At 65.2% G+C, this 98,111-nt stretch carries 77 protein-coding genes and 1 pseudogene (1 of these 78 running past the window's edge); 30 read left to right on the top strand and 48 right to left on the bottom strand.

The window, feature by feature from the left end; all coding sequences use genetic code 11:
• Positions 1-204 precede the first annotated feature (204 nt).
• Positions 205-600, top strand: coding sequence for a hypothetical protein (locus ASE95_RS16405; protein WP_235528377.1), 396 nt, complete (start codon positions 205-207; stop codon positions 598-600).
• A gap of 376 nt (positions 601-976) precedes the next feature.
• Here ASE95_RS16405 and ASE95_RS16400 read toward each other — a convergent pair whose 3' ends face one another.
• Positions 977-1,810 (bottom strand): LysR family transcriptional regulator, encoded by an 834-nt coding sequence (locus tag ASE95_RS16400; RefSeq protein WP_056638671.1) that lies wholly within the window; start codon positions 1,808-1,810, stop codon positions 977-979.
• A 69-nt stretch (positions 1,811-1,879) separates the two neighbouring features.
• Positions 1,880-2,128: a hypothetical protein gene (locus tag ASE95_RS18375; RefSeq protein WP_235528376.1), complete on the bottom strand. Its 249-nt coding sequence runs from the start codon at positions 2,126-2,128 to the stop codon at positions 1,880-1,882.
• Between the two features lie 197 nt (positions 2,129-2,325).
• On the opposite strand from ASE95_RS18375, the gene ASE95_RS16395 reads away from it, so the two are divergent.
• From ASE95_RS16395 to ASE95_RS17825, 4 genes are all read left to right on the top strand, one after another.
• Positions 2,326-3,138 carry an amidohydrolase family protein gene (locus tag ASE95_RS16395; protein ID WP_235528375.1) on the top strand — a complete coding sequence of 271 codons (813 nt, stop codon included), beginning with the start codon at positions 2,326-2,328 and terminating at the stop codon, positions 3,136-3,138.
• Complete coding sequence (gene uraH, locus ASE95_RS16390) at positions 3,135-3,527, top strand: hydroxyisourate hydrolase (protein WP_056638668.1); 393 nt, start codon at positions 3,135-3,137, stop codon at positions 3,525-3,527. Before ASE95_RS16395 ends, uraH begins: the two co-directional genes overlap by 4 nt.
• Positions 3,528-3,747: 220 nt before the next feature.
• Positions 3,748-4,185, top strand: a complete 438-nt coding sequence (locus tag ASE95_RS16385; protein ID WP_235528374.1) for a GlcG/HbpS family heme-binding protein — start codon at positions 3,748-3,750, stop codon at positions 4,183-4,185.
• Entirely contained in the window at positions 4,182-4,325 is a 144-nt protein-coding gene (locus ASE95_RS17825; protein WP_235528373.1) for a hypothetical protein, read from the top strand. The genes ASE95_RS16385 and ASE95_RS17825 overlap by 4 nt, the downstream gene beginning before the upstream one ends.
• A gap of 245 nt (positions 4,326-4,570) precedes the next feature.
• Here the strand turns inward: ASE95_RS17825 and ASE95_RS16380 are convergent, their stop codons facing one another.
• Positions 4,571-4,882 carry an ArsR/SmtB family transcription factor gene (locus tag ASE95_RS16380; protein WP_056638828.1) on the bottom strand — a complete coding sequence of 104 codons (312 nt, stop codon included), beginning with the start codon at positions 4,880-4,882 and terminating at the stop codon, positions 4,571-4,573.
• 130 nt (positions 4,883-5,012) lie between these two features.
• On the opposite strand from ASE95_RS16380, the gene ASE95_RS16375 reads away from it, so the two are divergent.
• Entirely contained in the window at positions 5,013-5,747 is a 735-nt protein-coding gene (locus ASE95_RS16375; protein WP_056638825.1) for a 3-oxoacyl-ACP reductase family protein, read from the top strand.
• 160 nt (positions 5,748-5,907) lie between these two features.
• On the opposite strand, the gene ASE95_RS16370 is transcribed toward ASE95_RS16375, so the two are convergent.
• Positions 5,908-6,795, bottom strand: coding sequence for a LysR family transcriptional regulator (locus tag ASE95_RS16370; protein ID WP_268795850.1), 888 nt, complete (start codon positions 6,793-6,795; stop codon positions 5,908-5,910).
• 107 nt (positions 6,796-6,902) lie between these two features.
• Between ASE95_RS16370 and ASE95_RS16365 the strand changes: the two genes are divergently transcribed.
• Entirely contained in the window at positions 6,903-7,766 is an 864-nt protein-coding gene (locus tag ASE95_RS16365; RefSeq protein WP_056638661.1) for an SDR family oxidoreductase, read from the top strand.
• Between the two features lie 45 nt (positions 7,767-7,811).
• Here the strand turns inward: ASE95_RS16365 and ASE95_RS16360 are convergent, their stop codons facing one another.
• Positions 7,812-8,537, bottom strand: a complete 726-nt coding sequence (locus tag ASE95_RS16360; RefSeq protein ID WP_056638824.1) for an SDR family oxidoreductase — start codon at positions 8,535-8,537, stop codon at positions 7,812-7,814.
• Positions 8,538-8,685: 148 nt separating this feature from the next.
• Here ASE95_RS16360 and ASE95_RS16355 point away from each other — a divergent pair, with 148 nt between their 5' ends.
• Positions 8,686-9,582, top strand: a complete 897-nt coding sequence (locus tag ASE95_RS16355; RefSeq protein WP_056638658.1) for an AraC family transcriptional regulator — start codon at positions 8,686-8,688, stop codon at positions 9,580-9,582.
• Between the two features lie 236 nt (positions 9,583-9,818).
• On the opposite strand, the gene ASE95_RS16350 is transcribed toward ASE95_RS16355, so the two are convergent.
• Positions 9,819-10,199 (bottom strand): winged helix-turn-helix transcriptional regulator, encoded by a 381-nt coding sequence (locus ASE95_RS16350; RefSeq protein WP_056638655.1) that lies wholly within the window; start codon positions 10,197-10,199, stop codon positions 9,819-9,821.
• A gap of 86 nt (positions 10,200-10,285) precedes the next feature.
• Between ASE95_RS16350 and ASE95_RS16345 the strand changes: the two genes are divergently transcribed.
• The 5 genes and pseudogenes from ASE95_RS16345 to ASE95_RS17420 all read left to right on the top strand — a co-directional run bounded on the left by ASE95_RS16345 (position 10,286) and on the right by ASE95_RS17420 (position 13,719).
• Positions 10,286-11,053 carry an NADPH-dependent F420 reductase gene (locus tag ASE95_RS16345; RefSeq protein WP_082450215.1) on the top strand — a complete coding sequence of 256 codons (768 nt, stop codon included), beginning with the start codon at positions 10,286-10,288 and terminating at the stop codon, positions 11,051-11,053.
• Positions 11,054-11,110: 57 nt separating this feature from the next.
• On the top strand, positions 11,111-12,100 hold the full coding sequence (locus ASE95_RS16340; RefSeq protein WP_056638652.1) for a zinc-dependent alcohol dehydrogenase family protein: 990 nt from the start codon (positions 11,111-11,113) through the stop codon (positions 12,098-12,100).
• Between the two features lie 242 nt (positions 12,101-12,342).
• Positions 12,343-12,588 carry a type II toxin-antitoxin system Phd/YefM family antitoxin gene (locus ASE95_RS16335; RefSeq protein ID WP_235528372.1) on the top strand — a complete coding sequence of 82 codons (246 nt, stop codon included), beginning with the start codon at positions 12,343-12,345 and terminating at the stop codon, positions 12,586-12,588.
• Positions 12,585-12,983 (top strand): type II toxin-antitoxin system VapC family toxin, encoded by a 399-nt coding sequence (locus ASE95_RS16330; protein WP_056638647.1) that lies wholly within the window; start codon positions 12,585-12,587, stop codon positions 12,981-12,983. The genes ASE95_RS16335 and ASE95_RS16330 overlap by 4 nt, the downstream gene beginning before the upstream one ends.
• Positions 12,984-13,148: 165 nt before the next feature.
• Positions 13,149-13,719: pseudogene (locus ASE95_RS17420) on the top strand (tyrosine-type recombinase/integrase).
• Positions 13,720-14,415: 696 nt separating this feature from the next.
• Here the strand turns inward: ASE95_RS17420 and ASE95_RS16310 are convergent.
• Positions 14,416-15,441: a LacI family DNA-binding transcriptional regulator gene (locus ASE95_RS16310; RefSeq protein WP_082450214.1), complete on the bottom strand. Its 1,026-nt coding sequence runs from the start codon at positions 15,439-15,441 to the stop codon at positions 14,416-14,418.
• A 120-nt stretch (positions 15,442-15,561) separates the two neighbouring features.
• Here ASE95_RS16310 and ASE95_RS16305 point away from each other — a divergent pair, with 120 nt between their 5' ends.
• The 6 genes from ASE95_RS16305 (at position 15,562) to ASE95_RS16280 (ending at position 25,627) form a co-directional block, all read left to right on the top strand.
• The gene (locus ASE95_RS16305) at positions 15,562-17,610 is read left to right on the top strand and encodes a glycoside hydrolase family 31 protein (RefSeq protein ID WP_056638815.1); all 2,049 of its coding nucleotides are present in this window, start codon (positions 15,562-15,564) and stop codon (positions 17,608-17,610) included.
• Positions 17,607-18,995 (top strand): MFS transporter, encoded by a 1,389-nt coding sequence (locus ASE95_RS16300; RefSeq protein ID WP_056638638.1) that lies wholly within the window; start codon positions 17,607-17,609, stop codon positions 18,993-18,995. The genes ASE95_RS16305 and ASE95_RS16300 overlap by 4 nt, the downstream gene beginning before the upstream one ends.
• Before the next feature lie 32 nt (positions 18,996-19,027).
• Positions 19,028-21,580, top strand: coding sequence for a hypothetical protein (locus tag ASE95_RS16295; protein WP_056638635.1), 2,553 nt, complete (start codon positions 19,028-19,030; stop codon positions 21,578-21,580).
• A 51-nt stretch (positions 21,581-21,631) separates the two neighbouring features.
• Positions 21,632-24,370 (top strand): TonB-dependent receptor, encoded by a 2,739-nt coding sequence (locus ASE95_RS16290; protein WP_082450212.1) that lies wholly within the window; start codon positions 21,632-21,634, stop codon positions 24,368-24,370.
• A 358-nt stretch (positions 24,371-24,728) separates the two neighbouring features.
• Entirely contained in the window at positions 24,729-24,944 is a 216-nt protein-coding gene (locus tag ASE95_RS17820) for a hypothetical protein (protein WP_156348092.1), read from the top strand.
• Positions 24,929-25,627 (top strand): hypothetical protein, encoded by a 699-nt coding sequence (locus ASE95_RS16280; RefSeq protein WP_162234719.1) that lies wholly within the window; start codon positions 24,929-24,931, stop codon positions 25,625-25,627. The genes ASE95_RS17820 and ASE95_RS16280 overlap by 16 nt, the downstream gene beginning before the upstream one ends.
• 8 nt (positions 25,628-25,635) lie before the next feature.
• Here the strand turns inward: ASE95_RS16280 and ASE95_RS16275 are convergent, their stop codons facing one another.
• From ASE95_RS16275 to ASE95_RS16255, 5 genes are read right to left on the bottom strand one after another with little or no spacing between them, the layout of a single operon-like run.
• On the bottom strand, positions 25,636-26,793 hold the full coding sequence (locus ASE95_RS16275) for a Gfo/Idh/MocA family protein (RefSeq protein WP_056638807.1): 1,158 nt from the start codon (positions 26,791-26,793) through the stop codon (positions 25,636-25,638).
• Between the two features lie 12 nt (positions 26,794-26,805).
• Entirely contained in the window at positions 26,806-28,068 is a 1,263-nt protein-coding gene (locus tag ASE95_RS16270) for a Gfo/Idh/MocA family protein (protein ID WP_056638625.1), read from the bottom strand.
• Complete coding sequence (locus ASE95_RS16265) at positions 28,065-28,946, bottom strand: FAD:protein FMN transferase (RefSeq protein ID WP_056638622.1); 882 nt, start codon at positions 28,944-28,946, stop codon at positions 28,065-28,067. Before ASE95_RS16265 ends, ASE95_RS16270 begins: the two co-directional genes overlap by 4 nt.
• Positions 28,928-30,241, bottom strand: a complete 1,314-nt coding sequence (locus ASE95_RS16260; protein WP_056638619.1) for a Gfo/Idh/MocA family protein — start codon at positions 30,239-30,241, stop codon at positions 28,928-28,930. The genes ASE95_RS16265 and ASE95_RS16260 overlap by 19 nt, the downstream gene beginning before the upstream one ends.
• Positions 30,238-31,644 carry a 3-keto-disaccharide hydrolase gene (locus ASE95_RS16255; protein WP_235528370.1) on the bottom strand — a complete coding sequence of 469 codons (1,407 nt, stop codon included), beginning with the start codon at positions 31,642-31,644 and terminating at the stop codon, positions 30,238-30,240. Before ASE95_RS16255 ends, ASE95_RS16260 begins: the two co-directional genes overlap by 4 nt.
• 207 nt (positions 31,645-31,851) lie before the next feature.
• Here ASE95_RS16255 and ASE95_RS16250 point away from each other — a divergent pair, with 207 nt between their 5' ends.
• Positions 31,852-32,712, top strand: a complete 861-nt coding sequence (locus ASE95_RS16250; RefSeq protein WP_056638616.1) for a hypothetical protein — start codon at positions 31,852-31,854, stop codon at positions 32,710-32,712.
• Positions 32,713-32,910: 198 nt separating this feature from the next.
• Here the strand turns inward: ASE95_RS16250 and ASE95_RS16245 are convergent, their stop codons facing one another.
• The gene (locus tag ASE95_RS16245; protein WP_056638613.1) at positions 32,911-33,396 is read right to left on the bottom strand and encodes an Lrp/AsnC family transcriptional regulator; all 486 of its coding nucleotides are present in this window, start codon (positions 33,394-33,396) and stop codon (positions 32,911-32,913) included.
• Between the two features lie 101 nt (positions 33,397-33,497).
• Between ASE95_RS16245 and putA the strand changes: the two genes are divergently transcribed.
• The 3 genes from putA (at position 33,498) to nhaA (ending at position 40,540) form a co-directional block, all read left to right on the top strand.
• Positions 33,498-37,115, top strand: a complete 3,618-nt coding sequence (putA, locus tag ASE95_RS16240) for a trifunctional transcriptional regulator/proline dehydrogenase/L-glutamate gamma-semialdehyde dehydrogenase (protein WP_235528369.1) — start codon at positions 33,498-33,500, stop codon at positions 37,113-37,115.
• A gap of 138 nt (positions 37,116-37,253) precedes the next feature.
• A complete protein-coding gene (locus ASE95_RS16235) occupies positions 37,254-39,047 on the top strand; it encodes a M14 family metallopeptidase (RefSeq protein WP_056638606.1) in 1,794 nt (597 codons plus the stop codon).
• 101 nt (positions 39,048-39,148) lie between these two features.
• Complete coding sequence (nhaA, locus tag ASE95_RS16230) at positions 39,149-40,540, top strand: Na+/H+ antiporter NhaA (RefSeq protein WP_056638603.1); 1,392 nt, start codon at positions 39,149-39,151, stop codon at positions 40,538-40,540.
• 19 nt (positions 40,541-40,559) lie between these two features.
• On the opposite strand, the gene ASE95_RS16225 is transcribed toward nhaA, so the two are convergent.
• The 8 genes from ASE95_RS16225 to ASE95_RS17815 form a co-directional block, all read right to left on the bottom strand.
• A complete protein-coding gene (locus ASE95_RS16225; RefSeq protein WP_056638800.1) occupies positions 40,560-43,970 on the bottom strand; it encodes a glycoside hydrolase family 2 in 3,411 nt (1,136 codons plus the stop codon).
• 26 nt (positions 43,971-43,996) lie between these two features.
• Complete coding sequence (locus ASE95_RS16220; protein ID WP_056638600.1) at positions 43,997-45,196, bottom strand: ROK family transcriptional regulator; 1,200 nt, start codon at positions 45,194-45,196, stop codon at positions 43,997-43,999.
• Positions 45,193-46,701 (bottom strand): tryptophan halogenase family protein, encoded by a 1,509-nt coding sequence (locus ASE95_RS16215; RefSeq protein ID WP_056638597.1) that lies wholly within the window; start codon positions 46,699-46,701, stop codon positions 45,193-45,195. The genes ASE95_RS16220 and ASE95_RS16215 overlap by 4 nt, the downstream gene beginning before the upstream one ends.
• A 73-nt stretch (positions 46,702-46,774) precedes the next feature.
• Positions 46,775-49,948, bottom strand: coding sequence for a TonB-dependent receptor (locus tag ASE95_RS16210; protein WP_235528368.1), 3,174 nt, complete (start codon positions 49,946-49,948; stop codon positions 46,775-46,777).
• Between the two features lie 153 nt (positions 49,949-50,101).
• A complete protein-coding gene (locus ASE95_RS16205) occupies positions 50,102-51,211 on the bottom strand; it encodes a lactonase family protein (protein ID WP_056638591.1) in 1,110 nt (369 codons plus the stop codon).
• Positions 51,212-51,291: 80 nt separating this feature from the next.
• Positions 51,292-52,587, bottom strand: coding sequence for an MFS transporter (locus ASE95_RS16200; protein WP_156348091.1), 1,296 nt, complete (start codon positions 52,585-52,587; stop codon positions 51,292-51,294).
• Positions 52,580-52,708, bottom strand: a complete 129-nt coding sequence (locus tag ASE95_RS18465; protein WP_268795847.1) for a hypothetical protein — start codon at positions 52,706-52,708, stop codon at positions 52,580-52,582. Before ASE95_RS18465 ends, ASE95_RS16200 begins: the two co-directional genes overlap by 8 nt.
• A 186-nt stretch (positions 52,709-52,894) precedes the next feature.
• The gene (locus ASE95_RS17815; protein ID WP_156348090.1) at positions 52,895-53,065 is read right to left on the bottom strand and encodes a hypothetical protein; all 171 of its coding nucleotides are present in this window, start codon (positions 53,063-53,065) and stop codon (positions 52,895-52,897) included.
• A gap of 132 nt (positions 53,066-53,197) precedes the next feature.
• On the opposite strand from ASE95_RS17815, the gene ASE95_RS16185 reads away from it, so the two are divergent.
• The 3 genes from ASE95_RS16185 to ASE95_RS16175 are packed head-to-tail and all read left to right on the top strand — an operon-like array spanning position 53,198 to position 56,630.
• Positions 53,198-53,935, top strand: coding sequence for an ABC transporter ATP-binding protein (locus tag ASE95_RS16185; protein WP_056638581.1), 738 nt, complete (start codon positions 53,198-53,200; stop codon positions 53,933-53,935).
• Entirely contained in the window at positions 53,932-55,371 is a 1,440-nt protein-coding gene (locus ASE95_RS16180; protein ID WP_056638579.1) for an ABC transporter permease, read from the top strand. The genes ASE95_RS16185 and ASE95_RS16180 overlap by 4 nt, the downstream gene beginning before the upstream one ends.
• Positions 55,368-56,630 carry a DUF3526 domain-containing protein gene (locus tag ASE95_RS16175; protein WP_056638576.1) on the top strand — a complete coding sequence of 421 codons (1,263 nt, stop codon included), beginning with the start codon at positions 55,368-55,370 and terminating at the stop codon, positions 56,628-56,630. The genes ASE95_RS16180 and ASE95_RS16175 overlap by 4 nt, the downstream gene beginning before the upstream one ends.
• Positions 56,631-56,790: 160 nt before the next feature.
• On the opposite strand, the gene ASE95_RS16170 is transcribed toward ASE95_RS16175, so the two are convergent.
• The 9 genes from ASE95_RS16170 to ASE95_RS16130 form a co-directional block, all read right to left on the bottom strand.
• The gene (locus ASE95_RS16170) at positions 56,791-58,635 is read right to left on the bottom strand and encodes a methyl-accepting chemotaxis protein (RefSeq protein ID WP_056638574.1); all 1,845 of its coding nucleotides are present in this window, start codon (positions 58,633-58,635) and stop codon (positions 56,791-56,793) included.
• Positions 58,636-58,815: 180 nt separating this feature from the next.
• Positions 58,816-61,308, bottom strand: a complete 2,493-nt coding sequence (locus ASE95_RS16165; protein WP_162234718.1) for a M10 family metallopeptidase C-terminal domain-containing protein — start codon at positions 61,306-61,308, stop codon at positions 58,816-58,818.
• A 181-nt stretch (positions 61,309-61,489) separates the two neighbouring features.
• Positions 61,490-61,756, bottom strand: a complete 267-nt coding sequence (locus ASE95_RS17810; RefSeq protein ID WP_056638569.1) for a hypothetical protein — start codon at positions 61,754-61,756, stop codon at positions 61,490-61,492.
• Between the two features lie 561 nt (positions 61,757-62,317).
• A complete protein-coding gene (kduD, locus tag ASE95_RS16155) occupies positions 62,318-63,085 on the bottom strand; it encodes a 2-dehydro-3-deoxy-D-gluconate 5-dehydrogenase KduD (RefSeq protein ID WP_056638566.1) in 768 nt (255 codons plus the stop codon).
• A complete protein-coding gene (gene kduI / locus ASE95_RS16150) occupies positions 63,070-63,906 on the bottom strand; it encodes a 5-dehydro-4-deoxy-D-glucuronate isomerase (RefSeq protein ID WP_056638561.1) in 837 nt (278 codons plus the stop codon). Before kduI ends, kduD begins: the two co-directional genes overlap by 16 nt.
• A gap of 14 nt (positions 63,907-63,920) precedes the next feature.
• On the bottom strand, positions 63,921-65,036 hold the full coding sequence (locus tag ASE95_RS16145; RefSeq protein WP_056638558.1) for a glycoside hydrolase family 88/105 protein: 1,116 nt from the start codon (positions 65,034-65,036) through the stop codon (positions 63,921-63,923).
• Positions 65,033-66,319 (bottom strand): MFS transporter, encoded by a 1,287-nt coding sequence (locus ASE95_RS16140; RefSeq protein WP_056638555.1) that lies wholly within the window; start codon positions 66,317-66,319, stop codon positions 65,033-65,035. Before ASE95_RS16140 ends, ASE95_RS16145 begins: the two co-directional genes overlap by 4 nt.
• Before the next feature lie 61 nt (positions 66,320-66,380).
• The gene (locus ASE95_RS16135) at positions 66,381-69,314 is read right to left on the bottom strand and encodes a TonB-dependent receptor (protein WP_235528367.1); all 2,934 of its coding nucleotides are present in this window, start codon (positions 69,312-69,314) and stop codon (positions 66,381-66,383) included.
• Between the two features lie 81 nt (positions 69,315-69,395).
• Positions 69,396-70,118, bottom strand: coding sequence for a FadR/GntR family transcriptional regulator (locus ASE95_RS16130; RefSeq protein WP_056638798.1), 723 nt, complete (start codon positions 70,116-70,118; stop codon positions 69,396-69,398).
• Positions 70,119-70,242: 124 nt separating this feature from the next.
• Here ASE95_RS16130 and ASE95_RS16125 point away from each other — a divergent pair, with 124 nt between their 5' ends.
• Both ASE95_RS16125 and ASE95_RS16120 read left to right on the top strand, forming a co-directional pair.
• On the top strand, positions 70,243-71,169 hold the full coding sequence (locus ASE95_RS16125; protein ID WP_056638795.1) for a DUF4861 family protein: 927 nt from the start codon (positions 70,243-70,245) through the stop codon (positions 71,167-71,169).
• Positions 71,166-72,431 (top strand): DUF2264 domain-containing protein, encoded by a 1,266-nt coding sequence (locus tag ASE95_RS16120; protein ID WP_056638553.1) that lies wholly within the window; start codon positions 71,166-71,168, stop codon positions 72,429-72,431. The genes ASE95_RS16125 and ASE95_RS16120 overlap by 4 nt, the downstream gene beginning before the upstream one ends.
• Positions 72,432-72,513: 82 nt before the next feature.
• Here the strand turns inward: ASE95_RS16120 and ASE95_RS16115 are convergent, their stop codons facing one another.
• The 10 genes from ASE95_RS16115 to ASE95_RS16070 form a co-directional block, all read right to left on the bottom strand.
• Positions 72,514-73,200: a response regulator transcription factor gene (locus tag ASE95_RS16115; protein ID WP_056638551.1), complete on the bottom strand. Its 687-nt coding sequence runs from the start codon at positions 73,198-73,200 to the stop codon at positions 72,514-72,516.
• A gap of 1 nt (position 73,201) precedes the next feature.
• A complete protein-coding gene (locus ASE95_RS16110) occupies positions 73,202-75,877 on the bottom strand; it encodes a sensor histidine kinase (protein WP_056638547.1) in 2,676 nt (891 codons plus the stop codon).
• Complete coding sequence (gene kdpC, locus ASE95_RS16105) at positions 75,877-76,476, bottom strand: potassium-transporting ATPase subunit KdpC (protein WP_056638544.1); 600 nt, start codon at positions 76,474-76,476, stop codon at positions 75,877-75,879. Before kdpC ends, ASE95_RS16110 begins: the two co-directional genes overlap by 1 nt.
• A 12-nt stretch (positions 76,477-76,488) precedes the next feature.
• Positions 76,489-78,522, bottom strand: coding sequence for a potassium-transporting ATPase subunit KdpB (gene kdpB, locus ASE95_RS16100; RefSeq protein WP_056638541.1), 2,034 nt, complete (start codon positions 78,520-78,522; stop codon positions 76,489-76,491).
• Positions 78,523-78,534: 12 nt separating this feature from the next.
• Positions 78,535-80,238 (bottom strand): potassium-transporting ATPase subunit KdpA, encoded by a 1,704-nt coding sequence (gene kdpA, locus ASE95_RS16095; RefSeq protein ID WP_056638538.1) that lies wholly within the window; start codon positions 80,236-80,238, stop codon positions 78,535-78,537.
• A gap of 11 nt (positions 80,239-80,249) precedes the next feature.
• Positions 80,250-80,339, bottom strand: coding sequence for a K(+)-transporting ATPase subunit F (kdpF, locus tag ASE95_RS16090; protein WP_082450223.1), 90 nt, complete (start codon positions 80,337-80,339; stop codon positions 80,250-80,252).
• Between the two features lie 111 nt (positions 80,340-80,450).
• Positions 80,451-81,332, bottom strand: coding sequence for a TorF family putative porin (locus ASE95_RS16085; RefSeq protein WP_056638529.1), 882 nt, complete (start codon positions 81,330-81,332; stop codon positions 80,451-80,453).
• A 169-nt stretch (positions 81,333-81,501) separates the two neighbouring features.
• Positions 81,502-82,290, bottom strand: coding sequence for a 2-oxo-tetronate isomerase (gene otnI, locus ASE95_RS16080; protein WP_056638526.1), 789 nt, complete (start codon positions 82,288-82,290; stop codon positions 81,502-81,504).
• The gene (locus ASE95_RS16075; protein WP_235528366.1) at positions 82,287-83,579 is read right to left on the bottom strand and encodes a glycerate kinase type-2 family protein; all 1,293 of its coding nucleotides are present in this window, start codon (positions 83,577-83,579) and stop codon (positions 82,287-82,289) included. The genes otnI and ASE95_RS16075 overlap by 4 nt, the downstream gene beginning before the upstream one ends.
• On the bottom strand, positions 83,576-85,810 hold the full coding sequence (locus tag ASE95_RS16070) for a ThuA domain-containing protein (RefSeq protein WP_056638523.1): 2,235 nt from the start codon (positions 85,808-85,810) through the stop codon (positions 83,576-83,578). The genes ASE95_RS16075 and ASE95_RS16070 overlap by 4 nt, the downstream gene beginning before the upstream one ends.
• A gap of 249 nt (positions 85,811-86,059) precedes the next feature.
• Here ASE95_RS16070 and ASE95_RS16065 point away from each other — a divergent pair, with 249 nt between their 5' ends.
• Both ASE95_RS16065 and ASE95_RS16060 read left to right on the top strand, forming a co-directional pair.
• Positions 86,060-87,661 carry an L-lactate permease gene (locus ASE95_RS16065; RefSeq protein ID WP_056638520.1) on the top strand — a complete coding sequence of 534 codons (1,602 nt, stop codon included), beginning with the start codon at positions 86,060-86,062 and terminating at the stop codon, positions 87,659-87,661.
• Positions 87,658-88,446, top strand: coding sequence for a 2-keto-4-pentenoate hydratase (locus tag ASE95_RS16060; RefSeq protein WP_156348088.1), 789 nt, complete (start codon positions 87,658-87,660; stop codon positions 88,444-88,446). Before ASE95_RS16065 ends, ASE95_RS16060 begins: the two co-directional genes overlap by 4 nt.
• Positions 88,447-88,480: 34 nt before the next feature.
• On the opposite strand, the gene ASE95_RS16055 is transcribed toward ASE95_RS16060, so the two are convergent.
• The 8 genes from ASE95_RS16055 to ASE95_RS16020 form a co-directional block, all read right to left on the bottom strand.
• Positions 88,481-89,275, bottom strand: coding sequence for an FCD domain-containing protein (locus ASE95_RS16055; protein ID WP_056638516.1), 795 nt, complete (start codon positions 89,273-89,275; stop codon positions 88,481-88,483).
• Positions 89,276-89,350: 75 nt separating this feature from the next.
• Positions 89,351-91,492, bottom strand: a complete 2,142-nt coding sequence (locus ASE95_RS16050; RefSeq protein ID WP_056638512.1) for an alpha-amylase family protein — start codon at positions 91,490-91,492, stop codon at positions 89,351-89,353.
• A complete protein-coding gene (locus tag ASE95_RS16045; protein ID WP_268795849.1) occupies positions 91,489-92,475 on the bottom strand; it encodes a 2-hydroxy-3-oxopropionate reductase in 987 nt (328 codons plus the stop codon). The genes ASE95_RS16050 and ASE95_RS16045 overlap by 4 nt, the downstream gene beginning before the upstream one ends.
• The gene (locus ASE95_RS16040) at positions 92,421-95,222 is read right to left on the bottom strand and encodes a TonB-dependent receptor plug domain-containing protein (RefSeq protein ID WP_162234717.1); all 2,802 of its coding nucleotides are present in this window, start codon (positions 95,220-95,222) and stop codon (positions 92,421-92,423) included. The genes ASE95_RS16045 and ASE95_RS16040 overlap by 55 nt, the downstream gene beginning before the upstream one ends.
• A 234-nt stretch (positions 95,223-95,456) precedes the next feature.
• Entirely contained in the window at positions 95,457-96,860 is a 1,404-nt protein-coding gene (locus ASE95_RS16035) for a glycoside hydrolase family 27 protein (protein ID WP_056638502.1), read from the bottom strand.
• 220 nt (positions 96,861-97,080) lie between these two features.
• Positions 97,081-97,575 (bottom strand): DUF427 domain-containing protein, encoded by a 495-nt coding sequence (locus ASE95_RS16030; RefSeq protein WP_056638501.1) that lies wholly within the window; start codon positions 97,573-97,575, stop codon positions 97,081-97,083.
• Positions 97,572-97,931 (bottom strand): thiol-disulfide oxidoreductase DCC family protein, encoded by a 360-nt coding sequence (locus ASE95_RS16025; protein ID WP_056638499.1) that lies wholly within the window; start codon positions 97,929-97,931, stop codon positions 97,572-97,574. The genes ASE95_RS16030 and ASE95_RS16025 overlap by 4 nt, the downstream gene beginning before the upstream one ends.
• Positions 97,928-98,111 carry the 3' portion of a tryptophan-rich sensory protein gene (locus ASE95_RS16020; protein ID WP_082450207.1) on the bottom strand. It continues 1,559 nt past the right edge of the window, so 184 of the gene's 1,743 nt are visible here — the last part of the coding sequence; its start codon lies beyond the right edge, outside the window — the gene reads right to left on this strand; it ends in the stop codon at positions 97,928-97,930. The genes ASE95_RS16025 and ASE95_RS16020 overlap by 4 nt, the downstream gene beginning before the upstream one ends.

Below are 98,111 nucleotides of genomic sequence, written 5' to 3'. Positions count from 1 at the left end.
ACTGGTCCATCAATGCCGCTGGGCGACCCAGGCGGAAGCCCGACAGGCGCTGTTCGGATAGATCGAAGGCTATTACAACCGGCACCGCATGCACTCGGACCTCGGTTATCTTACGTCCGAACAAGCCGAGCAGCGCATGACCGGCTAACCCAGCGTGTCCGGACTAGGGGAAGATCAGTCGGAAGCATGAGAGTTCTATTGTCCGTGGCGCTTGCCTTCGGCATCGCGCTGACAGGCACCGAGATCGCAAAGGCACTCAATCCGACGATCTTCGGCTCCTGTTTCGAAGGGTCGTGCGGCTATGCTGCGATGCTCGTCGCGGTTTTAGGCACGCTGCTCCTCACCCCGGTCCTGTGGGTCGGTTTGTGTCGCGTGGGGCCGCTCAGTCGGTTGCTGCTCGGCTTCGTGCTGTTCGCGCTGATCGGTTATTTTCTTCTGTCGGTCGAGCTGTGGATCGTCGGTCTGCTGGGGTTCGTTTATGCGATCGTGCGGCTCATCCGACGCGCGCGGGCAGACGGCCGCCCGACCCGCGACATGTTCCTTACCTCTCGGGCCCGGGAGTTAGAATGCGGCCCAATGAGGCGGCGCGGACGTTCTTGAAACCGATACTGGCCGGGAATGCTTGCGGGCTCCGCGTTCATCCCTGGTTGAGCGTCTCGATGAGCCCACCGTCACCAGGCAGCTGGCCACAATTCGACTGCGGCAAGCTACCCACAGCCAGCATCCCCTCACGACGCGCGACCCATCTAATTGCAACATTGATCGAATCGAGGCCGGCGCGCTTTGCGTATGCCTCTGTAGGACCACGGCTGAGCGGACCCAAAACCGGACGCTCATTCATGGAGGCGTCGATGGTGGTACTACCGACGTAACGATTTGCCGGAGCAGCAAGCTGTGCAGGCTTTCCGCCTTCCCCGACAGTTCCCCAGCAACAGCCTTCTTCGGCCCGTTCATTGGCTTTTGCTAGACAACCGGGTCATCGCTGCGTCGTAACATCAACCATAGCATCGAGCAGTTGCCCAATCGTGCCGCTGCCTTCCCACGCGTAAATCGATAGAGAGAGTGCTGCCTCTGCGGAGAAGATACTGCTGGCGCGAACGGCATAATCCCCGGTTGTACTTACCGGCAGCACTGATACCCCAAGCCCTGCCTCAACTGCCGACAGAACGCTGCCCAGGCTGTTGCCTGTGAAGGCGATGTACCATCGCCGTCGTTCGCGCTCGATGCGGTCGATCATCACGTCGCGGTAGAGGCCGCCCCGCGGGAACGTCACCAATGGGATCGGATCATCCCAACGCTGGCTCGCCTTCGCTTCAAACCAGCGGAGCGGTTCGGGGAAAGTCGCCCGGGCGTCTCCATCAGCCACGGCTTCCTTGACGATAGCAATATCGAACTCGCCCGCTCGGAACCGCTTCTTCAGGTCGCGGCTGAGACCCGTTGTCACGTCAAGGCGGATCTCTCGATGGCCCGAAGCAAACTGCGCAAACCGCCGGCTCATGTCCGACGTCACGATGTCGTCGGGCACGCCGATCCGGATCGTGGTCGTTCCCGACGGATCTGAAAGCAGCACCTGTGCCTCGTCCTGCAACGTGAGCAACCTACGCGCATAGCCGAGCAAACGCTCGCCTGACGGAGTCGGCGCGATCGGCCGCGAGGATCGGTCGATCAGTGAGTGACCAACCGTGGCCTCCAAACGACCAAGATGCTGGCTGACCGTGGACTGGGTCGAGTTCAGCCGCTCGGCCGCAAGCGTGAAGCTCCTCGTCTCGGCCACCGCCAAGAACGTTCGAAGAAGCCGAAGATCAAGCATCCTATCATTCTAATCGTGAATGATCTTCATTTAAACACATCATTCGCAAATAGGCGGTTGGAGGGCCATCTATGGTTTAAGCAAATTCGAGGATGACCATTGCCGACCTCCACCACTCGCCCCCGGCTGTTCCGCAATGCGCTGTGCCTTGATGGTTGTATCCGCGATCTCGGCGTCCTCGGAGGTAGCTTCGTCGATCCCGAGCGGCTCGTGGACACCGACGTCGTTGATCTGGACGGCCTGCTCGTTCTTCCCGGCTTCGTCGAAGGACATATCCACCTCGACAAAAGCTTCGTCGGTGATCGCTGGCGTCCGCATTGCCCCGCTGCCGGGCTTAGCGAGCGATTGACGATCGAGAAGGAGCTACTGGCGGAAGCACTGCCGGTCACCGAGCGTGCCGATGCACTGCTGGCGCAGGCCCATCGCCTCGGCACGATCGCGATGCGCAGTCATGTCGATATCGACGCGTCGCTCGGACTTAGCCACCTGCACGCGGTGATTGCGGCGACAGCGCCATGGCAAGGTCGCGTCGACGTGGAGATCGTCGCGTTTCCGCAGGCCGGCATCCTCGCCTCGCCCGGAACCGCCGATCTTCTCGATGCGCAGTCAGGGAAGGCGCTGGCGTTGTCGGCGGTCTGGATCCGTCAGCTTTCGACGGTGATGCCGACGGCCACCTCGATGTGGTGTTTGGCGTTGCCGAACGGCACGGCGTCAAGATCGACATCCATCTTCACGAGCCTGGACGCCAAGGGATCGAGCAACTTCGCAGGATCGCTGCACGCACAGCGTCCGCCGGGATGCAGGGCAAGGTCGTGGTCAGCCATGCCTACGCGTTAGGTGACGTCGATCGGGACGAGGCGGCCCGGATCGCCGACCTGCTGGCAGTCGCCGGCGTCGCCATCATGACCAATGCTCCGGCCAATCGCGCCTTTCCACCAATCACGCTGCTACGCGCCGCGGGGGTGCGGGTCTTTGCCGGCAACGACAACATCCGCGACGCTTGGTGGCCCTATGGCGATGCCGACATGCTCGGTCGCGCGATGATGATCGGCTATCGATCGAGCTTCTTCACCGACGCCGACCTCGCAATTGCCCTCGACATGGCGACGACGGAAGCAGCCGCCGCTCTCGAACTGGAGAAATACGGCATGGCACCCGGCAACGACGCAACCTTCGTCATCGTTGATGCCGAAAACGCCGCAGCCGCGGTTGCCGCCCCACCCGCACACCGCCGTCTCGTGCAACGCGGCGTGATCGCGGCGCCCTCCTCGTCGCGGCTCGATTCCATTCTTTTGTCCGTCGACCATGACCAAGGATCCCGCTCATGAAGGCCATCGCCCTCGCATTGCTAATCGGCACCATTGCGACGCCTGCTGCAGCGGCCGACATATCGACCCACGTCCTCGATCTCGCCCGTGGCGTCGGTGGCAAGGCGGTGCCTGTCGTGCTTTCCAGGCGGACTGCGGATGGCAAATGGCAGAAGGTCGGGACTGCCACGACGGACGCCGACGGCCGCGTCCGCAGCTTTGGCGACGCCAAGGCCTTCGATGTCGGCATCTACAGTCTTCAGTTCGATATGTCGCGTTATCCCGATGCCGCAGCGTCACCTTTCTTTCCAGAAATTACGCTGACGTTCCGGGTCGGCGATAAGGCCGGCCATTACCATGTCCCCGTCGTCGTCAGCCCCTATGGCTATTCGACCTATCGAGGGAACTGATCATCACCGGCCTGCCGCGTGCATCACCCTGCTGCCGCGGCAGCATCCGGCGTGATCGGCCGCAGGCTACCTCTACGGGTCGCTCGAATAAGCCAGCGAGAGGTAGTGCCATCGCATGTAGCTTCGTCTGATCCCGTGATCAGCGTCCCTATTCGAAAGGCCCGCCAGTTTGCTTAGCATCCTCCTCGCCTTACCAGCAGCCATGGCAGCTTCCGCGACTGTGACCCCGCTGGAGCGCAAAACTGTGTCGTTAGCGCTGGCCAACCGCTTTGCCGATGCGGCAATCGCTTCATGCCATGCGATCGGCAGGGAAGCCGTGGTCGCAATCGTCGATCGCGGTGGTAATCTGATCACGTTGCCGCGTGGTGATGACATCGGCCCACACAATAGCGTCGCCGCGCAGCGCAAGGCGTTTACCGCTTTGTCGACGAAATCGAGCACCGCCGCCTTGGCTGAACGCGCGGCGACCGACCCGACCTCGCGCAATCTCCTCACCATCCCCGAATTACTGCTGCTTGGGGGCGGAATCCCGCTGCGGGTCGGCAACGAGGTTATCGGGGGCATCGGCGTCGCCGGATCCGGCGGGGCGGCCAACGACGAACGCTGTGCCACCGATGCCATCGCGCAGGTCCTCGTTCCGGCGGGTGAGCGTCGATGACCAGTCTGCCGCATCATGGCCGGTACGACTATCTACCGATCGTCGGCCGTTCCGACTATTCGTTGCCGGAAGGACGCCGCCTCGCGATCTATCTGGGCGTCAATCACGAGATATTCGCGTTCGGCGAGACGTCTGGCTGATGACGGGGAGCGGCTGACCCGACCCACAATCGGCCATTCGCACGCTCCTTCTCGCTGCCCGAAACCTGCCGCCCATTCATGTGAGCGAATTAACAGCCTAGTCACGCAGCATCGCTTCCAGTGCGTCGCTGTCCAGCGCCGGCGGCAGCCAATCCTTGGATAGGGATATATTTCCACCACCCGCGACAGCCACTTTCCCGAGCGTATCCGCCGCTCCAACCGAGCTTGACGCGATCGGCCGATAATCAGGAGGGCCGATTGGCTAGCACCGCGTCAAGCAGGCCAGGAAATCGCTGATCGAAGTCGTCGCGCCGCAGCGTGTTGATCATCTCGCGTCCGGCCTGCGTCGTCTCGATCAGTCCCGCGGCGCGCAGCAGCTTGAGGTGGTTCGACAGCGTGCTTTTGGGAATCGTCTCGCATGGCGCGGCGTCCGTGCAGCTCAGCCGCTCGGTCTCCGCAAGCCGTGCCACCATGCCGAGCCGATTGGGATCGGCCAGCGCATGCAGCGCCAGATCGAGCGGAACGTCCTCCAGCCGGGGGTGAGTGAAGCGGGGCATGCGGAAGATATAGGGCACTGCCGTGAATTTAATAGTTCGGGAATATTGAACTGTTGGAATGGCACGCCATCTTCCTGCCTGCTGGCAGCGCAAGACGTCGCAGTCGGCGGCTATATTTTGGAGAATGCACATGTCACTTCAGGACAAGAAGGCGCTCGTCACAGGCGGATCGCGCGGCATCGGTGCGGCGATCGCCAAGCGGCTGGCAGCGGATGGCGCGAGCGTCGCGATCACCTATGCCGGCAACAAGGCCGCCGCAGACGCCACCGTGGCGGAGATCGAAAGCGTCGGCGGCACGGCGTTCGCCTTTCAGGCCAATGCCGCCGATCCGTTATCGCAGCGAGCGGGCGTCGAGCAGGCCGCCGCTGCCCTCGGTGGGATCGACATCCTGGTCCACAATGCCGGCGTGGCCGAATTTTCCGTCGTTACCGAGGATACCGACGAGACCTACGACCGCCAGTTCGACGTTAATGTGAAGGGTTTGCATGTCGGTACACGCGCGGCACTGCCGCATCTCAGCGATGGCGGCCGGATCATCCTGATCGGCAGCATCTCCGGCGAAATGGCCTTCCCCGCGACCACGGTCTACAGCGCGACCAAGGCGGCGGTGGCGGCGCTGGCACGGGGCTGGGCGAAGGATCTCGCTCCGCGCAACATCCTGGTCAATACCGTGCAGCCGGGACCGATCGACACCGACATGAACCCCGCCGACAGCGAGTTCGCCGGGCAGGTGCTGCAAGCTATCCCGCTCGGCCGCTACGGCAAGGTCGAGGAGATCGCGGGCGCGGTCGTATTCCTCGCCGGACCGGATGCAAGCTATATCACCGGTACCACGATCAACATCGATGGCGGCGCAACCGCGTGAATGATGCCCATCGCTCTCCGCTGCGAAGCTCAGGGAGAGCGATGGCGTTCGGCAGCATGACACGCAGAGACCTACAGCCCGCCATTCGCAGCGTTCTGGGCGCTCCTCGCAAGCTGCCATTCGTTCAGGTAGCGCGGAGTGATCGACAAGCTGGTTTCTCTCAGCTCTGATCCTCCAGATAGGCCGCCAATTCCTCGGGCGTCCCGTCGGGAAAGGAATGCCGAAGAAATTCCAGGAATGCCGATACCCTCGCGTTCAGCAGGCGGCGCGTGGGGTAGAGCGCCCACAACGCGATGTTCGACGCCGCAACGTCGCCCCATGCGATCAGCCGCCCCCTCTCGATGTCCCGACTGACCAGAGACAGCGGCAACCGCGCCGCCCCGGCGCCAAGCCGCACCGCATCCCGAATCATCACTAGCGATGACAGCCGCAGCACAGGATCGATCGTGATCGTATGTTCTCCAGCGGAGGTGTCGATCGTCCAGTTGCTCGTCGGATCCCCACCCCGCACCACGGCGGGGACGGTGCCGTCGGTCGGCACCGCCATTTCCGCGGCAGCAACCACTACCAGCCTGTCATGGAGGAAGGGTCGGCCGACCAGCCCTTCGTCCGTCTTTGGATCGACGCGGATGACCAGATCATACCCCTCCTCGATCATGTCGACCGCGCGATCGTCCGTCGTGACCTCCAGCCGGACGTCGCGATGACGACGCGCGAAGCCGGCGGCCAACCGCCCCATCGCAGTCTGTGAGAAGAGCAGCGGCGCGCTGATCCGCAGGCGTCCGCGCACTGCCGCGCTGCCCGATGCGATGGCGGCGGTGGTTTCCTCCAGCTCGGTCAGCAACGCCCCGGCGCGTTCGAACAGCGCGCGACCTTCCTCTGTCAGCTTTAGATCGCGCTGGCCCCGTTCGAACAGCCTGAGGTCGAGCGCCGCCTCCAGTTTGGACACGCGGCGCGACAGCGTCGCCTTGGGCCGACGTGCGGCGCGCGCCGCTTTGCCAAAGCCGCCATGGCGGGCGACCAGCGTGAAATCGGCGAGCGCGAGCAGGTCAATGTCGTTCCACCCATGAGACGGCGCGTCCAGATTGCGCGTCTATTTGCGCCGGCATGGATCACGCATCTTGCTTGGGTCAGCAAGACCCAAGGAGAAGCCTCATGACCATTCTCGTAATCGGTGCCACCGGCCGCGTCGGTCGCCATGTCGTCGAGCAGCTCGTCGCGCGTTACGCCGACGTCCGCGTCCTTACCCGCGACCCCGCCAAGGCAGCGTTCCCGGCCGGCGTGGAGGTCGCTCAAGGTCACCTGCTCGACATCGATGCGCTGCGCGCCGCCTTCACCGGCGTCAGCACGTTGTTCCTTCTCAACGCGGTGACGGGCGACGAATTCACGCAGGCGATCATCACCCTCAACATAGCGCACGAAGTGGGGGTCGAGCGCGTCGTCTACCTTTCGGTTTTCGACGCCGACGGTGCCACCAACGTGCCGCACTTTGCCGTAAAACATGGCGCCGAGCGGATGCTGGAGGCGATGGGATTCGGGGCCACCATCCTGCGACCGACCTATTTCATCGACAATGAGTTGATGGTGAGGGACGTCATCCTGCAGCACGGCGTTTACCCCATGCCGATCGGGAGCAAAGGCGTAGCGATGGTCGATGCCCGCGACATCGCAGAAGTTGCCGCCATCGAGCTGGTCCGCCGCGAGCAGGCACCTGGCAAGCTCCCCCTCGAGACGATCAATATCGTCGGTCCCGACACGCTGACCGGCGACAGCGCGGCGGCGATCTGGTCCGATATCCTCGGCCGCCCGATCGCCTATGGCGGCGACGACCCAAGCGGGTTCGAGCAGAGTATGGCAAGGATTATGCCGCGCTGGACCGCCTACGAGATGCGGCTGATGGCGGAACGCTATGTCAGCGACGGCATGATCCCCGACGACGGCGATCGCGAGCGGCTCACCGCAATGCTCGGCCGCCCGCTGCATAGCTATCGCGAAACCGCGGTCGTGCTGGCGGCGTGACCAGTATATGCGCGTGCCGGCTATATCGCCGGCACGCCCCTGCCCTCACATATCCGCCGCGGTCGGGCGGACGATGATCTCGTTGATGTCGACGCCCTCGGGCTGCTCCAGCGCATAGCGGATGGCTCGCGCGATCGCGTCCGGCGTCAGTGACTTCTTCCGCCATCCCGTCAACGCCGCCGCCACGTCGGGATCGGTGATGTCGCGCCCCAATTCGGTGGCGACCACGCCCGGCGAGATCAGCGTCGAGCGGATTTCGTCATGCTCCTGCCGCAGCCCCTCGGTGATGGCGCGCACGGCATGCTTGGTGCCGCAGTAGACGGCAGCGGTGGGCATGACCATGTGCGCGGCGACCGAGGCGATGTTGACGACATGCCCGCTCTTCTGTGCCACGAACCGCGGCAGGACCGCCGCGATACCGTTGAGGACACCGTGGATGTTGACGTCGACCATCCGCTTCCACTCGTCGCGCTTGAGCGCAGCGAGCGGCGACAGCGGCATCACGCCCGCATTGTTGACCAGCACGTCGACGCGCCCGAACCGCGCTACGGCGGCCTCGACGAAGGCGTCGAAGTCAGCGCCTTCAGTGACGTCGAGTTCTCGCCAGGCGACGGCTTCGCCCAATTCCTCCGCCAGCGCCTTCAAACGCTCTCCGCGCCGGGCCCCGATGAACAACCGGGCACCGGCCTTGGCCAGTTCGCGTGCGGTTCCATCACCGATCCCGCTCGATGCGCCGGTGATGAGGACAACCTTGTCGATGCTTCCAGCCATGATGCAGTCCTTTCGTTGCAGTGACGGCAGACAGATGCTCCGACGATCCCGCCGAACGGTAGAGCGATCGTCCGAAAGCCTTGCACGATCCTCCAGAACCGAAGCCGCGCGCTTGCCCGCACCGCTCGATTGCGGAAGGATGTGCGGCATGGACCAAATCGCTGAACTCGCCACCGTCGTCGATCGGCATGTCGTGGGCACAGGCATATGCACCACGGCGATGCCGCACGTGTCGCTGATCCGCGCTAACGCGCCGAGCACCCCCACGCCTGCCGTCTACGAGGCTTCGCTTTGCCTGATCGCCCAGGGATCGAAGCGCGTTTCGATCGGTGAGCACAGCGTCGTCTATGATGCCGCCCATTATCTTTTGGTCTCGGTCGACCTGCCGCTCGTCGGCCATGTCATCGATGCCAGCCCCGAGCGGCCCTATCTCTGTTGCAAGATCGACCTCGATCCCGCGATGCTGGCCGATCTAATGGTGAGCGAGGGCGGCGCGGTGACTCGCACCGACCTGCCGGTGCTCGGCGTCTACCCAAGCGATCCCAACCTGATCGACGCAGCGTGCCGGCTGGTCGGGCTGCTCGACCGACCCGAGACGATCCGCGCGCTCGCGCCGCTGATCGAGCGCGAGATCCTTTACCGTCTGCTCACCGGTCCGCACGGGCCCATGCTGCGCCATGTCGCGACCGCTGATAGCCATCTCAATCAGGTCAGCCGCGCGATCGCCGCGATCCGCCGCCGTTTTGATACGCCGATCTGCATCAACGACGTCGCGGCCGAGGCCGGCATGAGCCCCTCCTCGCTCCACGCGCACTTCAAGGCGATCACGCGCATGACGCCACTCGGATATCAGAAGCAGTTACGGTTGCAGGAAGCCAGGCGCCTGATGCTGGTCGGGGGCGTCACGGCGAGCACGGCAGGCTTCGCGGTCGGCTACGAGAGTCCGTCACAATTCAGCCGCGAATACCGGCGGCTATTCGGCGCGCCGCCGCGCACCGACATCGAGCGGCTTCACGCTGCGCCCGGGGCGGCTATGGCGCTTTGACGATGGCCCGAAACGCGAGCGATCCTTCGAGATTTGGGATCGCCTGGACGCTAGCGCAAGGACCCATAGTCGGACTTTCGCGCCCCCTTCCCCACTCCCCACTTCGGACGCTGGTTCATCTTTGCGAATGACTAATTCTGCGGCTTGACTGTCCGCTCGCGAATACTCAACCGGGACGGAAAGCGGCAATTCGGCTTTTCGTGCTTCGCTCAAACTTGCCGACGTCTAACTGGCAGTTACCCTTGCTCTCCCGGTCTAGCCAGCGTCTCGGCTTCACGCCGCATGAACGTCCAGTCGATAAGGGATTCAATCGATGGGCCGAGCGCCAAGCCAATCTCACTCAGCGCGTATTCGACACGGGGCGGAATCTGCGGATAGATCGTCCGGGTTACGATCCCGTCCTTTTCCAGTTCTTTCAGCTGCTGGATCAACATCTTCTGATTCACGCCTTTGACACGTCGTTCCAGTTCCGAAAACCGTAGAGGTGCCCTTGCGGCGAAAAGCTGGAAGATGATCACCATCTTCCACTTTCCTTCAAGCACTCGGAGGGCCTCGCTGGTCGCGGCAGCCCAGACCAGCTGCTGCTGTGGGTCCTCGCATTGCCAGTCACGCTTCATCAAGCACTTACCTTTTGGTGGGTTACCCACCTATCGGTAGGTTCTTGTCGATTGCGGTACCTGACCATAGTTCCCGGTGCGACGCAATGATCGCAGAGGAACGACGCATGAAGATCGGCATTCTTGGAACGGGTCACATCGGCAAGACACTCGTCACCAGGTTGAGCGAGGCGGGCCATGAGGTGAAGGTGGCCAACTCGCGCGGGCCCGAGACGATTGATCCCGAGCTTCTGTCGGCCGGCGCTCGCGCTGTGACGACTGAAGACGCGCTGACCGACGTGGAGGTGGTCATCCTCTCGATACCGCTCAACCGGATCGCTGATATCGCGCCGCAGGTGGCTCGCTTGCCTGACGAGACGGTCGTGATCGACACCTCCAACTATTACCCGTTTCGAGACTCCAAGATCCAAGCGATCGAAGACGGACAGGTCGAAAGCCTGTGGGTGGCTGAGCAACTTGGGCGTCCGATCGCGAAGGCGTGGAATGCGATCGGCTCCGCGTCGCTCGCAAAGAAGGGCAAGCTGACAGGTACACCCGACCGGATCGCCATTCCCATCGCGGCCGATCGTGAGCGGGATCGTCAGGTCACGATGAAGCTGGTCGACGATACCGGTCTGGATGCATTTGATGCCGGGTCGTTGGCCAACTCTTGGCGTCAGCAAGCCGGTGCACCGGTCTATTGCACTGACCTGACGCTCGCCGAGATTCCGGCGGCCCTCGGCGCTGCGGAGAAGGACAGGCTTCCCAAGCGCCGGGATCTGGCGGTCGCTGTGATGCAGGAGCGCCTGGGTGACGGCACTACGAACCCTGACGAGGACTGGGGCGTCCGCCTTGTCCGCGCGATCAACATGTGACCGTCAGCTCGAACCAGCTCCCAAGCCATACCCATTTATCTATCAGAGGATCAGATCATGACCCGTGTTGTACGCTTTCACGGATACGGCTCCGCAGACGTGCTGCGCATCGATGACATCGAGGTCCCTGCGCCTGCCGCCGACGAGGTGCAGATCGCGGTCCGAGCGATCGGCCTTAACCGCGCAGAGGTGATGTTCCGCAACGGTGCTTACCTGCAAGAGGCGGAGTTCCCCTCGCGGCTCGGCTACGAGGCCGCAGGCACGGTCAAGACGACCGGCAGCGACGTATCCGGGTTCGCCGAAGGGGATGCCGTCAGCGTCATCCCGACGCTCGATATGTCGCGTTGGTCCACCTATGGCGAGGTCATCAACATTCCGGCGCGCTACGTCGTGAAGCATCCCGCCGCCCTAACGTTCGAGAAGGCCGCCGCCTCGTGGATGCAGTATGTCACCGCCTGGGGCGCCCTCATCGATCAGGCGAAGGTCACCGCGGATGACTTCGTCATCGTGTCAGCCGCATCAAGCAGCGTCGGCATCGCGGCGATCCAGGTGGCTCGCAGCGTCGGGGCGACTGTGATCGCGACGACCCGGACGAACGCCAAAGCACAGGCGCTGACCGATGCCGGTGCGCATCATGTGATCGCCACCGCCGATGGCGATCTGGCTGCGCGTGTGAAGGAAATCACCAGCGGCAGGGGCGCGCGCGTGGTGTTCGATCCGATCGGCGGTCCTGCCATCGCCCAATTTGCGGAAGTGATGGCCGTGGGCGGCATACTGCTGGAATATGGTGCCCTCAGCCCGGACGAGGGGCCGTTCCCGCAGTTTGCGATGCTAGGCAAGAGCCTGACGATCAAGGGCTATCTCTACACGGAGATCGTCAGCGATGATGACGCGCTTGCTCGGGCGAAAGCCTTCATCACCGAGGGTCTGGAAAGCGGCAAGCTCGATCCGCTGGTGTCGCGGACCTTCCAATTCGATCAGATTCAGGAAGCGACCCGCTTCCTCGAGTCCAACGAGCAGATCGGCAAGATTGTCGTGACTGTCTGATCCGGTATCGGGAGAGCCACAATTTGGCTCTCCCACATTGAGGCCTGCGAAGCAGGCCAGCGCCTATGTCAGCGCTGACCCACACTCAGACATTCAACCATACTGGAGCGCTTCCAACTCCGGCCATCCGATCAGGATACCCCGTTGGCCGGCTCCGGCGAGTCTCACACCCGACCCATTGATGTGGACCATCGAATGGTCTACTTCGCTCCGTGTCAGGAGTGTTACCCATGCAGGTTTCGGTGAGTGATGCAAAAGGACAGTTGACCGATCTGGTTCGCCGCGCCGAGGCTGGCGATGAGGTTGTGCTGACCCGGCACGGCCGTGCCGCCGTGCGCCTGGTGCCGGTAGAACAGGGGCGTGACGCGACCGCACGCCGTGCCTTGATCGAGGCGGTACGACGCAGCGCGGTCAGCCACGTGACGGCTGGACCGAGTGCCGCACGCAGTCAGGACGATCTGTACGGTGAGGACGGGCTGCCGCGGTGATCGTCGTGGACACATCGGCCCTGATGGCGATCCTGCTGGACGAGCCCGAGGCAACAGCCTGCACGGATGCTCTCTCGACGGCGGAGGCGCTGTCGATCTCGGCTGGCACTATGGCCGAAGCCTTGATCGTTGCGGATCGGCGCGGCTGTGGTCAAGAAATGCGCAGGCTGATCGACGGCTTAGGCTTTGATGTTTTGCCCGTCACGCCAGCCGCAGCGCGCGCAGTCGCGGATGCTTACGCTCGTTGGGGCAAGGGCATCAATCCGGCAGGCCTGAACTTCGGTGACTGTTTTGCCTACGCTTTGGCGAACGAGACGGCGTCCCCACTCCTGTATGTCGGCAGCGACTTCTCGGCGACGGACCTGCATCCTGCAACGCAGCCATCAGGACGATAGACAAACTGATAGCACGAGCCTCGCCACTTGACGCGATCCGAAAACAAGCAGTGAATCACCGTCACTAGCGACCACTTATCATGTGCGTCGCCGCGGAGGTGAGCCATGGGACACTCCTCGATCGACCCTGCTTTTTAAGAGCTTCGCCCCTGGAACGAAGGACGTGTGCTGGGTGCAAAACGCGCCCTGAAGCCGCAGCAGGTATGGGCCATCCGATTTTGGCTGGACCAGCACCGACGTTTGCGCGACCGAGCGCTGTTCGATTTCGCCATCGACAGCAAGCTTCGCGCGTGCGACGTCGTCAAGGTTCGCATCGCGATATCGTGGCGGGCGGACGCATACGTAACCGAGCCATGGTAGTGCAGCAGAAGACCAAACGGCCGGTGCAATTCGAGCTGGTGGAACCTGCGCGCAAGACGCTGATCGCGTGGCTTGAGCGGCGCGGCGGCACGTCGGGTGATTACGTCTTCCCGAGCCGCAACGACTACATGGGGCATATGAGCACGCGCCAGTACGCCCGGCTCGTCCGCGAGTGGGTCACGGGCATTGGCTTGCAGGCAGAAGACTATGCACGCGCTCGCTCCGCCAAACGAAGGCGTCGATCATCTACAAGGCGCCTGGCAATCTGCGCGCGGTGCAGATCCTGCTTGGCCACGCCAAGATCGAGAGCACCGTCCGCTACCTCGGTGTTGATGTGGAGGACGCGCTGGAGTTGGCGGAACGTACGGAGGTTTGATCAGGGGTCAGCAGCATTCACGACCCAATGGCCGAGATCAACAGCGTGGATAACGGCAACGCAGAGCAATTACGGCCGGGAGTTGACGAGTGCTTTTTAGCCGTAGACGCGGTCAAGTGCGCTCAAGCCATCTTCAGGAGGTATGCCCATCTCCCGGGTGCGTCGGTTGACGACTTTTTGAGAAACCGCCGATTGGAGAACGGAGATTAGACGATGGTTTACGTCGCAATCTGACGACCCAATAGCAGCCGTTCAGACCTCTAATCGCGCTTCCCGGTAGCGGACTTTCGTTCATCAACTCGGGAGGCTTGCTGAAGGCCAGTCTTCGGCCGTCACGAACCGGCGTACCTACGTGCGTTGGTAGCGTATTACCGCCAGTTCCGGTTCACCGCGTTCGCGGGACATCCGCTTGGGGCGCCGTCCCGGTACGCGCCTCCGCGCACCACGCGCTCGGTGTTGGCGCCGGTCGGACGACCATCGCGCAACGCAAATCGCCCGTTCACAAGCACGTCGCTCACCCCGGTGGCGAGCTGCGGGGGTCAACGCGGCTTGCTTTTGAAACCGACATCTGTGTCGACGAGGGTTGGCCACCGACAGTATTAACGGCCCGAACAGACGGGGCAGAGGTCGAGACTTACAATTAACGCCGGCGGCGTAAACATGCATTCCAAAAAGTAAGAGGCATCTAAAGATCTATTACACACCTCCTCTATGGCTTTTCCGCAAAAGTATTTTTAAGGGCCACCGTTTTTGAGTTGTTCGGGAATGACTGTCTTTTTCAATCGTTATGATAGACACTAGCTCGCCTGCAAGGGCCAGACCCAGCGCATTCAGATCGAGGGTAAAGCACGTCAAATCAGGTGACAAGGCTTGGCACATGGGATTATCGCGCAGGCCGATCACCGCGATATCTCGCCCCGGTTCGCGGCCGATGCTTCGAAGTGCGCGATAAGCCCCGACCGGAGCTGTTTCGCCCATTAGCAACAATGAGGTCGGCGGCTGTTCCAGCGACATCAATTCGCGCGTCGCCGCCTCACCGTCATGTTCGTCGGTGTCCCCGCGGTGGATCAATGCCTCATCCGCCGCGAGCCCGGCCTTGGCGAGCGCGGTGCGATATTCGGCGACAACGATGTGGCTGTTGTTGATCGCCGCGGGCGGCGTCACCAGGCCGATGCGGCGATGCCCGTCGGCGAGCAGCAACGTCATCGCCTCCGCGACGACGCCTTCGAAGTCCAGATCAATCCACGAATAATCGCCGACCCACCCGGTACGCCCGAGCGCGACGAAGGGAATATGACGCTCCGACAGCAACTTGATCCGGGCATCCTCGTATAGCGTGCCCGACAGCAACCAGCCATCCGCCGTGCCGCGCGCAATGTGGCGGCGGAGGAACGTCTCGCCGTCTTCGCCCTTGCGCGCCAGTAGGATCACGAGGTCGAGTCCGTGGTCGACCAGCCCGGCCTGCACGCCTTCGAGCAGCGCCATGAAGAACGGATCGCCGTGCACCGCGCTATCGTGTTCCAGCGTCAGCATAAAACCGATCGTGGCCGTCCGCCCGATCCGCAGCGTCCGGCCGAACTGGTTGGGCGTATACCCGAGCGCAGACGCCGCCTCGAGCACGCGTTGCCGGGTTAAGGGGCTGACATCCTTTCGATCGTTCAGTGCGCGGGAAACCGTGCCGATCGACAAGCCCAGATGGCTGGCAAGCGCACGAATGTCCATCCGCGCCTGATCGCTGCCGCACGTCCGCGGCGCAAGGGGGTTGACAGCCCGGATCCCGGAACGCAAAAGACCGGAAACGTTTACGGTCGGGAACTGCCGACCCAGGAGAGGAAGAAAAGCGTGGATACGCTGACGCTTGAAGAGCGCGCGATCGCCTGGGGCTATGATGGCGCCTGGGTGCGGATCGAGGCGCACGGGCCGAGCGGATTGCGGCTGCGCGCCTCGACCTACGCCCCCCGCCCCGCCGCGCCGGGCGCGTTGCTCGACATCGCTCCGGTGTGCGCGACGATCGAACGGGACGGTTCCGTCGCACGGATCCGCAACGGCGGGATCGCGGCCGAGCTGGATTTGCAAGGCCGCGTGCGCTTTCTTGACCATACTGGACGCGTTCTGCTCCAGGAAAAGTGGCGGCAGCGCGATACGGTCACGCGATATTGGACGATCGGAAGCGAGACCGTCGACACGATCAGCGCGCTGGGTCTGGCCGGGCGCGAGTTCCGCCCGCTGCCGGGCGGCGCGGCGCAGATCACGGTGCGCTTCGAGGCAACGCCAGGCGAGCGGCTGTACGGCATGGGCCAGTACCAGCAGCCCAACCTCGATCTCGCCGGCTGCGTGCTGGAACTGGCGCAGCGCAATTCGCAGGCGAGCGTGCCGTTCGTCGTCTCCAGCCACGGCTACGGGATGTTGTGGAACAGCCCGGCGGTCGGCGAGGCGTGTTTCGCGGCCAATGGCGCGATCTGGACCGCGCGCGCCGCGCACGAGATCGATTACTGGATCACCGCCGCCGACACGCCCGCGCAGATCGTGCGCAACTATGCGCAGGTCACCGGCACCGCGCCGATGATGCCCGATTATGCGCTGGGGCTGTGGCAGAGCAAGCTGCGCTACCGCACGCAGGACGAGCTGCTGGCGGTGGCGCGCGCCTATCGCGACCACGGCATCCCGCTGGCGGTGATCGTCGCCGACTTCTTCCATTGGCCGGTACAGGGCGACTGGCGATTCGATGCGCGCGAATGGCCCGACCCCGCCGCGATGTGCGCCGAGCTGGCGGCGATGGGCACCGCGCTGATGGTGTCGGTGTGGCCGACCGTCGATCCGCGCTCGGAGAATTACCCGACGCTCGCCGAACGCGGCTATCTGGTGCGCGCCAATCGCGGCGTCGACGTGCAGCAGGAGTTCCTGGGCAACACGCGCTTCCTCGACGTCACGCACCCCGGCGCGCGCGACTTCCTGTGGCAGACGCTGAAGCGCAATTATCGTGACCAAGGCGTGACCTTGTTCTGGCTCGACGAGGCCGAGCCCGAATATGGCGCCTATGACTTCGACAATTATCGCTATCATGCCGGCGAGGTGCTGGCGGTCGGCAATGCCTATCCGCTCCATTACGCGCAGGCGCTCCACGAGGGGATGGCCGGCGAGGGCACGACCGAAAGCGTCAGCCTCGTGCGCTGCGCCTGGGCGGGGAGCCAGCGTTATGGCGCGCTGATCTGGTCGGGCGACATCCACAGTTCGTTCACCGCGATGCGCAACCAGCTGAGCGCCGGGCTGAACATGGCGATGGCCGGCATCCCGTGGTGGACGACCGATATCGGCGGCTTCCACGGCGGTGACGTCGACGATCCCGCATTCCACGAGCTGATGATCCGCTGGTTCCAATGGGCGGTGTTCACCCCGGTGCTGCGGATGCACGGGCATCGCAACCCGATCACCCCACCCGCCGAGCCGTTCCGCGACGGGGTCGCGCAATGCGACACCGGCGCGGGCAACGAATTGTGGAGCTTCGGCGACGACGTGTTCGCGATCCTGCGCCGCTTCGCTGCGGTTCGCGAGCGGTTGCGGCCGTATCTCGCCGGGCTGATGCGCACCGCGCACGAAGCGGGCGACCCGCCGATGCGGCCGATGTTCTACGACTATCCCGAGCAGCCGCGCAGCTGGGAAGTTGACGACCAATATATGTTCGGCCCCGACCTGCTGGTCGCGCCGGTCACCGCGGCGGGCATCGATGCGCGCGACGTGTGGCTGCCGGCGGGTGCGTGGGTCGAAGCGTGGTCCGGGGCGGAAGTGGCGGGCGACGCGACGATCCGCTGCGCCGCGCCGCGCGACCGGTTGCCGGTGTTCGTTCGCGCCAGCGCGCGCGTCGCGGAAGCGTTCGTGGACCCCGAGGCATGACGACGATCGCACAACAGGGCGACGCCGCGCCGGTCCACGCCGCGGCGGCGCCCTTCGCGCGCGTGCCGTTCGGCGAGAAGGTCGCCTATGGCTTCGGCGACGCGGGCGGGACGATCATCACCGGGCTGATCGCGAATTTCTTGACCTTCTACTACACCGACGTGTTCGGGATCGCGCCGGGCGTGGTCGGCGTCCTGTTCCTCTCGCTGCGCATCTTCGACGCGATCTCCGACCCGCTGATCGGGATCATGGCCGACCGCACCAAGACACGCTGGGGACAATTCCGCCCGTATCTGTTGTGGACCGCGGTTCCGGTCGGGCTGAGTTGCTTCCTGACCTTCCAGTCGCCCGATCTCGGGCGGGACGGCAAGGTCGCCTATGCCGCGATCACCTATTTCCTGCTCGCTTTCTCCTATTCGCTCAACAACGTCCCTTATTGCGCGCTGGTCACGCGGATGACCGACAGCGCCGAAGAGGGCGTCGCGTGCCAGTCGGTGCGGTTCGCGATGGTGGCGATCGCCTCGTTCACCGTCTCGGTCGGGCTGCCGATCATGGTGCGCGCGCTGGGCGCGGGCGACGTCGCGCGCGGCTATCGCGACGGCGTGGCGATCCTGAGCCTCGCCGCGGTGGCGATGTTCCTGATCTGCTTCCTGTTCGTGCGCGAGCGCGTCACCTTCGCGGCCGCCGAGGAACCGCCGCTGCGCGTCGCGATCGCCAATACGCTGAAGAACGACCAGCTACGCATCACCTTCGCGATGACGCTGCTGCTGATCGCGATCTTCAACACCAAGGGCGGCGCGGCGCTGTATTTCATCACTTACGTGCTGAACGGCGGGACGACCTATCAGGCGTTCTTCTTCGGCATCGCGACGATCGGCGGGTTCATCGGCTCGATCGTCGTCACCTTCCTCACGCGCCGCTACGACGTGCGGACGATCTATATCTGGGTCAATCTGATTCTCGTCGCCGGGCATATCGCCGCCTTCTTCGTGCCGGGCGATTATCCGACCTTGTGGCTGGTGCTGGTCGGGCTGTGCTGCATCGTGCTGGGCTGCACGTTGCCGCTGCACTTCACGCTGATCCAGCTGGCCGACCAATATGGCGAATGGAAGCTGGGGATGCGCTCGTCGGGCATGAGCTTCGCGTTCAACCAGTTCTTCGTGAAGCTGGCCTGGGCGGTCGCGGGGGCGCTGATCAGCGCGGTGCTGGTGCTCGTCTCCTATGAGGCCGGCGCAGGCAACCAGACGCCCATGTCGCTGACGGGGATCCGCGCGCTGTCGACGCTGGTGCCGGCGGCGATGCACCTGCTGCTCGCCGTCACGATCAGCCGGCTGATCCTCAACCGCGCGACGATCGCGCGCATGAACGCGGCGCGCGCGGCATGACCGCCGCCCCGCCCCTCCCGGAGTTTCGACCGATGCGTGCCCTTGCCCTTGCCGCCCTGCTCGCCACCACCGCCCCGCCCGCGCTGGCGCAGGACGCGCCCGAACGGCTGACCGTCGACATGGGCAGCGACACCGGCGCGTTCCACGGCGGGGCGTCGGGGACGCTGTACGGCCTGTACGATGCGCGGCTGCCGCATCCCAATCTGCTCGAAGGCATCAATCTGCGCACGGTATCGACCAAGGCACAGGACGGGCCGCAGCATCCCGGCGCCGACGCGCTGGAGGTGTCGACGCTGCTGACCGATGCGTCGGGCGGCGACACCTATATCTACATGACCGACATCTTCCGCGAGTTTCCGTACAAGTGGAAGAGCGGCGACTGCGCGCAATCGGTGACCAATTACATCGAGGTGCTCAGGCGGCAGGCCGCGCAGGTCCGCGCGCTGCCGCCGCGCTATCGCGACCGGATCGTGTTCGTGCCGTTCAACGAGCCGGATGGCAACATGTTCAGCGCCGATGCCAAGAGCTGCACCGGCGTGAGCTGGCTCAAGGAGCCGGCGGTGTTCCTTGACGCCTGGGATCGTGCGGTGCGCGCGCTACGGCAGGCGTCGCCGGGAACGCGGATCGCCGGGCCGAACACCAGCATCCTGTTCGATGAGGTCGAGGGGTTCCTGCGCCATGCGATCACCGCCGACACGATGCCCGACGTGGTGACGTGGCACGAGCTGAGCGACCCAGCGACGGTGCGGACCAGCGTGCGAAAGTATCGCGCGTGGGAGGACCGGCTGTTCGCGGGGACGAAGTGGCAGGGGCGGCACCTGCCGGTCAACATCAACGAATATGCCTATAATTACCACACCTCGGTGCCCGGGCAGATGATCCAGTGGGTCGCGGCGATCGAGGATGCCAAGGTCGATGCCGACATCGCCTATTGGAACATCGACGGCAATCTGAGCGACAGCGCGGTGCAGGCGAACCGCGGCAACGGGCAATGGTGGCTGCTCAACGCCTATGCGACGATGAGCGGGCACACGCTGGCGGTGACGCCGCCGCATCGCGACCAGAGCTATACGTTGCAGGGTGTCGCGACGCTCGACCCGGCACGGCGGCAGGCGCGCGTGCTGCTGGGCGGCAAGAGCGGCGCGGCGACGGTGGCGCTGACCAGACTGCCCGCGCTGTTCGGGGCAGCGGCGCAGGTGCGCGTGCGCGAGATCGCGTGGACCGGGCAATTGGGTGATGCCGCCCCGCCGGTCATTGTCGCTGACCGCCGCGTGCCGGTGACGGACGGTACGATCGCGCTGACGTTTGGCAGCGGCGATCTGCCGGCGTTGCGCGAGGAATCGGCCTATGAGCTGGTGGTCACGCCGGCGGGCACCGCCCTGCCCGCCCCGCCCGCACCGTGGCGACAGGATTACGAGGCGGAAGCGGCGACGCGGCGCGGCACCGGGCTGAAGGTGCGCGGGCCGGAGGGCTCGCCGAAGGACGTGTCGCGCTTCCATACGTCCGGCGGCTATTCGGTCGAGGGGTTCGCGGGCGGCAACGATGCCGCGCTCGACTTTGCGGTGCAGGTGCCGCGCGCGGGCCGCTATGCGCTGCGCGTGCTCGCCAGCACCTTCAACAAGGACTCGTTGGCGGCGGCGGAGGGCGCGACGAATGTCTTCCTGCGCGTCGATGGCAAGGAGGTCGGCGAGCTGTATCTGCCGCTCGGCTACAAGCCGGCGGTGCTCGACCATGCCGATACCGAGCTGACGCTGGGCGCGGGGCGGCATGTCGTGACGCTGGCGACGCGCAGCCGCGACGGGCGCGGGCGGACGCAGGGCAATGCGCTGGTCGACCGAATCACGCTGAGCGAGGCGGCGGACGATGCCGCGCAGGTCTATGACGCGCGCGATGCGAAGCGCGACGGCGCGGCGGCGACGTACTGGGTCTATGCCGCCACGAACGGGCCGGCGCGGCTGGCGGCGGCGGGCGGACGCGTGCTGCGGGTCAACGGGCGCGCGGTGCGCGGCGACCGCGCGTTCCTGCTCGGCGGGGTCAACAAGGTGGTGGTGGACGGCGGCAACGGGCTGCGGGTGACGCCAACGCCCGCGGTCGATGCGCAGCATTACGAAGCCGAGGCGGCGCAGGTCGCGGGCAGTGCGCGGGTCGCGGCGGCGTCGCGGGCGAGCAGCGGCCGGGCGGTGCTCGACATCGGCGGCGCGCCGGGCAACGGCAACACGCTCACCTTCCCCGACGTGTGCGTCGCACGCGCTGGCACCTATGCGCTGACGCTACGCTTCTCGAACGACGAACAGTCGAAGGCGACGCATTATAATCCCGATCCGCTGGCGCGCGTGGCGCGAATTGCGGTGAACGGTGCGACGCCGGTGCTGGCGACCTTCCCCAACAGCTTCCATCGCAACAATTGGTGGGAGATGACCGTGCCGGTCACGCTGCGCGCCGGGCGCAACACGGTGCGCATCGCCGGCGAGGAACAGCCGAACTGGGACGGGAAGAGCCATGCCTCGCAGGTGTGGCCCGACGTGCTGCTGCGCTCGCGCTTCGCCCCCAACATCGACCGGATCACGGTGACGCCGATGCCGTGATCCGCACCGCCGAACGACAAGCAAAAACGACATAAAAATGGGAGGATTATCATGTTCATGCTGATGAATGCGCGCCTGCTCGCCTCGAGCGCCGCGCTGGCGATTACCGTCGCCGCGACCACCGCCGCCGCGCAGACCGCGCCCGAGCCGGGCACCACGCCGCCATCCGGCGACGCGCCCGCCGCCTCCGACGAGATCGTCGTGACCGGCATCCGCCAGAGCCTGAGCAGCGCACAGAACATCAAGCAGAATTCCGACGCGATCGTCGATGCGCTGGTCGCGGAGGACATCGGCAAATTCCCCGACAACAACGCGTCGGAGGCGATCGCGCGGATCACCGGCGTGCAGGTGACGCGCTATCTCGACGAGGCGAACGGCGTGCTGATCCGCGGGCTGCCCAACGTCCAGACGACCGTCAACGGCCGCGAAATCTTCACCGCCGACGGTCGCTCGGTCGCGATCCAGGACTTTCCGGCGCAGGCGGTGGCGCGCGTCGACGTGTTCAAGGCGGTGACCGCGCAGAATCTGGAAGGCGGAATCGCCGGGCTGCTCGACGTCGGGCTGCGCCGGCCGTTCGACTTCAAGGGCTTTGAGCTCGCGGGCGCGATGCGCGGCGTCTATAACGACCAGAGCCGCAAGCTCGACCCAATCGGCAGCCTGCTGGTCAGCGACCGCTGGCAGACCGGGGTCGGCGAGATCGGCGCGCTGCTCAACGTCTCGTTCACGCAGACGCGCTACCTCAATTCGGTCCGTTATCAGGGCTTCCAGGACAATGTGCCTGCCGCGCAGGCGATCCTGCCCGCCTCGGTGGGACGCGACTTCACCTTCCCGCAGGACATCGGGCTGTTCTACGGGCGCGGCACGCGGCAGCGGCCGTCGGTCAACGGCTCGCTGCAATGGCAGCCGACCGACAATCTGATGATCTATGCCGACGGGCTGTGGCAGGCATATCGCAACAAGAGCGCCAACGACTTCTTCGGCGTGCCGATCCAGTCGAGCACCACCGGCGGCACGCCGCCGACGATCCGCAACGCGGTGCTGACCCCGGACGGCACGACGCTCGAATCGTTCGATATCGACCTCGGCATCGTCAACGGCCCGACCAAGGAATTCGGCGACAGCAGCACCGACACCTATCAGGGCGCGTTGGGCGCGAAATGGGAGGTCGGCAATGCGGTCTTCACCACCGATCTGGCCTATACGCGCTCGGTGGTGAGCAACACCTTCGGGCGTTTCGAGACGCAGACCGTGTCGCCGCTATCGCTGGCGGTGCGGCTCAACGACCAGCGCAGCGTCAACTTCACGCCGAGCGGGGTCGACTTCGCCAACCCCGACAGCTTCTACGTGCGCGGCGTCTATGACGAGCGGCGGCGTTCGGAAGGCAGCCAGTGGCAGTGGCAGGGCAATGCGCTGATCGACACCGGCTCCACACTGTTCCCCAAGTTCCGGCTCGGCGTGCGCTATGCCGATCGCAACGCGCGGTCGCAGTTCGGCGGCCGCTATGCCGGGCTGTCGGGGCTTCGGGACGTGATCAGCAAGGTGCCGACCGTGTCGCAGGGCGGGATCATCGAAGCCGGTTTCCGCGGCGACGATGTCCAGCAGTTCCGCAGCTGGTACGCGCCCGACGCCTATCTGTTCAACGACAAGCTCAACGACGTGCGCGGCCATGTCCGCGACGGCCTCACCCGGCTCAACGCCGATCCCGGCACGCAGGCCGCGTGGGCGTCGGACGAGCCGCGTTACGACTCGCTGGCGTCGTTCCGCGCGCGCGAGCAGGTGTTCTCGGGCTATGCGCAGCTCGACTATGGATTCGACGTCGGCTTCCCGATCGACGGCGTGATCGGCACGCGCGTCGTCATCACGCGCAACGGCCTCGACGGCACCAACTCGCTGCCGATCCCCGGCAGCAACCAGACGCAGCTCGTCCCGATCGACTCCTCGACGCAATATGTCGACGTGCTGCCAAACATCAGCGCGCAGCTGCATTTCACCGACCGGCTCAAGCTGCGGCTGTCGCGCACCGAGGCGCTGACCCGCCCCGGCTTCAACCAGATCAACCCGACGCTGACGATCACGCAGGGGACGATCGGCGGCAACATCTCGTACACCGGCAATGGCGGCAATCCCGACCTGCAGCCGATCCGCTCGAACAATTACGACGCATCGCTCGAATATTATTTCTCGCGCACCGGATCAGTGTCAGTCGCCGGTTTCTACCGTGAGATCGAGGGGTTTATCAATTCGCTGCCGCAGGTCGTCAACGTCCAGCCGTTCGGCAACATCCTCGTCTACCGCCCGTCGAACTCCAGCTCGGGGACGATCAAGGGAATCGAGGCGGCGGCGACGACCTTCTTCGACTTCTTGCCCGGCGCGCTGCGCGGGCTCGGCGCGCAGGCGAACTTCACCTATATCGACGGCGAGCAGGTCGTCCCCGCCGCCGCCAATTTCGCGGGTGGACGCAACACCCTGCCCGGCGTGTCCAAGTACAGCTTCAACGTGATCGGGCTTTACGAGCTGGGGCCGGCGAGCGTGCGGCTCGCCTATAATTACCGCAGCGCCAACGTCGACGGCTTTGGCGCGCCCGGCGTGTTCACCACCGTCTATTCGGACGCGGTCGGGCGGCTCGATCTCTCGGCGAGCTATAACGTCAACGACAATATCACGCTGACCGTCGACGCCACCAACCTGCTGCGCACGCCGTACCACAGCTACGTCAAGGACCCGCGCTATCCGCGCGACGTGCGCTGGGAGGCCAGCCTCCTGTCGGCGGGCGTGCGCTTCCGGTTTTAGGGCGATCCCCGTCAGGCCTCGCGGGACCGATGGTTATTATTGTTGATCCGGTCCACTACGTCGCCCCGAACCTGATGACGAGATCGGGCAGGTCATCCGTGAATTTCGACCGGCCCCACGAACCATAACGACCCGGCGGATCGACCGTCCGGCAATCGAAAGGCGACGGTTGGATTGCAAATCAGGGCTCGCCCGTCCCCTGCTGGTGCTCGCGGCAACCGTCGCACTGACGGATCCGGCGCCGGCAGCCGCACCTGCGGTCCCGGCGTATTGGGTCGTGCCGCCAGTGCTGGCATCGGGGACGCGGCTGCCGGTTCCGACCGGGCTCATTGCCACATGGCGCGCAGACGGGCGGGCGGTGAGCGGCGGCGTCCTCACCAACCGCAGCGCGGCAGAGCGCGTCGCCCGGCTCGAGGGCACACTGACGCAGGCGGACGGGACGACCGCCACCAAGCGCTTCACCGTTCGGCTGCTCGGCAAGAACGTGCGCCGGCTCCAGGCCTATGCGCGCACCCCAACAGCGCGCATGACGCGAACCAGCCGACGGTCGCGCGCAGCGTGCATCTTGCCCTGAGTGCCGCCGACGGCCGCATGACGCCGCTCAACGACGATTACGGGGTGCTGTTCGCACGCGGCGATTACGTCGGGGTCGATCCGGTGGCGTTGCGCGGCGTCGCCGATCCGTCGCTTTTCAATTTCGCTGACGGCGCGCTAGGAGTGATTGCGACGCGGGTCGATATGGAGGGCAAACCCGATCCCGCCGCGACCGCGACGGTCATCTTCCGCAGCGATCCCGCGCGGCTGGCCGAATTCGAGGAATTGGGCACGCTCGACCTGCGCAGTGCCGATGGCGTCGCGCGGCCGCGCGCGGTGTGGGACAGCGCCACGCGCCGCTATCTCGTGTCATGGACCGATCGCAATGCGCAGCCTCGCTGGACAACGGTCGCCGATCTGGCGCGGACGGAGTGGCAAGCCGCGAAGTGGCAGCCGGATAACGGCGGCCGACGCCGGCGGATCGTCTCGCCCGGAAACGTCGGCGACGCACGGATTGGGGCGGTGGTGACCACCGCCGACGACACGCTGGCGATCAGCGGCGAAGCCGCGACCGCGCTCACCCGGCGCTTCGGCCGCGTCGTCAACACCAGTGCGACGGTCACGCCGCAGAAGATCGCAGCGGGAAGCAGCGCCAATCTCGACAGCGTAGGGGGCACCAGCGGTTCTCCGGCTATACAATACCGTTGCGGCTACGATAGATAGCGATGTCTCTAACGCGCTGCCGCACGAGTGGCGTGCGCTTGGGCGGTGAGCACCAGTTCGGCGGCGAGCAGTGCGCCGTCCTGATCCTGCGCCACCGATGTGCGCTCCACGAGATCGTTGATGAACTGCGGCCCGAACGGCAACGGCACAGCCGAACAGTCGAGATAGCGCGCACCCTTGCGATCCGCGACGAACAAGTGGTTTCCACCCTGGCGGCCCGCGATGTCGACGTACTTTCGCAGTTCGATATAACCCTCCGTCCCAAGGATGAAGAGCCGGCCGTCGCCCCACGTCGGCAGCCCGTCCGGCGTGAACCAGTCGACGCGGACGTAGCCGGTGCCGCCATCGCCATTGAGGACCATGTCACCGAAATCCTCGAACGCGGGATGCGCCGGATTGCCGAAATTGCCGGTCTGCGATGCGACCACATGCGCGCGCTTGCTGCCGGTGAGATAAACGAATTGATCCGCCTGATGGCTGCCTACGTCGGTCAGGATGCCGCCGTTGCGCGCGGGGTCCCAGAACCATTCGGGGCGATTGGGTGCCGACAGGCGGTGTGGCGCGAGATTGATGGTCTGGATCACCCGGCCGATCGCGCCATCATGGACCATCTGTCCCGCCATCACCGCGGCGGGCACCTCCAGCCGTTCGGAATACATGATCCCGTATTTGCGACCGGTCTCCTTGATCGTGCGCCGGACATCGACGAGTTGTTCGAGGGTCGTGACCGCCGCCTTGTCGCTGAAGTAGTCCTTGCCCGCCTTCATCACGCGGATGCCAAGGGGAGCGCGCAGATGAGGAATGGCGGCGCTGCACACCAGCTTGATCGCACGGTTCGACAGGATCTCCTCCTCGCTGCGCGCGAGCACCGCACCCGGATAACGCTGTCGGAAGGTAGCGATCTGCGCCGGATCGGTCGCGAAGAAGCTGACCAGCAGGCCACCACCACGGATCATCGCATCGGTCATGCCGTAGATGTGATTGTGATCCATACCGATCACCGCGAAGGGCAGCCTGTGCCTGGCCTCCGGTACCGGCTTCGCCACGGCGGTTTCAGTCGGTGCATCGCCACGGGTGGCCGATTGGCCGAGCGCTTCGCCGGCAAAGCCGGCAAGTCCGGCACCCAGCCCGATGCCCAATAACGTACGGCGATCCGAATCGATCATCATCGGCTCCTCTCAGATTTTCACCAGCGACGAAGGCCACGTCATGGCCGTTCCGCGATCCATCGCCTGCTCGCCCAGCAACGAGGCCACGCTCGCATTGTACGCCTGGTATAGCAGCCCCGGCAGTGGCCGTCCCGACCGCACCGCCTTGCCGAACCCCTCAAACTGGAGCATCGTCTCGTCATATTGGCCCCAGCCCAGCGACTCGCCGGGAGTGGTGACGGGAAGTTCGGGGAACCATGTCGCGCCACCGATCGGGACCGCGCGCTTGTGCCCGCGCTGCACGTCGGCCTGCATCCGCTGCAAGGCGAGCGATCGTGGCGGCACCTCCTGATAGATACGGCCGAGTTCGGGCTCGATCGTCCCTTTGCTTCCCTGGATCTGCTCCTCGCAACCGTAGCGCGCGTTGTTGAGCAGCGACGTATAGATGACTTTGCGGCCGCCAGCGTATTCGTAGATCAACGCCACGTGGTCGTAGACCTCCCGACCATCCTTCCAATAGCAGATGCTGCCGGACCCGATCACCCGCGACGGCACCGCATCCATGAACCAGTTCCCCACCTGGAGCTGGTGCGTCGCCAGTTCGGTCATCAACCCGGCGGAGCTTTCCCGATACAGCCGCCAGTTGATGCGGCGGTCGTCGCTGTCGTCCGGCACCTTGCGCCGCCAGCTGTTGTTGCGGTGCCAACTGGCGCGGACCTGCGTGATCGTGCCGATTTCTCCCGCCCTCACCCGCCGCAGGGCGTTGAGGTACGTCGGGTGGAACATCCGCTGATGGCCGACCTGCAGGACCTTGCCGCTGTCCTGCGCGCGCTGCACCATCGCGCTGCAATCCGCGATCGTGCGCGCCATCGCTTTCTCGCACCACACATGCAGACCGGCGTCGATGGCGTCGATCGTGTGCCGTGCATGCAGGTGCAGCGGCGTGGCGATCACCACCGCATCCAGTCCGCCGGTATCCAGCATCGCGCGATGATCGGCGAAGGATGGTGTTCCCGCCGCAACCCACTGCCGGGCCTTGGCGAGGTTGGCGGCGTAACTGTCGCAGATCGCCACGACGGTGCAATTGCGGGTCTTGGCGATGTTCTGGATCAGCGTGCGGCCACGGTCACCCGTTCCGATCACCCCCAGCCGCACCTTGTCGCCGACCGCGCGCTCGGTACCCGCCGCGATCGCTGCCCAGGGTGCGGCGGCAGACATCGTCGCGCCGGCGGTCGCCATCAACACGCGATCAAGGAACGACCGGCGCGTCACATCGAAATCTTCCTTCATCATCGAACGGGCGTCCTGAACGGCGCGGAGGGCGCAAGGTCGAACAGCAAGCGGCGGCGACCGTCGCAAAGCTGCGCCGCCCGCGCGTCGTCCGCCACGATCAGCGCCGTGCTGAGCATTTCCGCGGACGATCCGAGGCGATCAATCACCACGGCGCAGCGGGGAGCGGTGACCGCCCCCTCACCGGGTCGGATCATCGCGGCACGCTCCGGCGCGAGAACGTTTGTCCCCACGCTTGCGGAAACGGACAGGGCTTCGTCGACGAGCTCGATCTCTACCAGTGTCGACGCGTCGACACGGGGGTCGGGAATGGCGAACGGCCATGCGCCGCCTAGCGGATGCTCGCCAATCACCGCGATCGAGCTCTCTCCGGCAGAGAGCAAGGCGCAGTCCACGCCGGCGTCGCGCAACGCGGCTACCGCGTGGTCGAGCGCAAATCCCTTTCCCATACCGCCGAAGTCCAGCGCCATCGGGGTCGAGCATTCGATGCGCGCAGCCCGTGCGTCGAACCGCACGTGCCCCCATCCCGAACCCGGCAGGCGCAGGTCGGCGACAGGATCGAACATGCCGCGGGTCAGCTCTTGCGCGGTGTGGATGCGGGTCAACGCGTCGAGCAGAATCGGATCATCGATCGGTGATCGCCGTCCGGCAAGCAGCGCATCGTTGAGCGTCGTCGCGGCGGACGGGCGATGGATCGTCAGCGCATCGTCGACCGCCTCGATCGCGGCGCGTGCCCGCGACAGGGCATCGGCATCACCTCCACCAAAGCGATGCAGTTCGATCCGCGTCCCCATGGCCGGAAAGCACTCCACGCCGGTGGCGGGCTTCGCCGGAGCAGCCTGGATCAGCGTGGACGCACGTGTCAGGATCTTACCTCCCAACCCGGCTGGTACGCGACCGACCACAATTTCAGCGCCTCGGCGCTGTCGGGCTTGCCGGTGCCCGGATCGATCGTCAGCACGCTGTCGGTCCGATAGGCCATGTTGCCGAGGTGGCACAGCGTGGTGCTGATATGCCCCTCCGCAATCGGCGACGCGAGTGCGCTCGCCCGGCCCCGTATCACGTCTACCAGATTTCGTGCGTGATAGATATCCAGCGCCCCCTCTCCGACCGTCCCGGTCGTCTCCGAAGCGGCAGCCGCCTTCACCGTCCGGATCGGTTTGCCCCCGAGGTCGAAGAGTTCGAAGCCATTGCGGTCGACCACCGCCGATCCCTTCGTCCCGAGCAGCAGCACCCCCCGTCCGCGGCCATGGGTCAGTTGCGCGTTGCAGCTTTGCCCGTTCCAGCGGATCGCGCGCCCGTCATCGTAGAGTAGCTCGAGCGCGAGGGTGTCGTACATTTCCCAATCGTCGCCCTTGTGGAAGTGTCGCGCGCCACGTGCCGTCACGCTTCGGGGATAAGCCAATCCCATCAGCCAGCGAGCGACGTCGAGTTCGTGCATCGCGTTGTTGCAGATTTCGCCGGTGCCGTATTTCCAGAACCAGTGCCAATTATAGTGAACCAGATTCGAGCGGTACGGCCCGCGCGGACGTGGCCCCTGCCACATGTCCCAATTCAGGTTCGCAGGCGGTGCGACTTCCCTGCCCTTGCCGATCGACGCACGATTGTTGGCGTACCACGTTTGTGCCTCGTACACGTCGCCCAAGGCGCCGTCACGGATCAGTGTCGCCAGCTGTCGCGTCTCCACGCTCGACCTTTGCTGGTTGCCGACCTGTAGCTGCCGTCCGGTACGACGCTGCACCGCGATCAGTGCCTCGCCCTCCGCCGGAGCGATGCCGATCGGCTTCTCGATATAGCAGTGCCGGCCAGCATCCATCGCATCGATCGCCACCTTCGCGTGCCAGTGATCGGGCGTGGCGACGGTGACGATGTCCACCGCCCTGCGATCGAGCAGGCGGCGATAGTCAACCTCGGTCCGGATGCCCGCGTGTCCTGCGGCGGCAAACGCGCCTGCGCGCTTGGCGAGTACGTCGGCATCGACATCGACCAGATGCGTCACGGTGACGTTCGGCTGTTTTGCAAAGGTGCTCATATGCGCCTGGCCACGTCCGTTCACGCCGACGACCGCCACGTGCAATCGATCGTTCGCCCCCTTGATGCGCGCGTAGCTGCGCGCGCTGACCGCGATACCCACAGCCGCACCAGCGCCCGTCATCATCGCACGACGATCGATCATCGACTTGCCTCCGTCGCCAGTTCGCGAATCTTGATCGACCTGAACTCGACCCGGTCGCCGTGGTCCTGCAGCAGGATCGGGCCTTTTTCGCGCTCCCCGAATGCGGTCAGTTTCGCAAATTTGCTTTGCGCTACGAGCGCACGGAAGCCCGGCGAGCCACGTTCATATTCGATCATCTTGAAACCGTTCAGCCAGTGTTCGACGTGTTTGCCGCGGCTGAGGATCGTGGCGCGGTTCCACTCGCCCGGCGGGTTGATCCGCTTGCCCGGACTGGCCGGGTCGGAAAGGTTGCGGGCCGGGATCAGGTCGTACAGCGACCCGAGCGTGCGATTGCCGTCGCGGCCCTGCTTCGCGTCCGGGTGGCGGGCATCATCGAGCAACTGGTATTCCAGGCCGATGGCCGAACCCGAGCCCGTCGATAACCGCGGATCGACGTAATATTTGATCCCGCTGTTCGCACCTTCGCCAAGCCGAAAGTCGACCGACAGTTCGAAATCGCGGTACTCGCGGGTGGTCACGATGTCGCCGGCGTTGGCCGCTTGCGCGCCGCCGGAGCCTTCGATGGCGAGGACGCCGCTTGTCGCCGTCCAGCCTTTCGCGGGAAAACCTGCGCTCTTCGCGCTGGTCCAGCCGCGCGTCGTACGACCGTCCCACAGGAGTTTCCACCCGGCACGCCGCTCGCCCTCCGACAGGCGGTTGGGCAGCCATCCCTGCTGCTCGATCCCGGTTTCCGGCAGCGCGAAGCGTCCTGGTCGGTCGGCGATCATCCGCACGTTGCGAAAACGTGCCTCAGGACGGCGATCTGCATCCGCATCGGGAATGGCGTGGACCTGAAAGGCGACGAAGCCGCGCGCATCGGCATCGTCGACGACGTCGGCGGCCGGCACGCCGTTCACCCATGTCCGTAGGCGATTGCCGATCGCTTCCACACGATAGTGGTTCCAGTCACCCGATCGGAAGGTGCGCCGCGCGGCTTCGTTGCGACCGAGCGTGTGTAGCCACTGGCGGCGCTGCTCGTCGTAAATCCCGCCGCTCCACGCCCGTTTCGTCGGATCGATCTCCGCCTGATAGCCGAAGACGACGCCGCCGCGATAATCGGGCCGGCTCTGCCCCCGAATCATCACCCCGGAGTTGAGCACCGGATCGGTCCGCGCATCGAACTCGATAATGAAGTCGCCGAAACGTTCGTCGGAGACCAGCCAGCTATTCGCCTTGCCGCGTTCTGCCCGGCCGACCAATTCACCGTTCACGACCGTGTACGACGCGTTACCGCCGGTCTTGTGCCAACCCGCCAGTCCGGCACGTGGCGTGACGTCCCGCCACGGTGCCGGTGCGTCGCTTGCCCGGCCGACGCCGGCGACCGAGACCGCCAACACCAGCGCCGTCAACGTTCTGACCCCCACGAGCATCCTCCCTGCGACCGTTGGACACACCATTGTCATGGTATGTCTTCGTCGAAATCCTTGTACGTGGATGCTTCCGGCACCTCTAGGCTGCCGAGGCTAGACGGTGGTCAGGCCACTGGCAACACGGACGTCGGACACGGCCCGGCTTCGCGAAGTCGACACGCGGTTCACGAACCCCGCACGAGCCGCTATGTCGCGCGGTCGATGCGACCTCTCCTGCTTTCCTTCGCCGCCACGATGTTCACGATCGCACCTGCGTGTGCAGAGACGGTCCTGTTTATCGGTAATAGCTTCACGTTTGGTGCCAATTCACCGGTCCGCGCCTTGAACGCCGATCGTGTAATCGACCTGAATAACGAACGGATCGGCGGGGTGCCGGGCTTGTTCAAACGGTTTACCGAACAGGCCGGACTCGACTGGCAAGTGTCGTTGGAAACCGCCCCCGGCCGCACGTTGGGGTGGCATCTCGCCGAACGACGCGGCGCGATCGACCGGCCATGGGATCATGTGGTGCTGCAGGAATATAGCACGCTCGATCCCGGAAAGCCTGGTGACGGCACTGCGACGATCGCCGACGTCCGCCGGATCGCCGATGTATTGCGCAGCAAGAACCGGGAGGTCCGGATCACGGTCAACGCGACGTGGACCCGCCCCGATCTGGTGTTCTTGTCAGACAAGCAGTGGTCCGGAACCCCCGTTCAGGCGATGGCGAACGACCTGCGCCGAGTCGCGGATCAAGCGGCCGCGCGGGTGCATGGCACCGTCGCGCCGGTCGGGCAGGCGTTCACGTGCGCGATCCGCAACGGGACGGCGGATGCCAACCCGTACGACGGGGTCGATTACACGCGTGTGCCGTTGTGGTCTTACGATAACTACCATGCCAGCAGCTACGGCTATTATCTTGAAGCTCTGGTCATTTTCGCACGCGTGACCGGGGTGGACCCGTTGACACTGGGCCCCGGCGAAGACGCAGCGGAGGAGCTCGGCCTTTCCGAAGCGGAGGCGACGGCGCTGCAACAGGCGGCACACGATGCCATCGCGAGCAATGGCGGCTGCGGCCGGTGACCGTGCGCTTCATCGGCGAGACATCGAAGCCGGGTAAGACCGGCAGCGTACCAGGTTCAGACGAGATCAGCTTATCAGCCACCGCTACAGCCGCAACCGGCGGTCCCATCGAAACGCGAAGGTCATCGCCTTCACCCTGTTCCTGACGTTCATCGCGATGGTGAGCGTAATCCTGTGCGCGATCGCACTGAAAGCCGGCTAGACGCCGCCGTCGCGGATCGTTTCCATCGCGACGAATGTCGAGGTGCTCGCGACGTGTGGTAGCGCGGAGATCCGTTCGCCGAGCACCTCGCGGTAGCGGCGGATGTCCGCTGTGCGCACCTTCAGCAGATAATCGAAACTGCTGGCGATCATGTGGCATTCCTCCACCTCGGGGATGCGCAGCACGGCGCGGCGAAACTCCTCTAGCGCCGCTTCCCGGGTGTCGGACAACTTCACCTCCGTGAAGGCGACATGATCCAGTCCCAGCAGGGCCGGATCGACCACCGCCCGGAAGCCCAGGATGTAGCCGCCATCGATCAGGCGGCGCAGGCGCACCTGACAGGGCGTCTTGGACAGCCCGACACGGCGGGCAAGCTCGGTCATCGACAGACGGCCCTCGGCACGCAAAACCTCGATGATGCGGCGATCGAACACGTCGATCGAACTGTCCGCGGCGCTTTTACCCTCTGTTCGCTTCGTCATGCAGCCGTAAATAACAGCGAATGGCGGGATCGTGGCGCAAAAACGGTCAGATCGTCGGAACAGCATCAACTATGGTGAAGCGACGAGAGAGGATCCGCGCCATGACCGCCACCCTGCCCCCCTTTGCCTGCTTCGCGCCCCCGGTCCGTCCGCAGAGCGCGTTGCGGCAGGCGATCACCGCCGCCTACCGTCGAAGTGAGCCCGAGTGTCTGGCACCGCTCCTCGATGCGGCGTCTTTGCCCGAAGCGGTGCGCACGGCGTCCACGGCGACTGCCACCGCGTTGGTCACTGCGCTGCGTGCCAAGCACAAGGGCACCGGCGTCGAAGGGCTGGTGCAGGAATATGCGCTGTCTAGTCAGGAGGGCGTGGCGTTGATGTGCCTTGCCGAAGCGCTGCTGCGCATTCCCGATACCGCGACCCGCGACGCGTTGATCCGCGACAAGATCGCGGGCGGCGACTGGCGGAGTCACGTCGGAGACGGTCGGTCGCTGTTTGTCAACGCCGCCAGCTGGGGACTGGTCGTGACCGGCAAACTGACCGGCAGCGTAAACGACAGCGGGCTGAACGCGGCGCTGACCCGCTTGATCGCGCGCGCCGGCGAACCGGTGATCCGCCGCGGCGTCGATATGGCGATGCGGATGATGGGCGAGCAATTCGTGACGGGCGAGACCATCGCCGAGGCATTGAAGCGCGCCCGGCCGCTGGAAGCGCGCGGATTTAGCTACAGCTATGATATGCTGGGCGAAGCGGCGACCACCGCTGCTGACGCCGACCGATATTATCGCGATTACGAGGAAGCCGTCGAGGCGATCGGCATCGCCTCCGCCGGGCGCGGCATCTACGCAGGGCCGGGCATCTCGATCAAGCTGTCGGCGTTACACCCGCGCTACGTCCGGGCGCAGGCCGGGCGCGTGATGGCCGAGTTGCTGCCGAAGGTTAAGGCACTCGCGCTGCTCGCCAAACGACACGACATCGGCCTGAACATCGATGCGGAGGAGGCGGACCGGCTGGAATTGTCGCTCGACCTGCTCGAAGGGCTGGCCACCGATACCGATCTGTCGGGCTGGGACGGCCTCGGCTTCGTGGTGCAGGCCTATGGCAAACGCTGCCCGTTCGTCATCGACTGGATCGTCGATCTGGCACGCCGGGCCGGGCGACGCATCATGGTGCGGCTGGTCAAGGGCGCGTATTGGGACGCCGAGATCAAGCGCGCGCAGGTCGATGGCTTACCCGACTTCCCGGTCTATACTCGAAAGATCCATACCGACGTCGCGTACATCGCTTGCGCGCGCAAGCTGCTGGCGGCGCGTGATGCGGTGTTCCCGCAATTCGCGACGCACAATGCGCAGACGTTGTCGGCGATCTATCATCTCGCCGGCGATAACTTCACGGTCGGCGACTATGAATTCCAATGCCTGCACGGCATGGGCGAACCGCTGTACGACGAGGTGGTCGGCGCAGCGAAGCTCGACCGCCCTTGCCGTATCTACGCGCCGGTCGGAACGCACGAGACGCTGCTGGCGTATCTGGTCCGACGATTGCTGGAGAATGGCGCCAACTCGTCGTTCGTGAACCGCATCGCCGATCCCGAGGTCTCGATCGCCGATCTGGTCGCCGATCCGGCCGAGGCGGTGCGGCGCATGGCGGTGCCGGGGCAGAAGAACCCGCAGATCGCGCTGCCGGGTGACCTGTATGGTGCGCGCGCCAACTCCGCCGGGCTGGATCTGAGCGACGAGAACGTGCTGTGGTCCGTCAGCCAGACGATGGCGGCGCAGGGGCCGTGGACAGCAGGGTCGGCGGGCGTGGAACGCGCGGTGCCTAACCCCGCGGACCACCGCGACCAGGTGGGCGTGGTTCGCGAGATGACCGTCGGGGACGCGCTTCTCGCCGCCCGGACCGCCCGTTCGGCAGCGGAGCAATGGGCCCGGGTGCCCGCGGCAGATCGCGCTCGCACCCTCGATCGCGCCGCCGACGCGATGCAGGCCCGTATGCCGCAGTTGCTGGCGCTTATTGTCCGCGAAGCGGGCAAGTCGCTCCCCAACGCGATTGCGGAAGTGCGCGAAGCCATCGACTTCCTGCGCTATTATGCCGAGCAGGCGCGGTCCACGCTGGGGAACGGCCACCGGCCCCTGGGCGTGGTCACCTGCATCAGCCCATGGAACTTCCCGCTGGCGATCTTCACCGGGCAGGTTGCCGCCGCGCTGGTCGCGGGCAATGCGGTGCTTGCCAAGCCGGCTGAGGAAACGCCGCTGATCGCCGCGCAGGGCGTAGCGATCCTGCACGAGGCCGGCGTGCCGGCCGACGTGCTGCATCTGGTGGTTGGTGATGGTGCCATCGGCGCGGCGCTGGTCGCCGCACCCGAGACGATGGCGGTGATGTTCACCGGCTCGACCGAAGTCGCACGGCTTATCCAGAAGGAATTGGCCAGGCGACTGCTTCCCGGTGGTGCGCCGATCCCGTTCATCGCGGAGACCGGCGGACAGAATGCGATGATCGTCGATTCCTCTGCACTCGCCGAGCAGGTGGTGGCGGACGTCATCGCTTCCGCATTCGACAGCGCGGGTCAGCGGTGTTCGGCCTTGCGCATCCTGTGCCTTCAGGAGGAGATCGCCGATCGCACGCTGGCGATGATCCGCGGCGCGCTGCACGAATTGTCGATCGGGCGTACCGACACGCTGGCGACCGACATCGGGCCGGTCATCACCGCCGAAGCGAAGGAGACGATCGAGAAGCACATTGCGAAGATGCGTGCCGCGGGGCACCGCGTCGAGCAGGTGGAGCCGATGGGTGACACCGCACATGGCACGTTCGTGCCCCCCACGATTGTAGAGTTGCGCGACATCGCCGAACTCGAGCGTGAGGTATTCGGGCCGGTCCTACACATCGTGCGTTTCCGCCGCAGCGAACTCGATCGGCTGATCGATCGCATCAATGCCACCGGCTACGGCCTGACGTTTGGGTTGCACACACGCCTTGACGAGACGATCGCGCACGTCACCAGCCGGGTGAAGGCCGGCAACCTTTACATCAACCGCAACGTCATCGGCGCGGTGGTCGGCGTGCAGCCGTTCGGAGGGCGCGGCCTGTCCGGAACCGGGCCGAAGGCGGGGGGGCCGCTCTACCTCGGGCGACTGGTCGCGGGTGCCGAGCTGCCGCTGCCCGTCGTGTCCGACCACGCCGATCCGGCGGCGCGCGATCTGGCGGTGTTCCTGGAGGATCGCGGCGAGCCGGAACTGGCGGCACGCGTCCGCGCGGCGATCGCCGCTTCGATGGTCGGCGCAGAGCTGGAACTGACCGGCCCGGTGGGCGAGCGCAACCTCTACGCGCTTCACCCGCGTGGGCGCATCCTGCTGCTGCCGCAGACTCGTGCGGGGTTGCTGGAACAGCTTGGTGCGGCACTGGCAGCGGGAAACGACGTAGTCGTGGGTGATGCAGCGATGTTGAAAGAAACGGTGGCGGCGTTGCCGGCGGCGATCGGCGCACGCGTGCATGTCGCATCCGACTGGCGGCGAGAGGGCGGTTATGCGGGCGCGCTGATCGAGGGCGATGCGGTGCGCATGACCGAGGCATTGACCGCATTGGCCGATTTGCCGGGAGCGATCGTGCTCCCGCAGGCGGCATCGTCCGGGTACCGGCTCGACTGGCTGGTCGAGGAGGTATCGACTTCGATCAACACGACCGCGGCCGGAGGAAATGCGAGCTTGATGAGCCTGAATTGATCAGCCGCATCGTTGCGGGGTTGCCCGTTCGACGGTGCAGCCTCACAAGCACTTGAGGTACAACATAACATTACATAGTGGGTGCGTGTCGATGGCGTTCTACGCCGACGACGCGTCCACCACGTGAGATTGTACCTGATGCCGGCTCCTCTACGCTCCCTTGCCGTGATGGTGTCGCTGGCGACGACGCCCGCGCCCGCACAATCGCCCGTCGACCTGCCCCCGGCGTTGCCGTGGAGCGGCGCGAGCGAGCGCCTGATCGCCAAGTCTGACGACCCGTGGATCACGCCGGCCGAAACCGCGGCGTTCCGCACGACGCCTCGTTATGCCGAAGTGCGCGCGTGGCTGGAGCGGCTGGATGAGGCTTCGCCGCTGATTTCGCTGGAGCGGTTCGGACGGACCGGCGAAGGGCGGGACATGCTGATGGTTCGCGCGCGCAAGGGTGCGGCGGGCAAGCCGGTGGTGCTGGTGCAGGCCGGCATCCACGCCGGAGAGATCGACGGCAAGGACGCCGGGTTGATGCTGCTGCGCGATATCGCCCTGCGGGGTAAGGACGACCTGCTCGACAAGGTCGATCTGGTCTTCGTGCCGGTCTACAATATCGATGGCCACGAACGGATGAGCGCGTGGAACTTCGTCCATCTGCGCGGTCCGGCTGAAAAGGGGCATGGCGCCAACGCCCGCGATATCGACCTGAACCGTGACTACGCAAAGGCCGATGCGCCGGAAACGCGCGCGATGATCGGGCTGCTGCGGACGCTCGATCCGATACTCTATGTCGATTGTCACGTCAGCGAAGGCTTCGACATGCAATATGACGTCACCTTCACCTATGCCGGCTGGGGCCGCTATGCGCGGCATCGTGCGACCGCCGGCTGGCTGGAGGATCGCTTCGGCCCGGCGGTGAGCAAGGCGTTGACCGCGGCGGGCCACCTTCCGAGCGTCTATCCGTCGCCCATCGACAGCCGCGAACCGACGCGCGGCATCCGCTTCAGCCCTGAAGGACCGCGCTATTCGACCGGTTATGGCGACTTTATCGGTGTGCCGACCGTGCTGGTCGAGAACCACATGCTCAAGCCCTATCGCCAACGGGTGCTAGGCACCTACGTGCTGATCGAAGCTGCGCTCCGTGTCGCTGGCCGCGATGCCGCGCCGATCGCCGCCGCCAAGGCGGCCGATCGCGCCAGCCGTCCCGCTACCCTGCTTACGCGCTGGACCCCTCTCGAACAGCCGACCGGCTGGATCGAGCGGTTCAAGGGCGTAGCGTTCGATACCTACAGGTCGCCGGCGTCGGGACGGCTGGAGCAACGCTGGAACGGTCGCGGGGTGACGTTCCGGATGCCGATCATCGGCCAACGTCCGGTCGAAACGGTAAAGCTCCCCGTCGCGTGGTGGGTACCGGCGGGGCAGACCGAGGTACTCGACCGGCTGCGGCTGCACGGAATCGTGTTCGAGGCGATCACGGCACCGCGAACCATGCGGGTCGACGAGATCCGGCTGATCGATCCGAAGCTCGGGCAACCCGGCGAAGGCCGCTACCCCGTGGAGGCGTCGTTCTCGCACCAACCGGTGGAGCGCGTCATTGCTGCCGGTTCCGTGCGCGTCCCGGCCGATCAGTCGAACGGCCTGCTCGCCGCGGCGCTGCTCGAACCGGAGAGCCGGGACTCTTTCCTTGCCTGGGGTTTCTTCCCGGAGATGCTGGCCGCGCCGCCCAGCACCGACGCGTTCGTACTCGCCGCATTGGGGGACCGCCTGTTGGCCACCGATCCGGTTGTACGTGCCGCGTTCGAGAAGCGGCTCGGCGACGACCTCGCCTTCGCGGCCGATCCCGCCGCGCGGCTCGCATGGCTGTATGCCCGTGCAGGCCCCGGTCATACCCACCACCTAACCTATCCGATCCTGCGGGAAGCGGCGAACACCGGCGCGCCGTGACCGGGCCGCCGGGCCGACGGTGAAGGGCGCCTACCATCGTTCTGGTTTGGAACGGCAATCCGCCTCGGCCGTATATCCCTGGTCTTGTACGAAGGAATCCCATGGCGCTTACCCCCCGCCTTTCGGGGCAGGTTGCCGCCCGCGCCCATCATTCACGTGCCGCCGCGCTGTTGCAGAAGGCGGCCCCCTTCTTCGCCATTGGTGAAGTATCGGGTGGACCGTTGCTGCTGGCGTCGATCGCGGCGTTGTTGATCGTCAACTCACCGCTGGGGCATGATTTCGAGCGTCTGTGGGATACACCGCTGCGCTTCAGCTACGGTGCGCTCGCTATCGCGCGACCGCTGGCCGAGTGGGTGAACGATGCGCTGATGCCGCTGTTCTTCCTCATCATCGGTACCGAAGTGAAGCGCGAGTTCAGCAAGGGATCGCTGGCGACGATCCGCACCGCCATACTGCCGGTGGCCGGCGCGATCGGTGGGCTGGTCGTGCCGATCGGCGTCTACCTGGCCTTCAACTATGGTACGCCGACCCAGCACGGCTGGGGCGTCGTCGCAGCGATGGACACCGCGTTCAGTCTGGCGATCGTGGCGATGTTCACGACGCGGCTGCCCGCCGCCGTCCGCGCGATCCTGCTCGCGTTCGCCGCGATCGACGATATTTTCGGGCTGCTGGTGATCGCGGTGGCTTATACTGCGGCGCTCGACTGGCTCTACCTGCTGGGTGCCGGCATCGCCTATGTCGCGATCATCGCGCTGCTGCGGCTCGGCTGGGTGTCCTCGATCGCCTATGTGCTGCTGGGCGGCGCGGTGTGGGTCGGCGTGGTCGGGTCGGGCATCCATCCGACGATCGCTGGCGTAGCGATCGGCCTCCTGCTGCCCACCACCTCACGCCTGTCGGAGCGTCGGTTCGCTGAGCGGGTGCAGCGCCCCGTCGATCGTTTGCGGGAGGCGCAGGAAGCAGCCGAGCGTACCGACGATGAAGCGGTTGCGGAACGCGAGCGCGAACAGGCGCAGAGCCAGCTCGGCTATATTCACGAAATGGCGGCCGCGACCGACGAAGCGGCTGAACGGCTGGTCCGCATCCTGACACCATGGGTGTCGTATCTGGTGCTGCCGCTGTTCGCGCTGTCGAATGTGCGCATTCATCTGTCTGGGGAATTGATCGGCGATGCGCTGCACTCGCCGCTGGCGCTGGGCATCGTCGCCGGATTGGTCATCGGCAAGCCGGTCGGTTTCTTCGCCGCCGCCTGGATTGCCACGGCCGTGGGCGCCGCCAGACTACCCGACGGGGTGACGTGGCGAATGATCGTCGGAGTCGGCGGCGTCGCCGGGATCGGCTTCACGATTTCGCTGTTCATCGCCGAACTGGCGTTCGCCGGATCGGAAGGAACGGAGATGGCGGCGCTGGCGATACTGGCAGCCTCGCTGGTGTCGGGAATGTTGGGCTACGCCGTATTGTGGAGCGCCGCCGCGCCGCACGCCGCCAAGGAGTGATCGGCGCAGCGCCGGCCCGCTACCGAACCATCAGGGTAGCTGGCGACACGTTCCAGCCCGACAGCGTCAGGCGCGGCGACCCGCTGTTCTTCGCGGGATAGCGGACCTTGAGAACTCGGCGTTCGCCCCGCAGCAACGACACGTAATTGTCGTCGTAAAAGGCGGGAAGGATACGCTTGCCAGCCTCGTCGACCAGCGTCAGCTTCGCATTCAGGGCCGGCACATCGCCGTCGTTGGCGAGCGTCACTTGCACGACGCGGTCCGCTCCCTCGGCCCCACCATCGCTCGCGCTGGCGGTCAGGGTAACCGGTGCGAGCGTGTTCAATGCGCGATAGGCATCCTCGTCACGCCCCCGCCAGTAGAAATTGTCTGACATCACCTGTCCCCCGGGACCGAGCAGCGCCAGTTTGACCAGCACCATCGGCGTGGTCCTGAACACATCAGCCAACGGGACGGCGGCGAGCGGGGTGGCGCGATTGGCCAGCGCATCGACCGGCGTGTCGCGCGCGAACAGCTCACGGTTGTCCAGTCCGACCACTCGCACCCGTGCGGTCAGCCCGCGCGCGTCGGCCTGCGTCGTGTTAAGCACCACCAGTTCGTTGCCCGGCAGGTTCAATTGGACATGCAGCGGCTCGACCGCCTTCTTGGCACCGTAATAAGCGGCATGGGTGTCATAATCCCACGAGTAGATCTGCCACGCGTTCGAAGGCCATGCCGGATGGGTCATCCACAGCAATCGGCCCGAGTTCTTCGTCCAGAGGTGACCCAGGAACCCCTCGTACATCGCCTTGTGCGTTTCCAGGTTCATCATCTGCGCCTTGCGCTCGAAATCGGCGAAGCTGGTGCCCGGCCCATACATCCGGCCCAGCGCGGCCATGAACGTCTTGGTGTCGCCGTTGCCGCCGAAATGCCAGTCGTGATAGGCCAGCACGTCGCCCAGCGGCCAGCGGTCGCCGGCGGGTACGTAGCTGGCGACGGACTCGGCGGTCGACAGCGACGGCGTGCCGGTCTCGACCGAGAACCCGGTGGCGAGATCGGTGAAATAGCCGGCGGGTGGGCGGTAATTGTACGGCCCGGATCCCTGCAGGTTCACGACGTTGGAGCTGCCGGTGAACCAGCGCGTTCCGTCCAGGTCGAACACTGCCTTGGCGAGGCCTTCGTTGAGCGTCGGATAGGGCACGCCCTCGTTCCGGCCGAACCACATGATGATCGACGGATGGTTGCGATAACGCGCGATCGTGTCGCGGGCATTGGCCAAGAACAACGCGGCGTCGTCGGGTTCGACCTGGAAATTCTGGGTCGATTGCCAGAAGTCGTTCATCACCATCATGCCGTTTTCATCGGCGAGGTCGAAGAACTCCTCTTCGTTGTTGTTGCCCATCCAGTTACGGATGATGTTCATATGCGCCTCGCGCTGAAGGCGAAAGTACGGCGCGAGCCGGTCGTAACTGACGCGCTTCATCGCGTCGTCCATCCCCCAGTTTCCGCCCCGCGCGGCGATCCGCACGCCGTTGACGCGTATCGTCAGGTGCGGTTCCGGCAAGGTCTCGGTGATCGGCGTGACCGCGCGCGAGCGCTCGCCCGCCGGAGTAAGCGATTCCGCCCACCCCGTAGGCGTCTGTTTGATCGCCGCGTGCCGCACGTCGATCAACGGCGTGCCGGCCAGGCCGCCATCGGTGGTCTGCACGTTCACGCGCCGCAGCGCACCGGCGGCATCGAACAGCGACAGGTCGTAGCTGACCTCGCGAATGCCGAAGCGCCCGGTCTTCCGATCGGATGATCCGCGCGCGTCGGCCACCTCGTACGTGACGTCGTACAGGTGCGGATCGCCATAGCCGTTGGGCCACCACAGTTTCGGATTGGCGACCGTCAATTGCCGGAACTCTGCCGGGGTGAAGGCGACGGCGCTGCACCCGGACGGCGCATTCACCTGCTTTTCGGCCGTGACGCCGCCGAATGCGACGCGCACGGTAACCGGCGTAGCTGGACCAGCATTCTCGAGCGGCACGGTGATATGGACGTCGGCACGATCGGTACGCGGCAGGGGCAGGTCCGTGATAACGTGCGGATCACCGATGCGCACCGCGCCGCTCGCGAGGAGTTCGACCGGACGCCACAGCCCGGTGTTGCGATCACGCACGCCGGGGATCCAGTCCCACCCCTCCGTCGCGACGAAGGTGGGGCCGTCGATCGCCAACTGTCCGCCGTTCTCGCCAACGCCTGCACTCACCGATTGTTCGTGCGGAATGCCGGGGTGCGGTGGCGGTGACACGCGGACCGCGACCACATTCTCTCCCGCGACCGGCGTGTAATCGAACTGCCCACGGATGAACGCGCCGCGCGTCTCGCCCAGCCGCTTTCCGTTCGCCCAGATCTCCGCGGCATAGTTGATGCCGCCGAACACCAGCATCAGCCGTTTGCCCGCAGCTTCGGCCGGGATCGTGAACCGGGTGCGATACCAATAAGCCTGTTGCGACAGGCGCTCCGGGATCTTGAGATTGTTCAGGCCGTAATATGGGTCGGGATATACGCCACGATCGACCAGCGTCTGCAACACCGTGCCCGGCACCGTCGCCGCGCGCCACGTGCCATCCGGCGTTCCGGTGCGCGACAGCGCCGCGCCATCGCCCCGCACGTCCGGTGCGGCCGCGAGCATCCATCCGTTTACCTGCCACCGATCGGGGCCGCGCGGCTGCATGACAGGCATCTCCGCCACCGGCTTTGCGACCGGGGCCGTATAAGCGTCGTCGCGCGTGCGCGGCAGCGTCCAGGCGTCCTGCTGCGTGGTCAGGCCGATGTTCGCCTGCTTCTGAAACGGCCAGCCGACGCCGACTTCGGTCATCTGCACCAGGGCGACGTCGGGTCGTGACCTCGCGATCGCCGCGAGACGGCGTGCGTCGAGCGCACCACCCTCCACATGTGCGTCGATCAGCCGTCCGCCGAAATGCACCGCGCCTGTCACCACCGGCGCGATCGCGATCTGCGGAACGACTGCCGTCGCCGGCGCACGCCCTCCGCCGACCCGTCGACCATCGAGATATAGCATCGCCCGTGTGCCATCGGAGACCGCGGCAAGATGATGCCAGCCCTTCGTAACGGCAGCGCCGCGGATCAGCGCGGCACCGTCCCGCAGAGCGAGCTGCCCGTCGTCGAGCACCAACGCGCGCGACATCGCCGCATCGCCGACCCGCACCAGCGTCACTTCGCCTTTGTCCACGTGATCGACCTCGACCCAGGTTGCGATCGTATAGGACGCACCTGCCGCAACCAGCGCGGCGGCGCGTTCCAGCGGCCTGTCGATGCCGATGCCGCCAGACAGTACATGTGCATTATAAGGGCCGGCGTTGCCGATCTCTTGCGCGGCCACGGGAATGGAGGCCAGCATCGTGCCGGTCAGCAGCATGGCGGCGGACGTGATCGTTGCGCGCATCATCTTCGATCCTTCGACTGTCATCATCATGCCGCGTCACTGATCCGGCGCTGCGCCGGTGTGTCGGCGGGGAGCAGCAGATGCCCGAAGGCTAGCAGCGCAGCCCCTATCGCCGGTGAGTCCGCGGCAAGGGCGGCGGTGCAAATGGGAGCAAGAACGGGAACGTGGCCGCCGTCACGCTGCACCAGCGCGCTGGTGGCATGACCCAGTTGTTCGATCAGTGCGACCGGCAGCCGTCCTCCGATCAGCACCGCACCCGGATTGAGCAGGCAACTGACCGCGATCAACGGCTGGACCAGCGCCTGAGCGGCGGACGCCACCCACTCCCCTGTCACCGCCGTGATCCGCGCGTCGTTCATGTCGAGCGCGTGAATCGAATGCGCCTCCACCCCGGCTTCGACCAGGGCACGCGTCAGACCCGCCAGCGACACGATCTCCTGCAGGGGCCGGCGCCGCCCCTCCCGGTCTTCGACCGTCAGAAACCCGATCTCACCGCTGCGCCCGTCTGCGCCGCGATCGTACAGCGAGTTGACCACGACCCCGCCGCCGAGGCCGAAGGTAATCAGCAGATAGAAGAAGCTGGCGTATTGCTGCCCCAGTCCGAACTGCATTTCCCCGATCGCCGCCGCAGCGGCATCGTTTTCCACGATCACCGGCAAGGAAAGCGGCTCCGCAAACAGGGATGCAACGTCGTACGTCGACCAGCGGTCATAATCCCTCGGGCGGCCCGGCAAGTCGATGCGGCCCAGATCGTCGGGCAGCGCCACTCCGATCCCGCTCAACGCCGACGCAGCGATCCCGCCACATCGCAGCAGTTCGTCGACGTGCCCGCGATAGAAGCGCTGCACGTCCTCCGGGCTTGGGAACGCCGCTTCGTGACTGATCCTTGCACGCACCCGGCCCTCGAAGTCGACCGCCACCATGGTCAGGTGATCCCGGTCGATGTTGACCCCGATCGCGAAGGCTCCGCCGGCGTTGACGATAAGCCGGGTCGCCGGTTGGCCACGGGTGCCACGTCGCTGCCCTGCGCGTTCGAGCAATCCGTTGTCGAGCAGGCGATTGGTGATGTTCGTGATCGTCGCCGGGGTCAGCCCGGTGACCTCGGCGATCTCCGCACGGGTCGCCGGGCCGGCGACGCGGATCGCGTGCAGCACGACACGCTGGTTGTGCTGTCCGGCATGTTCGATGTTCGCGCCGATCAGGCGGGATTGGGACGCGATCGTCATGCCTGTCCTTCGTGCACGCGCGCCAGGAAGGCGGCATGTGGTTCCGCATGCGCCAGGGTCGCCTCGATCGCTGCACGCATCCGCGTCAGGCTGTCGCGCAGATCCGCGTCGGAAACCTGATCGGCCATCGGGGACCGACGCGCCGGCAGATCGCCGAAACCCGCATACATGCTCAACCAGCTTGCGTCCTGGAACGTGTCCCACTCGCGCCGCACGAACTCGCCCGCCGCTCGCCAAGCGTCGAGCTTGGCCTGCAATCCGTCGGTCAGAGAAATTGCGCGCACGTGATCCCAGAATGGTTCGCCGATCCGCGCGTTGCCGCTGTAGTGCAGAAGCAGGAAGTCCCGGATACGCTCGAATTCCAGTACGGACTGGCGGTTGTAGGTGTCGGCCAGCCGCGGATCGAACCCACGATCCGGGAACAGCGGCATCAACCTCTCCAGCCCGGACTGGATCAGCGTGATGCTGGTGGATTCCAGCGGTTCGAGGAAGCCCGTCGACAGCCCCAGGCCGACGACATTGCGATCCCAGAAGCGGGCGCGATGCCCGGCGGTGAAGCGGATGCGGTTCGGCTGCGCCAGCGGTTCGCCCTCCAGTGCCGAAAGCAATACGTCTTCCGCCCCGGCATCGTCGATGAAGTCGGAGCAATAGACATGGCCGTTGCCGACGCGATGGCGCAGCGGGATGTGCCAACGCCACCCGGCCTTCGTCGCGGTCGCGGTGGTGAACGGGCGATGCACCTGCGCGGCCTTGCACGGGATCGCGATGGCGCGGTCGCATGGCAGCCATCGGCGCCAGTCGACGAACGGAACGCCCAGCGCCTCGCCCAGCAACAGGCTGCGGAACCCCGAGCAATCGATCCACAGATCCCCGGCCAGCTGCGTGCCGTCGTCCAAGGCGACGGCGGTGACGTGACCGCTCTCGCCATCGCGACGGACGTCGATGATCCGCGCATCGTAGTGCGCCACCCCATTGGCCAGCGCCAGTCGCCGCAGCAGCGCAGCGAACTTCGATGCATCGAAGTGGACCGCAAAGTTGAAGACGCCCAGATCGTTGGCGGGTCGTTCGACCGGCGGCAGGAACAGCCCGCGTTCGGCAAGCTGCGTCGCCAGGCAATAGGTCGCAAGCGGTGTCTCATCGCCCGCGGCACGCCGCTTCAGCCAGTAATGATGGAAGGCGACACCGCGCGCCGCGACGCCGTACAGGCCGAACGGATGGAAGAAGTCATGCCCCTCGTGCTTCCAGCCCGCGAAGCGGATGCCGTATTTGATCGTGGCCTCGGTTTCGCGCAGTACGTCCGCTTCACCGAGTTCGACCGCCGAGAAGAAATCGCGGATGGCCGGCACGGTCGCTTCCCCCACGCCGACCGTGCCGATCGCGGAGCTTTCGACCACCGTGATCGACAGCCGCAGGTGCGCCAGCCGCCTGGCAAGAAACGTCGCGGCCATCCAGCCGGCCGTTCCGCCGCCGACGATCACGATCGAGCGTATCGGTTCCTGTGTCATGCTTCGCCCCCACCCCGCCGTGGCATCTGCCCGAAGACGAATGCCACGGCCATGGTGTAATCGCGAACGCGCGTCAGAAGCGCACGCGCACCCCTGCGATGAAACGACGCTCGTAGATGTTCTCGTTGAAGACCTGATCGGTCCAGGTCAGGTAGTAGCGCTCGGTCTCCCCGGTCAGGTTCGATGCCTGTCCGTAGAGCGTCACATACGGCAGGATGTCATAGCTGATCGACGCATCCAGGTAGTTGGTCGGCATCTGGTATTGCGCCAACCCGCGTCCGTCCTGCTGGATGCCGTTGTAGTTGGACGACACCAGCCGCTTGGAACGATAGTTATACGCGACGCGCGCCTGGAAGCCGTATTTTTCGAACCACAAGGCCGCATTTGCCTGATGCTTCGAATTGTCCTGGAACGGTTGGTTGTTGCCGGCCAGATCGACCAGCCCGGCATCGCCCAGCGACAGCGTGTAGTTGGCGTCGACGCCGAACCCGCTGAACAGGCCGTTCACCCCATAATCCGCCAGTGATTGTCGTGCCGACGCCTCAATCCCCTTCAGCGTTCCGCCCTGACCCTGACGGAACGTGTTGGTGATGACCGGGCGGCGCACCACGCCGTCGTTGTCGGGGATGTCGTTGCGCACCTCGGTGGTGCGATCGATGAAGCTGTCGACCGCGATGTAGAACGCGCCGACCGCGAACAGGCTGGAGCGGCCGGTGTAATATTCGAAGCTCGCCTCGACGTTGGTCGCACGCCACGGGTTTAGGTTCGGGTTGCCGAGCGAATCCGCGCTCTGCGCCTCGAACCGCGCGGGGCTGATCGTGGTGTTGATCGCATAATTGACGTTCAATCCGCCGCCCCATTGCTGGAAGTCGAGCAACGTCATCGTTTTCGAGAAGGCGGCGCGGGCGCGGAGCTTGTCGGTCACGTCGAACGCGATGTTGATCGACGGCAGGAAGTCGGTGAACTCCCGCTTCGTGCGCACGTCGCCGGCATCGACACCCGATACGCCATAAGGCTGTGGCGCACCGACGATGTTCTGACGCACGTCCAGCCGCGTGTTGACGATCTGCAACCCGCCGTTCGCGCGGAACGGCATGCCGAGCAGTTCACCCTCGCCCGAAACCTGTGCGTAGCCGGAGATCTGCTTGGTCTGCACGTCGAATGACAGGGCCGGGTTCACCAGATTCTGGCTGCCGGGATAGAATTTGTTCTGCCACGCCTCGCTGTCATCCATCGCCTTCGGGTCCAGCGCGTACAGGTTGGGTGCGCCCGCCGCCGGCAACGCATATTGCTTGATCAGGCCGGCGAAGATCGGATCGCTTGCCTGCCGGGTCAGCCCCGCGGTGTAAGCGACGCCCTGCGCATCGCGGATCGAGCATTTGTTGTCGTTGAGGTTGACGTCGAACGCCTTCCACTTGACCAGGCAACCCGCCGCCGGATTGCCGGGGTTATCGGTGTTCCCGGCGTAGAAAGGCGACACCCGATCAAAGGTGAACTGGTCGACGCTGCGCTGTCCATAACGCGCACCGAAAGCGACCTTCAGGTCGTCGTTCGCCTGCCATTCCGCATCGGCGCGCAAGGCCCAGATGTCACCGTTCTGGTACTGATTGCCCTCCGAAGAGATCGTCTTCAGCCCGTAACGCGACGGATCGCCCGCCTGTGCGAGGAACGCCGGGGAGAAGCCGAACACCGGTGCACCGCTCGTATAGTCGACCGTCGCCGTCTGACCGTAGATCTGGTAACCCGTCGGATTGAACGCGATGTCCCCGGTCGGATAATTGCCGACCCCGTTATACGCCCATTGCCGCCCGTTGGTCAGGCTGAACTGCGTATAGGACTGATCGCGCTCGCGCGATGCCTTGCCATAGATGCCGCGCACCGTCGCCTTGAACGTCTCGCTGGGCTTCCAGTCGAGCTGCAGATTGTAGTTCTGCGACTCGCTCTTGGTGCGGAACGTCTCCGAATAGCTGTCGAAACTCGGCAGGCTATAGGTATATTGCTGGACGGTGTTGATGTTGTATGGGCGGTTCTGCGTAATGGCATTCCGGCCACCGGCACCATCCGAAACATCGCCGATGTTCACGCCCTGATTATAGGCGACGCCGGTGTCGCGCGATCCGGTCGGCAGATACGGCGAGGACAGCCAGTCGACGTTCTGGAACTGGAAGCCGGCGGTCCGGTCATATTGGGTCTGTCGCGTATAGAAGCCGTCGGCGGTCAGACGCAGCGCGTCGTTGATCTCGAACTGCAACGACGCGTTGGCGCCGAAACGCTGCCGGTCGGTGATGCGGTTCCAGGCGGTATGCGACTGCGGCGTGATGAACGAGTCGTTGGCATCGCCGTCGCCGTTCACGTCGTAACCCAGCAGCGCGCCGGCGGCGTCGCGGATCGGCCGGCCACGGCTGATCCCATTATTGCCGACTGCGAAGTCCCCGGTAACGGCCGGCGAGATCGAGCCATCGGCGTTCAGCGCGGGATCACGGCCATATTCGTTGCGCAGCGAGACGCCATAATCCTGCACGCCGCGAAAGCTGTTGGCGAGCGACAGGTCGCTGTACGCCGCAGACACCAGCAGGCCGACCCGTTCGCCATGGTAAGCGATCAGCCCATTGGCGGACGGGCTCCAATCCTTGGTCTTGTCGCCATATTGCCCCTCGGCGGCGGCGGAGAAGGTCACGCCGCGCTTCAGGTCGAACGGACGTCGCGTCAGCAGATCGACGGTACCCGACAGTCCGGCCTGTTGCAGCGATGCGGTCGGCGACTTGAACACCGTCGCGCCGGAGAACAATTGCGAGGGGATATCGGTGAAGTTCGGCTGGACGGTCGTCACCGAATTGGCGCCCAGGAATTGCTCGCCGTTCAGCAGCGTGGTCACCTGCGGCAGGCCGCGAATATTGATGGCCGCACCCTCGCCTGCGTCACGACGGATCTGCACGCCGGCGATGCGCTGCAACGAATCGGAAATCGTGACGTCGGGCAGCTTGCCGATATCCTGCGCGCTGATCGCCTCGACCACGCTGTCGGCATTCCGCTTCACTTCGATCGCGCGAGCCTGCGACGCACGAATGCCCGTGACGACGATGTCGCCGGCGGCATCGTCGGTCTGGGTCGGCGCTGCGACCGCGTCGGCGGAGGTCGCGACTGCATCCGGGGTCGCCGTTTGCGCCGATGCATCGGTGATCATCATGGCAAGTGCAGCGGGCGAGACGGCCGCCAGCATGGCGCGGCGCGCGGAAACCTTCAGCATCATCAACTCCCCTACTTCTTCCCTGCGCGCCTGTTTTCTTAAATCACGCATTTTTATTTTCGCGGGAGTGGTTCGCCGAGTCAAGCCGCAGCTGAGGCAAACGCCTATATCCGCGACACTTTCCGGCAAAATGGCGGCGGCTCTTCCTAAAGCCTAGGTGCCGATGAACACGATACCGGGCACTGAAAAACCATTGGCCGGTTCGTGCAACCTGCCATCCGGGCGCAACCGCAGCCGGCCTACGCCGCCGCTATGCTGGTTTGCGACCAGCATCTCGCCATGCCGGTCCAGCAGGTGGAAGTGGCGCGGCCAGCGACCACCGCATCCGACATGCTGGAGCAATTGCAGGCCGCCGTCGCGCCCGATGGCGAACACAGCGATGCTGTCGTGCCCGCGGTTGGAGACATAAAGGCGCGTACCCGCTGCGTTCAGAGCAATATGCGCGGCAGCCGACGGCCCGTCGAAGCCGACCGGCAACGTCGAGACCTCTGCACGTTGGGCGAACGTACCATCCTGGGCGGCATGCAATATCGTGATGGTATTCGCCAACTCCGTGACGAGATACGCGATCGGCAACCGCGGATGTCGCGCGAGGTGGCGCGGCCCCGCGCCCGGCGCGGCACGGTAGGCGACCGAAGTTTCGACAAGGCGACCGGTCCGCGGATCGATGCGATGTGCGAACACCGTATCGGCACCCAAATCCACCGCATGCAGGATCGCGCCGTCGGGCGTGAACCCCACCCAATGCGCGTGCGGTTCGGACTGACGCTCCTTGTTCGGGCCGCTACCTTCGTGCGCGACGATCTGTGCCGGCCCACGCAGCCTTCCGGTCGCCGGATCGAGCGCCCACAAGGCAACGTTCCCGCTGGAATAATTTGCGACCGCCAGCATTTTGCCGCTCGCCGACAATGCTGCGTGACAAGGGTCCGCGCCCATTGTCGCGACGCTCTCCAGCCGCCGCATCGAAGCGTCGTAGACCCCGAGCATACCGTGGCGTTGCTCGTCGAGCAGGTAACGTATACGCCGGCCCCGGTCGCTCACCCCGAACGACGCATTGCGGATCGCCGCGTCCGCAGCGGCAGCCCGCCATTTACCGCCTTCCTCGACCAAGGGCACGAGCCCCGCCCCGCCCTCGTTGGCGTATGTTCCGGCGAACAGGCCCGGGATGCGCGTGGCCGCGGCGCAGGCGGGGATCGCGCCGAGGGCGAGCACGCCCCCGACGATGGCGCGGCGCGTCGGAAACTGCGTGGGTTCGTGATCCATGGCCGGTATCTAACCGACGACAATACCACGAACAATATGGCGTCATGGTCGTAACATGCTGGCGACCGACCCGGTACCCGTCAACGGCCGGACTGCGCCCGCCGGTCGGCCGTCATGAGCACGACGGTCAGGACGAGCGACGTGGCGAGAAAGTAGAGCCCGCCGCGGATATCGCCCGTTTCATCCTTGATGAAGCCCAGTACGAACGGCCCGAGATATCCGCCCAGATTGCCGACCGAGTTGATGATGGCGATGCCTGCGGCCGCCGCAGCACCCGTCAACCTCGTCGAGGGCAAGGTCCAGAAGATGCTTTGGCCAGCGTACAGGCCGAACGCCGCGAGACAAAGTCCCGATAATGGCAGGATCGTGCCGGGTAGCGCCGCCGACATCGCCAGCCCCGCCGCCGCCAGCAACGAATTGACGATGATGTAGCGATGCCGCTTCCCCGAACGGTCGGAAAGGCGCGGGACGATCCACAAGGCCGCAGCCGCGAAGGTATACGGAAGCGCGAAGATAAGGCCGACGGTTTGCAGGTCGCGGCCACCCATGGTCAGCAACGTCGGCAACCATGTCGTCACCCCGTAAACCGCCAACGGAAACGGCAGGAAAGCGAACGCCAGGCGCATCACCAAGCCGTTCCTGAACACGCTGCGCCAAACGCCCGTTTCGCTCGACGCCGCTTGCGCCTCACGCGTCATCTGCTTCTCAAGCCAGCCACGTTCGTCGGGCGATAGCCAGCGCGCGGATGCGGGATCGTCCGGCAAAAGCAGGAGTGTCGGCAACGCGAGCAGGATGGCCGGCACGCCGCTGACCACGAACAACAACTGCCAGCCTCGTAATCCGAACAGCCCGTCAAGCCCGAGCAACCACGCCGACAAGGGGCCGGTAAGGATCAGCGCAAAGGGCTGCGCCATCAGAAACAGCCCCAGTATCCGTCCGAGGTGACGTTGCGGATACCAGCGTGTCAGATAGAAGACGATCCCGGGATACAGGCCCGCCTCCGCGGCGCCGAGCAGAAACCGTAACACGTAAAAGGCCATCGGCGTGCGGATCGTCGCCATCGCCACCGTCACCGCACCCCAGCTGACGAGGATCCGCGCGAACCAGCGTCGTGCGCCGACGCTGGTAAGCAGGATGTTGCTCGGCAACTCGAACAGGAAATAGCCGATGAAGAACAGCCCTGCGCCGAAACCATAGGCGGTGTCACCCAGCCCGATATCCGCGGCGAGCTGGAGCTTGGCGAAGCCGACCACCGACCGAGCGACATAGGCGACCGTGTACAGAAGGATCAGAAGCGGCAGCAGCCTGACGGTGACCCGACGGATGATACGGCGCTCCTCCACTGCCGCCTCTCCGGCGATCGCTTGGTCAGCCACTTTCCAGTTCCTTCAGCACGCCGGGGCCGAGTTGTTCGACGCCGACGATGCTCCACAGGTGATGTACCGATACCCATGGCAAACATGCGCGGTGCCCGCCATAGCCACGCATCGCGGACATGCCGTATTCCGCATGATCGGCTGCGCCCGCCTCGGAACGCGCGCGGCGTCGCGGTGGCACCATCGCCCGCGCCACGCATCAGTCCCGGCGGCCGCGCTTGCATGAGCGACGCGTTCTCCAGCGTCAGATATTGCGTATCGTTGGGCGCGACCGGCGACCCCATCTTCTTCCACGCGGTGAATGCGTTCACTTTTCCGCGCGCACAACCTGCTCAATACCGGGGACGGCACCGCCGCTTTCAAATGGTGCAGCACGGGCATCGACAACGAGACGAAGAACGGCCGCCCGATCTACAATTGGACGAACGTCGACCGGATCATCGACACCTGTCGCCACAGGGTACGGAATACCCGTCATGCCTCCTCTCCCCGGGGTCATGCGACGTCGCCGCTTCTGCGGCCTCATAAATCCGGATATGCGATGTTGCAACATCTCCGTTGACTATGGCGAGCGGCCAAGTCAGAGCGACCGGTAACGCAGGAGCCTTGCATGACCGACGCCAGAACGCCGATCCTGATCGAAGCGCTGACACTCGCTTACGGCGAACACCGGGTGCTGGACGGCCTGACCCTTTCGGTTCCCCCGGCGAGCATCACCGCATTGCTAGGCGGCAACGGCGCGGGCAAATCGTCGACCTTGTCCGCCCTGTTGGGCTTCGTGCGCGCGGATGGCGGACGGATCGAAGTCTGCGGGATCGATCCCGGCCGTGATCCCGATGCCGCGCGTCGGTGCATCGCCTATCTTCCCGAAAACGTCGCGCTCTACCAACATCTCAGTGCGGTCGAGAATGCCGACTATCTCCTCACCCTGTCCGGTAACCGCAAAAGCCGGGCCGCCATCGCAGATGCCTTTACCGCGGCCGGACTGCAGGAACGCGCGTGGGATCAGCGGCTTGGCGGCTTCTCCAAAGGTATGCGGCAAAAGGTCGCCATCGCCGTTGCGCTGCTGCGCGAGGTGCCGGTGTTGCTACTGGATGAGCCGACCTCCGGACTTGACCCGCGCGCCACCGCAGACTTCAACGGATTGCTGGCCAGTACGCGCGCGCGCGGAACCTCGGTGTTGATGGTAACGCACGACCTGCTTTCAGCGGTGGACGTCGCCGACCGTATCGGTTTTCTGGAAGGCGGCCGCATCGTCAAGCAAGCCGAGGCGCATGGCCCCGACCGCTTCGATGTTCGCGCCCTGCGCGCGCGTTTCCAGGCGGATGTCGACAGGGCCGCGGCATGAGCGCGGTGCGCCTGATCGCGCGCGAGGAACTGCGACTGATGCTGAGAAACCGCGTCGCGGTGATCGCGGTCGCGCTGCTGGTGTTGCTGACCCTGACGGCGGTGCTCAGTTCGTGGGCACACCAGCGTGGCATCGCCGACTTGCGCGCGCGACAGCAAGAAAGGGCCGCGCACTTGTTCGATGCGCAACCTGACCGGCACCCGCATCGCATGGTTCATTACGGCACCTTCATCTACCGGCCGCTTGGGCCGCTTGCCGCGTTCGACCCCGGTGTCGACGCCTTCACCGGCAACAGCATGTTCCTGGAAGGCCACCGGCAGAATACCGCCAATTTCGGGGATGTGCGCCAGAGCTCCCTGCTCGTGCGCTTCGGCCAGTTGACCCCTGCGTTCGTCCTGCAGGTCGTCGCGCCGCTGCTGCTGATCTTTCTCGGTTTCGGCTCGATGTCGCGTGAGGTCGAGCGCGGAACGCTTCGCATGCTGATGTTGCAGGGGGCATCGCGCGGTCAGGTGATGTCCGGAAAGCTTCTCGCCCTCGGCCTTGTCGCGCTGCTTACCGGATTGCCGGCCATGTCGGGCTTGGCGCTGATCGCCGGGCAGCCCGATGCACCGGCATTGCCCATGCTCATGATCGCTGTCGGCTACCTCGCCTATCTGGCCTTCTGGGTCTTGCTGATCGTGATCGTCTCGGCGTCCGTGCGGCGCAGTCGCGATGCATTGCTCGCATTGGTGGGAATCTGGGCTGTGGCGATCATCCTGATTCCGCGGATCGCACCGGATATAGCCAGTACAGCGGTGCCGCTGCGTAACAGGCTGCAGACGGAAATCGCCATCGCGCGTGATCTGCGCCGCCTTGGCGACACTCACAACCCGGACGATCCACACTACCGCGCGTTCAAGCAGGCGACGTTGCGGCGCTATGGCGTGACCCGCTTGGAAGACCTTCCGGTCAACTACAAGGGTCTGCTCGGGATGGAAGGCGAACGGCTCACTTCCGCCTTGTTCGACCGCTATGCCGGGGAGAGTTTCGCTGCACAGGCGCGGCAAAACCGCCTTGTCGATGCTGCCGGGCTGCTCAGCCCCGTCATCGCGCTTCGATCGCTCTCTATGGCGGCAGCGGACACAGACTTCGCGGGGCACCGCCGCTTCCTCGAACAGGCCGAAACCTATCGTTACGCGCTGGTCCAGCGGTTGAACCGGATGCAGGCTGAAGACGTGACCTATGCGGACGATGTCGCCGTCGACGCAGGGGCGGACCGACGCAAGCGGGTGTCGGGTGGGAGTTGGCAGCAAATGCCCGATTTCATTTTCCACAGGCCGAGCGGGCAGATGCTCGCCGCCGCCGCGCTCCCCGGGCTGATCGTCGTGATCGGCTGGCTTGCTCTCGCCGCACTGCTGCTGATGCGGGTCACCCGACGAGTGGGAGAAGGTCGTTGACGTTGTGGACGGCAGAACTTCGCTTGCTGCTACGCGCGCGCCTCACCGTGATCGCGCTGCTGTTACTTGCGGGCGTGACGATCGCGGCGCTTGGCGTCGGGATGTTCGAGGTGTCGCGTCAGCGGTCCGCTATCGCAGTAATCGCCGAGACGCAGGCGGAGGACATCGCCGCGGTGGCCGCGTACGTCGATCGTAGCAAGGACGCCGGCAGCGCTGCCTATTACAGTTTCTTGCCGACATGGGATACGCCTGCGCCGCTCGCCTTCGCCGCGCTGGGGATGCGCGACGTGTCACCGTACATTCTGCGCGTGCGGGCGCTGGGCCTTGAAGCGCAGCTTTACGACGGAGATGTCTTCAATCCGGAACTAGCGCTGCCGGGACGCTTCGATTTCGCGTTCGTGCTGGTGTTTATCGCGCCGCTTGTCGTCATCGCGTTGTTTCACGATCTCGTCTCCGGAGAGCGCGAAGCGGGGCGCTATCGTATGCTTGCGGCGTTGCCGCTTGGCGGAAGCGGCTTGTTTCGGCGTCGCGCGGTGCTAAGCCTGACACTGCTCTGGAGTGCAATCGCGGTGCCGTTCGCCGTTGCGGCGGCGCTGTCTGGCGTGGCCCTGCCGATGGTCGTCATCGTGCTGGCCGTGATCGCTGGCTACCTGCTGTTCTGGATCGCGGTCGCGGCGCTGGTCAGCCGGCTCGGCTGGACCTCGGTGGCCAATGCCGCGGCCTTGGCCGCTGCCTGGCTGATGCTCGTGCTGGTGGTGCCGACGCTGGCCAATGTCGCGATAAACGCCGTCGTGCCGGTCGCACACGGTACGGAAATAGCGCTGGCGCAGCGCGAGAAGGTCAATGCGGCATGGGACATCCCGCGCGAGGAAACGATGCGCCGCTTCTATGCCAATCATCCCGAATGGGCCGACTCTGCGCCGCTCGGCCCGCAATTCCACTACAAATGGTATCTCGCATTCCATCAGGTCGGCGACGAGGCCGTCGCCGATCGGGCGCGAACGTATCGCGCCGACCTGAAACGCCGTGAGGCGGCGGGCCGGTCACTCGGCTGGGTATTGCCTTCCGTCGGGGTTCAGGCGCTGCTGACACGGCTCGCCGAAACAGATCTCGATGCGCAACTCGGCTATCAGGACCGCATCCGTGCCTATCACCGGCGACTGCGTACGTTCTTTTACGCTTACCTGTTTCGGGACAGGCCGTTTGGGGAAGCCGACTTCGCAAAGGTGCCGGTCTTTCGGGATCGCGACGGCCGGTAGCCATGTGGATTCTTGCCGGCGCGGGTACCGCCTGCGGCACGCGAGGCTTATCCTGAAGCGGTAATGGCCGGATTAGCGGGGCTAGTGTCCTGTGCGGTGGGTCGGCGACGCCTTCCAACGCACCCCGGAGTGCGCGGCGTCGCCATGGTTCACCGTTCGATCAGAATGAGGACCAGTCATCCTCCGCGACGGCCACCGCTGCGCTACCGCGGCTGGCGGGAACGCTGCTGGCGAAGCGAGCGCTGGCGCGCGCCTGAAGCTGATGCACCGGCGAGGAGCCGATTACCGCTCCGGCTTGATCGCCGAGGCGGAAGCGACTGACCTGCCGCGACATGTTTTCGGTTTCCTCGGCCAAGCTACGTGCTGCGGCTGTCGCTTCCTCCACCATCGCGGCATTTTGCTGTGTCACGCCGTCCATCTCGCTCACCGCGGTATTGACCTGCTGCAACCCGGTCGCCTGCTGCTCGGCCGCAGCGGCGATGTGCGATACCAGCGCGTTGATCTCGCCGACCCTGCCTGTGATCCGGGTCAGCGCCTCCCCTGTCTTTGCGACCAGCGAAACCCCGGACGCGACCTGAGCGGTCGAGGCGTTGATCTTGCTCTTCACGTCCTTGGCCGCATCGGCGGAACGCTGCGCGAGCGCGCGCACCTCGGAGGCGACGACGGCAAAGCCCTTACCGGCTTCACCCGCCCGTGCGGCCTCCACACCGGCGTTAAGCGCCAGCAGGTTGGTCTGGAACGCGATGCCGTCGATGACCGCGATGATCTCGCTGATCTCGCTGGACGACCGCTCGATACCGTTCATCGCCTCGACTGCACGCCGGACGACGTCGCCGGATTGCTCGGCATCGTGGCGCGTCTCTACGACGACAACATTCGCCTTCGACGCGTTCGCGGCGGTTTCGCGCACCGTCTCGGTGATCTGGTGCATCGCTGCTGCCGTTTCCTCGAGGCTGGCGGCCTGCTGCTCGGTACGGCGCGACAGGTCGTCCGAAGCCTGGCGGATATCGCTAGCCCCGTTCGCAATGCCCTCGGCGCTTGCGTTTACCGCGACCAACGTCGTCGCCACCGACTGCATGGCGTTGTTGAAGTCGTCCTTGAGCTTCGTGAAAGGCCCGGTGAGGTCGGTGTCGATCCGGGCCGTGAGGTCGCCGCGGGCCAGCAAGGCAAGGCCTCCACCGACGCTGTCGACGATCAGTGCAGTCTGTTCCTGCTTCGCGCGCTCGGCGGCCGTCAATTGATCGCGCAGGGCGACCATCGCAGCGGCGAGTGCGCCGACCTCGTCTCGGCGCGCCTCGACCGGAACCGCGGCATCGAGATCACCCGAGGCAAGCTGTTCCATCGCCCCGGTCATCGCGGAAAGTGGACGCGCGATGCCGCGGATCAGCGAGACGAGCAGCCCGATGGCAAGCGCGACCACGACGATCGTCAGACCAAGCGACAAGTTGCGCGACGTCGTGTAGGTCGCGTTGGCGTCGGCCATATCGCCATCCATCAGGCGGATCTGTATCGACTTCAGCTTGGTTGCATCGTTGTTGACCCGGTCGAACAGCGGGCGGCTGCGACTGAAGCTGTCGAGTGCCTGTTCGTCGAGATTGTCGTGGGATAGCGCCAGCGTATTCTTCGATACGGCGAGATAGCCGCGCCAATCGTCATTGAGCTTGTCGAACATGGCGCGCGCCTCGGGGTTTTTGAGTACCCGGTTCAGGAACCCGCCATTCTTGCCGAGGGCGTCAACCCGGGTCGCGGCATCAGCTTCCGCAGCCGCGATGTCATCAGGCGTCTGCGACAGGATGCTGTTGGCCTCAGCGTTGCGGTAGGCGGCTGTCGCGGTTCCGAGCGCAGTGACGGCGACAAGCTTGTCGCGGCGATCATGTCCGAGGAGTTCAGCACTATCATTCAATGTGTGCTGGGCGCTGATCGAGGCGATCGCCATGACGAGGAGCGAGCCAAGAAGGATTCCGAAGACGAGCAAAAGTTTAGAGCTGATCTTGAGGTTCTTCACGGTCTTGTGCCCTTTTCCTAATGTCCGGAACCTAGCGCACAGACATTAACGATTGTTCTTCGAGACGTTCGTTACGAGGATTTTGAAAATGCGCATCGAACGCCATAAAAAAGTGAAACTAGTTGAGTTTGCGCGAATAAAGGTCCGGAAGCGGCATCACACGCCTCCGGACTTTTTTATTCAAGCGAAGAAGAACAGGTCGTTGACCGATCCGTGAAGGGGCATATCAAACCCGTAATTCGAGCTGCCAACGTGATCAAGTGGGCGATCGACATCGTTCGGGACGACGCCTTGTCCCTCCGCAAGCAATTTGCCGTCCTTGAAGATCTGCATCCATCCATTGGCATCGACACCCGCACCCCAGTCAGCGGTTTCGCCCTCGATGATCGCGTCTTTCGCGACGATGCGATGCTTGGTTCCCTTGTCAATGATCTCGAACGCCATGTCGTCGCCGTCGCTGACCTGACCCAACCAGATGTTTTCCGCGTCTGGCCCCCGGCCGGTGTCGAAGATGCGCTGGAAGGAACCTGCCTTGAGGTCGTCGAAGCGCGCTTCGGCGAACACGCGGAACGCGCCGTCGATTTCCGGGATATCGAGCTTCGGCGTCGTGATCGAGACATCGCTGATGGTGCCGATGAGCGCTGTATCCTGCGCCCAGTTGGAGTGCCCGATATACTCCTTGCTGCGATCGACATCGCGCGGCGCCACGCCCTGTCCCTCGGCGACCATCTTGCCGTCCTTGAAGATGCGCATCATGCCTTCGTCAGAGACGCTCGCAGTCCAGGTCGCCGTTTCCCCCTGCACGATTGCATCTTTCGCAACGATACGGTGAACGGCCTTGCCCGCCACGATTTCGAAGCCCATGTCGTCGCCCGAGCCGATCTGTCCAAGCCAGATGTTGTCCGAATTCTCGCCGTTGCCGGTGTCGAAGATCCGCTGGAAGCGACCACCCGCCAGATCGTCGAACCTTGCCTTCGCGGTCGCGACGAATGCGCCATCGATGTCGCCGAGCGGCGCACCGTTATGGACGTAAAGGTCGGAGACCTTGCCGACCAACGGCTTGTCGTTCGCCCACGGCGAGCTGCCGACACGCTCTTGCAGCCGCGCGACGTCGGTCGGAACGACGCCTTGCCCCTGCGCCACCGGCGCGCCGTTCTTGAAGATCGCCATCATTCCCGCGGCATCGACGCTGGCGGTCCAGATCGCCTGTTCGCCCTCGACGATCACGCCCTTGGCAACGATCTTGTACCCGACCGAGCCGACGCGAATGCCGAACCCCATGTCCCTGGATGTACCGATCTGGCCCAGCCAGACGTTGTCGGACGCCGGTCCGTTGCCGAAGTCGAAGATGCGCTGGTACGGACCGGCGTCGAGGTCGTCGAACCGCGCCGTAGCGATCGCGGTGAACGCGCCGTCGATCTCGTACTTCGGCGTCGCCGGCGGCTTAGGCGCGACGTAGACGTCCGCCGCGTCTGGCGAGAGCACCACCGTATGGCTGGTCGCGCTGCCGGCAGCGATCGCGCCGAAGCGCGCCTTCAGGTTTGCCAATACCGCCGCCACGTCCAGCTTGGCATCGTCGAAGCCGAGTTGTTCGATCGCGGTCAGCGTATCGACGGCCCCCGTCGCGGTGTCGCGGATCTTCAGCACGCCATTCGTCGCTGCGGTCGCATCGTAGACGATCTCATAGCCGCCGCTCTTGCCAGCGAATACGGCGCGATCCACGCCGGCGCCACCATCGAGGATATCAGCACCACCCCCGCCGAGCAGCGTATCGTCGCCGCCCATTCCCAGCAGCGTGTCGGCTCCGGCATTGCCCTCCAGCCGGTTCGCGACATCGTTGCCGGTGATCCGGTCCGCACCGCTGCCGCCTAGCGCATTCTCGATCACCGTTCCGCGTGCGATCGCGAAATTGCCGACGCCGCCGTCGATGTTCGAGAAGGCACCTTCCCGCAGGTCGATGACCTGGTCGGCGCTGCGTTTGCTGAAGTTGAATGTATCGATGCCGCCGCTGTCCACGATCGTTGACGCCGCCCAGCGCTCCCCGATCGTGCCCGCCTCCTTGACGGTGCGATCGTCGCCATAGGTGTCGTTCCCGGTCCGTACATTCGTTGGCACGCCGTACATCTTATGAATGGCAACGATGTCCGCCATCATCGGCGTCACGGGCGTGGCCCAACTCGCCTGCGAGTACGGATTCTGGGCCTGGTTGAAGTAGGACATGATGGAGTTTTTCCAGCTATCTTCCTGATAGCGTCCCTGCTCCGGAAAATTGGCCGAACCATTGTAATTGCCCGCGTGACCAAGGCCGAGCGCATGGCCGATCTCGTGGATATAGGTCTTCAACTTGAACAAGCTGCCATTCCCCCAATTCGCTTCGACATTGACGGTCGCCGCGGTGTGGATGCCGTTCCATGACACCTGCAGCGCGCCGCCATTGGCGCCGGGCCTGTTCTCCGAAAAGCCGATCTGCCCCCAGCCGCTGGTCTCGACGAAGGTAAGCCCAGTCGCCGCGGTCCATGTTGCAAGTGCGGCGCGGGCCGTTTCCTGATTGTCGGCGCGAAGGGCGGTGATGTTGACGCTGATGCTGCCGCCGGTGCGGACGTCGAAATGGCGTGAACGTCGTCCCATGTCGTTCCAGTAGCCGTCCGTCAGGTAATGTGCCTGCTGATCCACGGTCCACGACGGCTTGTCCGGTGCAACCGCGTTCGTCGTGACTTCCCCGGCCTTGGCAAATTCGCGGCTGCCGCCTTCGCTATGCTCAAAAACGGGGTCCTCGCCGCGCGATTGACAAATTATGCACATGACATGTTGATCCCTTGTTGAACGTATGTTTTCGTCAGAATGCTGGATGGGATCAGTCCGGAAGAGCGCCTTTTTGGACGCGCGCGTCAGCATAACCGTCCGACCCATGCAGCGCGGTGGGGGGCGTGACCTCCACCGTGCGGCCGATGCGTTCGAACGCACCGGCCAGCGGTTTGCACAAACCCTGCTGCGGCTTGGCGCACTGCACGATGGTAGGTTTGACGACAGTCGACGGTGGTGAAGCGAAAGCGGCGATCAGCGACGCCATCAACACGACACGTAATTCGTCATAATGGTCGCGCCCGTCCTGCTGACCCATACATCGGCGAATTGCAGATGCTTGGCGGAAAGTGTCTGCCGCAGATTGGATTGAGCAAATCCTAACGACTATGCTTTCGCAAATAGCAGTATCGTTCTCGTGGGGCTTAATGCTGCCACCAACCTCTTAACATTATTAGCTTTTGATGTGGGTTTGCTGATATCCGGGCGACTTCTCAACTTTCATCATCGCTGAGTTTTAAGCTCGGAGGGTTGCCAGTCGCGTCAAGAACGCGGACGAAGCGCCCACTTGTCTGGATTATCTTCTTGCTTTCAAGCGACTTACGGCCCACCACCAGCGCCGGATCTCTCCGTATCGCAGGAGCGAGCTTTTGGCTCTGGCGTCCGCCGGTGCGGCGAGGCAAGCGCATCGAAAAGCGATGGCCACCCGCCTTGTGCGTGCGAGGACGTCAAGATAACTCAATCGCACGGCGGGCGGCCCTGTTCGCCGCCGGAAAGCACTTCGGCTAAGTGTCGTCGTCGCGGGCGAACTCGATAAATCCCGATCCGCTCACATAAAGGCGCGTGAGTGCGGGTGAGGTATCAAACCGACGTTCCCGTCTTATCGCGCCAGCCAACCGCCATCGACCGCCAGTACATGGCCCTGCACATACGCCGCGGCATCGGAGGAGAGGAACACCGCCGCGCCGCCAACGTCGGCGGGCGTTCCCCAGCGACCGGCAGGAATTCGATCGAGGATGCCGCGGTTGCGGTCAGCATCGGCTTGCAAGGCGGCGGTGTTGTTGGTGGCGATATACCCGGGGGCGATCGCGTTCACCGTGATGCCGTGCCGCGCCCATTCGTTGGCCAGCAATTTCGTCAGCCCGCCGACCCCACTTTTGGCTGCGGTGTAGCTCGGGACGCGTATGCCCCCCTGAAACGTCAGCATGGAGGCGATGTTGATGATACGCCCGCCGCCGGCCGCGATCATGTGCCGCCCGGCGGCCTGCGACAGGAAGAACACCGACTTCAGATTGGTGTCGATCACCGCGTCCCAGTCCGCCTCGGTGAAGTCGACCGCGTCCGCGCGACGAATAATGCCGGCGTTGTTGACTAGGATGTCGAGCCGACCCAGTGCGCGGACGGTCTCCTCGACGATGCCGGCGACCGGGTCGATCGTCGACAGGTCGGCGTCGATCAACGCCGCGCGTCGTCCAAGCGCGCGGATGTGCGGGGCGGTGTCCTCGGCCCGGGTGCGGCCGACGCAGGCAATATCCGCCCCCGCTTGCGCCAGCGCCACCGCGATCGCTTGCCCGATCCCGGTGTTCGCACCGGTGACGATCGCGACCCGGCCCGTCAGGTCGAACGGATGGCCTAGCGGAGCTGGCATATGTCGCACACGTCCATGTCGTTGTAATCCTGGTTCTCGCCCGCCATCGCCCAGATGAAGGTATAATTGCTGGTACCCGCGCCCATGTGCACCGACCACGGCGGGCTGATGACGACCTGCTCGTTGTCGACCACGATGTGACGCAGATCGTCCGGCTTGCCCATATAGTGGAAAACGCGGTTGTCGTCCTCCAGGTCAAAGTAAAGGTAGATCTCGCTACGCCGCTCGTGAACGTGCGGCGGCATCGTGTTCCACACCGATCCCGGCTTCAACTGCGTCAGACCTAGGCACAGCGACGCACTGGCGCACAGGTGAGGCAACACCAATTGATAGATCGTGCGGTCGTTGGAGGTTTTCAGACTACCGCGCTGCATCGGATTGGCGTCGCTGAGCGTCACCTTGCGCAGGGGAAAGGCGGTATGCGCGGGAACGCTGAGCAGATAGTAGCGGGCGCCTTCCCCGGCGAAGGTTACGTCGACCGAACCCATCGGGACGTACAGCGCCTCGTATCGCGCCAGGTCGAAGACCTGTCCGTCGACCATGACCTGTCCGGTGCCGCGGCCGATGTTGACGACGCTCAGTTCGCGACGTTCGAGCAGCGGGTGCCCGGCGGCGCTGTCGGGCTCGCTATGCGTCGGCAACACCAGCGCGGTATCGCCCGGCACCGCCCCGCCGATGATGAAGCGCTCGCCATGCGAATAGGTCAGCACGATCTCACCCGCGCGGAACAGGCCACCCACCAGATAACGGTCGCGGAGCGTCTGGTTGGAGACGCCTTCCATCATGTCGGGGTGGGTAGCGTAATAGGTCTTGGCGTACACGTCGGTGCTCCTGTTCAACGATCGGTGCGGTCGAGCCGCGCGATCTGCGTCGCGGCCATCAGGAAGGCCCCCACGCCGTAATATTGCGTTTCCTGCGCCGCCACTTTGTCAGGGCGGTCGCTGACCTGTTGTACCCAGCCGAGCCGGCCGTCGGGCTGGATCGCGCGCTCCAGCGCCGCCCAGCCGCGCCGTGCGACGGGCGCGTAATCGGCCCGCGGCAATACGCCGCTGTTGACCCCCCACGCCATGCCATACGTGAAGAAGGCGGTGCCGCTGGCCTCCGGCGGCGACGCTTCGGGCGCGAGCAGCGAGGGAGCCCAGTAACCATCGGCTTTCTGTAGCGTCTTCAGCTTTGCCGCCATGTCGCGGAACAATCCTTCCATCCGCGTGCGATCTGGACTGTTCCGGGGCAGCAACGGGATGATCCGCGCCATCCCCGCGAAGACCCAACCGTTGCCGCGGGACCAGAATTGTTTGCGGCGCTGCGCATCGCGTCGCTCGAAGAAGCGGCTGTCGCGGTAGTAAAGGTGCTCGACCGGATCGAGCAGGAAGTCGGTCGTCGCCCAGAATTCCTTCATTGCGAAGGCACGATAGCGCGGGTCGCCGGTCTGGCGGCTCAGTTCGACCAGCGCGGGCGGCGCCATGAACAAGGCGTCGCACCAGCACCAGCGCGTCAGGCATTCGGTCGCGCCATACCCGTCCGGCGGAACGGCGAAGGCCAGCGTCGTTACCGCGGGCTTGTCGACGACGCGATCGAAGGTGGCCTTTGCCGACGCCAGCGCCTCAGGCGGCCCGCCATTGGCAGCCGCCCAGAGGTAGCTTTGCACGATTGCGTGGTCGTCGGCGAAATACGGCTTCTCGCCGGGCCGCCAGCCGTTCGCGCCCCCCATCGCCATGATGGCATCCTTGATCCGCGGCGGCGCGCCGGCGTCGGCCAGTGCGGTCATGCCCGCCCAGAACACCGCCGGCTCCCACGCGCGCATGTCGCCGCTGCGCGGATTAACGTCCATATGGGCAAGTTGCCAGTCGGCGAGCTTCACCGCCTGCGCGATCGGTCCTCGTTGCTGCGCGGCTGCGGGGGCAGCAACCACCATCATGCTTGCGGCGATCGTAAGATGTCGAAGGATCATGCGGCGCTCTCCTGAGGTTCGAAACGGGCCGGTGTCAGCCAGGGGCTGATGAGATGCAGCGACAGCAATGCCAGCAGGTACGCGCCGCCCGCCACCGCAAAGATCGGCGCATAGCTGCCGGATGCGCCCAGAACGTGGCCGACGAACTTGGCGATCAGCATGCCGCCGATCGCGCCCGCTGTGCCGCCGATTCCCACCACGGACGCGACAGCCTGGCGCGGAAAAAGGTCCGATGGCAAGGTGAGCAGATTGGCGGAGAACGCCTGATGCGCAGCGGTCGCCAACCCGATCAGCGCGACGGCGATCCACAGCTTGTCGATGTACTGGACCGTCACGATCGGCAGAACGGCGACCGCGCAGACCAGCATCGTCGCCTTGCGCGCGGCGTTTGCGGACCAGCCCCGGCGCAGCAGCCGCGACGAGGCCCAGCCGCCAAGGACGCTGCCCCCGTCAGACAACAGATAGATCACGACCAGCGGCGGGCCGAACGACTTCAGATCCAGCCCATAACGCTTGCCAAGGAAATCCGGCAACCAGAACAGGAACATCCACCAGATCGGATCGGTCAGGAACTTCGGAACCGCATAGGCCCATGTCTCGCGCACCGCGAACAGCTTCAGCCAGGGGATATGCCTGACCGATGGCGTCGCATCACTGCGGATCAGCGCCAGCTCTTCGGTGGTCACGCGAGGATGGTCTTCGGGGCGACGATAGATCGCGATCCAAGCGATCAGCCACAGCACGCTGAATGCGCCCGTTGCGATGAACGCCATCCGCCAGCCGTATGCCAGCGTGATCGCGGGGACCAGCAGCGGGGTCGCAATCGCGCCGACGTTCGCGCCGGCGTTGAACAGTCCGACCGCAAATGCCCGTTCACGCTGCGGAAACCATTCGGTGACCGCCTTCAGCCCCGACGGGAAGTTTCCCGCCTCACCCAGTCCCAGCGCGAAGCGGGCGGCGGCGAACTGCGCCACCGTGCTGACCAGCCCGTGCGCGACATGCGCCAGCGTCCAGAAGGATAAGGCGAGCGCATAGCCGACGCGCGCGCCAAGCCGGTCGACGAGCCGCCCCATCATCAGGAACCCCGCGGCGTAGGCGGCCTGAAACCAGAAGACGATGTCGGCATATTGCGCCTCGGTCCAGCCGAGGTCGCGCTGGAGCACCGGCTTGAGCACGCCGATCATCTGACGGTCGATGTAGTTGATCGCGGTTGCCGCAAACAGCAGCGCGCAGATCGTCCAGCGATAACGTCCGGTGGTGCGCGGTGTGACGATGTCCGACATGACGCAAGCGCTCTGGAAAAGGGGGCACGCGACACCGTCGCGCGTCCCGGTTGAGGACAGATCAGAACTTGCCGCGGATGCCGAACGAGATGGTCGTGCCGTTGAAGAACGAATTGTCGCGACGCGACTGCCCGTTACCCTTGGGCTGGTCCGGGTTCTCGTAATAGATGTAGAGGTTTTGATTGGTGATGTTCAGCGCATCGACACGCAGCTCGAACCGTTCGTTGACGCGGTAACTGACCGTGCCGTCGAGGAAGCCCTGCGGCGCGGTATAGGCAATCTGGTCGTTGCCGTTGTTGATCGAGCTGTTTCCCGACCGCGCGCGATAATTCCACGATCCGCGGATCGCGAACGGACCCTTCTCGTAAAAGGCGGTTGCACTGTAAGAGTAGTCAGGCACCGACGAGATGCTGACGCTGGTTCCCTTCGTGGTCACGAAGTCGTTGCCGTCGCGCCAGACCTTCGTGAAGCTGCCCAGCACGCCCAGACCATCGAACGGCGCGGGGAGGAAGGTCAGGTTCTGCTGATACGCGATCTCCAGCCCCTTCAGATCCAGCTTGCCCTGGTTCTCGACCGTGGTGACGTTGAACAATTGATCCGGCTGGATCGTGCCGGTGTCGCTGCCGGTCAGTGACCGGCGATCGAACAGATCCTGCGACAATTGCAACGAACTGAACGGCACGCCGAAGATCGTCACCGCCTGTGGTGTATCCTTCAGCGACTTCTTGAACGCGCCGACGCTTAGAACCGCGCCGGGTTGAAAGTACCATTCGGCACTGAAGTCATATTGCGTGGCGGTCTGTGGGCGGAGATTGGGATTGCCGACGGTGACGTCGGGGTTGAAACGGTTCGGAATGGCGATCCCGCTCGCGATATCGACCAGCGCAGCGCGGGTGATCGTCTTGCCCGCAGAGCCACGAACCAGGATCTTTGGCGTGATGTCCCAGGCGAGGCTGAGCGAGGGCAACCAATTGTCGTAGCCGCCACGCCGTTCACGCGGGACGAACGCGCCGCCGGTGGCTGGCGCGAAATTCTCGATGACCGTCTGCGTATCGGCGTACCGCATGCCGACGTTGCCGCGCAGATCACCCTGCCCCAGCGGGAGTTTCATGTTCGCCTCGAAGAAGGCCGCCTTCACGTTCTCCTCGGCGCGGAACTTGGAATTGAGCTGCACCGGCGAGGCGGCATTGGCGCCGTTGGCGTCGAGGAAGTCCATCACGAATGCACGCGGGAACGTCGCGAATTGCGACGGGTATCCCGCATTTCCGCCGTTGCCGGTCTCTCCGTACGGCAGGAACGGCACCATATAGGAAAACACGTCCAGCGTCGCGAATGTACCGCCGCCCGGCAGCGTCCGCGACCGGCCGATCGCCGTACCGTCGCGACGCTCGACCTGCTTGATGCTGGAAACGTAGCTGGCGCCGAGAAGCGCTGACCATTCGGCCCCGGCGAATTCGCCCGCCTCCCAGTTCACGATGAACCGGCCGCTGCGTTGTTCATCCAGCTCGCGCGCCGAGCCGAAGCCCAGGCTCGGGTCGGTGTAGTTGCGGGGGTTGGTGAACGATGTAGGGGAGCTGATCGTCGGATAGGTGACGTCGGCGGTGGGATCAAACGTCGTCCGGATCGAATAGATGTTGGTAACGATACGATTGCCGGAAGAAAATGCCTCGCTTTTGTTGAGATTACCCTGCGCGGAAAGCTTCAGCTTGTCGGTGGCGCTCCATACTGCACGGGCGATGCCGTATTTGAACTCGGTTTTGGCATCACGGTAAAAGCTCTCGGTCAAGATCGAGCTGTTGTCGAACGTGCCGTACAGATTGTTGTACTGGTCGATCTTGACATCGACCGGGATCAGCCCGGACTTGGTGCCGCGCCCGGGCAGGCTGGTGGACCCCGGCACCGTCCGGCCATTGCGCACCGGCACGCCGAACGTGAACTCATCGTTCACGTCAGTTAGGCGGGAGTATATGCCGTCCAAGCTCGCCTCGAACCGGTCGCTCTTATACTGAAGCGACCCGACCATGCCGAGCCGCTGACGCTCATTACTGGACGTGAATACGCGGTAGAAACGCGGCATGTAGGCATTGGCGATCTGCGTACGGGTCAGACTACCGAAATTCGCCGCCGGATTGTCGAGATCGAGCGCGAAGGGAAAGGTGCCGGTGGTATTTGGCGGTGGCGCGGGCGAGAGGAACCCCGGCGCGGCGAGCGCGGTCGAATTGTAGCCACCGGTCGATTGAAAGCCCGATCGTTCGTTAACGTTCTCCGAATAGGCAATGCCGAACAGCGCACCGAAGTTTCCGACGGTGTCGCTGACGAGCAGCGAAGCGCGCGGGCGGATCTGGTCGGACTCGGTATTGTAGTTCTGCGCCAGACTGTACCGCACCACGCGACCGGTGCTGTCGAAGGGGCGCGGGGTCTGGAGATCGACGTTCCCCGAAATTCCACCCTCTTCCAGGTTGGCGAGCGGGCTTTTGTAGATGTCGACCCGGCCGAACAATTCAGACGGAAAGACGTCGAAATTGAACGTGCGCGAGGAATTGCCGACGCCGCCGGTCGAGGTCGTACGCACCGGCGCGCCGTTGATCGTCGTCACCGAGAACGATGGGCCGAGGCCGCGGATGCTGATCTGTTGCCCTTCGTTCGACGCGCCGTCGCGCGACAGGAAGATGCCGGGTATGCGCTGAAGCGACTCAGCGACGTTCGCTTCCGGGAACTTGCCGATGTCCTCCGCAACGATCGAGTCACGTACGCCGATCGCCTCGCGCTTCAGCGCCAGCCCCTCGGCAAGGCTGCGGCGAAAGCCGGTGACGACGATGTCATCGCCCGCGCCGGCGGTATCCTGAGTGTCGGGAACCTGTGGCGCGTCGGGTGCGGTATCGACCTTACCTCCGGGCGGCGCGACCGGGGCGACCTGAGCCGCGGCAGGGACCGCCGATAACGCCAGTGCAATGGCCTGTGCCGACGCCATGCCGATGAACAACGACCTGCCCACGATAACCCCTCCTGTAACACCGCTTTTGCGGCTTGCAGGTCAGTTATCATACAACTCTGCTTCTGCGTCAATGCAGCTGTGTCACCGGCGGCGAGAAAAAGTCGCCGCTTCGTTCAGCTCGGCGTGGCGGCTCAGACTCTCCTGCATGTGGTGCCGCGCAGCATCGCGCGCGCCCGCCGAGTTCATGCGTACGATCGCATCGACGATCGCCTCGTGCTCCGCTCGCACCTTCTCCACGTAGGCACGCTGCGCCTCCGGGGGTTGATCGCGCAGATACAGATTGCGCGGGGGCACCAGCCTCACACCCAGAAACTCGATAAACTTGACGAAATGATCGTTCTGCGTCGCATGGGCGATCGCGGCGTGGAAGCGGGAGTCGGCCTGCGCCGAGGCGACCGGATCGTCCGCCATCACCGCCATGTCGCGCAAGGCGGCGCGCATCGCCGAGATATCCGCCATTGTCCGGCGAGCTGCCGCAAAAGCTGCCATTTCCGCCTCGACAGACAGCCGGACCTCAAGCAACCTGACTACATCGGCAAGCTCGCTCATGTCCCGCCGGGTGATCTGGAAGGCCTGGTAGCGCGCTTCGTCGGACACGAACACGCCCGAACCCTGCCGCGCCACGGCCATGCCCTGCGCCTCGAGGCGGGCGACCGCCTCGCGCACCACCGTCCGGCTGACACCTTCGTTCTCTGCGATCTCCTTCTGGGTCGGCAGCCGCGATCCCGGCGACAGCTCCCCCGAACGGATGCGCGCCTCAAGCTTGACGAACAGGGCATCTGCCATCGACACGGTCTTGGTCATGCCGGCCATATAACAAGAACGATGGCCAACCACATCGCCAAAGCGAAAGCTTGGCGAAATTGATATGATGTCCTAAGTTATCGTACAACATGCTTCGGGAGGGTGCGATATGGCGGGCGGGTGGATGATCGTACCGGTAGTGCTGAGCTTGATGACGGGCTCTTCCGCAGCGGCCCAGCAATCCCGCGCCGTGCCGCTGCCGGTCGTCTCGCCGTTGCCACCGCCTCCCAGCCGTACGCCCGCCGCCGTCGCGCTGCTTGCCGGCTATCGCTACGACGATCTGCTGTGGGAAAACGATCGCACCGCGCATCGCATCTACGGGCATGCGCTTGAGGTGGCCGAGCCGCCATCCGGATCGGGGATCGACAGCTGGGGCAAGAACGTCGTCTGGCCGTTTGCCGATCGTCAGCTGCGCACCGGCGATCAGCACGGCTATCACGGCGAGGGCATCGATTTCTACAATGTCGGCACCACGCGCGGGGCGGGCGGCCTTGGGATCTGGCACGACAACAAGTTATGGACATCGCGTAACTTCGTTCGTCACCGCATCATCGCGTCGGGCGGCGGTCGCGCCGATTTTGCCGTCGATTATGCGCCCTGGCCAGTCGATGTCGGGCGCAAGGTTTGGGAGACTCGCCGCTTCACCCTGCCGCTCGGCACCCATTTTACCCGCATGGTCTCGACGATTTCCTCCGACCGGGACGAGCCGCTGCTCGTCGGCATCGGCATCGGCAAGCGCACCACCGGGCAGGGTGCGGGCGAACTGACCGTTGATCGCGCCCGCGGGCTACTGTCATGGTGGGGGCCGGACGATGCGGGACATGGCCGTATGGCGATCGCAGTGCGCGTCGATCCGGGCATGATCGCCGAGGTGCGCGGCGATGCCGAAAACCATATCGTCCTGCTGCGCGTCAGGCCGGGGGTGCCGTTCGTCTATCATTCGGGATCCGCGTGGAGCCACGGCGTCGGCGGCTTCCGGACCCGCCAGCAATGGGATGCCTATGCCAGCGGGACGCAGCTGGACTTCGCGATACCGAAAGCGGGAGAATGACGATGCAGGTGGATCGACGCGCACTGCTGGCGGGCGGCCTGGCACTCACCGCAGCGACGACGGCGCGGGCACAGCCTGCCCCCACCCCGCTCCCCGATGGTGCCAGCGATCGCGGCTATGCGATCGATCTGCTGCGCCGCATGGCCGAACCGGTGCTCGGCCGCATGGCACGGGGACGTTTGCGTGCCGAGTGGTCGCCGGAGCTCAGCCCGACCTGGGACGGGCGCAATCCCGGCGTGGCTTATCTGGAAGCGTTCGGACGGTTGATCGACGGCATCGCGCCGTGGCTGGCGCTGCCCGACGACGGCAGCGCCGAGGGGCGGCTACGCGGTCGCCTGCGGACGCAGGCGCTGGAGAGCTACACCCACTCGGTCGATCCCAGGAGCCCCGACTATCTCCTATGGCGCGGCCATGGTCAGGCGCTGGTCGATTCCGCTTACTTCACCAGCGCGCTCCTGCGAGCACCCGATACCTTGTGGAAGCCATTGGATACCCGGACGAAATCGCGCATCGTGGAGGAGATCAAGGGCCTGCGTCGCATCTCGCCGCCGTATCAGAACTGGTTGTTGTTCGCAGCGATGAACGAGGTGTTCCTGTTTTCCATCGGGGAAGATTGGGATCCGATGCGCGTCGACCTGACCGTCAAGAAGATGCTCGAATGGTACGTTGGCGACGGATGGTACGGCGATGGCGAGCGCTTCCACTTCGATTATTACAACAGCTACGTCATGCACCCGATGCTTGTGCAGATCCTGGCGACGCTGGCCGCGGGCAAGCCCCAGTTCAACAACCTGAAGCCTGCCGAGGAACTGACGCGCGCCATCAAGCGCGAACAACGCTATGCCGAGCATCTCGAACGGATGATCGCACCGGACGGCAGCTATGCCGCGATCGGCCGGTCGCTGACCTACCGGACCGCCGTCCACCAGCCGCTCGGGCATCTCGCGTGGAAGGAGCGGTTGCCGGACACTCTGCCTGCCGGGCAGGTGCGCGCCGCGACGATGGCAGCGCAGCGGCGGGTCTTCAGCGACTCCAGCAACTTCAACGCCGACGGCTTCCTGACGATCGGTTTTGCCCGACATCAGCCGGGACTGGGCGACATCTATTCCAACGCCGGCAGCATGTATATCGCCTCCGAAAGCCTGATTGCACTGGGCCTTCCCGCCAACCACGACTTCTGGACGGCACCACCCCTGCCTTGGACGATGCGCCGTGCGTTCGCCGGCGAAGACTTCCGCAAGGACTATTACGTCGACTATTGAGGCCTCGCGTCGAGCGCTTCGATAGTGAGAGCAGGTCCGTGCCGGCCATCAAGCCGGCGCCGAAAACTTGTGCAGCTCCGGATCACGACTCGCCTTTCAACCGGTATCCGACCCCCAGCTCGTTGGCGATCACGCTGCCGATCGGGCCGGGCGGCTCCAACTTCTGGCGCAGGTTGCGGATGACGATGCGGAGGTACTCGACCCGCGCGTCCTCGTCCCCGACCCATGCGGCGGCCATGATCCGTTCGTGGGTCATCACCTTGCCGGCATGTTCCGCAAGAAGGTAGAGGATCGCCTGTTCCTTCCGCGTCAGGTGCAGCTCCTGCCCACCGCGAAAGACGATACGGCGTTCGAGGTCGATGCTGAGATCGCCGCGGCACACGATCTTGGGCATGTCCTGCGATAGCGCTTGATGGCGCAGCGCCACCCGCAGACGCGCGAGCAATTCGTCGGTGTCGAACGGCTTCGTCACGAAGTCGTCGGCGCCGAGGTCGAGCGCGCTGACTTTCTCATCCACCGCCTCGCGGGCCGACACCACCAGAATCACACCGTTCCCCTGCGCGCGGAGCAAGGGGATGATGGAAAGGCCATCCCGGTCGGGTAATCCGAGGTCGAGCAGGATGGCGGCAGGTCGCTGCCCCGCCGCCTCGCGCAGTGCGCTTCTGCCATCTCCTGCCTCGATGACGACGTAGCCGGCGCGGAGCAGCGTGTTGCGAAGCAGACGGCGGATGGCGGCGTCGTCATCCACCACAAGGATCGTGGCGGGCATGTCAGGATACACTCCGGGTGGGGATCTCACGGACGATGAGGTCTGACGGAAACACCAGCGCGAACGCCGCCCCGGCGACATCCGTCCGGTTCGACGCCTTTATGGTCATCCCCATCGCTTCGGCGAACGCCTTGACGATGGCAAGGCCCAGCCCGGTTCCGCCGACGGCGCGATCGGAGCCTTCCAGTCGCCTGAACGTCTCGAACACCTCCGCCTCGCGCCCGGGAGGAAGTCCGGGACCGCGGTCGAGCACGGCGAGGCAGATCTCACCGAGCATGTTGCGCCCCTTGATGACGATCTCCGTTCCCGGCTGGCCGTACCGACCAGCATTGTCGAGGAGGTTCAGCAAGCAATGATGGAGAAGTTGAGGATCGGCGCGGACCAGCGGCAGATCGGGCGGCACGTCGAGCCGGACCTGATGACCCTCCAGCGCGCGTCGCGCATCATGCGCCGCACCGGTCACGGCATCGCTGAGGTCCGTGGCCTCGATCTTGAGGCTGAGCGCGCGCGCCTCGATCCGCGCCATATCGAGCAGATTGGCGACGAACCGGTTCAGCCTCGCCGCCTCCGACCTGATGGTGCCGATCAACTCGGGCGTACAGCCGTGCTGAAGTTCGTCGGCCGCAGCGATCACCGCCGTCAGCGGAGTGCGCAGATCGTGACCGACCGATGAGAGCAGCGCCGCGCGAAGCCGGTCGCGGGTACGGACCACGTCGACATCGCGCATCTCGGTCTGGAGCCGCAGCCGTTCTAGTACCAGCGCGGATTGATCGATCAGGCTGCTGAGCAGCGGCAGGCGATCGGCCCGCACCGCCTTGCCCGCCGTTTCGTTCGCCACGCCGAGCACGCCCAGCACACGGTCACCGGCCTGCAAGGGCTGGAACAGCCAGTCGGACGCGGCGAGCGTGCCCGAGCCGCGGCCCGTCGATGTTCCGTTGTCGAACGCCCAGCGCGCGGCGGCGTTGTCCATGGTGTCCAGGCGGTAGGCGGGATCACTGGCGGCCAGCACCGGCAGATCGCCGCTGTCCCCTGCGCCGAGCAGAACGACCTGCACGCCGAGCAGCCGTCGTACGTCGTCGCAAATCATCTGCGCGGCGACATCGGCGTCGTTGACGCCGGCGATCTGGCGAAGGAAGCCGGTCAGCGTGGCGTTCGTCCTGGCGCTCGCGGTGGCAAGATCAGCCTGGGCGCGCACGCGGGCGGTAAGCTGGCTGGTGGCCGCGGCGATGCCGAGCAGAACGACGACGGATACCGCGTTTTCGGGATTGCTGATGCTGAGCGTGCCGACCGGCGGCAGAAAGAAGAAATTGTAGGCCAGACTGGATGCCAGACCGGCATACAGTCCGGTGCGCAGCCCGAACAGGCTGGCACCGACCATCACGGGTAGCAGGTACAGCAACGCCAGATTGCCGAGGTCGAATTCTGGCTGAAGCATGACGCCGCCGATGGTCACGGCGGCGATGATCGCGCTGGTCACTCCATAGCCGACCGGCGATCCCCAGCGTGTCCGCGCGCGCGTGCCGCGTTGCGTATCCGCAAGGTCATCGGCCATCGGCATGACGTGGATCGCGATCCCCGGCGTCGCCCGGACCAGTCGATCCACCACCGAGCCGTGTCGCAATTCGAACCACCACGAACGCCGCGATTTGCCGATCACCAGTTGCGTCGCGCGTGCGTCGGCCAGAAAGGACTGGATACCCTCGACCACATTGGACGCCGGCACGGTCGCGACCGACCCGCCGAGCTGCGCCGCCAGCGTCATCGCCGCGGCGACCCGGCCATGCTGCTCGTCGGTGAAGTGCGCGGCGCGCGGTGTCTCGATAAACACGGCGGTCCACGGCCCGCGTAGCCCGTCGGCGAGGCGCTTGGCCGCACGCACCAGCGCGTCCGCACCCGGCAGCTCGTTGATCGCCACCACGATCCGGTCGCTGCCCGCCCAGCTGCCACCCAGACCCAGAGCGCGTATATCGTCAAGCATGCGCGCATCGACCGCCTGCGCCGCACGACGCAGCGCCAGTTCGCGCAGCGCGGACAAATTCGCTCTCGAAAAGAAGTGGCCGAGCGCGCGCGTCGCCTCCTCGGGCAAATAGACCTTGCCGGCCTTCAGCCGCTCGATCAACTCGTCGGGCGGGATATCGACGACTTCTATTTCGGCTGCTTCGAGGATGCTGTCGGGCACCGTCTCGCGAACGCGGACGCGGGTAAAGCTGGCAACGACGTCGTTCAGGCTCTCGACGTGTTGAATGTTGAGGGTGGTATAGACGTCGATCCCCGCCGCCAGCAGCTCCTCGACGTCCTGGTAGCGCTTCGGATGACGGCTGCCGCGCGCATTGGTGTGCGCCAGTTCGTCGATCAGGACGAGGCGCGGCGCACGCGCGAGGATGGCGTCCAGATCCATCTCGCGAAGCGTGCGCCCTTCATACAGCATGTCGCGGCGCGGGACGATCTCGTGAACACGCGTGAGCGCTTCGGTTTCGACGCGACCGTGCGTCTCGACCAGCCCGATGACCACATCCGCTCCGTCGCGTCGGCGTGCCGCACCCTCCGACAGCATCTCGCAGGTCTTGCCGACCCCCGGTGCCGCGCCGAGGAATATCTTCAACCGCCCTCGGCCCTCCTGCGTGGCGGCACGCAAAAGGGCCTCTGGTTGCGGTCGTCGAGCGTCGGCACCCGGCATCAGCGAGGGCGCGCCGCTATCGCAGACTTGCCCGGCAATGCATCAAGTGCGCGGTTGAGCGACAACACGTTGACGTGCGGCGCCCCGAGCAGCGAGGCGGCAATATGCGAGGTCACCAGCCTCCGAACCCGCGCGACGGGCAAGCCGCGGACGCGGGCGACCCGCGCGGCCTGCACCAGCGCGGCATCCGGCGACAGATCGGGATCGAGCCCGGATCCGCTGGCGGTGACGAGGTCGGCGGGAAGCAGCCCCGATGCGCCCTCGCCGCGCCGCTTCGCGACATCCGCACCGACGCGCTCGACCAGCGCCTTCGACGCCGGGCCAAGGTTCGATCCAGACGAAGCAAGCCCGTCATAGCCGGTGCCGGCAGCCGAAGGCCGCGTCTGGAAGTAGCGTCCGGAGGTGAACGCCTGTCCGACGACGGTCGAACCAATCACCTTGCCCCGCTCGTCACGCACGAGGCTGCCGTTCGCCTGCGCCGGAAAAACTGCCTGACCGATGGCGGTCATCGTCAGCGGATAGGCGACACCCAGCAGGATGGCGAACAGGATGGTCATGACGATTGCGGGGCGCAGCGCGGAAGAGACATCGTTACCCATGTGCTTGATCCTTTACGCGAGACCCAGGCCGCCGACCACAAGATCGATGATCTTGATGCCGACGAACGGGGCGAGAAGGCCGCCAAGGCCGTAGATGGCGAGGTTGCGGGCCAATAGCGGCCCGGCGGGCATCGGCCTGTACACGACCCCCCTCAGCGCCAGCGGCACCAGCAGCGGAATGATAAGAGCGTTGAAGATGATCGCGCTCAGGATCGCCGACTGCGGCGTCGCCAGCCGCATCACGTTCAGCACGCCCAGCCCGGGGTACAGCACCACGAACATCGCCGGGATGATCGCAAAATACTTGGCGACGTCGTTGGCGACCGAAAAAGTCGTCAGCGCGCCGCGCGTCATCAACAGCTGCTTGCCCAGGCCGACCACCTCGATCAGCTTGGTCGGATCGCTGTCGAGGTCGACCATGTTGCCCGCCTCGCGCGCGGCCTGCGTGCCGGTGTTCATCGCCACGCCGACATCCGCCTGCGCCAACGCCGGTGCGTCATTGGTGCCGTCCCCGCACATCGCTACCAGCCTGCCGCCGGCCTGTTCCTTGCGGATCAGCTCCAGCTTGTCCTCGGGGGTCGCCTGAGCGAGGAAGTCGTCGACGCCGGCCTCCGCCGCGATCGCTGCGGCGGTTAGCGGGTTGTCGCCCGTGATCATGACCGTGCGAATGCCCATCGTGCGCAGCTCGCGGAAACGCTCTCGGATCCCTACCTTCACCACGTCCTTGAGGAAGATGGCGCCAAGCAGCCGACCGTCCTTCGCCACTGCAAGCGGCGTGCCGCCCGCGCGCGCGATCTCGTCGGTAATCCGCCGCAATTCCGTTGCGGCCGCCGTCTCGCCGGACCCTTCATTGGCCCGGAGGATCGACGCCACCGCACCCTTCTGGATCAGCGTGTCACCAATGCGGATTCCTGAGACCCGCGTCTGAGCGGTGAACGCGATGATTTCGGCATCCCCCGGCATGGGCCGCCGAAGGTCGAAAAGCTCGCGCGCCAGCACCACGATCGAGCGGCCTTCCGGGGTTTCGTCGGCAAGGCTGGCGAGCAGCGCCGCCTCGGCCAGTTCGGCGCCGCCGACGCCCGCCACCGGCCGAAACTCCGACGCCTGCCGGTCTCCGATGGTGATCGTCCCGGTCTTGTCCAGCAACAGCACGTCGACGTCGCCCGCCGCCTCGACCGCGCGACCGGATTTGGCAAGCACGTTGAAGCGTACCAGCCGGTCCATCCCGGCGATGCCGATCGCCGACAGCAGGGCAGCGATCGTTGTCGGGATCAGCGTGATGAACAGCGCCGCCAGGATCACGACAGGTATGCCGCCGCCCGCGTAGGAAGCGAAGCCCGGGATCGTGCCCACCGCGATCAGGAAGATGATCGTCAGCCCGACGAGCAGGATCGTCAGCGCGACCTCGTTGGGCGTCTTCTGCCGCTCGGCCCCCTCGACCAGCGCGATCATGCGGTCAAGAAAGCCCTTCCCCGGCTCTACCGTCACCTTGACGCGGATCTCGTCGGAGATGACGCGCGTTCCGGCCGTCACAGCCGAGCGGTCGCCACCTGCTTCGCGGATCACCGGCGCGCTTTCGCCGGTGATCGCGGCTTCGTTCACCGAAGCGACACCGGAGACGACATCACCGTCCGACGGGATCAGCTCGTTGGTCTCGACCAGCACGACGTCGCCGACGACCAGCTGGCTGGCTGGCACCTCGTCCCACGACCGCCCGTCGCCTTTCAGTCGCTTGGCGATCAACTCCGCCTTCGTCGCGCGCAGGCTCGCCGCCTGTGCCTTGCCGCGTCCTTCCGCAAGTGCCTCGGCGAACGTACCGAACAGGACGGTCAGCCACAGCCAGACCGCCAGTTGCGCCTTGAAGGCGAAGCCGAGAGCGTCTTGTCCAATAACGAGCAGCAGGGTCGCCAGCACCGCGACGGCTGCGGTGACGAACATGACGGGGTTGCGAATGAGGGCGCGTGGATCGAGCTTCGCGAACGATCCCTTGACCGCCGGCAGGACGAGGTCGGTCGTGAACAGGCTTCTGGAATGGGCTTTCGCCATGATGGCCCCCGATCAGGAAAGCTGGCCGCGGATCATCGCGAGATGATCGGCGATGGGACCGAGCGCGAGGCTCGGCAGGAAGGTGAGACCGCCAAGGATCAGGACGATGCCGACCAGCAGGCCGACCCACAGGCCGCCGGTGGTCGGGAACGAGCCCGCGCTCTCCGGCGTGTGCTTCTTGGCGGCGAGCGAACCGGCGATAGCCAGCATCGGCACGATGACAAAGAAGCGCCCGACCCACATCGCGATACCCAACAAGCCGTTATAATATGGCGTGTTCGCGGTCACGCCTGCGAAAGCTGATCCATTGTTGGCGACCGCGCTGGTGAAGGCGTAGAGGATCTCCGCAAAACCGTGCGGTCCCTTGTTGAGTGGCCCGGCCAGCCCCGATCCCAGGATCGACGACAATGCGGTCAGCCCCAGGATCATCAACGGCAGCACCGCAATCGCGAGCACCGCCAGCTTGACCTCGCGCGCCTCGATCTTCTTGCCGACATATTCGGGCGTTCGCCCGACCATTAGCCCGGCGACGAACACCGCCAGAATGGCGAACAGCAGGAAACCGTAGATGCCCGCCCCGACCCCGCCGATCACGACTTCGCCAAGCTGCATGTTGAACAGCGGGATCATGCCGCCGATCGCGGTAAAGCTGTCGTGCATCGCGTTGACCGCGCCGCAAGACGCGGCCGTGGTGACGACCGCGAACAATGCCGACGCGGCGATGCCGAACCGCACCTCCTTGCCTTCCATGTTGCCGCCGGCGACGCCAAGATCATGCAGTACCGGGTTGCCTGCTGCTTCCTGCCAATAGACGATCGTCGCGCCGGCCAGGAACAGGATCACCATCGCCGACAGAATCGCCCGGCCTTGCCGCGGATTGCCCACCGCCCTGCCGAACGCCGATGTCAAACCGAAGCCGATCAGGAAGATCGACAGCATCTGGACAAGGTTAGTCAGCGCGGTCGGGTTCTCGAACGGATGCGCCGAATTGGCGTTGAAGAAACCGCCGCCATTGGTGCCGAGCATCTTGATCGCTTCCTGGCTGGCGACGGGGCCGAGCAAGAGCGATTGCCGCGCACCCTCGATCGTGGTGACGTCCACGACGCCGGCCAGCGTCTGCGGCACGCCGGACGCGACCAGGAACAGCGTGTAGACGACGCAGACCGGCAGCAGCAGGTACAGCGTAACGCGCGTCACATCGGCCCAGAAATTGCCGATCGCCTTCGCCTCGCGACGTGCGAACCCGCGAAACAGCGCGAAGGCGAGCGCGATGCCGGTTGCTGCGGAAAGGAAGTTATGGATGGCCAGCCCCAGCATCTGGCTGAGGTTCGACATGACGCTTTCACCACCATAGCTCTGCCAGTTGGTGTTGGTGGTGAAACTCACCGCCGTGTTGAAGGCCAGATGCGGGCTGAGGCCATCCAGTCCCTGCGGATTGCCGGGAAGCACACCCTGCAAGCGAAGTATCGCATAGGTGAACGCCATCAGCGCGGTGTTGAACGCCAGCATGTGCAAGGCGTAGCGGCGCCAGTCCTGCTCCTTCCCCGGATCGATACCCGCCGCCTTGTAGAAGCTGCGCTCGACTGGACCGAGGACGATGTGGAGCGGCGTTCGCCGCCCCTCGTAAAGTGCGAACAGCCATGCACCGACTGGCTTGGTCAGCACGAGCAGGATGGCGATGAAGCCGAGGATCAGGAACAAGCCCGGAAGTGTCATGATCGCCTCCTTCAGAAGCGTTCGGGGCGGATCAGCACCACCACGAGATAGATGAGGAGGCCGCATGCGATGAGCGCAGCCAGCCACAGGTCGAGGGTCATCATGGGCGTCCTCAGGCGTTGTCGCACAGGCGGGCGTAGGCGATCGTCAGCGCCACCAGCCCCACCATGATCGCGATCCAGAGCAGATCCTGCATCACAAGTTCCTCGCGATCAGAAAGCGGCGATCAGCGCGACCGTGACGGTGCCATCGGCGATCGTGCCGATGCCGTCCTGGCCCTTGCTGAAGCTCGGCAGAAGGTAGGCCGACCTTCGGATGGAGAGGTCCGTGTCGACGTAGCTGATGTTGAAGGTCAGGTTCCGATAGGTGACGTCCGCGCCGAGCGACCAGTCCCAGTATTCGCCGGTCGGCGATACCGCGGTCGCGTTGGGGCCCAGGCCGTCCTGACCCCAGCTATGGCCGACATGCGCCCTGGCCGTGAGGGGGGTGCCCGCCACCGCCAGTGCGCCGTCACCCCAGAGGTAGAAATTGTCTTCTTTCGCGCCGGGGCTGTTGTAGACGCCGCTCGCGGCATCCGCTCCGCTGGCGTACCACCTGCCGATCGCCTGCTGTCGGGGCGCATAGGCGACGCCCGCCGTCAACGTCACCGGGCCGGCGGTGCCGGTCAGCCTGGCGTAGGGCTCGGCAAAGTCGGTCTTGTCGGCCCCGCCGGGGTACATGTACCAGGTCAGCCCTGCATCGAGGGTCGCGTGGCCGGCCAGCCTGACCTTGTACCCGCCGATCAGGTCGAGTTCCGTGTTGCCCCCGCCGAACGTGCCCCATCCCGCCAGATTGGACGCCCACCCGCCTGCGTAGAGGCCGCTGTCGTGCGCGACCGTGATGCCGCCCTGAACCGCCATCTCCGTGTCCGATTGCGACACGCCGCGGAAGCGATAGTCGGAGACGATCGCGGCCGAACCACTGATGGTGAATGCGGGCGGAGGAACCGCTTGCCCGGTCGCTACGATCTTGTCGGTCGGCGCGGACTGCGCCTGTGCAGCGATCGGGATCGCCGGCAGGACCGTGATCACGGCTGCGTGAAGGAACTTCGTCATTGCACCCCTTCGGAGCGGCGATCGTCTGGTTACGTCGCCTTCAGGGGTGCTCGATTAGGCGCAGGTCGCGTAGCAATTCGAGAGCGATTCCAGCTAATCGCATATTGCGGGCATATAGCGGGGTGATTTTGTCACCGGTACGGTCGGTGGTGTGCCCTCGAAGATCTTGTCAGGCGCGGGCCAGATAGGGCGCGGCCCAGTGCAATCCCGCCGTCGTTCCGGCCACCGGCGAATACTCGCATCCGATGCAGCCGGCATAACCCAGCGCATCGATCCGTTCGAACAGCCACGGAAAGTTCAGCTCGCCGGTACCGGGCTCGTGACGGCCGGGATTGTCGGCGATCTGAATATGGCCAATCCGCGCAAGCAGCCGCTCGATCGCCCGGGTCACATCACCCTCCATGATCTGCATGTGGTAGATGTCGTACAACAACTTCACGTTGTCGCGTCCTACCGCATCGATCACCTCCAGCACCGTGTCGGTCCGATCATAGAAATAGCCGGGAACGTCGATGCGGGTGTTGATCGGCTCCAGCACCAGCGTGATACCCTCACCCGCCACCCGATCCGCCGCAGCGCGGAGATTGGCGATCAGTGTTTCGGTCCAGCGCGCCCGGTCGGCGTCGAAGGGGATCTTGCCCGCCATGACGTGCAATGTGCGACAACCGGTGGCGCGAGCATATTCCAGCGCGGTGTCGATGCTGCGCGCGAACTCGTCCACCCGCGCCGGATCGGCAGCGAAGCCGCGTTCCCCGGCGGCCCAATCGCCCGCCGGCAAATTGAACAGCGCGACGGTCAGCCCGCTTCGATGAGCGGCATCGGCCACCGCCGATACCGGCTCGGCATAGGGGGAAACGAACTCCACCGCTTCGAAACCCGCACCCGCTGCGGCCGCGAAACGGTCGAGGAACGGCAATTCGTTGAACAGCATCGTCAGGTTGGCGGCCAGTCGCGTCATCGCTGCATCTCCTGCGGCAGCACCAGCACTGCCCTGAAATCGTTCACGTTGGTGCGTGTCGGGCCGGTCAGCAGCAAATCGCCGAGCGCGTCGAACAGCGTCGCGCTGTCATGCGCGGCCAGATAGCTGCGCGCGTCCAGCGTCGCCGCCGCCGCCCGCGCGATCGTGTCCGGCCCGATCATCGCACCCGCCGCCCGACTGGCGCCATCCTCCCCGTCGGTGTCGGCGGCGAGTGCCCAGATGCCGTCATCGCCGTCCAGCGCGCAGGCGAGCGCAAGCGCGAACTCGGTGTTGCGTCCGCCGCGTCCGCACGCGCGCCCGGCAAGCGTGACTGTGGTCTCGCCACCGGACAGGAAGACGGTGGGCACCACCACCCCGCGCTGCGCCAGCGTCGCCATCTCGGCTCCCAGAACGTGGCTCTCCCCCTCCAGATCGTCACCCAGCAGCACGGGATGCAGCCCGACGCACCGCGCTGCCGCCGCCGCTGCGTCCAGTGCGGCGGCCGGCGTTCCGATCAACCGAACGTCGCAGTCGGCGCTCGTCACCCGCGCCTCCGCCGGTGCCAGCAGCCGTGCCGTGACCGCGGCGGGCAGCTGTGCGCCGAGCAGCGCGACGACATGGCCCAGGTCGACGTCGGCGGTCGAATCCGGGATCGAAGGTCCGGACGCGATCGACGCCACGTCGTCGCCGGGTATGTCGCTGATCGCCAACGTCACCACGCGCGCCGGTTGCGCGGCGGCGAGCAGCTTGCCGCCCTTGATCGCCGACATGCGCCGCCGAACGACATTCATCGTGCGAATGTCCAGTCCGGAAGCGAGCAGCAGCCGGCTGACCTCCTGCTTGTCCGACAGCGTGATGCCCGGCGCCGGCAGCGCCATCACCGACGATCCGCCGCCGGAAATCAGCACCAGGACCAGGTCGTCGGGCGACAAGCGAGCAACCAGGTCGAGGATTTCGCGCGCCGCTGCCTCACTGGCCGGGTCGGGCACCGGATGCGCGGCCTCGCGCACCGCAATCCTTCCGGCGGACAGGCCATAGCCGTAGGGCACGACCACCGCACCGGTCAGTTCCACGTCCGGCCAAGCGATGTCGACCGCCTGCGCCATCGACGCCGCGGCCTTGCCCGCGCCGACGACGATGCAGCGGCCTGCCGGCTTGGCGGGCAGGTGTCGCGCCAGCATCACCGCGGGATCGGCGCTCGCCACCGCGACATCGAACAGGTGGCGTAACGCGCCGCGTGCGTCGGCGTCGGTCCAGGCAGGTGCCATCGGCTTGGGCTCCGCGCTCATGCGAGGTCGACCGCCACGACTTCATGCAACTTTACCTGAGGCACATCGACGATCAGCCGATTGCCGTCGCGGCGATAGGGCGCGTCGCGTTCCGCCTCCAGCAGGCGGACCGCCGTCGGCCGCGCGCCGGGCGGGAGTTGAAGCGTCACGCGGTACGGGCCGGCCGGCAACACCTCGCGCATGTAACCGCGCATCGCCATCGGGTTGGTGAGGTTGACCAGATGCGCCGCCACGGAGTCACGCTGCCGCCAGTAAGCGACGTCCAGCAGGCCGGGGCCCTCGACCGTCATCGGTTGCGACGCATCCGCCGCCCAGGCCACCGCATTGCGCAATACGGCAAGGTGATCGCCGGTCGAATTCTCCCAGAAAGTGCGATCAAGATCGAAGGGGAAATAGACGACGCGCCCTTTCCCCACCGTTCGCGCATAGACCATCGGCACGTCGGTGGTGCGCGTGGCGGTATAGACCTTCTCCATCGGCAGGTCGGGATAGCTCGGCACCGAAGTGAAGGCCGCCGCCATGCGCGGATCGTGCGGGCGAACGTGGACCTGCCTGGTGCCGGCCATGATGCGCGGCGTATCATCCAGCCCGATCGTCAAGGGATGGGGACCGCGTACGGACAGGTAGCTGTTGTGCACCCGCGGGTCGACGCGCCCGGCGTAGTCGCATCCGAACAGGTCGGCCAGGCCGAAATTGGCGCGCCGCTTGCCCCATTCATCGCAAAGCGAGCTTTCGTGCGTCGCCACGATCGCACCACCGCGACGCACATAACCGCGCAGCGCCGCGCATTGCGCGTCCGACAGCGCGGCGATGTTGGGCAGCACGATAACGCGATACCGGTCGATCGCCTCCGCATCGAGCAGACGCTCATCGACAAAGGCAAACGGTACGCGTGCCTCGATCAGCGCCTGATAGAAACCGTTGCTGGCATCGTCCTGTCCGCCGCGCAGCGATTGCGCGTCCTGCGGCCCGCCCGCTCCGTTATCGCGCGGTACCTCCGGCACGTAATAGGTGTTGGTCTGGGCGGAATGCAGCATCGCCACGCGCGACAGATTGTCGGTGTTGCGGAAGTACTTCTCGTGTCGCGCATGCCATGCGTATGATTCGGTGACCGCCGGTACCCAACGCTTGTCGAACACCTCCGCCTTGAACTTGGTCATCCACGGACGGAATCCATGTGCCAGCCCGTCGTGGAGGTAGGCGCGGATCTCGGTCGGAGCCTGCACCGAATCCATGAAGCGATAGGGCGTCGCCGTCTCGCCCACCGCGAAGATGCCGCTGACCGGACGGTCCGGCATCAGGCACGCGGTTTCCTTCGCGCTACGCCCGTTGAGCCATGCGGGCGCGTTGCCGCTGCGCGCCTGCCGATCCGCGAACAGCGCCCGGGCGGTGCGGCGAAGGCGGCGCGGATCGAGCTTCCCCCAAGTGCCGGGCGTGAAGAACGCGCGCGGGTTCACACCCGTCACCGTTCGCGCCCACAGATCGAGCTGCTCGTAACGCACCGAATCGTCCCAGACGAGATAGGCGCGCACCGCCGGATCGCCGACATCCTTCAGCGCGGCGGGAATCGCCAGACCGCTCGCTGCCTTGAATTTCGTACGGCAAACCTGACAGTGGCAGATGCCCGCGCTTCCCGCCCAGCGATTGCCGAATACGCCATCGACCGGATAGCGCGCGACGATTTCGCGCAGCACCTGCGGCATCCATTCGAAGGTGACCGGCCCGTTGGGGCAGGTCAGATAGAGTTCTGGATCGGCGGGATGCCGCTTCGGCTGTCCGGCTGCGTCACGCGCGACCCATTCGGGATGCGCGGCCAGCGCGTCGGCGCGCATCGCGTGGGGATCCACCCGCGCCAATACGCGAATATCCATTTTCTTGCAGGCGTGCACCAGTTCGCCGAACATGTCGCCCGTCCCCAGGAACGGACTGCGATAGTGGAACGGCACCGCCGTCGGGTAAAAAGCCGTGACCCCGCCTGCACTCAGGCACACGCCCTGCGTTCGGGTTCGTTGCAGGAAGTCGAGCCAGAACTGCTTGTCGTACCGTCCCGGATCGTCCTCGGTGGCGCAGATCTGGACCCAGCGCATCGGTCCCCACTCCCAGCCCGTACCCGGCACCTGCGCGCTGGCGGCCGTACCGGACAGCGTCGCCGACGCGCCGAGCAGCGCCGCTCCGCCCAGAACGCTCCGACGATCCACACCCGTCGACACGTCCGCATCGTTGCCGATCATGCCATCCACTCCCAACCGCAACCATCATCACGTTCTTGGCTAACATTACTTACCATGCATGACAATGGGCGCGGAGGATCCGATAAACCTTTCTCGGCGGATTCGAGCATCGGCTTTCCTGGCACAATCCTGATGCGCCGGTTCCCGGCTAATTTTTCTGGATAGTTATACTTGCCAATCAACCCGTTGGTCAGTTAGCCCTAAGCAAGAAGCAACCGACGCCGACAGGCGCGGCGTAAGGGGAGAAGTATGTTTCGTCAGCTCGTTACGCCTGTCGCGGACAATCTGCCGCTGTCGTTCCTGATCGCCGCCCTGCCGATCGTGACCGTGCTTCTCCTGCTCGGCGTACTCAGGCGTCCGGCGTGGCAGGCGTCCGTCGCGGGCGTGCTGATCGCATTGCTGCTGGCGGTGGCGGTGTGGCGCATGCCGATAGACCTTGCGCTGAACAGCATAGCCGCCGGCGCCACGTTTGCGGCATGGCCGGTGATGTGGATCGTGCTCAACGCGTTGCTGCTCTACAATGTGGCGGTCGCCTCGGGCAGTTTCGCGGCGTTCAGCGACTGGATGGTGCGCCACCTGCCCAACGACCGAAGGGTCGCGCTGATCGTCATCGGCTTTTCGTTCGGGTGCTTGCTGGAGGGTGTGGCCGGGTTCGGCACCCCCATCGCGATCACCAGTGCCCTGCTCATCACCCTCGGCTTCCCCGCGATCGAGGCGATCGTTTTCACGCTGATGTTCAACACCGCGCCGGTCGCCTTCGGCGCGCTTGGTTCGCCGATCATAACGCTGGGTGCGGTCACGCAACTTCACGACGTCGCGCTGGGGGCGATGGTCGGGCGGCAACTGCCGATCATTGCGCTCCTGTTGCCCTTCTACGTCATCGCCGTGTACGGCGGCGTGCGCGCGATCCGCGGCATCTGGCCCGTGCTGCTCGTCGCGGGCGGATCGTTCGCGTCGATGCAGTTCCTGTCGTCGAACTTCCTCGGCTATGCGCTGACCGACGTGCTCTCCTCATTGGCGTCGCTGCTGAGCACGTTGCTGTTCGTGAAGCTGTGGCGGTTTGCGCCCGATCCCGCTTTTGCGTTGCGCCCGATCGAAACCGATGCCCCGCCGGAGCGCGCAAGCGGCAGCATCAAGGGCTGGTTGCCCTGGATCGTGCTGTCAGTGACGGTGATCCTGTGGGTTCATCTGAAGGTGAACACGTTCGGTGAGCGCAAGCTGGAATGGCCCGGCCTGCACGACGCCATCTTCATCACAACCTACGGCAAAAGCTACGCTGCGATCTGGACGTTCCAGCCGCTGGCTACCGGCACCGCGATCCTGGTCGCGACCATCATCACCGCGCTGCTGGTGCGACTGTCGGCACCGCAGCTCACCGCCGCCATGCGGCAAACGCTGCGTCAGATCCGCCTGCCGCTCGCAACGACGATGACGATCGTCGGGCTCGCCTATCTGATGAACTACTCGGGCATGGCGTACACATTGGGTGTCGGAGTCGCATCGGTCGGGCCGCTCTTCCCGCTGCTTTCCGCATTCCTCGGCTGGCTGGCGGTGTTCCTGTCAGGCAGCGACACGTCCGGCAACGCGCTGTTCGGCAATTTGCAGGTCGTCGCCGCGCGGCAACTGGACCTGAACCCGGTGCTGATGGCCGCCACCAACGCGTCGGGCGGGGTGCTGGGCAAGATGATCTCGCCGCAGAACATCGCCACCGGCACCAGCACCACCGATTGTCGCGGACAGGAAGGCGCGATCCTCGCCCGCACGTTCAAACACAGCGTGTTTCTGACGTTCGTCCTCGGTGTTATCGTGATGGTGCAGCAGCATCTGGTGCCGTGGATGATCCCGTCATGAAACTCATCGCTTTGGCCTTGCTGGGGCTGGCAGGCTGCGCCTCCGGGGACGGAAACTATATCGCCCGCATGACCGCCGCTGAGCGGGCAGGCGTGCCGCTCACCCCGATTACTGCGAGCCGCCCGGCTATTTCGATCGCACAGGCATATCGCTTGCAGCAGCGCTATGTCCGCGAGCGGCTGCGTGCCGGCGGGCACGTCGCGGGCTATAAGGGCGGCCTTATGTCGGCGGCATCGATGGCCGGGCGGGGCGTGGACGAACCTCTGGTCGGCGTATTGTTCGCCGACGGTCGTGCGGATGCGGACGGGACCGTCTCCCTGTGCGGCTATCGCAAGGCGGCGTTCGAGCTGAAGCTCGGCCACGAAAATGGACACGTCCTGCCGGTGATCGACCTACCCGACATCGCCTATCGCGATCCGGCGCATTACGGCGCAGTAGACATGGTGGCTGCGAACATCTCCGCCGCACGTTACGTGCGCGGTGCGGCGCAACCAACAGGCGGGCGGGATCTGGACGCGCTGCGTGTCACGCTCACTCGCGACGGCCAGCCCGTGACATCCGGCACCGCGGGCGAGTCACTGAACGGACAAGATGCGAGCGTCGAGGCGGTGAAGGCATTGGCGCGCCGCGCCGGCTATGCGCCCCGGCCCGCCGACCTGATCGTGACCGGCAAGATCGGAGAGCGCGGCTGGCTGCTTCCCGGACGATATATCGCCGATTATGGCCGGCTTGGTCGGGTCGCGTTCACCGTTACGGCATGTGCGACGTCGACTGGACGGACGTAATGCACAACTGACTGGCGCCTGGGTGCACGCGCCATCACGCCTCGGCAGCGCGCACCTTCTTCGTCGCGACGATGTCGCCCCGCGCAAGGCGGCGGATACTCGCCTCCAGCCGGCGTTCCGCCTCGTAGATTTCGCGCTGGGTGCGCATCGCGGTGGTCATGTGCAGCCGCGCCGCATCGCGGGCGCCTTCTGCGTCGCCGGCCATGATCGCGTCGTAGATCGCCTGATGCTCATGAAGCTGTGAGTCCTTCTGGCGGCGATGCTCGTACAGATTCTTGCGATTGAGATAGACGTTCGAACGCAAGATGCTCTCGATGCTGCGCATGAAGTGCATCATCATCAGGTTGTGGCTCGCCTCATAGATGGCGAAATGGAATTCGGCGTCGGTGCGCGCGATCTCATCGACATCCTGCACCTCGTGCGCGGTCGTCATCGCCTGGAAGCATCGCGTGATCGCCTCCCGGTCAACCGCTGACGCGCGCTCAGCGGCAAACGCCGCTGCCGCCGCCTCCATCTCGGCGCGCAGTTCGAGGCAGTCGATCCGCGCCTCCGGCGTATCCATCAACTGCACCAGCGGATCGCGCAGGCTCTTGCCGATCTGTTCGCTGACATGGGCCACGCCCTGCGCGTTGGTGGTCAGGAAACCCGCGGCGATCAGCTTGTCGAGCGCCTCGCGCAGCGATGGGCGCGACACGTCGAGCTTCGCCGACAGCTCACGCTCGGACAACAGCCGCTCGCCGGGTCGCAGCGACCCCTCCAGGATCATCTGCTGGACGTGCTCGGCGATCGCGTCCGCCAGTTTGGCGGGCCGGATGGAGGGTGCGTTCATCGGGGTGCGCCTGAAACCATGATCTTGGTATAGCGATACGCGCGCCGCGCCGAAAGCGTCGCCGACCCGCGCGCGTCAGGCGCGAAACAAGACCGCTTCGAACGCGTCGACCGGTGGCAGGTCGAACCAGGTCCGGCCCGCGGCATCCGGTGGCGATGTTGCCGTAATTTCACGATTTCCTACCAAGGCCGTCGCGTCGCTCACCGCGCCCGTCACGCCGATGCGCAGGCCGTGAAGCGCGGGCGGCGGCGCATAATGCGTGTTGCGCTGCCCCGCATAGTTCACGACCGTCACCAACGCGGCGCCGTCTGCGCGACTCATCACCATCAATTCCACCGGACCGTCCCCGGTCAGGGCGAAGCGTTGCGGCGGCGCGTCGCGCGCGACCAGCCGCTCGATCAACTCGCGATGCACCGGCAGGCCGTCCCGCTGATAATGCCAACCGACGAACCACGGTATATGCACCGCCATGCCCCGCCCGTGCGCGCGCCGTGATACGCCGGGGTCGGCACGCGCGGGAACGCCGGGAATCGCATAGCTGAACTCGGGCGGACCATAACGCTGGTCGGGTGCGAACCGCATCACCGCTTGCGCCCCGGCCCGCGCGGTACCGCCCATGTACACGCCGTCTAGCGGCACGCGCCCGGTGACCTTGACCACCCCCTGCTCCGGATCGAGCGTCCAGCCGTGGATCGGCTGCGGCGCGGCATAGCGTTCCAGCGGAAAACAGCCGAGCGGCACCGTAGCGCGGCGCTGGCCACGTTCGTCGAACGCTCCGGGCATCCCGGTGGCGATCAACACGCCACCACGCGCGACGAAATCGTCCAGCGCGGCTGCTTCGGCGTCCGACAGCACCATCACATTGGGGGCTACGATCACGTCGAAGCCGGCACGCAGATCCGTCGTGCCATCAGCGACACGCGCATCGCTGACGAATCGGAACGGGATGCGTGCATCGACCAGCGCGGCGTACATTCCGCGAAATTCCGGGGTCTGATAGTCGGCATAGGCAGTCCTCCCGGCCAGCCGCCCGCTGCTGCCCGACTGGTACAGGCCAACCCGTGCCGCCTCTGCCATCCCCGCATAGGCATCCGCATGAGCCGCGCGCCATTTGAACAATCGCGATACCGGCGGCAGATAGGTCGGGTCGCTTTGATCGGCGAGCGTTCCCATCAGGTACAGGTCCAGCTTGGCGCCCACCCCCATTTGCTGGGCGAAGCGGTTCTCATGGTAAGCGGCGTTTTCGGTCACCTGCCGCCAGGGATAGTCGATATGCGCGGTGGAGGTGGACGACCACGGCTTGCCGGGACTGCGCGCCAGCGCCGCGCGGCATTGCTCGCCCGATTGATAGGCCCATTCTGGACCGGCGCGATCGACCCGCCGCTGCACCTCCCCGCGCCCGACCTGCTCGACGCTGTCGTGCTGCACCACGGGCACACCGGGCGCGAGCGTCGCGATATGGCCTGAGATGCGCCGCCGCAGCGCTTCGGAGGTGCGGGACTGGAAAGCGAGGTAATCCGGCCACGCCGGGTCGGTGAACCCTTCTTTCATCGGCAATTCACGCCCGTACATTTCGCGGAACACCCGCCGGCAATTTGCACAGACGCAAATGCCGTGATCGACATTGGCGTAATCGGTGCGGGGATAACCGGTCATATTGAAGAAGATGCCGTCGGGCTTGTAACGCGTCAGCCCCTCGCTCAGCAGCCGCAACCCATATTCCTGCGCCCAGCCGCCGTTCGGACAGGCCTGATACGTCCCCGCGAACTCGCGCGGGGTACCGTCGCGGTTCAGCATGAACCAGTCGGGATGCGCGTCGTAGACCGGCTTCATCGCCTTGGAGAGGTCGAACCGCCCGATATAGGCCAGCCCCTCGTCATGCGCCGCCGCAATCATCTCGCGCACGAAATCCCCGCGCTGCATATAGGGGTTCCGGCGCTGGTAGGGCAGCTTCGTCGGATAGAAGGCGACGATCCCGCCGATGTTAGAGACGATCACGTTGGCGCCGAAATCGCGGATCGCGCGGGCGATCGTGCGCGGATTCTCGCGGATGTCGATCTCGCGCAAATTGGTCTGGACGATCCGATAATCCTGCAACCACCAGCGCTTGGGATCGAACGCGCCGGTCGGCGATCGCGCTTGTGCGAAGGCACCACCCGCGACGCTTAGCCCCGCGAGCGACAGCGTCTGCAGCACGAAACGTCGGGACGCCGTCATACCGTCGCCTTCTCGATCTCGTGATCGGCCAGCACTTCCAGCGCGCGCACCATCGCCGAATGGTCCCAATCCGCCCCGCCTCGCGCGACGCAGGCACTGAACAACTGCTGCGCGGATGCGGTGTTCGGCAGCGCGAGGCCCAGCGCACGCGCGCTCGACAGCGCCAGGTTCAGATCCTTCTGGTGCAACGCGATCCGGAAGCCCGGCGCGAAACTGCGGTCGATCATCCGTTGCCCGTGCACCTCCAGCACGCGCGAGGAGGCAAACCCGCCCATCAACGCCGCGCGCACCTTGTCCGGGTCGACGCCTGCCTTGGCGGCGAACAGCAACGCTTCCGCTACGGCTTCGATGTTGAGCGCAACGATGATCTGGTTGGCGACCTTGGCCACCTGCCCCGCGCCGACATCGCCGACATGGGTAACGTTCTGTCCCATCTTGCGGAACAACGGCTTGACACGCGCGAACGCCGGCGCGCTGCCGCCGCACATGATGGTCAGCGTCGCCGCCTTCGCCCCGACCTCGCCACCCGACACCGGCGCATCGACATAGTCGCCGCCCGTCGCCATGATCCGCGCGGCAAAGTCGCGGGTGGCGATCGGATCGATCGAGCTCATGTCGACGACGCAAATCTCCGGCCGCAATCCGGATGCGATCCCGTCAGCGTCGAACAACGCCCGCTCGACGTCGGGCGTGTCCGGCAGCATCATAATTACGACGTCTGCGGCGGCCGCCAGTTCGCGCGCGGACCCGCACACCGTTGCGCCGCCCGCCAGCAATTCCTCCGGAACCGGCGAGCGATGCCGCACCAGCAGCAGCTCGTGCCCCGCCGCCTGGAGATGCCCGGCCATCGGGCGTCCCATGATCCCGGTGCCGACGAAGCCGATCTTCATACGCTGTCCTCCATGCGTGCAATGGACTCGGGTGCCGCCTAGAACCGCATCCGCGCGCCGACGCCGACCACACGGCCGCGTAGGTCGTGATATTGCGACAAGGTGGCGAGCGCGACGGTAATGCTCGATTCCGCCAGCAGCGGCGGATCTGTGTCGGTCAGGTTCTCGACCTTGGCGTAGATCTGGAACCGGTCGGTAACGTCGTAGGTGACCGACATGTCGGTGTAGAGGTACGCTGGGTAATGATTGCGGTTCAGGTCCAGCGGTCCGAACGCGTTATCGAAGGTGCCCGGCCCGATATAGTTGAACAGCAGCCGCAGGTTGAGCGGACCCTGATCGTAGAGGAAGGTGGTCGATCCGCGCCACTTCGGCGTTGCGAATCCACCCTGAAGCTGCCCCGCCGTGTCGACCTGCCCGTTCGCGGTGGAGGAGATCAGGCGATCGACATATGTCGCCAGCGCGCGGGTGGTGAACGTGCCGGCGAACAACGGAAAGGCGTAGCTGGCCTCGAAATCGACGCCGCGTGTCTTCAGGGTCTGCGCGTTGAACGAATTGGCATTCACCTGCGTGATCGAGCCGCTTTCGTCCCGCAGCACGCCTTCGCAGAAAATCTGGTCCCCCCGTCCGCAACGGTCCACCACCTCCTGCTGACCCGGCGTGATGATCGCGTCGCGCAGGTCGATGTCGTAGAAGTCGGCGGACAATTGCAGGCGCGGAATGAACGACGGCTGCAACACGATGCCACCGGTGAAGGTATAGGCGGTTTCCGGCCCCAGGTTGGGATTGCCGCCGATCAGGAAGTTCACGTTGGCGGTGCGGTTGGTCAGGAAATCGGTGACGGTCCCGATGCGGATGTTCGCCTGCGCGAACAGATCGTTGATCCGCGGCGCGCGGAAATCGCGCGAATAGGTGGTGCGCAGGCGAATGTCGTCGTTGATCGCGTAATTGAGCCCGACCTTCCACACGCCCGTCGACCCGACCGTGCTGTAGTCGACGAAGCGCCCGGCAAGATCGAGGTCGAGGCTGCGCGCGAAACCGGTCTCGCGGGCAAGCGGGATCGACACCTCGCCATACGCCTCCTTGACCTCCAGTTTGCCGTAATAGGAACCGAAGGTTCCCTGCCGCCAGCCGTTGACGTCCGACACCGGGTCGGAGCGATTGTCGACTGAATCCCGGCGGTATTCGCCGCCCACCGCCACCTTCACCGGCCCGGCCCAGGTGTCGAACACGGTTCCCGACAGGTTGAGGTTGACGATGCCGCTCTGCGAGCGGGAATCCTGCCGTGATGTGCCCAGCACATAGCCGTTTACTTCCGGCGTGACTGCACCGATCCCGAAGATGTTGGCCGCCACGCAGCCGTTGCCCGGGTTGGTCAACGTCGACCGGCACACCGGCTGGCCATTCGGGCCGATCACCGAGTCCAGTGCCAGCGCCCAATTGCCCTGATTGCGGTTGTTGCGCCCCTGGATCAACGAGCGGGCGTAGGTGTAGCTGCCCCCCAAGGCCCACTTCCACGTGTCCGACAGCGATCCGGTCAACGCACCGCTGACTCGATAATAGCTGTTTTCGGTGGAGTTCTCGTTGCGGCCCTGCTCCGGATTGTAACGTCCCACGCGGATCGACGTCAGGTTGTTGGCGATCATCGCATCCCGGATGTTGGCGGGCAGAAATGCATTGTCGCGGCGGACGGTGATGTCGCCGTTGTTGGTGTTGTAATTGCCCGTGCTGCGCGCCAGCGTGTTGGCGGCCAGCACGTCCAGCCTACCCGTGACGTCATCGCTGAAATCGTAGCTGAGCCGTCCGAAACCGCTGATCTGGCGCGAGGCGACCTGCAATGGTGCGAAATCGGGCTGCGGCATCAATCCGTCGCCACCCTCCATCCACACCGTGCCGACGTTGGTGCCCTGCCGGAACAGGGATTGCGCGCCGTTCGCGCCGAACTGGATGTTGCGCAGCGGCCCGGCCGAGGTGATGACGCCGCCCGCCGTCATCTGCGAATAGCGGGCATTGGGAACGATCACCTGGCGGAACGCGCCATTGGTCGGAGTGTAGGCGGCGTTCGGGATGAAAGTGACGCCGTTGCGACCCCAGTCACGCGCGCCCTGATAGACGATGTCCGGCTGGTCGAAATAGGAACCCGCGATCAGGAAGCGCCCGCGATCACCGCCGAACTTGCCACCATAAATCGCGCTCGCCGACACCTGGCCGAGGTCGCCGTGGGTGGAAACGTTGTACTGGGCGTCGATCTTCCCGCCCTCGACATTGTCGGCCAGGATCAGGTTGACGACGCCGGTGATCGCGTCCGACCCGTAGACCGACGATGCGCCGGCGGTGACGATGTCCAGCCGCGCGATCAAGGGTGCAGGCAGAATGTTGATGTCGAAGCCGTTGGCGATCGGGCTGCTGTCCATCACCCGCTGGCCATCCACCAGCAACAGCGTGCGCGTAGAGCCAAGCGCGCGCATGTTGAACGTCGCCAGTCCCAGATTACGACCGCTGCCGTTGTTGCGGTTGGGTCGAAGCGCGGGCACATCGCGCAGCAGGTCGACGACGTTGGTCGCCGCCTTTTGCTGCAATTGCTGCTCGGTGATCGTCGTGATCGGCGTCGGTTGCTGGAAGGTGGAGCGAGCGATGCGGCTGCCGGTCACCACCACCTCGCCGGCACCGGCGTCCTGCGTCGCGGCCGCGGTCGGATCGGCCGGCAGCGCGATCGACGGGTCGGTTCCCGCCGACGGCGCATCGATCGACTGCGGCGTCTGCGCCTGCACCAGCGATGATTGACACAGGGCGACGACGCTGACGCCGATCGCCGATAGATACACGTGAGCCCGGCTCTTCATCATCCCCTCCCTTAGATGGTACATCCATCTTTCGTTCAGAAGGACTGGATAGATTACCTTACCATTTGGTGCAATGGAAAATTTTGTGCGCCTGAGGCGGTCGTTGATGCAGGACTATCCCTGCGCCCCGAACGTAATCCGGGGCGCGCGAGGCGAGTGTTGACAGGATCGGTGTGTCTCGACCAAGGCACAGGGGCGGCGATCCGGTGCAGGGCCGGCGCGCCGCTCAGGCGTTCAGGCGGTCAGGCGATAGAGTCCCGAGCCATGCGGCGGCAGCATCCTGGATAGCCGCTCGTCCACGCGCTCCGATGCCGCGCCCGACCACAGATCGGTGACGCGCGTTGCACCGCGAAGACCGACCTCGGCGAGCGGCACCCCGACCTCCTTTGGCGCGTCGGTGACGTTGAACAAGGCAACGTAGCGATCGGCGGGCGCACCCTCCGGACGGGCCGACCAGACACGCGTACCGTCGGCCACGAAGTGCGGCCGATTATCGGTCGACGCCTGATTGACCGCCAGCACATCCCGGTTGGTCAAAAGCGCTACTGTCGGCGCGTCCAGGTGCCGAAGATCGCCACCCATGATGAGCGGCGAGCGCGCGATCGACCACAGCGTCATCAACGTACGTTGTTCGTCGGGCGTGAACTTCGTATCGCGCTTTCCCAGCGCCAGCCGCCCGAGCGGCAGCATGTCCGCATCGGGCCACGCGCCCGGGCGACGCCACGGGTTCCAGTTCTCCAGTCGGGTGAATTGCGCCTCCAGCATCGCCCATTCATCCCAGAAATCGTCGGAGATACGCCACATCTGTGCATGTTCACGGACATGGCCGCCGCGGACGACCGGCGTCTCTCCAGGCGACAGGCTCAGCATGATCGGTCGGCCGGTCTTGAGGATCGCCTTGTGAGCGCCCTCGATTTCCGGAGCGTGGGCGTCATATGGCCGGCTCATGTCGTCCATCTTGACGAAGTCGACGCCCCAATCGGCATACAGGCGGAAAATGCTGTCGTAATAGGCTTGCGCGCCGGGCTTCGTCATGTCGACGCCGTACATGTCGGGGTTCCACGAACAGACGCTGGCGGTGTCGGCGACGTCCGCCGCACGATAGCTTGTGCCGAAGATCGGCAGGTTCTTCTTCACCGCCAGCCGTGGAATACCGCGCATCACGTGGATCCCGAACTTCATGCCCATCCCGTGCACGTCGGCGGCGAGCTTCGCGAAACCCGAACCGTCGGCGCTGGACGGAAAGCGGTTGGGCGCCGGGATCACGCGACCGTAATCGTCCAGCGCGGGCATCGGAGTGGCGCTATATTCGTAGCTGGACGCACCGGGCTCGTACCATTGGATGTCGACCGTGAAGATGTCGTAGCCGAACGGCAGTAATCGATCGCGCATGATCGCCGCGGTCTCGCGTGCCTGCGCCTCGGTGATGGTGGTGGCGAAGCTGTTCCAGCTGTTCCATCCCATCGGCGGTCGCGGGGCGAGCACGCCACCGTCTTGCGGTGCCAAGGCCTTCGATGGGCCGGCTGCCGCGGGCGACCCCGACTTACCGTACGCGATCCCCGGCATCGCAATCGATCCCGCCGCCGCCAGTGCCGCCCCGCGCAACGCAGCACGCCGGCTTATCGCTCTTTCGTTCATGACATCCCCTTGTTCGTCGTTTGCCGATATTGTTCGACAATAGCGGCGCTTTCACAACCCGTCCGGAACGAAGCCAGAACACGGCGGCGGTGTCGCCGCATGCACACCGATCGCCCGTCTCGAACATGGCGGAAGTTGGCCGACGCATTGCCCGCTCGGTAGGCAGATTACCGCGCCAAACTCCACCACAGCATCGGTGACGGAATGGCCGGATGCGCGCTCACCATCCCATGCTGCCCGGCACGCCCTTAAACGGCCCCGCGAGGTCGGAGGTGATCCAGCCGCCATAGAAGCCGCCGGGTTGCGGCGTCACCCGCTCGCCATCGACGGCGCACAGGTCGAAGGGACCGGCGTAAAACGCGAGGTGATCACGCAGGATCGCGAACGCAGACGTGGGGTTGGCATAGCTCCACGCGACATCGCGCAACGTCTGCCCGCCGACATCGACATGCCAGTAGCGCGCCTCGCCCTTCCATTCGCAGAACGACCGGCGGGTCGACGGCCGCAGCAATCCGGGCGAGATTGCGGCCGGCGGGATGTACCAGCTCGGCGGATGGCTCGTTTCAAGCGTGCGCACCGCGGCGGCCGTATCGGCGACCACGATGCCGCCATGCACAATCCGGACGTGCCGGGCGCTCGGCTGCGCGATCGCAGGGCGCGGATATTGCCATACGCTCTCCTGCCCGGAAGCGGGCGTATCGGGTAGCGGCCTCATGCCCGTACCTCGCGCCCGGCGAGCCAGCGTTGCAGGCACGGGCGTACTTTGAGGAACCGCAGGTAAACCCACTCGAGCAGGCCCAGCACGGGCCGGTGCTGCGCCAGCAATCCGATTGGTCGCAGCAACGGTATCGCCCGCCACATCGCCCCGAACGCCGCTGCGCCGGACAGCATCTGGCCACTTTCCATCGCATGGAAGCGCGTCAGCAATTCGGCGCGGTCGATCGGGCACGTCGCGGGGCCGGTGGCGTCGACGAAATCGATCCGGCCACGCCGGTCGAGCCGCCGCATCAGCGCGATCTCTCGCCGGCACAGTAGACAGTCGCCATCATGCCAGACGGTGACGCGGCTCACCGCCCGTTCGCCGGATTATCGCGCCGGATCCGCTCGGCAAGCAAGGTGGCGAAGCCGAGCCACGCGACGAACGGCGCGCCCACCGCTGCCGCCGGCTTGTCGGCGCGGGCCGCAACCGCGACATAGGCGGCGCCGGACGCGACCATCGCCGCCGATGCCGCTGCGCTCGCCCCCAGCTTC

This window comes from Sphingomonas sp. Leaf231 (genome assembly GCF_001421995.1).
Taxonomy (GTDB): Bacteria; Pseudomonadota; Alphaproteobacteria; order Sphingomonadales; family Sphingomonadaceae; genus Sphingomonas.
Note: the sequence above shows the minus strand (reverse complement) of the source record. Positions and strands in the feature narration are given on the sequence as shown.

Coding starts and splice junctions, on each gene's coding strand:
- ASE95_RS16400 (WP_056638671.1), bottom strand. CDS start 1,810: ATGCTTGATCTTCGGCTTCTTCGAACGTTCTTGGCGGTGGCCGAGACG.
- ASE95_RS18375 (WP_235528376.1), bottom strand. CDS start 2,128: ATGCGGACGCCAGCGATCACCGACGAAGCTTTTGTCGAGGTGGATATG.
- ASE95_RS16395 (WP_235528375.1), top strand. CDS start 2,326: ATGGCAAGGTCGCGTCGACGTGGAGATCGTCGCGTTTCCGCAGGCCGG.
- uraH (WP_056638668.1), top strand. CDS start 3,135: ATGAAGGCCATCGCCCTCGCATTGCTAATCGGCACCATTGCGACGCCT.
- ASE95_RS17825 (WP_235528373.1), top strand. CDS start 4,182: ATGACCAGTCTGCCGCATCATGGCCGGTACGACTATCTACCGATCGTC.
- ASE95_RS16380 (WP_056638828.1), bottom strand. CDS start 4,882: ATGCCCCGCTTCACTCACCCCCGGCTGGAGGACGTTCCGCTCGATCTG.
- ASE95_RS16375 (WP_056638825.1), top strand. CDS start 5,013: ATGTCACTTCAGGACAAGAAGGCGCTCGTCACAGGCGGATCGCGCGGC.
- ASE95_RS16365 (WP_056638661.1), top strand. CDS start 6,903: ATGACCATTCTCGTAATCGGTGCCACCGGCCGCGTCGGTCGCCATGTC.
- ASE95_RS16360 (WP_056638824.1), bottom strand. CDS start 8,537: ATGGCTGGAAGCATCGACAAGGTTGTCCTCATCACCGGCGCATCGAGC.
- ASE95_RS16355 (WP_056638658.1), top strand. CDS start 8,686: ATGGACCAAATCGCTGAACTCGCCACCGTCGTCGATCGGCATGTCGTG.
- ASE95_RS16350 (WP_056638655.1), bottom strand. CDS start 10,199: ATGAAGCGTGACTGGCAATGCGAGGACCCACAGCAGCAGCTGGTCTGG.
- ASE95_RS16345 (WP_082450215.1), top strand. CDS start 10,286: ATGATCGCAGAGGAACGACGCATGAAGATCGGCATTCTTGGAACGGGT.
- ASE95_RS16340 (WP_056638652.1), top strand. CDS start 11,111: ATGACCCGTGTTGTACGCTTTCACGGATACGGCTCCGCAGACGTGCTG.
- ASE95_RS16310 (WP_082450214.1), bottom strand. CDS start 15,441: ATGGACATTCGTGCGCTTGCCAGCCATCTGGGCTTGTCGATCGGCACG.
- ASE95_RS16300 (WP_056638638.1), top strand. CDS start 17,607: ATGACGACGATCGCACAACAGGGCGACGCCGCGCCGGTCCACGCCGCG.
- ASE95_RS16295 (WP_056638635.1), top strand. CDS start 19,028: ATGCGTGCCCTTGCCCTTGCCGCCCTGCTCGCCACCACCGCCCCGCCC.
- ASE95_RS16290 (WP_082450212.1), top strand. CDS start 21,632: ATGTTCATGCTGATGAATGCGCGCCTGCTCGCCTCGAGCGCCGCGCTG.
- ASE95_RS16275 (WP_056638807.1), bottom strand. CDS start 26,793: ATGATCGATTCGGATCGCCGTACGTTATTGGGCATCGGGCTGGGTGCC.
- ASE95_RS16270 (WP_056638625.1), bottom strand. CDS start 28,068: ATGATGAAGGAAGATTTCGATGTGACGCGCCGGTCGTTCCTTGATCGC.
- ASE95_RS16260 (WP_056638619.1), bottom strand. CDS start 30,241: ATGATCGATCGTCGTGCGATGATGACGGGCGCTGGTGCGGCTGTGGGT.
- ASE95_RS16250 (WP_056638616.1), top strand. CDS start 31,852: ATGCGACCTCTCCTGCTTTCCTTCGCCGCCACGATGTTCACGATCGCA.
- ASE95_RS16245 (WP_056638613.1), bottom strand. CDS start 33,396: ATGACGAAGCGAACAGAGGGTAAAAGCGCCGCGGACAGTTCGATCGAC.
- putA (WP_235528369.1), top strand. CDS start 33,498: ATGACCGCCACCCTGCCCCCCTTTGCCTGCTTCGCGCCCCCGGTCCGT.
- ASE95_RS16235 (WP_056638606.1), top strand. CDS start 37,254: ATGCCGGCTCCTCTACGCTCCCTTGCCGTGATGGTGTCGCTGGCGACG.
- nhaA (WP_056638603.1), top strand. CDS start 39,149: ATGGCGCTTACCCCCCGCCTTTCGGGGCAGGTTGCCGCCCGCGCCCAT.
- ASE95_RS16225 (WP_056638800.1), bottom strand. CDS start 43,970: ATGCGCGCAACGATCACGTCCGCCGCCATGCTGCTGACCGGCACGATG.
- ASE95_RS16220 (WP_056638600.1), bottom strand. CDS start 45,196: ATGACGATCGCGTCCCAATCCCGCCTGATCGGCGCGAACATCGAACAT.
- ASE95_RS16215 (WP_056638597.1), bottom strand. CDS start 46,701: ATGACACAGGAACCGATACGCTCGATCGTGATCGTCGGCGGCGGAACG.
- ASE95_RS16210 (WP_235528368.1), bottom strand. CDS start 49,948: ATGCTGAAGGTTTCCGCGCGCCGCGCCATGCTGGCGGCCGTCTCGCCC.
- ASE95_RS16205 (WP_056638591.1), bottom strand. CDS start 51,211: ATGGATCACGAACCCACGCAGTTTCCGACGCGCCGCGCCATCGTCGGG.
- ASE95_RS18465 (WP_268795847.1), bottom strand. CDS start 52,708: ATGTCCGCGATGCGTGGCTATGGCGGGCACCGCGCATGTTTGCCATGG.
- ASE95_RS17815 (WP_156348090.1), bottom strand. CDS start 53,065: ATGACGGGTATTCCGTACCCTGTGGCGACAGGTGTCGATGATCCGGTC.
- ASE95_RS16185 (WP_056638581.1), top strand. CDS start 53,198: ATGACCGACGCCAGAACGCCGATCCTGATCGAAGCGCTGACACTCGCT.
- ASE95_RS16180 (WP_056638579.1), top strand. CDS start 53,932: ATGAGCGCGGTGCGCCTGATCGCGCGCGAGGAACTGCGACTGATGCTG.
- ASE95_RS17810 (WP_056638569.1), bottom strand. CDS start 61,756: ATGGGTCAGCAGGACGGGCGCGACCATTATGACGAATTACGTGTCGTG.
- kduD (WP_056638566.1), bottom strand. CDS start 63,085: ATGCCAGCTCCGCTAGGCCATCCGTTCGACCTGACGGGCCGGGTCGCG.
- ASE95_RS16145 (WP_056638558.1), bottom strand. CDS start 65,036: ATGATCCTTCGACATCTTACGATCGCCGCAAGCATGATGGTGGTTGCT.
- ASE95_RS16140 (WP_056638555.1), bottom strand. CDS start 66,319: ATGTCGGACATCGTCACACCGCGCACCACCGGACGTTATCGCTGGACG.
- ASE95_RS16130 (WP_056638798.1), bottom strand. CDS start 70,118: ATGACCAAGACCGTGTCGATGGCAGATGCCCTGTTCGTCAAGCTTGAG.
- ASE95_RS16125 (WP_056638795.1), top strand. CDS start 70,243: ATGATCGTACCGGTAGTGCTGAGCTTGATGACGGGCTCTTCCGCAGCG.
- ASE95_RS16120 (WP_056638553.1), top strand. CDS start 71,166: ATGACGATGCAGGTGGATCGACGCGCACTGCTGGCGGGCGGCCTGGCA.
- ASE95_RS16115 (WP_056638551.1), bottom strand. CDS start 73,200: ATGCCCGCCACGATCCTTGTGGTGGATGACGACGCCGCCATCCGCCGT.
- ASE95_RS16110 (WP_056638547.1), bottom strand. CDS start 75,877: ATGCCGGGTGCCGACGCTCGACGACCGCAACCAGAGGCCCTTTTGCGT.
- kdpC (WP_056638544.1), bottom strand. CDS start 76,476: ATGGGTAACGATGTCTCTTCCGCGCTGCGCCCCGCAATCGTCATGACC.
- kdpB (WP_056638541.1), bottom strand. CDS start 78,522: ATGGCGAAAGCCCATTCCAGAAGCCTGTTCACGACCGACCTCGTCCTG.
- kdpA (WP_056638538.1), bottom strand. CDS start 80,238: ATGACACTTCCGGGCTTGTTCCTGATCCTCGGCTTCATCGCCATCCTG.
- kdpF (WP_082450223.1), bottom strand. CDS start 80,339: ATGACCCTCGACCTGTGGCTGGCTGCGCTCATCGCATGCGGCCTCCTC.
- ASE95_RS16085 (WP_056638529.1), bottom strand. CDS start 81,332: ATGACGAAGTTCCTTCACGCAGCCGTGATCACGGTCCTGCCGGCGATC.
- otnI (WP_056638526.1), bottom strand. CDS start 82,290: ATGACGCGACTGGCCGCCAACCTGACGATGCTGTTCAACGAATTGCCG.
- ASE95_RS16075 (WP_235528366.1), bottom strand. CDS start 83,579: ATGAGCGCGGAGCCCAAGCCGATGGCACCTGCCTGGACCGACGCCGAC.
- ASE95_RS16070 (WP_056638523.1), bottom strand. CDS start 85,810: ATGATCGGCAACGATGCGGACGTGTCGACGGGTGTGGATCGTCGGAGC.
- ASE95_RS16065 (WP_056638520.1), top strand. CDS start 86,060: ATGTTTCGTCAGCTCGTTACGCCTGTCGCGGACAATCTGCCGCTGTCG.
- ASE95_RS16060 (WP_156348088.1), top strand. CDS start 87,658: ATGAAACTCATCGCTTTGGCCTTGCTGGGGCTGGCAGGCTGCGCCTCC.
- ASE95_RS16055 (WP_056638516.1), bottom strand. CDS start 89,275: ATGAACGCACCCTCCATCCGGCCCGCCAAACTGGCGGACGCGATCGCC.
- ASE95_RS16050 (WP_056638512.1), bottom strand. CDS start 91,492: ATGACGGCGTCCCGACGTTTCGTGCTGCAGACGCTGTCGCTCGCGGGG.
- ASE95_RS16040 (WP_162234717.1), bottom strand. CDS start 95,222: ATGAAGAGCCGGGCTCACGTGTATCTATCGGCGATCGGCGTCAGCGTC.
- ASE95_RS16035 (WP_056638502.1), bottom strand. CDS start 96,860: ATGAACGAAAGAGCGATAAGCCGGCGTGCTGCGTTGCGCGGGGCGGCA.
- ASE95_RS16030 (WP_056638501.1), bottom strand. CDS start 97,575: ATGAGGCCGCTACCCGATACGCCCGCTTCCGGGCAGGAGAGCGTATGG.